The organism is Bradyrhizobium sp. USDA 4461, assembly GCF_054055655.1.
Genome location: NZ_JBSRXM010000001.1, coordinates 4,958,946 through 5,071,128, shown reverse-complemented (window position 1 = coordinate 5,071,128; position 112,183 = coordinate 4,958,946). Strand labels below are relative to the sequence as shown.

General features: G+C 65.3%; 108 protein-coding genes, 1 other RNA gene and 1 pseudogene (1 of these 110 running past the window's edge). 46 read left to right on the top strand and 64 right to left on the bottom strand.

The window, feature by feature from the left end:
• Positions 1-367: 367 nt before the first annotated feature.
• Positions 368-937 carry a bifunctional transcriptional activator/DNA repair enzyme AdaA gene (locus ACVINW_RS23390; RefSeq protein WP_456753469.1) on the bottom strand — a complete coding sequence of 190 codons (570 nt, stop codon included), beginning with the start codon at positions 935-937 and terminating at the stop codon, positions 368-370.
• Between the two features lie 138 nt (positions 938-1,075).
• On the opposite strand from ACVINW_RS23390, the gene ACVINW_RS23385 reads away from it, so the two are divergent.
• Together ACVINW_RS23385 and ACVINW_RS23380 are read left to right on the top strand one after the other, a co-directional pair.
• A complete protein-coding gene (locus ACVINW_RS23385) occupies positions 1,076-1,501 on the top strand; it encodes a nuclear transport factor 2 family protein (RefSeq protein WP_456753468.1) in 426 nt (141 codons plus the stop codon).
• Between the two features lie 371 nt (positions 1,502-1,872).
• Positions 1,873-4,086, top strand: a complete 2,214-nt coding sequence (locus ACVINW_RS23380; protein ID WP_456753467.1) for a spermidine synthase — start codon at positions 1,873-1,875, stop codon at positions 4,084-4,086.
• Positions 4,087-4,200: 114 nt separating this feature from the next.
• On the opposite strand, the gene ACVINW_RS23375 is transcribed toward ACVINW_RS23380, so the two are convergent.
• The 6 genes from ACVINW_RS23375 to ACVINW_RS23350 form a co-directional block, all read right to left on the bottom strand.
• Positions 4,201-5,139 (bottom strand): polyphosphate kinase 2 family protein, encoded by a 939-nt coding sequence (locus ACVINW_RS23375; protein WP_456753466.1) that lies wholly within the window; start codon positions 5,137-5,139, stop codon positions 4,201-4,203.
• Positions 5,105-6,115 carry a branched-chain amino acid ABC transporter permease gene (locus ACVINW_RS23370; protein WP_456753465.1) on the bottom strand — a complete coding sequence of 337 codons (1,011 nt, stop codon included), beginning with the start codon at positions 6,113-6,115 and terminating at the stop codon, positions 5,105-5,107. The genes ACVINW_RS23375 and ACVINW_RS23370 overlap by 35 nt, the downstream gene beginning before the upstream one ends.
• The gene (locus ACVINW_RS23365) at positions 6,112-6,993 is read right to left on the bottom strand and encodes a branched-chain amino acid ABC transporter permease (protein WP_456753464.1); all 882 of its coding nucleotides are present in this window, start codon (positions 6,991-6,993) and stop codon (positions 6,112-6,114) included. Before ACVINW_RS23365 ends, ACVINW_RS23370 begins: the two co-directional genes overlap by 4 nt.
• Before the next feature lie 231 nt (positions 6,994-7,224).
• Positions 7,225-7,929 carry an ABC transporter ATP-binding protein gene (locus tag ACVINW_RS23360; RefSeq protein ID WP_456756477.1) on the bottom strand — a complete coding sequence of 235 codons (705 nt, stop codon included), beginning with the start codon at positions 7,927-7,929 and terminating at the stop codon, positions 7,225-7,227.
• Positions 7,930-7,934: 5 nt separating this feature from the next.
• Positions 7,935-8,708 carry an ABC transporter ATP-binding protein gene (locus ACVINW_RS23355; protein WP_456753463.1) on the bottom strand — a complete coding sequence of 258 codons (774 nt, stop codon included), beginning with the start codon at positions 8,706-8,708 and terminating at the stop codon, positions 7,935-7,937.
• A gap of 22 nt (positions 8,709-8,730) precedes the next feature.
• Complete coding sequence (locus ACVINW_RS23350; RefSeq protein WP_456753462.1) at positions 8,731-10,041, bottom strand: ABC transporter substrate-binding protein; 1,311 nt, start codon at positions 10,039-10,041, stop codon at positions 8,731-8,733.
• A gap of 231 nt (positions 10,042-10,272) precedes the next feature.
• Here ACVINW_RS23350 and ACVINW_RS23345 point away from each other — a divergent pair, with 231 nt between their 5' ends.
• A complete protein-coding gene (locus ACVINW_RS23345) occupies positions 10,273-10,839 on the top strand; it encodes a RidA family protein (protein ID WP_456753461.1) in 567 nt (188 codons plus the stop codon).
• A gap of 75 nt (positions 10,840-10,914) precedes the next feature.
• Here ACVINW_RS23345 and ACVINW_RS23340 read toward each other — a convergent pair whose 3' ends face one another.
• Both ACVINW_RS23340 and ACVINW_RS23335 read right to left on the bottom strand, forming a co-directional pair.
• Entirely contained in the window at positions 10,915-11,616 is a 702-nt protein-coding gene (locus tag ACVINW_RS23340; protein ID WP_456753460.1) for an NUDIX hydrolase, read from the bottom strand.
• A gap of 12 nt (positions 11,617-11,628) precedes the next feature.
• Complete coding sequence (locus ACVINW_RS23335) at positions 11,629-12,654, bottom strand: ABC transporter substrate-binding protein (RefSeq protein WP_456753459.1); 1,026 nt, start codon at positions 12,652-12,654, stop codon at positions 11,629-11,631.
• A 168-nt stretch (positions 12,655-12,822) separates the two neighbouring features.
• On the opposite strand from ACVINW_RS23335, the gene ACVINW_RS23330 reads away from it, so the two are divergent.
• On the top strand, positions 12,823-13,272 hold the full coding sequence (locus ACVINW_RS23330) for a cupin domain-containing protein (RefSeq protein ID WP_456753458.1): 450 nt from the start codon (positions 12,823-12,825) through the stop codon (positions 13,270-13,272).
• A 332-nt stretch (positions 13,273-13,604) separates the two neighbouring features.
• The gene (locus tag ACVINW_RS23325) at positions 13,605-14,930 is read left to right on the top strand and encodes a 4Fe-4S binding protein (protein WP_456753457.1); all 1,326 of its coding nucleotides are present in this window, start codon (positions 13,605-13,607) and stop codon (positions 14,928-14,930) included.
• Positions 14,931-15,013: 83 nt separating this feature from the next.
• Here ACVINW_RS23325 and ACVINW_RS23320 read toward each other — a convergent pair whose 3' ends face one another.
• Positions 15,014-15,739, bottom strand: coding sequence for an SDR family oxidoreductase (locus tag ACVINW_RS23320; RefSeq protein WP_456753456.1), 726 nt, complete (start codon positions 15,737-15,739; stop codon positions 15,014-15,016).
• A 17-nt stretch (positions 15,740-15,756) separates the two neighbouring features.
• Complete coding sequence (locus ACVINW_RS23315; RefSeq protein ID WP_456753455.1) at positions 15,757-16,650, bottom strand: SDR family oxidoreductase; 894 nt, start codon at positions 16,648-16,650, stop codon at positions 15,757-15,759.
• Positions 16,651-16,742: 92 nt separating this feature from the next.
• Here ACVINW_RS23315 and ACVINW_RS23310 point away from each other — a divergent pair, with 92 nt between their 5' ends.
• A complete protein-coding gene (locus ACVINW_RS23310) occupies positions 16,743-17,591 on the top strand; it encodes a helix-turn-helix transcriptional regulator (protein ID WP_456753454.1) in 849 nt (282 codons plus the stop codon).
• Positions 17,592-17,789: 198 nt separating this feature from the next.
• Complete coding sequence (locus ACVINW_RS23305) at positions 17,790-18,719, top strand: phosphatase PAP2 family protein (RefSeq protein WP_456753453.1); 930 nt, start codon at positions 17,790-17,792, stop codon at positions 18,717-18,719.
• A 17-nt stretch (positions 18,720-18,736) separates the two neighbouring features.
• Here ACVINW_RS23305 and ACVINW_RS23300 read toward each other — a convergent pair whose 3' ends face one another.
• On the bottom strand, positions 18,737-19,522 hold the full coding sequence (locus ACVINW_RS23300) for an ABC transporter permease (RefSeq protein WP_456753452.1): 786 nt from the start codon (positions 19,520-19,522) through the stop codon (positions 18,737-18,739).
• Positions 19,522-20,337, bottom strand: a complete 816-nt coding sequence (locus tag ACVINW_RS23295) for an ABC transporter ATP-binding protein (protein ID WP_456753451.1) — start codon at positions 20,335-20,337, stop codon at positions 19,522-19,524. The genes ACVINW_RS23300 and ACVINW_RS23295 overlap by 1 nt, the downstream gene beginning before the upstream one ends.
• Positions 20,338-20,538: 201 nt before the next feature.
• Here ACVINW_RS23295 and ACVINW_RS23290 point away from each other — a divergent pair, with 201 nt between their 5' ends.
• Positions 20,539-21,462, top strand: coding sequence for a ketopantoate reductase family protein (locus ACVINW_RS23290; RefSeq protein WP_456753450.1), 924 nt, complete (start codon positions 20,539-20,541; stop codon positions 21,460-21,462).
• A gap of 84 nt (positions 21,463-21,546) precedes the next feature.
• Here ACVINW_RS23290 and ACVINW_RS23285 read toward each other — a convergent pair whose 3' ends face one another.
• The 4 genes from ACVINW_RS23285 to ACVINW_RS23270 all read right to left on the bottom strand — a co-directional run bounded on the left by ACVINW_RS23285 (position 21,547) and on the right by ACVINW_RS23270 (position 23,913).
• Positions 21,547-21,813: a DUF3551 domain-containing protein gene (locus ACVINW_RS23285; RefSeq protein ID WP_456753449.1), complete on the bottom strand. Its 267-nt coding sequence runs from the start codon at positions 21,811-21,813 to the stop codon at positions 21,547-21,549.
• Positions 21,814-21,930: 117 nt separating this feature from the next.
• Positions 21,931-22,137 (bottom strand): DUF3551 domain-containing protein, encoded by a 207-nt coding sequence (locus ACVINW_RS23280; RefSeq protein WP_456753448.1) that lies wholly within the window; start codon positions 22,135-22,137, stop codon positions 21,931-21,933.
• A 102-nt stretch (positions 22,138-22,239) separates the two neighbouring features.
• Complete coding sequence (locus tag ACVINW_RS23275) at positions 22,240-22,911, bottom strand: hypothetical protein (protein WP_456753447.1); 672 nt, start codon at positions 22,909-22,911, stop codon at positions 22,240-22,242.
• A 165-nt stretch (positions 22,912-23,076) separates the two neighbouring features.
• A complete protein-coding gene (locus tag ACVINW_RS23270) occupies positions 23,077-23,913 on the bottom strand; it encodes a metal-dependent phosphohydrolase (RefSeq protein ID WP_212022280.1) in 837 nt (278 codons plus the stop codon).
• 231 nt (positions 23,914-24,144) lie between these two features.
• Here ACVINW_RS23270 and ACVINW_RS23265 point away from each other — a divergent pair, with 231 nt between their 5' ends.
• The 3 genes from ACVINW_RS23265 to ACVINW_RS23255 all read left to right on the top strand — a co-directional run bounded on the left by ACVINW_RS23265 (position 24,145) and on the right by ACVINW_RS23255 (position 26,903).
• Positions 24,145-24,360, top strand: coding sequence for a hypothetical protein (locus ACVINW_RS23265; protein WP_076866967.1), 216 nt, complete (start codon positions 24,145-24,147; stop codon positions 24,358-24,360).
• Positions 24,361-24,558: 198 nt separating this feature from the next.
• Positions 24,559-25,347 (top strand): ATP-binding cassette domain-containing protein, encoded by a 789-nt coding sequence (locus ACVINW_RS23260; protein WP_456753446.1) that lies wholly within the window; start codon positions 24,559-24,561, stop codon positions 25,345-25,347.
• Positions 25,344-26,903, top strand: a complete 1,560-nt coding sequence (locus tag ACVINW_RS23255) for an ABC transporter permease/substrate-binding protein (protein WP_456753445.1) — start codon at positions 25,344-25,346, stop codon at positions 26,901-26,903. Before ACVINW_RS23260 ends, ACVINW_RS23255 begins: the two co-directional genes overlap by 4 nt.
• Before the next feature lie 202 nt (positions 26,904-27,105).
• Here the strand turns inward: ACVINW_RS23255 and ACVINW_RS23250 are convergent, their stop codons facing one another.
• The 5 genes from ACVINW_RS23250 to ACVINW_RS23230 form a co-directional block, all read right to left on the bottom strand.
• Positions 27,106-28,068: an ABC transporter permease gene (locus ACVINW_RS23250; protein ID WP_456753444.1), complete on the bottom strand. Its 963-nt coding sequence runs from the start codon at positions 28,066-28,068 to the stop codon at positions 27,106-27,108.
• The gene (locus ACVINW_RS23245) at positions 28,058-29,044 is read right to left on the bottom strand and encodes an ABC transporter ATP-binding protein (RefSeq protein WP_456753443.1); all 987 of its coding nucleotides are present in this window, start codon (positions 29,042-29,044) and stop codon (positions 28,058-28,060) included. Before ACVINW_RS23245 ends, ACVINW_RS23250 begins: the two co-directional genes overlap by 11 nt.
• Positions 29,041-30,219, bottom strand: a complete 1,179-nt coding sequence (locus tag ACVINW_RS23240; RefSeq protein ID WP_456753442.1) for a COG1470 family protein — start codon at positions 30,217-30,219, stop codon at positions 29,041-29,043. The genes ACVINW_RS23245 and ACVINW_RS23240 overlap by 4 nt, the downstream gene beginning before the upstream one ends.
• A 176-nt stretch (positions 30,220-30,395) precedes the next feature.
• The gene (locus ACVINW_RS23235; RefSeq protein ID WP_456753441.1) at positions 30,396-32,108 is read right to left on the bottom strand and encodes a sulfatase-like hydrolase/transferase; all 1,713 of its coding nucleotides are present in this window, start codon (positions 32,106-32,108) and stop codon (positions 30,396-30,398) included.
• A 168-nt stretch (positions 32,109-32,276) separates the two neighbouring features.
• Positions 32,277-32,966: a TetR/AcrR family transcriptional regulator gene (locus tag ACVINW_RS23230; protein ID WP_456753440.1), complete on the bottom strand. Its 690-nt coding sequence runs from the start codon at positions 32,964-32,966 to the stop codon at positions 32,277-32,279.
• Between the two features lie 108 nt (positions 32,967-33,074).
• Here ACVINW_RS23230 and ACVINW_RS23225 point away from each other — a divergent pair, with 108 nt between their 5' ends.
• Positions 33,075-33,695, top strand: a complete 621-nt coding sequence (locus tag ACVINW_RS23225; RefSeq protein ID WP_456753439.1) for a hypothetical protein — start codon at positions 33,075-33,077, stop codon at positions 33,693-33,695.
• Positions 33,696-33,708: 13 nt separating this feature from the next.
• Here ACVINW_RS23225 and ACVINW_RS23220 read toward each other — a convergent pair whose 3' ends face one another.
• Positions 33,709-33,942 (bottom strand): hypothetical protein, encoded by a 234-nt coding sequence (locus tag ACVINW_RS23220; RefSeq protein WP_456753438.1) that lies wholly within the window; start codon positions 33,940-33,942, stop codon positions 33,709-33,711.
• Positions 33,943-34,300: 358 nt separating this feature from the next.
• Here ACVINW_RS23220 and ACVINW_RS23215 point away from each other — a divergent pair, with 358 nt between their 5' ends.
• Complete coding sequence (locus tag ACVINW_RS23215; protein ID WP_456753437.1) at positions 34,301-35,407, top strand: DUF2336 domain-containing protein; 1,107 nt, start codon at positions 34,301-34,303, stop codon at positions 35,405-35,407.
• A gap of 124 nt (positions 35,408-35,531) precedes the next feature.
• Here ACVINW_RS23215 and ilvC read toward each other — a convergent pair whose 3' ends face one another.
• The 8 genes from ilvC to miaA all read right to left on the bottom strand — a co-directional run bounded on the left by ilvC (position 35,532) and on the right by miaA (position 43,787).
• Positions 35,532-36,551: a ketol-acid reductoisomerase gene (gene ilvC / locus ACVINW_RS23210; protein ID WP_050401884.1), complete on the bottom strand. Its 1,020-nt coding sequence runs from the start codon at positions 36,549-36,551 to the stop codon at positions 35,532-35,534.
• A gap of 150 nt (positions 36,552-36,701) precedes the next feature.
• Positions 36,702-37,310, bottom strand: a complete 609-nt coding sequence (locus ACVINW_RS23205; protein WP_456753436.1) for a LysE family translocator — start codon at positions 37,308-37,310, stop codon at positions 36,702-36,704.
• 7 nt (positions 37,311-37,317) lie between these two features.
• Positions 37,318-38,193: an EamA family transporter gene (locus ACVINW_RS23200; RefSeq protein WP_456753435.1), complete on the bottom strand. Its 876-nt coding sequence runs from the start codon at positions 38,191-38,193 to the stop codon at positions 37,318-37,320.
• Positions 38,194-38,235: 42 nt separating this feature from the next.
• On the bottom strand, positions 38,236-38,931 hold the full coding sequence (locus ACVINW_RS23195; RefSeq protein WP_456753434.1) for a class I SAM-dependent methyltransferase: 696 nt from the start codon (positions 38,929-38,931) through the stop codon (positions 38,236-38,238).
• A 3-nt stretch (positions 38,932-38,934) separates the two neighbouring features.
• A complete protein-coding gene (ilvN, locus tag ACVINW_RS23190; protein ID WP_016841057.1) occupies positions 38,935-39,477 on the bottom strand; it encodes an acetolactate synthase small subunit in 543 nt (180 codons plus the stop codon).
• A gap of 21 nt (positions 39,478-39,498) precedes the next feature.
• On the bottom strand, positions 39,499-40,485 hold the full coding sequence (locus ACVINW_RS23185) for a threonine dehydratase (protein ID WP_456753433.1): 987 nt from the start codon (positions 40,483-40,485) through the stop codon (positions 39,499-39,501).
• Between the two features lie 153 nt (positions 40,486-40,638).
• Positions 40,639-42,414, bottom strand: a complete 1,776-nt coding sequence (locus tag ACVINW_RS23180) for an acetolactate synthase 3 large subunit (RefSeq protein ID WP_456753432.1) — start codon at positions 42,412-42,414, stop codon at positions 40,639-40,641.
• A 443-nt stretch (positions 42,415-42,857) separates the two neighbouring features.
• Positions 42,858-43,787, bottom strand: a complete 930-nt coding sequence (gene miaA, locus ACVINW_RS23175; protein ID WP_456753431.1) for a tRNA (adenosine(37)-N6)-dimethylallyltransferase MiaA — start codon at positions 43,785-43,787, stop codon at positions 42,858-42,860.
• Here miaA and serB point away from each other — a divergent pair.
• On the top strand, positions 43,786-44,700 hold the full coding sequence (serB, locus tag ACVINW_RS23170; protein ID WP_456753430.1) for a phosphoserine phosphatase SerB: 915 nt from the start codon (positions 43,786-43,788) through the stop codon (positions 44,698-44,700). The genes miaA and serB overlap by 2 nt on opposite strands.
• A 144-nt stretch (positions 44,701-44,844) precedes the next feature.
• On the opposite strand, the gene ACVINW_RS23165 is transcribed toward serB, so the two are convergent.
• From ACVINW_RS23165 to ACVINW_RS23110, 12 genes and pseudogenes are all read right to left on the bottom strand, one after another.
• Positions 44,845-46,344, bottom strand: coding sequence for a Do family serine endopeptidase (locus ACVINW_RS23165; RefSeq protein WP_456753429.1), 1,500 nt, complete (start codon positions 46,342-46,344; stop codon positions 44,845-44,847).
• Between the two features lie 167 nt (positions 46,345-46,511).
• Positions 46,512-46,712 carry a DUF2065 domain-containing protein gene (locus tag ACVINW_RS23160; RefSeq protein ID WP_456753428.1) on the bottom strand — a complete coding sequence of 67 codons (201 nt, stop codon included), beginning with the start codon at positions 46,710-46,712 and terminating at the stop codon, positions 46,512-46,514.
• Positions 46,713-46,821: 109 nt separating this feature from the next.
• Positions 46,822-47,721, bottom strand: a complete 900-nt coding sequence (hflC, locus tag ACVINW_RS23155) for a protease modulator HflC (protein ID WP_456753427.1) — start codon at positions 47,719-47,721, stop codon at positions 46,822-46,824.
• Complete coding sequence (hflK, locus tag ACVINW_RS23150) at positions 47,718-48,857, bottom strand: FtsH protease activity modulator HflK (protein WP_456753426.1); 1,140 nt, start codon at positions 48,855-48,857, stop codon at positions 47,718-47,720. The genes hflC and hflK overlap by 4 nt, the downstream gene beginning before the upstream one ends.
• 144 nt (positions 48,858-49,001) lie before the next feature.
• A complete protein-coding gene (locus ACVINW_RS23145) occupies positions 49,002-49,514 on the bottom strand; it encodes a dihydrofolate reductase (RefSeq protein WP_456753425.1) in 513 nt (170 codons plus the stop codon).
• A complete protein-coding gene (locus ACVINW_RS23140; RefSeq protein ID WP_456753424.1) occupies positions 49,514-49,999 on the bottom strand; it encodes an N-acetyltransferase family protein in 486 nt (161 codons plus the stop codon). The genes ACVINW_RS23145 and ACVINW_RS23140 overlap by 1 nt, the downstream gene beginning before the upstream one ends.
• Complete coding sequence (locus ACVINW_RS23135) at positions 49,999-50,793, bottom strand: thymidylate synthase (protein ID WP_456753423.1); 795 nt, start codon at positions 50,791-50,793, stop codon at positions 49,999-50,001. Before ACVINW_RS23135 ends, ACVINW_RS23140 begins: the two co-directional genes overlap by 1 nt.
• 186 nt (positions 50,794-50,979) lie before the next feature.
• Entirely contained in the window at positions 50,980-51,960 is a 981-nt protein-coding gene (locus ACVINW_RS23130; RefSeq protein WP_456753422.1) for a tripartite tricarboxylate transporter substrate-binding protein, read from the bottom strand.
• A 185-nt stretch (positions 51,961-52,145) separates the two neighbouring features.
• On the bottom strand, positions 52,146-53,660 hold the full coding sequence (locus ACVINW_RS23125; protein ID WP_456753421.1) for a tripartite tricarboxylate transporter permease: 1,515 nt from the start codon (positions 53,658-53,660) through the stop codon (positions 52,146-52,148).
• 7 nt (positions 53,661-53,667) lie between these two features.
• Positions 53,668-54,168: a tripartite tricarboxylate transporter TctB family protein gene (locus ACVINW_RS23120; RefSeq protein WP_456753420.1), complete on the bottom strand. Its 501-nt coding sequence runs from the start codon at positions 54,166-54,168 to the stop codon at positions 53,668-53,670.
• Positions 54,169-54,261: 93 nt separating this feature from the next.
• Positions 54,262-54,435 (bottom strand): annotated as a pseudogene (locus tag ACVINW_RS23115) (chromate transporter); the annotation flags it as partial.
• 60 nt (positions 54,436-54,495) lie between these two features.
• Positions 54,496-54,882, bottom strand: a complete 387-nt coding sequence (locus ACVINW_RS23110) for a chromate transporter (protein ID WP_456753419.1) — start codon at positions 54,880-54,882, stop codon at positions 54,496-54,498.
• A gap of 99 nt (positions 54,883-54,981) precedes the next feature.
• On the opposite strand from ACVINW_RS23110, the gene ssrA reads away from it, so the two are divergent.
• The 6 genes from ssrA (at position 54,982) to ACVINW_RS23080 (ending at position 58,781) form a co-directional block, all read left to right on the top strand.
• Positions 54,982-55,346, top strand: a transfer-messenger RNA (tmRNA) gene (gene ssrA, locus ACVINW_RS23105).
• Between the two features lie 144 nt (positions 55,347-55,490).
• The gene (locus ACVINW_RS23100) at positions 55,491-56,006 is read left to right on the top strand and encodes an SspB family protein (protein WP_456753418.1); all 516 of its coding nucleotides are present in this window, start codon (positions 55,491-55,493) and stop codon (positions 56,004-56,006) included.
• Positions 56,007-56,186: 180 nt separating this feature from the next.
• Positions 56,187-57,602, top strand: coding sequence for a class II fumarate hydratase (gene fumC, locus ACVINW_RS23095; RefSeq protein WP_456753417.1), 1,416 nt, complete (start codon positions 56,187-56,189; stop codon positions 57,600-57,602).
• A gap of 277 nt (positions 57,603-57,879) precedes the next feature.
• On the top strand, positions 57,880-58,098 hold the full coding sequence (locus ACVINW_RS23090) for a DUF4169 family protein (RefSeq protein ID WP_456753416.1): 219 nt from the start codon (positions 57,880-57,882) through the stop codon (positions 58,096-58,098).
• Positions 58,095-58,370 carry a ribbon-helix-helix domain-containing protein gene (locus ACVINW_RS23085; protein WP_021077181.1) on the top strand — a complete coding sequence of 92 codons (276 nt, stop codon included), beginning with the start codon at positions 58,095-58,097 and terminating at the stop codon, positions 58,368-58,370. The genes ACVINW_RS23090 and ACVINW_RS23085 overlap by 4 nt, the downstream gene beginning before the upstream one ends.
• Positions 58,371-58,427: 57 nt before the next feature.
• A complete protein-coding gene (locus ACVINW_RS23080; protein WP_456753415.1) occupies positions 58,428-58,781 on the top strand; it encodes a VOC family protein in 354 nt (117 codons plus the stop codon).
• Between the two features lie 63 nt (positions 58,782-58,844).
• On the opposite strand, the gene ACVINW_RS23075 is transcribed toward ACVINW_RS23080, so the two are convergent.
• Together ACVINW_RS23075 and ACVINW_RS23070 are read right to left on the bottom strand one after the other, a co-directional pair.
• On the bottom strand, positions 58,845-62,591 hold the full coding sequence (locus ACVINW_RS23075) for an AsmA family protein (protein WP_456753414.1): 3,747 nt from the start codon (positions 62,589-62,591) through the stop codon (positions 58,845-58,847).
• Between the two features lie 199 nt (positions 62,592-62,790).
• The gene (locus ACVINW_RS23070) at positions 62,791-64,023 is read right to left on the bottom strand and encodes a cytochrome P450 (protein ID WP_456753413.1); all 1,233 of its coding nucleotides are present in this window, start codon (positions 64,021-64,023) and stop codon (positions 62,791-62,793) included.
• 156 nt (positions 64,024-64,179) lie between these two features.
• Between ACVINW_RS23070 and ACVINW_RS23065 the strand changes: the two genes are divergently transcribed.
• Positions 64,180-64,791 carry a TetR/AcrR family transcriptional regulator gene (locus ACVINW_RS23065; RefSeq protein ID WP_456753412.1) on the top strand — a complete coding sequence of 204 codons (612 nt, stop codon included), beginning with the start codon at positions 64,180-64,182 and terminating at the stop codon, positions 64,789-64,791.
• Between the two features lie 3 nt (positions 64,792-64,794).
• On the opposite strand, the gene ACVINW_RS23060 is transcribed toward ACVINW_RS23065, so the two are convergent.
• Complete coding sequence (locus ACVINW_RS23060) at positions 64,795-66,081, bottom strand: MFS transporter (protein ID WP_456753411.1); 1,287 nt, start codon at positions 66,079-66,081, stop codon at positions 64,795-64,797.
• 205 nt (positions 66,082-66,286) lie between these two features.
• Here ACVINW_RS23060 and ACVINW_RS23055 point away from each other — a divergent pair, with 205 nt between their 5' ends.
• Positions 66,287-66,766: a hypothetical protein gene (locus tag ACVINW_RS23055; RefSeq protein WP_456753410.1), complete on the top strand. Its 480-nt coding sequence runs from the start codon at positions 66,287-66,289 to the stop codon at positions 66,764-66,766.
• A 15-nt stretch (positions 66,767-66,781) separates the two neighbouring features.
• Positions 66,782-67,450: a class I SAM-dependent methyltransferase gene (locus ACVINW_RS23050; protein ID WP_456753409.1), complete on the top strand. Its 669-nt coding sequence runs from the start codon at positions 66,782-66,784 to the stop codon at positions 67,448-67,450.
• On the opposite strand, the gene ACVINW_RS23045 is transcribed toward ACVINW_RS23050, so the two are convergent.
• The 8 genes from ACVINW_RS23045 to ACVINW_RS23010 form a co-directional block, all read right to left on the bottom strand.
• Positions 67,374-70,343: an ATP-binding protein gene (locus ACVINW_RS23045; RefSeq protein WP_456753408.1), complete on the bottom strand. Its 2,970-nt coding sequence runs from the start codon at positions 70,341-70,343 to the stop codon at positions 67,374-67,376. The two genes, ACVINW_RS23050 and ACVINW_RS23045, sit on opposite strands and share 77 nt — an antisense overlap.
• A gap of 326 nt (positions 70,344-70,669) precedes the next feature.
• Entirely contained in the window at positions 70,670-71,416 is a 747-nt protein-coding gene (locus ACVINW_RS23040) for an ABC transporter ATP-binding protein (protein WP_456753407.1), read from the bottom strand.
• Positions 71,397-73,196: a branched-chain amino acid ABC transporter ATP-binding protein/permease gene (locus tag ACVINW_RS23035; protein WP_456753406.1), complete on the bottom strand. Its 1,800-nt coding sequence runs from the start codon at positions 73,194-73,196 to the stop codon at positions 71,397-71,399. The genes ACVINW_RS23040 and ACVINW_RS23035 overlap by 20 nt, the downstream gene beginning before the upstream one ends.
• Positions 73,196-74,053: a branched-chain amino acid ABC transporter permease gene (locus ACVINW_RS23030; protein WP_456753405.1), complete on the bottom strand. Its 858-nt coding sequence runs from the start codon at positions 74,051-74,053 to the stop codon at positions 73,196-73,198. The genes ACVINW_RS23035 and ACVINW_RS23030 overlap by 1 nt, the downstream gene beginning before the upstream one ends.
• Positions 74,054-74,072: 19 nt before the next feature.
• On the bottom strand, positions 74,073-75,269 hold the full coding sequence (locus ACVINW_RS23025) for an ABC transporter substrate-binding protein (RefSeq protein WP_456753404.1): 1,197 nt from the start codon (positions 75,267-75,269) through the stop codon (positions 74,073-74,075).
• Between the two features lie 161 nt (positions 75,270-75,430).
• A complete protein-coding gene (locus ACVINW_RS23020) occupies positions 75,431-76,414 on the bottom strand; it encodes an NAD(P)-dependent oxidoreductase (protein WP_456753403.1) in 984 nt (327 codons plus the stop codon).
• Between the two features lie 11 nt (positions 76,415-76,425).
• Positions 76,426-78,282, bottom strand: a complete 1,857-nt coding sequence (locus ACVINW_RS23015) for a TRAP transporter large permease (RefSeq protein WP_456753402.1) — start codon at positions 78,280-78,282, stop codon at positions 76,426-76,428.
• 9 nt (positions 78,283-78,291) lie between these two features.
• Entirely contained in the window at positions 78,292-79,323 is a 1,032-nt protein-coding gene (locus tag ACVINW_RS23010; protein ID WP_456753401.1) for a TRAP transporter substrate-binding protein, read from the bottom strand.
• Between the two features lie 187 nt (positions 79,324-79,510).
• Between ACVINW_RS23010 and ACVINW_RS23005 the strand changes: the two genes are divergently transcribed.
• From ACVINW_RS23005 to ACVINW_RS22975, 7 genes are all read left to right on the top strand, one after another.
• Positions 79,511-80,257: a FadR/GntR family transcriptional regulator gene (locus ACVINW_RS23005; protein WP_456753400.1), complete on the top strand. Its 747-nt coding sequence runs from the start codon at positions 79,511-79,513 to the stop codon at positions 80,255-80,257.
• A 308-nt stretch (positions 80,258-80,565) separates the two neighbouring features.
• Complete coding sequence (locus ACVINW_RS23000; RefSeq protein ID WP_456753399.1) at positions 80,566-81,297, top strand: cytochrome c biogenesis CcdA family protein; 732 nt, start codon at positions 80,566-80,568, stop codon at positions 81,295-81,297.
• A 122-nt stretch (positions 81,298-81,419) separates the two neighbouring features.
• Positions 81,420-81,884: a DoxX family protein gene (locus ACVINW_RS22995; RefSeq protein ID WP_456753398.1), complete on the top strand. Its 465-nt coding sequence runs from the start codon at positions 81,420-81,422 to the stop codon at positions 81,882-81,884.
• Positions 81,885-81,972: 88 nt separating this feature from the next.
• Positions 81,973-83,763, top strand: coding sequence for a thioredoxin domain-containing protein (locus ACVINW_RS22990; protein ID WP_456753397.1), 1,791 nt, complete (start codon positions 81,973-81,975; stop codon positions 83,761-83,763).
• A 291-nt stretch (positions 83,764-84,054) separates the two neighbouring features.
• On the top strand, positions 84,055-84,318 hold the full coding sequence (gene bufA2 / locus ACVINW_RS22985) for a BufA2 family periplasmic bufferin-type metallophore (RefSeq protein WP_456753396.1): 264 nt from the start codon (positions 84,055-84,057) through the stop codon (positions 84,316-84,318).
• A gap of 113 nt (positions 84,319-84,431) precedes the next feature.
• Complete coding sequence (gene bufB, locus ACVINW_RS22980) at positions 84,432-85,334, top strand: MNIO family bufferin maturase (protein ID WP_456753395.1); 903 nt, start codon at positions 84,432-84,434, stop codon at positions 85,332-85,334.
• Positions 85,331-86,116, top strand: coding sequence for an HvfC/BufC family peptide modification chaperone (locus ACVINW_RS22975; protein WP_456753394.1), 786 nt, complete (start codon positions 85,331-85,333; stop codon positions 86,114-86,116). Before bufB ends, ACVINW_RS22975 begins: the two co-directional genes overlap by 4 nt.
• Here ACVINW_RS22975 and ACVINW_RS22970 read toward each other — a convergent pair.
• The gene (locus tag ACVINW_RS22970) at positions 86,059-86,508 is read right to left on the bottom strand and encodes a hypothetical protein (protein WP_456753393.1); all 450 of its coding nucleotides are present in this window, start codon (positions 86,506-86,508) and stop codon (positions 86,059-86,061) included. The two genes, ACVINW_RS22975 and ACVINW_RS22970, sit on opposite strands and share 58 nt — an antisense overlap.
• Before the next feature lie 58 nt (positions 86,509-86,566).
• Between ACVINW_RS22970 and ACVINW_RS22965 the strand changes: the two genes are divergently transcribed.
• Positions 86,567-87,052 (top strand): hypothetical protein, encoded by a 486-nt coding sequence (locus ACVINW_RS22965; protein WP_456753392.1) that lies wholly within the window; start codon positions 86,567-86,569, stop codon positions 87,050-87,052.
• A 94-nt stretch (positions 87,053-87,146) separates the two neighbouring features.
• A complete protein-coding gene (locus ACVINW_RS22960) occupies positions 87,147-88,832 on the top strand; it encodes a SulP family inorganic anion transporter (RefSeq protein WP_456753391.1) in 1,686 nt (561 codons plus the stop codon).
• 100 nt (positions 88,833-88,932) lie between these two features.
• On the opposite strand, the gene ACVINW_RS22955 is transcribed toward ACVINW_RS22960, so the two are convergent.
• Together ACVINW_RS22955 and ACVINW_RS22950 are read right to left on the bottom strand one after the other, a co-directional pair.
• The gene (locus ACVINW_RS22955; protein ID WP_456753390.1) at positions 88,933-89,322 is read right to left on the bottom strand and encodes a hypothetical protein; all 390 of its coding nucleotides are present in this window, start codon (positions 89,320-89,322) and stop codon (positions 88,933-88,935) included.
• A 233-nt stretch (positions 89,323-89,555) separates the two neighbouring features.
• A complete protein-coding gene (locus tag ACVINW_RS22950; RefSeq protein WP_456753389.1) occupies positions 89,556-90,980 on the bottom strand; it encodes an FAD-binding oxidoreductase in 1,425 nt (474 codons plus the stop codon).
• A gap of 137 nt (positions 90,981-91,117) precedes the next feature.
• Here ACVINW_RS22950 and ACVINW_RS22945 point away from each other — a divergent pair, with 137 nt between their 5' ends.
• Complete coding sequence (locus tag ACVINW_RS22945; protein WP_456756476.1) at positions 91,118-91,606, top strand: thioesterase family protein; 489 nt, start codon at positions 91,118-91,120, stop codon at positions 91,604-91,606.
• Between the two features lie 12 nt (positions 91,607-91,618).
• On the opposite strand, the gene ACVINW_RS22940 is transcribed toward ACVINW_RS22945, so the two are convergent.
• Positions 91,619-91,792 (bottom strand): DUF1328 domain-containing protein, encoded by a 174-nt coding sequence (locus tag ACVINW_RS22940; protein ID WP_074128779.1) that lies wholly within the window; start codon positions 91,790-91,792, stop codon positions 91,619-91,621.
• A gap of 280 nt (positions 91,793-92,072) precedes the next feature.
• On the opposite strand from ACVINW_RS22940, the gene ACVINW_RS22935 reads away from it, so the two are divergent.
• The 5 genes from ACVINW_RS22935 (at position 92,073) to ACVINW_RS22915 (ending at position 97,642) form a co-directional block, all read left to right on the top strand.
• The gene (locus tag ACVINW_RS22935; RefSeq protein WP_456753388.1) at positions 92,073-94,646 is read left to right on the top strand and encodes an ATP-dependent helicase; all 2,574 of its coding nucleotides are present in this window, start codon (positions 92,073-92,075) and stop codon (positions 94,644-94,646) included.
• 63 nt (positions 94,647-94,709) lie between these two features.
• Positions 94,710-95,123 carry a hypothetical protein gene (locus ACVINW_RS22930; RefSeq protein ID WP_456753387.1) on the top strand — a complete coding sequence of 138 codons (414 nt, stop codon included), beginning with the start codon at positions 94,710-94,712 and terminating at the stop codon, positions 95,121-95,123.
• Entirely contained in the window at positions 95,120-95,806 is a 687-nt protein-coding gene (locus tag ACVINW_RS22925; protein ID WP_456753386.1) for an OmpA family protein, read from the top strand. The genes ACVINW_RS22930 and ACVINW_RS22925 overlap by 4 nt, the downstream gene beginning before the upstream one ends.
• A gap of 154 nt (positions 95,807-95,960) precedes the next feature.
• On the top strand, positions 95,961-96,884 hold the full coding sequence (locus ACVINW_RS22920) for an ABC transporter ATP-binding protein (protein ID WP_456753385.1): 924 nt from the start codon (positions 95,961-95,963) through the stop codon (positions 96,882-96,884).
• Positions 96,881-97,642, top strand: coding sequence for an ABC transporter permease (locus ACVINW_RS22915; RefSeq protein WP_456753384.1), 762 nt, complete (start codon positions 96,881-96,883; stop codon positions 97,640-97,642). Before ACVINW_RS22920 ends, ACVINW_RS22915 begins: the two co-directional genes overlap by 4 nt.
• A 121-nt stretch (positions 97,643-97,763) precedes the next feature.
• On the opposite strand, the gene ACVINW_RS22910 is transcribed toward ACVINW_RS22915, so the two are convergent.
• Positions 97,764-98,093, bottom strand: a complete 330-nt coding sequence (locus ACVINW_RS22910) for a hypothetical protein (protein WP_456753383.1) — start codon at positions 98,091-98,093, stop codon at positions 97,764-97,766.
• Between the two features lie 289 nt (positions 98,094-98,382).
• Between ACVINW_RS22910 and ACVINW_RS22905 the strand changes: the two genes are divergently transcribed.
• Entirely contained in the window at positions 98,383-99,171 is a 789-nt protein-coding gene (locus ACVINW_RS22905; RefSeq protein ID WP_456753382.1) for a L,D-transpeptidase, read from the top strand.
• Positions 99,172-99,420: 249 nt separating this feature from the next.
• On the top strand, positions 99,421-100,269 hold the full coding sequence (locus tag ACVINW_RS22900) for an alpha/beta fold hydrolase (RefSeq protein ID WP_456753381.1): 849 nt from the start codon (positions 99,421-99,423) through the stop codon (positions 100,267-100,269).
• Positions 100,270-100,280: 11 nt separating this feature from the next.
• Here the strand turns inward: ACVINW_RS22900 and ACVINW_RS22895 are convergent, their stop codons facing one another.
• Positions 100,281-100,838: a DUF308 domain-containing protein gene (locus tag ACVINW_RS22895; protein WP_456753380.1), complete on the bottom strand. Its 558-nt coding sequence runs from the start codon at positions 100,836-100,838 to the stop codon at positions 100,281-100,283.
• A 137-nt stretch (positions 100,839-100,975) separates the two neighbouring features.
• On the opposite strand from ACVINW_RS22895, the gene ACVINW_RS22890 reads away from it, so the two are divergent.
• Positions 100,976-101,563 carry a TetR/AcrR family transcriptional regulator gene (locus ACVINW_RS22890; RefSeq protein WP_456753379.1) on the top strand — a complete coding sequence of 196 codons (588 nt, stop codon included), beginning with the start codon at positions 100,976-100,978 and terminating at the stop codon, positions 101,561-101,563.
• 17 nt (positions 101,564-101,580) lie between these two features.
• Here the strand turns inward: ACVINW_RS22890 and ACVINW_RS22885 are convergent, their stop codons facing one another.
• The gene (locus ACVINW_RS22885) at positions 101,581-103,842 is read right to left on the bottom strand and encodes a fused MFS/spermidine synthase (RefSeq protein WP_456753378.1); all 2,262 of its coding nucleotides are present in this window, start codon (positions 103,840-103,842) and stop codon (positions 101,581-101,583) included.
• A gap of 237 nt (positions 103,843-104,079) precedes the next feature.
• Between ACVINW_RS22885 and ACVINW_RS22880 the strand changes: the two genes are divergently transcribed.
• Positions 104,080-105,681, top strand: coding sequence for a phytoene desaturase family protein (locus ACVINW_RS22880; protein ID WP_456753377.1), 1,602 nt, complete (start codon positions 104,080-104,082; stop codon positions 105,679-105,681).
• A 265-nt stretch (positions 105,682-105,946) separates the two neighbouring features.
• Here the strand turns inward: ACVINW_RS22880 and ACVINW_RS22875 are convergent, their stop codons facing one another.
• On the bottom strand, positions 105,947-106,111 hold the full coding sequence (locus ACVINW_RS22875; RefSeq protein ID WP_456753376.1) for a Flp family type IVb pilin: 165 nt from the start codon (positions 106,109-106,111) through the stop codon (positions 105,947-105,949).
• A gap of 168 nt (positions 106,112-106,279) precedes the next feature.
• Between ACVINW_RS22875 and ACVINW_RS22870 the strand changes: the two genes are divergently transcribed.
• Positions 106,280-107,164 (top strand): 50S ribosomal protein L11 methyltransferase, encoded by an 885-nt coding sequence (locus tag ACVINW_RS22870; protein WP_456753375.1) that lies wholly within the window; start codon positions 106,280-106,282, stop codon positions 107,162-107,164.
• Positions 107,165-107,671, top strand: a complete 507-nt coding sequence (locus tag ACVINW_RS22865; RefSeq protein WP_456753374.1) for a hypothetical protein — start codon at positions 107,165-107,167, stop codon at positions 107,669-107,671.
• An 18-nt stretch (positions 107,672-107,689) separates the two neighbouring features.
• On the opposite strand, the gene ACVINW_RS22860 is transcribed toward ACVINW_RS22865, so the two are convergent.
• Entirely contained in the window at positions 107,690-107,875 is a 186-nt protein-coding gene (locus ACVINW_RS22860) for a hypothetical protein (RefSeq protein WP_456753373.1), read from the bottom strand.
• A 190-nt stretch (positions 107,876-108,065) separates the two neighbouring features.
• Between ACVINW_RS22860 and ACVINW_RS22855 the strand changes: the two genes are divergently transcribed.
• Entirely contained in the window at positions 108,066-109,895 is a 1,830-nt protein-coding gene (locus tag ACVINW_RS22855; RefSeq protein WP_456753372.1) for an aminopeptidase P family protein, read from the top strand.
• Positions 109,896-110,248: 353 nt separating this feature from the next.
• The gene (locus ACVINW_RS22850; RefSeq protein WP_456753371.1) at positions 110,249-111,538 is read left to right on the top strand and encodes a multidrug effflux MFS transporter; all 1,290 of its coding nucleotides are present in this window, start codon (positions 110,249-110,251) and stop codon (positions 111,536-111,538) included.
• A gap of 211 nt (positions 111,539-111,749) precedes the next feature.
• Here the strand turns inward: ACVINW_RS22850 and ligA are convergent, their stop codons facing one another.
• Positions 111,750-112,183, bottom strand: the final stretch of a protein-coding gene (ligA, locus tag ACVINW_RS22845) for an NAD-dependent DNA ligase LigA (RefSeq protein ID WP_456753370.1). It continues 1,714 nt past the right edge of the window; 434 of the gene's 2,148 nt are visible here — the last part of the coding sequence; its start codon lies beyond the right edge, outside the window — the gene reads right to left on this strand; it ends in the stop codon at positions 111,750-111,752.

The following is a 112,183-nucleotide window of genomic DNA, read 5'->3' as shown; positions in this document are numbered from 1 at the left end:
AAGAAGCAGGCCGCCAATAAGCAGGGTGGGCGTTCCGGCCGGGATCGTGGCGGTAGCCTTGGCCACCTCCCTCGAAATCCCATCAATTTGGCCGCGAATCAGCATTGCCGGACCCTGTTGAGCGCCAAAATCCTCGGCCAAAACCATTGACGGTTGGTTGCCGGGAGCGCTTGAGCGCCGCCGTTCTAGACGATTATGGCAAGCCGCCGCAATGGGTAAAGAGGGACAGCGGGGTTGACCTATATGCAGCCGGCGGAGGTGATTGGACGTCGCTGCGCGTGACGGACGCACCGGCAGATGGGTTCCCTCCCCCTGAGTGGCGTGCTCACCTTACGCGAGTGACGACGCGGCTTACGACTGCTCCCCCTCACCTGCGTCCGCGCGAGCTCGCGCGCAGGCTCGACGGCGAGCGGCCATAGAGAGTCGCGAAGGCGGCGTTGAAACGGCGGACGCTGCCGAAGCCGGCGCGGAAGGCGATCTCGGTCATCGCCTCGTCGGTGGTATCGATCAGGCGCTTGGCGCGCTGCACCCGGCGGGTGGCCGCGACCTGCTGCGGGCTGGCGCCGACATGGCGCGCGAACAGCCGCGCCAGATGGCGCGCGGTGATGCCGAGCCGGTCGGCCAATGCGGCGACCGAACCGCGCTCGAGCGCGCCGCCGTCGATCAGTTTCAGCGCGCGCGCAACCGTGGAACGGGTGCCGTTCCAGGCCGGGCAGAATGGCGCGGTTTCGGGACGGCAGCGCAGGCATGGCCGATAGCCCGCCGCCTCGGCCGCGGCGGCGGTCGGGTAGTAGGTGACGTTGCGCGGCAGCGGATGCTTCACCGGACAGACCGGGCGGCAATAGATCCGCGTGGTCTTCACCGCGGTGAAGAAGCGACCGTCATAGCGCGCGTCGCGCCGCAGCCGCGCCGCGTTGCAGACCTCGAAGCTGAGCATGACCGGACACTAGCGCATCATACGATGAGGAAAAGTGGCCGGCGGTGATGAGGTCCGATTCCGGCCAGCACGTCGCGCCGCGCTGACCTAGATCGAGCCGATCGATCAACCCTGCATCCATCCCCCGGAGACATCGCAATGACCAGCCCGACTGCAAAGGACATCGTCCTCAACGCCTGGCAGACCTTCAGGACCCGCGACCCCGGCCAGATCGCCGCATTGTTCGCGCCGGACGCCGAATGGATCGCACCGGGGCGCAACGCCACCGCGGTCGCGCTCGATCATACCGATCACATGGTTGGCGCGGATGCGATCGCCCGCTTCATCTCGACCGAGATGCACCGCCTGTTCTCCGAGATCGACATCACCTTCCGCGCGGTTCACGCCGACGGCAACAGCGTGATCGTCGAGGAGCGCATGCGCGCGACGCTGCCGGGCGGCCGCGCCTACGATAACGACTACTGCTTGGTGTTCGTGGTCCAGGACGGCCGCATCAAGCAGGTGCGGGAATACATGGATACCCGCAAGGGCTGGCAGATGGTGTTCGGAGAAGCTGTGGCGTAAAGGCTGCCGCGCAACGCCAAGACTAACGCCAAGACTGACGCCAAGGCAAACACCAAGACTCTGGCGCGCCCGCGCCAGCACTCTCGTGAGGGGCGCACGACGAAAGGGTTCCTTCCCCCGTTGCGGGGCAGGGTTAGGGAGCCGCCGAGGGGTGCTCTCCTCACCTAACCCGGTGGCTCCCCATCGGCCGTCGATACCGGACAAAGCTGCGTGGCACGCGTGCAGCGAAACCTGTCATACACCATGGCCCCATTCGTGCCGCCGCCACCGACAACCAAGGCGCGTGCGCCCGGACAAATCAATCTTTGCTCAACAGGTTGAATCTAGTCTGCCGTCGCTTCAGCGATGATGGTTAAGGAGATATGGGGATCATGCCTGCGACGAAAATGGCCGAAGGGCTCAATCAGCGACAAGCCGGCTTCAATCTCTTCCTCGTCGGATTCCTGATCCTGTTCCTCGAACTGGCCTGCATCCGCTGGTTTTCGGCCAAGGTCGTTTTCCTTCAGTTCTTCACCAACGTCGTCCTGCTCGCGTCCTTTCTCGGCATGTCCTGCGGCTGCCTTGCCGCGCGTCGCAGCACCAACTGGCTTGCGCTGTTTCCGGGCCTCGTGCTGCTGACATTTGCCGCGGTCTTCTTGATCATGGTGACGTATTCCAACTGGGGCGGGCTCGCGATCGATGTCGGTCACCAGGCTTCGCCGCAGGAGGTGTTTTTCGGCACCGAGGCGCGCAAGCCCGATCTTGCCCAATTCGTCGTGCCGATCGAGGCGATTGCCGGGCTGTTCTTCGTCCTGATCGCGCTGATGTTCGTCGGCCTCGGCCAGACGCTGGGCCGCGCCTTTGACGCCTATCCCGACCGCGTCGGCGGCTACTCCCTGAATATCGGCGGCAGCCTCGCCGGCATCGTCGGATTCTCGCTGCTGTCGTTCGCGCAGGCGCCGCCGGTGGTCTGGTTCCTGGTCAGCTTCGGCGGGATCGCCTACCTGCTCTATCAGGACAAGGGCCTGTCGATCATGCGTTTCGCGACGCTCGTCATCGTGCTGGCCTTTACCGGGCTTTACACCGGCGTCGACGATTCCGACGTCCATCAATTCCGCTGGTCGCCGTACTATGCGGTCGACTGGAACAAATCAAACGACATCATCACCGTCAACAACATCGGCCATCAGGAGATGATTCCGTTCGCCGAACGCGGCGCGTCCTATTCGCTGATTCACCTGCTGCAAAAGCACAGCGGCGGCGCGCCGTTCAAGGATGTCATGGTGATCGGCGCCGGCTCCGGCAACGACCTGGCGCACGCCTTGCATTTCGGCGTCGAGCGCATCGACGCGGTCGAGATCGATCCGGTGATCCAGAACATCGGCATCCACAACCATCCCGACAAGCCCTACCAGGACCCGCGGGTGGTGCCGCATCTCGACGACGGCCGGCATTTCCTGCGCACCACCGACCGCAAATACGATCTCGTCATCTACGCGCTGGTCGACTCGCTGATCCTGCACAGCGGCTACGCCAACATCCGCCTGGAAAGCTATTTGTTCACGGAGCAGGCATTCCAGGACGTCCGCCGCGTGCTGAAGCAGGACGGCATCTTCGTGATGTACAACTACTATCGTCAGGGCTGGATCGTGCAACGCGTGGCCGCAATGGCCAAGCAGGTGTTCGGCTGCGAACCGCTGGTGCTGCCGCTGCCCTACAAGGAAGCGCTGACCTCGTCGGAGGCGGTCGGCTTCACGACCATCATCGCGGGCTGCAATCCGCGCATCTCCACCGCGTTCCGCGACCGAGGCCCGTTCTGGCTGAACAGCGTGCCACCGGAGAACCTGGCAATCGACGGCTTCGACAAGCCGCAGGACAAGGCAAAGGACAAGGCAGCCGCCACGCATGGCGACTGGGTGCCGCTGGCGCCGGCAAAGCTCGTGGTCGACAATGAGGGCGCCAAGCAATCGACCAGCGACGACTGGCCGTTCCTCTATGTCAGCGGGCGGCTGATCCCCGACCTGACCATCCGCTCGATGATCCTGCTCGGCGTGCTCGGGCTTGGTCTCGTCTATCTGTTCAAGCCGAAGGGCGCCTGGCGGCCCAACAGCCGGATGTTCTTCCTCGGTGCCGCCTTCATGCTGCTGGAAACCAAGGCAGTGGTGCAGATGGCGCTGCTGTTCGGCAGCACATGGCTGGTCAACTCGGCGGTGTTCTTCACCGCGCTCGTGCTGATCCTCGCGGCCAATCTCTATGTGATCAAGGTGCCGTCGACCCGGCTGGCGCTGCACTATGCCGGGCTGTTGCTGCTGCTGGCCGTCTCGGTGCTGGTGCCGCTCGACACCTTCCTCAGCGGCGGCATCGTCTGGCGCTACGTGATCCCGTGCGCGCTGGCGCTCGGCCCGATGTTCTTCGCCGGCGTGATCTTCGCCCGCAGTTTCCGCGACGAAGCCAATCCCGATCAGGCGTTCGGATCCAACATCGCGGGATCCGTGATCGGCGGCCTCGCCGAGTCGTGTTCGACTTTGCTCGGCTTCCGCTACCTCCTGCTCGTCGCGATCGGCTTCTATCTGCTGTCGGCCTGGATGCCGTCGCGCAAGGGGTAGCGCGTAAGGGACGCACCCAGAGCGGCCGGGTTCCCTGCCCCGCAAGGGGGGAGGGAGCCTGATAGCTGTGCGCACCTCACGTATTGAAGCGCGAGCGGCAGACCATGGTCGCTACTACTTCTTCGACGCCTTCTTCTCCGCCGTGCCCTTGCCTTCCGCCTCCAGCGCTGCGCGGACGCGCTTGAATTCGCTCAGGTCGGCCTTGTCGACCTCGGGGAATTTCAGATCGAGCTTGTCGAGCGCATTGACGATGGTCGAGCCGATCACGACGCGGGCGAACCATTTGTGATCGGCGGGCACGATGTGCCACGGCGCGTCCGCGGTCGCGGTGTGGTGGATCATGTCCTGATAGGCCGCCTGGTATTTGGCCCACAGCTGCCGCTCGGAAATGTCGGCCATGGAGAACTTCCAGTTCTTGGCCGGCTCCTCGAGCCGGTCGAGGAAGCGCTGGCGCTGCTCCTCCTTGGAGACATGCAGGAAGAACTTCAGGATCACGGTGCCGTTGCGCGACAGATAGCGCTCGATCGCGGAGATGTCCTCGAAGCGCTGGCGCCAGATATTCTTGGTCACCAACTTCTTCGGAATCTTCTGCTTGCCGAGCACGTCGGCATGCACGCGCACCACCAGGCATTCCTCGTAATAGGAGCGGTTGAAGATGCCGATGCGGCCGCGCTCCGGCAGCGCGATCATCGCGCGCCACATATAGTCGTGGTCGAGTTCCCTGGTCGAGGGCTGCTTGAACGAGGAGACCTCGCAGCCCTGCGGATTGACGCCCTCGAACACGCTCTTGATCGCCGAGTCCTTGCCGGCGGCGTCCATGCCCTGGAAGATCAGGAGCAGCGACCAGCGGTCCTGGGCGTAGAGCCTCTCCTGGTAGTCGCTGAGCCGCTTGCGGTTGGCTTCGATGATCTTGCCGCCGGCGTCCTTGTCGATGCCGCCCTTCTCGGCGGTCGGATACGACTTCAGGTGGAATTCGCCCGATCCATCGAAGCGGAACGGCGCGACGTAGGGCTTCAGTTCATCGGCGAGCGATGGGGACGGTTTGTTGCTCATGGCCTCTCGACGGCTTGCGTGGCGATTTGGTCCGGTCGATCACGCTACCAAGAATGCCCTTGGGCAGGAAGATGATGAACAGCACCAGCAAGATGCCGTAGACCAGATTGTCCCAGCCGACCGCCTTGGTGCCGAACGAGATCCGCAGCACCTCGGCCAGCACGATGGTGATGACGGCGCCGACCGTCGGCCCCAAAGCGACATAGACCCCGCCGACGATCGCCGCGAATACCATCTGCAGCGAGACCGCGATGCCGCTCACCGTGTCGGGCGAGATGAACATCTGGTACTGGCAGTACAGCGCGCCGGCGAGCGCGGTCATCAGCGCGCTGATCAGGGTGATCTTGAGCTTCTCGGCGGTGACGTTGACGCCGGCCGCGGCTGCGGCGTCCTCGTCCTCCGAGATCGCCTCCATGGCGTGGCGGATCATGCTGCGGTCGATCGCGCGCCAGATCACGAGGCCCAAAACCCAGACCGCGAGCGCGATCAGGTACCAGGTGGTCTTGTCGTCGAATTGCAGCGCGAACAGGCTCTTGCCGCTCGGTGCGCGCTGCGGCGTATAGCCGAGCGAACCGCCGGTATAGTCGCGAGTCGCGGTGATGACCTGCAGCACGATGCCGGACAGCGCCAGCGTCACCAGCACGAAATAATGCCCGGTGATGCGGAAGCGGAAGCACGGATAGGCCACGATCAGCGCGAGCACGCCTGCGGTCGCCATGCTCAGGGGAATGCCGATCCAGGGCGACACGCCGAGGTGGTTCCACAAGAGCGCGGTGACATAGGCGCCGATGCCCATGAAGCCGCCATGGCCGAGCGAGACCAGGCCGAAGCGGCCCATGATCGACCACGAGGTGTAGGCGAACGACCAGATCAGGATCAGCACCAGCACGTGCAGATGATAGGGATCGCGATGCAGGAACGGCAGCGCGACCAGCGCAAGCAGCGCGATGATCCAGCCGGCGAGCTTGCTGTTCACGAGCGCCTCGCGAGCAGGCCCGCGGGCCGGATGAACATCATCACGATGAAGAAGGCGAACGCCAGCACGTAGCCCCATTCGAGATCGGAGAACAGGCCGCCGAGCGAGATGATCTCGGCGAACACGAAGGCGGCGATGAAGCCGCCGATGAAATTGCCGAGGCCGCCGAGCACGCAGATCAGGAACGTGATCGGACCGAACGACAGGCCGACGAACGGATGCACGTCATATTGCAGCACCAGCAGGCAGGCGGCGAGCCCGGCAAGGCCGCCGCCGATCGCCGAGGTGACGAGATAGATCCGCTTGGGGTCGACGCCCATCAGCGGCATGATCTGGCGATCCTGCGCGATGGCGCGGATCGCGGTGCCGGTGAAGGTCCGGGTCAGGAACAGATAGACGCCGATCATGCCGACCAGCGCCGCTGCAAACGACAGCAGCCGCGCGTAACTGAAATTCATCTCGCCGAGCGCCAGCACCGGCAGGCGGATGCCGAGATTGCGGAAGTCGATGCCGAAGGCGACGGTGGCGAAGCTCTGCAGGATGAACAGCACGCCGCCGGTGGCGAGCAGCTGGTTGATCGGCGGCGCGGTCAAGAGCGGCGCGATCACCAGGAAATGCAGCGCGGCCCCTAACAGCGCCACCAAGAGGATGACGAGCGGCGCGGCGGCCCAATACGGCAAATGGAACACCTGCACGAGGTAATACATGCCGTACATGCCGATCATCACCAGCTCGGCGTAGCAGATCCAGGTGACGTCGATGACGCCGAAGATCAAATTGAGCCCGAGCGCCAACAGCGCCAGCACGCCGCCAAGCAGGATGCCGTTGATGACGGCTTCCAGCAGGTAGATGTCGAAGATGTTGAGGAAGGATTGCATGGTTGCTCTGTCTTAGACCGTGGCGTCGTCTGGCTGATCTGGCAGGACCGTCATCCTGAGGCGCGAGCGGAGCGAGCCTCGAAGGATGGACGGCCACCAGCCGGGCCGTGCATCCTTCGAGACGCCGCTGCGCGGCTCCTCAGGATGACGGGAGAAGACGCCGCTCCGCTCGCACCTCAGGACGACGGGAAACTGTGTGGGCGCACGGGCTCGATTCACGATCATCATCCCTCACACCCCCAAATACGCCTGCTTGATGGTGTCGCTCGCCGCGAGCTCCGCCGCCGTGCCGGCGGCGCGGATGCTGCCTGCCTCCAGCAGATAGGCGCGGTCGACCACGCGCAGCACCTGCTGCACGTTCTGCTCGACGATCAAGACCGTCAACCCCGAGGCGCGGATGCGCTTGACCAGTTCGAACACCTGCTGCACCACGACCGGCGCGAGCCCGGCCGAGGGCTCGTCGAGCAGCAGCAGTTTCGGGTTCGACATCAGCGCGCGGCCGATCGCGCACATCTGCTGCTCGCCGCCCGACATCGTGCCGGCCATCTGCTGCAATCGCTCCTTCAGCCGCGGAAACAGTTCGAACACGAATTCCAGCCGCTCGGCGTAATGCGCGCGGGCGGCGGGCATGTAGGCACCCATCTTCAAATTGTCGGCGACCGTGAGCCGCGGAAACAGCCGGCGGTTTTCCGGCACATGCGCGATGCCGAGGCTGACGATGCGATGCGCAGGCGTCGCCACGACGTCGCTGCCTTCCATTGCGATGGTGCCGCGGATCGGCCGGATCAGCCCGGAGATCACGCGCATCAGCGTGGTCTTGCCGGCGCCGTTCGGGCCAATCACGCCGACCGCCTCGCCCGCCTTGACGTCGAGGCTGACGTCGAACAGCGCCTGGAAGCTGCCATAGCCCGCATCGATCGATTTCAGTTCCAGCATGCCGCTCACGCCCCGATCCGGCGGCGCGCCTGCGCGGCGGCGGCCGCCGCGATGCTCGCGTCCGCATCGGTGCCGAGATAGACCTCGATCACCCGTGGATTGCCGGCGACATCGGCCGGCAGGCCTTCGGCGATCTTCTCGCCATGATCGAGCACCATGACCCGATCGACCACGCGCATCAGTACGCCCATGATGTGCTCGACCCAGATGATGGTGACGCCGAGTTCGTCGCGGATCCGCCGCAGCATGTCGGCGGCCTGGTCCATCTCGGTCTCGTCGAGCCCGCCGAGGCTCTCGTCGGCGAGCAAAAGTTTTGGCCCGGTGGCAAGCGCCTTTGCCAGTTCGAGCTTCTTCAACCCGGCGGCGCCGAGCCCCTCGACGCTGGAGTGACGATCGGTCGGCAGCCCGACCATCGCCAGTGCGCGCTCGGCTGCCTCCTCCGCCTTGGCGCGGCTGTGGCGGCCCTGGCCGTAGAAGCCGGCGAGCACGACGTTCTCGAAAATGCTCAGCCGATGGAACGGCCGCGGAATCTGGAAGGTGCGGCCGATGCCGCCCACGATGATCCGGTGCGGGGCAAGGCCCGCGATCTCGCGGCCGTCGAACAGGATCGAGCCCTCGGTCGGCGGCAGCGTGCCCGACAGCATGTTGAAGATCGTGCTCTTGCCCGAGCCGTTCGGCCCGATCAGGCCGAGGATCTCGCCCTGCTCGACGCGGAACGAGACATTGTTGACGGCGCGAAAGCCGCCAAACCGCTTGACCAGGCCTTCCACGGCGAGCACGGCAGTCCCTTTCGTGAGCGAGCTATTTATAGCTGTAGGTGGTGCCGGCCGGCAGCGGCAGCACGGTCTCGCGCTGCATCTGGCTCTTCGGCCACACCACATAGGATTTATCGTCGATATATTGCAGCACCACCGGGAACGAGCGCGCGTTCTGCCCGGCATACTGCTCGCCGTCGCCGTAGAACTTCACGCCGTAGCCGAGCATGGTGCCGCCCTCGGCAATGTCGGTGTCGAGCGCGGCCTTGCGCAGCGCATCCGGGTCGACGCCGCCATAGGTCTTGATCGCCCGCGGCAGCACATCGTCGAGGAACACATAGGCGTTGGCCGCGCCGATGCCGACATGGGCGGAGCGAATCGGCACCCCGGGCTTCAACCGGTCGAACTCCTCGCCGACCATCTTGATGACTGGCGGCAGCTTCGGATCCATGTCCTTCTGATTGGCAAGCCAGATCGAGATCGGATCGGTGTTGAACAGATAGTTGGCGTCGACGCCGAGGCCTTCCTTGAGCTTCTCATAGACGCCATAGCCCGCGCCGTGGCCGACGATGGCGCCGAATTTCAGGCCTTGCTCGCGCGCCTGGCGGAACAGCAAGGTTATGTCCGGATTGTAGCCGGTGTGGAAGATCACGTCCGGCTTGGCGCGCTTCAGCTTGGTGATCAGCGCCGACAAATCCGGCGCGGTCGCCGAATAGCCTTCCTTGAGCACGATGTTGAAGCCAGCTTTCTTCGCGCCGGCCTCGTTGCCCTTGGCGACGTCGACGCCATAGGCGCCGTCCTCATGGATGATGGCAACGCGCAGGTCCTTCGGCTCCTTGCCGAACTTCGGCAGCGAATATTGCGCGATGAATTCGGTCGTCATCATGCCGTATTGGTTGCCGGCGGCCTGCGGGCGGAACACATATTTGTAGTTCTTGCCGTCGAACACGCCCGAGGAGATGCAGGTGGTGATCCACATGAACTTCTTCATCTGGTCGACCCGGGCCGCCACCGGCACGCATTGTGCCGAGGAGAAGAAGCCCATCACCATGTCGACCTTCTCCTGCTCGAGCAGGCGAACGGCCTCGTTGATGGCGATATCAGGCTTGCTCTGCGCGTCGGCATAGACCGCCTCGACCTTGTAGCCCTCGACGCCGGTCTTGGCGTAATGGTCGAGCATGATCTTGACGCCGGTATATTGCAGCTCGGAGCCGCCGCCGGCCAGCGGGCCGGTCAAGTCGAAGATCACGCCGATCTTGATCTTCTTATCCTGCGCCTGCGCGGCAGCGGCCACGCCGAGCGCCGCAACCACGACAGACAGACCCGCGAGCCAGCGGGCAACCCTCCTGACCGGCATGAATCCCTCCCCAGAGATTGTGCACTGCATTTCTTGTTGTCGTTCCGCCCTATCACAGGGGGCGCGGCCGGTGATGTCAAGCACGATGGCTGCGTCGCCACGGCGCAGGCTTGCGCAAAGTTTCGGCGAACCAGCGGAGACGACTTTTCAGACCGGAGAACTACGGAAGGCAGCTTTGCTATTTCTGCCTTATCCTGAGCGCTGCGAAGTAGCTGTCATTGGAGGCGACACATGACTCATATGCTTTGCAGAGCGAGACTCATCCTGTGGTTCGGTGCGTGCGTGATTGGATTCGGAGCGTGGATTGCCGCTTCGTCGGGCGCGCTGGCGCAGAATTCGCCGTCCGCCGAGGCCAGGCTGAAGGAGCTGAACATCACACTGCCGCCCGTTCCGACACCGGTCGCCAACTACGTCGATGCGGTCCGGGTCGGCAATCTGCTCTTCCTCGCAGGAAACACTCCGGCCGCGGACTGGAAGTACAAGGGCAAGGTGGGCAAGGACCTCACCGTGCAGGAAGGCTACGACACGGCCCGTCAGGTCGGCCTGATCATGCTGGCGAAAGTGCGCGTCGCACTGGGGAGCCTCGATCGCGTCAAGCGCGTGGTCAAGGTCTTCGGGATGGTCAATTCAGCCGACGGGTTTGGCGAGCAGCCGAAAGTCGTGAACGGATTCTCCGATTTGATGGTCGAGGTCTTCGGCGATGCGGCCGGCAAGCACGCGCGATCTGCTGTCGGGATGGCGGGACTTCCGTTCAACAACGCTGTTGAGGTTGAGATGATCGTTGAAGTGGCCGAATGATCGGCCGTTGCTCCTGGTCGGGAGCCGTCAATGACGGACGGTGTTAGTCACGCGCGCCCCCAAGTGAGCCTCACCCTACGCCGGCAGCTGCGTTTCGATGAACGCGGTGACGAAGCGCGGCATGGCGGGGGTAAGATCGGCGCGGCTGCGCACCAGGTGGATGCCGGCGAGTTCGGGATTGTCCTGCCGTGCGAGATTGGCCTCGATCCGGGCACGCAGCGCATCGCCTGGCATATCGACGCGCAGGATCTGCATCATCGCCAGCGCAACGCCGGTGTAGATGCAGTGCCAGTCACTATCGGCATGGCAATCCGCTGCGATGAGCCCGGTCTCTTCCTCGAGTTCGCGCATCACGCTGCCCGCGATATCGACCGTCTCGCCCCTGATGTCGTCGAGATCGGGGGTGCCTGAAGGAAAATAGATCCGTCCGGCATTCGCGGTCTGCTCGCCCATCACACCGCAGACGAAGGCGCCGTCGCTCGAGAGCAGCGCGCCCATCCCGAAGCCGTTGAAGATCTCCTTGTCCGGGAATCCCCAGTCGCGCCAGGCGAGGAAGCTTGCGAAATCGGTCTCGAAATAGCTCGCGCTGAGCCGCTCGCCGGCAAACACCGGATCGCGCCCGAGCAGCACGCGGCCGTTCCACAGGTTCGGGTTCAGCCGCTGCTGCTCGGCGAAATGCGCGTCGATCTCGACGCGCCGCTGGTCGGCGAACGGCCAGGGCCGCCGCTGCAAGGCGAGGTCGAGCGCGGTGACGCGACAAATCAGCGGGGACTGCATGTCTTTATGAACTTACTTCGCGCTTCCGGTCGTCTTCTTGACCTGATCGACGAACTTGTTGGTGTAGGTCTTGGTGACGTCGATGCCGGCCTTCGCGACCTCGGGCGAGCCTTCGCTGAACACCGCGAGCACGGCCTCGGCGCCCTTGGGGTCCATCTTGCCGGTTTCCGAGAACATCGGGATCGTGTTCTTCAGCGCGGCCAGATAGAGGTCCTTGTTCTTGCCGACGATCTCCTCCGGCATCTTGGCCATGATGTCTTCGGCGGAATGCGAATGGATCCAGGCCAGCGTCGCCATCATCGCATTGGTCAGCGCCTGCACCTCCTTGTCGTGGCCGTTGACCCATGCCGCGGTCGAATAGAGCGCGCCGCCCGGATATTCGCCGCCGAACACCGCGAGCGTGTCGTGCTGGGTGCGGGTATCGCTGAGGATCTTGAGGTCGGCGTGGCTGCCTTGCAACACAGTGACGGAGGGATCGAGCATCACCGCGGCATCGATCTGGCCCTGCTCCATCGCGGCCACCGCGGTGGCGCCGAGGCCGACGCCGATCACGGCGGTGCCGGCCGGATCGAGGCCGTTCTTCTTCAACAGGTATTTCAGGAAGAAGTCGGTCGAGGAGCCCGGCGCGCTGACGCCGACCTTCTTGCCGGCAAGATCCTTGATCGAATTGATCTCGCCGGTGTGCTTCGGCGACACCACCAGCACGAGGCCGGGATAGCGGTCATAGACCACGAAGGCCTGCAGCTCCTGCTTCTTGGCGGCGAGATTGACGCAGTGATCGAAATAACCGGAGACGACGTCGGCGCTGCCGCCGAGCACGGCTTTCAGCGCATCCGAGCCGCCCTTGAGGTCGACCAACTCGACCGCAAGCCCGGCCTTGTCATATTCGCCGAGCTGCTTGGCCAGCACGGTGGGCAGATAGCAAAGGCAGGCGCCGCCCCCGACCGCGATGGTGATCTTGCTTTGCGCCGCGGCAAGGCCCGTGGACAGGGTCAGCGTCAGCAGCGTTCCGGCAAGCTTGCCAAGCCATTTGTTCATGACGTCCTCCGATCGAATTGACCGGCAAGATAGAGGAGCCGGCATGGCTTGAGAAGGCGACTTTCCGGGTGCTGGTCAAGCCTGCGGCGGCGGCATAGCATCGCGACTACAAGAAAACGCCGAAGAAGCACCAAGAATGCTTCAAGGCAGACATCAGGGAGGTTTTTCATGAATCGGATTGCGACCGCGCTGTCGATTGCCGCCGCTTTCGCCGCCGGCTGCGGCGTCACCCATCTGCTGCGGCCGGCACTCGCCGCCGAAAGCATCACCGCGCAGGTGATCCACACCGGTGAGATGGAGGGCGACAAGCTCGGCGACGCCAACAAGGTCGGCTTCCGCTCGAAAATGTTCGTCTCGGCCGACGGCGCCACCGTCTCGATCCAGGACGGCAATGTGCCGAAGCACATGCACCCCAACACCAACGAGATGCAGTTCATCCTGGAAGGCACCGGCACGGTCTGGCTCGGCGACAAGGAAGTGACGGTGAAGCCGGGCGATTTGATCGTGATCCCGAAGGGCACGCCGCATGGCGGCACCAAGCCGAACGGCCGCGCCTTCAAGGCGATCGCGATCAAGACGCCGCCGCAGGCGCCTGACGATACCAAGCTGCTGGATTGATCCGGACTTAACAGACCTTCCCCGTCATCCTGAGGTGCGCGCCCGGCGGCGCTCTTGCGCGGCTGGGCGCGCCTCGAAGGATGAATCGGCCATAGCTTGGGCCGTGCATCCTTCGAGGCTCGCTCCGCTCGCACCCCCAGCGACAAAGGCGAAGCCTTTGCGCGGGAATGACGGTGCTGACTTCGCTGGGTTGCGCATGAGCGTCATCCGGGCATGTGCAAGTCTCCCCGCATGACGCCAGTTCCATTACATGGCGACTGACAGATAATTCACTTGCCTCGTATCGGCTCGCTCCATAATATGATGATCGTCATTTATAGAGAACATGGACCATGAGCCTCGACGATCACCCCACGGTCAGGGCTGTGCGGGCGCGCAGCAGCCAGCCGGCCCCCGACCTCCCGGTGTCGGCGGAGCTGATCAAGGAGATCGCGCGCAATTGCGGGGCCGACGATGTCGGCGTCATCGAATTCGAACGCGCCGCGATCGCGCCGCAGCGCGACTTCATCCGCAAGGTCTACGGCCGGACGCGTTCCCTGCTCGCGATCGTCTGCCACATGAACCGCGAGCCGGTGCGCTCGCCGGCGCGGTCGGTCGCCAATGAGGAATTCCACTCGACCTACGATCACGTCAACGAAACCGCCCGCGCCATCGTTCGCGCGCTCGACGAGCACGGCATCCCGGCCTGCAACTCGGTCGCCGCCTTCCCGATGGAGATGGACCTGCCGCGGATCATGATGGTCCAGCACAAGCCGATCGCAGTCGAGGCCGGACTCGGGCGGATGGGAATCCATCGCAGCGTGATCCACCCGAAATTCGGCAGCTTCGTGCTGCTCGGCACCATCCTGCTCGGCTGCGAGGTCGACGCCCACGACCGGCCGATCGATTATAATCCGTGCCTGGAATGCAAATTGTGCGTCGCTGCCTGCCCGGTCGGCGCCATCAAGCCGGACGGCGGCTTCGATTTCCTGTCCTGCCACACCCACAATTATCACGACTTTCTCGGCAACTTCGCGCAGTGGGTGGAGAAGGTCGCGGACGCGAAGGACGCGAGCGATTATCGCGCCCGGGTGCCGCGCACCGAGACGATGAACGTCTGGCAATCGCTGTCGTTCAAGCCGGGCTACAAGGCGGCCTATTGCATCTCGGCCTGCCCGGCCGGCGAAGACGTGATCGGGCCGTTTCTGGACAATCGCGAGGCGCATTTCGCCGACGTGGTGCAGCCGCTGATCGACAAGGACGAGTTCGTCTATGTGATCCCGGACACCGACGCCGAGGACACGGTGACCCGGCGCTTTCCGCACAAGAAGGTCCAGCAGGTCACGTCCGGCCGCCATACCGGCAGCATCCAGGCCTATATCTTCTCGCTCTCGCTCGGATTTCAGCGCGGCCGGGCGCGCGGCCTCGATCTCGTGACGCATCTGCGCTTCACCGGAGCCAGCGCGCTGGACATGACGGTCACGATCAAGGGCAAGGAGCTTCAGGTGGTGCCGGGGCGGCATGTCGGAGAGGCGACCCTGACCATCACCGGCGACACAACGGCATGGCTGCGCGTGCAGAATCGCGACCTCGACCTTGCCGACGCGATCGCCTCGGAGCTGGTGAGCGTCAGCGATGAGAAGCTGTTCGCGGCCTACATGCGGTGCTTCCCGCTCTGAGCCGGATGCTTCCCTGCGTAGGGGCGGGTTAGGCGCAGCCGTAACCCGCCTCTTTGCATGCGTGACATCGGCGGGTCACGATCTCACACCAACAGCCCGCCGCCATCGACCGCAAGCGTCTGCCCGGTGACGTAGCTGTTCAGCATCAGATAGACATAGGCGGTGGCCGCCTCGCTCGGCGATGCCGCGCGCGGCAATGGCAAGCCTGCCACATAGCCACGCACCCGCTCCTCCGGCATCTGCCTGACGCGCTCGGTGAGGATGAGCCCCGGGCACACCGCATTGACGCGCACCGGCGCCAGATCGACCGCAAGGCCGCGCGCCAGGCTCTCCATGGCGCCCGCCGCCGCGGTCACGAACGGCATCGCCTTTTGCGGACGATGCGCCAGCATGCCGCCGGTCAGCGTGATCGATCCATTCGCAGCGATCGCGCGGCTGGCGTGCTTGACCGCCGCGAGCGAGCCCCAGAAACGAAGATTGAGAGCCTCGCGCGCGACAGCGAGGTCGAGATCGCGCGTCGCACCGAACACCGGGAGGCCTTGATCGCCTGCCGTGATCGCGAGGTGATCGAAGCTGCCGACCTGGTCGAAGAAGCGCGACACACTGGCTTCGTCGCGCAGATCGACGGTCGTGCCTGATGATCCCGGCAGCCGCGCAACCGCCGCATCGACGTTGGCCGGGTTGCTGGAGGCAATCACCACCTGCGCGCCCCGCTCCTGCACGAGCGCGGCGACGGCGAAGCCGATCCCCGACGATCCCCCGATTGCGATCACGCGCTTGCCGGCAAGCGACATCATGGCTTCTGTCATGGTTCTTGCTCCGCCGCTTATTGTGCGAAATAAGCGGGATGATCGATGTCGGCGAGCAGCCCCGCCTGCTGCGGCTGCCAGTCGAGCCGCGCGCGCGTTCGGGCGCTCGAGGTCGGCACATCGAAAGCGACGAACCTGCTGAACATGCCGAAATGCTCGGCCGCCTCCTCCGGCGATTTCGACAGCAGCGGAACGTTGAGCCGGCGGGCGATGACCTCGGCGATCGCCTTGAACGGCACGCCCTCATCGGCGACCGCATGGAACGGGCCGCCTTCGACGCCGCGCTCGAGCGCGAGCCGATAGACGCGTGCCGCGTCGAGGCGATGCACGCCGGGCCAGCGATTCTGTCCCTCGCCGATATAGGCCGAGACGCCCTTCTCGCGCGCAAATGCCAAGAGGCGCGGCACGAAGCCATGATCGCCGTGACCATGCACCGAGGGCGGCAGGCGCACGACCGCGGCACGCACGCCGCGCGCGGCTTGCGCCATCGTCGTTTCCTCGGACGCACGCGGATAGGCCTCGGAGACCGGAATCGGCGGATCCTCTTCGGTCGCGACGCGGCCCTGTGCCACCCGCGCGACGCCCGAGGTGGTGATCAGCGGACGCGTCGAGCCTTCGAGCACGCGACCCAGCGTCTCGATCGCGCGCCGGTCGTCCGCGCAGTTCTGCGCAAACCTCGAAAAGTCGTGATTGAACGCGCAGTGGATCACGGCATCGGCCTGCGCGGCGCCGCTCTTCAAGCTGTCGAGATCTTCCAGCGTTCCGTAATGAACCCCGGCACCGGCGGCAGCGAGCGCTTCCGCGCCCTTGTCGGATCGGGTCATGCCGAGCACCTGATGGCCGGCAGCGATCAGATCGTTGGTGACGGCGGAGCCGACCCAACCGGTGGCTCCAGTGACAAACACGCGCATCAGCAAGTCTCCATGTTTTTCTGAAGACAAATCTGGGGCGCCGCGCTATCGTGGTAAAGTAGTGACCTTATCATGGTATAATGGCTAACAGGATGAGCGAACCGCTCACGCAAGAGAATCTGCTCGGCGCTTACCTGAAGGACCGCCGCAGCAAGCTCGATCCGGCGACATTCGGCTTTCCGCCGGAGCGGCGCCGCACGCCGGGCCTGCGGCGCGAGGAAGTGGCGCAGCGCGCCAACATCTCCGCGACCTGGTACACCTGGCTCGAACAAGGACGTGGCGGCGCGCCCTCGGCCGACGTGCTCGACCGCATCGCGCGTGCGCTGATGCTGACCGAAGTCGAGCGCGAGCATCTGTTCCTGCTCGGCCTCGGCCGCACACCCGAGGTGCGCTACCAGAAAAGCGAAGGCGTGACGCCGCGGCTGCAACGCGTGCTCGACGCGCTGGAGCCGCAACCTGCCGTGATCAGGACCGCGATATGGGACATCGTCGCCTGGAACCGGGCGGCGACGGTGATGCTGACGGACTACGGATCGCTGCCGCCGCGCGAGCGCAACGTGCTGCGCTTCATGTTCCTCGATCCGCGCGTCCGCGCCGCGCAACACGACTGGGCCAGCGTGGCGCGTTTCGTGGTCGGCGCCTTCAGGGTCGACGCGGCACGCGCCGGCGCGGCCGCCGAAGTGCAACCGTTCGTCGACGAGCTCTGCCGGCTCAGCCCGGAATTCGCGACGCTGTGGCGCGACAACGACGTGCGCGCGCATGGCGAGGGCGTCAAGCAGCTCCGGCACCCGGTCCTGGGCACAGTCAAGTTCGAATATTCGGCGTTCGCGGTCGACGGCCGATCCGACCTCAGCATGATCGTCTACAATCCGATCGACCCGGAGGTGACGGAAAAGATCCGTGGGCTGATCAACGCTGTGCCGGCTGATCAACCGACCTGATCGTTGCCGCCGCAGCGACGTTTCCGCGCAGCCGAGAACCGTTAACCATCGCCTGGCCGCCTTTCACCCCATTATCCCCGCGCCGAAGGCCGACCACGGCATCGCCAAACGCGGCATTCTCCGCATTTTTAACGAATGAGGGTATGCAACCTTAAGGCGCAGATGCGATGCAGCTTCCACGCAGCGGGGTAACGACGTATGACCAGTCAAGTCATCGAGACACGGGCCTTGTGGCTTGTCATCGCCGTCATTGCCGTGATCGACCTGGTGTGGCTGCGCATGTCGGGAATGTCGGTCGCGCTCGCTCCTGCCAAGGCGGTCATGTTCGTGATCGTTGCGTCGCTCGCGCTGGTCTACGTCCGGTTCAGGCCTGATCGACGCATCGCCGAACTCGCCATCGCATGCGCACAACTGATCGCCTTCACCGCGGTCGCCGCGGTGTTGAGCTATCTGACGGTCACCTCGAAATTCCCGTTGATCGATCGCCAGCTCGCCGCGATCGACGCCGCGTTGTATCTGGACTGGCCGGCCTATTTCAGTTGGGTCGACAAACACCCCGCGATCAAGAGCATCCTCGATACCGCATACGATAGCTGCCTGGCGCAGACCGCGGTGCTGCTGGTGTCGCTGAGCGCGTGCGAGCGGTTCGAACAGATGCGCGAGTTCGTCTGGCTGTTCATGATGGCGCTGCTGGTCGCGATTCCGATCTCGTGGATCTTCCCCGCCGTCAGCGCCTGGGTCCAGTTTGACGTCGTCGCCCGCGCCGACGCCTATCACCTGGCCGATTTCAACGCGCTTCGCGCCGGTCAGATGACGCGCATCCCGCTGGCGGACGTGAACGGTCTGATCACCTTTCCATCCTTCCATACTGCGCTGGCCGTCATCCTGATCTACGCCAGCAGGGGCATGAAGCTGCTATTCCCCGTGTTCCTCGTGCTGAACCTGCTGGTGATCGCCTCGACGCCCACCATCGGCGGCCATTACTTCATCGACGTGATCGCGGGTGCGGCCCTCGTCCTGTGCCTGATCGGCCTGCGCCGGATGTCGTGGCGGACATTGTTTGCGCACCGGGCCGCCTCGCCATCATACCAAGTCGAATATGTCCGGGCCGATCAGCGCCGCCGCTGAAGCCTGATCTCGCGGCCCTAGTCCCGCGCCGCCGCCGTCGGCCGCCAGACCAGCAGCCGCTTCTCCACCACCGTCACGCCCATGTCGATCAGGATGACGAACGCCGACAGCACGAACATGCCGGCAAACACGCCGGCGACGTCGAACACGCCTTCGGCCTGCTGGATCAGATAGCCGAGACCGGCCGCCGAGCCGAGATATTCACCGACCACGGCGCCGACCACCGCGAAGCCGACCGAGGTGTGCAGCGAGGAGAACATCCAGGACAGCGCCGAGGGCCAGTAGACATGGCGCATCAGCTGCCGCTCGTTCATGCCGAGCATGCGGCCATTGTCGAGCACCGTGGCCGGCACCTCCTTGACGCCCTGGTAGACATTGAAAAACACGATGAAGAACACCAGCGTCACGCCGAGCGCGACCTTGGACCAGACGCCGAGCCCGAACCACAGCGCGAAGATCGGCGCCAGCACGACGCGCGGCAGCGCGTTGACCATCTTCACATAGGGGTCGAACACCGCGGCGACGCGCGGCTGCCGCGCGAACCAGAAGCCGACCAGGATGCCGCCGGCCGAGCCGATCACGAAGGCCAGGATCGACTCCCACAGCGTGATCGCAAGGTGCTTCCAGATCACCCCGCTCGAGAACCATTTCACGATCTGGCTGAAGACGTCGACCGGGTTGGAGAAGAAGAACGGCGGCAGCAGCACCTTGCCGAACACCGGCACGGTGGAAAAGACCTGCCACAAGGCCAGCGTGACGACGGCGACGAGAATCTGAAGGGAGAGCAGCGTGACGCGCGACATCAGGCGGCCCCCGCCTGTGTCGACTGCGCATAGCCTTTCATGACCTCGTCCTTCAGCACGCCCCAGATCTCGCGGTGCAGGGCGTGGAAATCCTTTTCCATCCTGATCTCGGCGATGTCGCGCGGCCGCGGCAGCGTGATGCGCCAATCGCCGATGATGCGCGCAGACGGACCGGCCGACATGATCACGACGCGGTCGGCCAGCGCGATCGCCTCCTCGAGATCGTGGGTGACGAACAGCACCGCCTTGCGGTCGGCCGTCCACAATTCCAGCAGCAGGTTGCCCATGATCTGCCGGGTCTGGGCATCGAGCGGACCGAACGGCTCGTCCATCAAGAGGATCTTCGGATCGCGGATCAGGACTTGCGCGAGCGCCACGCGCTTACGCTGGCCGCCCGACAGCATGTGCGGATAGCGATTGGCGAACGCGCCGAGCCCGACCGAGGTCAACCATTGCTGCGCGCGAGCGAGCGCCTCACTCCGCGGCGTGCCCCTGATCTCGAGGCCGATCGCGACATTGTCGATCGCGGTCTTCCAGGGGAACAGCGCATCGGCCTGGAACAGATAACCGGCGTCGCGGTTGAGGCCGCCGAGCGGCTTGTCGAAGATCCGCGCCGATCCGGACGCGGGTTTCAACAGCCCCGCGGTGACGTTGAGCAGCGTCGACTTTCCGCATCCGGTCGGCCCGACAATGGCGACGAACTCGCCATGCGCCACCGCAAGATTGGCCTGCTCGACCGCGGTATAGACCCGTCCATCCGCCAACCGAAACGCCACCGTCGCATTGTCAAGTGCGACCGCCGTCGGCTCCGTCATCGCCACGCATTCCTCCCCGAATTTTCGGAAATGGCTTAGCGGTTCGGGCCGGCAAGTTCAACGCAGGAAGATGGCGCAGACGGCCAAGGCCGCGGTCACGCAGTTTTCAGCGCAGCGGGGTTGCGCACCGCGCAACCGGGGTTGCGAATTGGCGCGACATCGTCGAGGCTGCCGGCCAAATCGCAGGATCAGGAGACAATCATGCGGATCGCAGTGGTGGGGGCCGGCGGCGTCGGTGGCGGCTTTGGTGCGGCGCTCGCGCATGCCGGGGCCGACGTCACCTTTATCGCGCGCGGCGCCCATCTCGCCGCGATGCGCAGCGAGGGGCTGAAGGTTCAGGGCGGCCGTGGCGAAAGCCATTTGATGCCGACCCAGGCGACCGACGATCCCGCCAGCGTCGGCCCGGTCGACATCGTGCTGTTCTGCGTCAAGCTGTGGGACGTCGAAAGCGCCGGCGCACACATCAAGCCGATGGTCGGTCCGAACACCGCGGTGATCCCGCTGCAGAACGGCATCGATGCGCCCGAACGGCTGATCCCGATCCTCGGACCCAACGCCGTGATGGGCGGCGTGGCGCAGATCTCCGCCTCGATCATCAGGCCCGGCGTCATCAACCAGGTCGGCAGCTTCATGCGGATGATCTTCGGCGAGCTCGACGGCCGCATCACACCGCGCGGCAAGGCGCTGCTCGAGCTCTGCCTGACGGCCGGCTTCGATGCGACGCTGAGCGAGCAGATCAACACCGAGCTGTGGATGAAGTTCGTCGGCCTCGCCACCAATGCCGGCATGACCGCGGTCACGCGCCAGCCGATCGGCGGGTTGCGCGACGATCCCGATCTGCGCCCGCTGTTCGTGTCGGCCTGCGAGGAGACCATCGCGGTCGCCCACGCCAGCGGCATCAAGCTGCCGCCGGATGCGCTCGAGAAGGTGCTCGCCTTCATCGGTCATGCGCCGCCGGCGATGAAGGCCTCGATGGCGCTCGACCTCGAGCGCGGCAACCGGCTCGAACTGCCCTGGCTGAACGGCAAGGTGGTCGAGCTCGGCCGCAAGCTCGGCATCCCGACGCCGACGCACGATTTCCTCTACGCGGTGCTGAAGCCTTACGCGATGGGCAGGCCGTCCTGATAGCCGAGCAAGACCGAAATCTGCCGGCCCGCTTCGCGCACCAGTTCGGAATAGTCCAACAGCGACGCGCCTCGCGCACCCGCGTCACTGCGCGCGATGGCGATGGCGATGCACCCGGCGCTTCGGAGGCAGCGGCGGCGCAAAAAAGGGATTCACCGAGCACATCGCGGCGCGGCCCGACGCACTCATCTGGCACTGCGGGATCGAGGTGAAGCTGCAATCGATGTAGTTTCCGGCCCTGCCTTGAAAGACCTGCATGCACACCGGATAGTTCGGGTCATAGGCCTGCCCGGCGGCAGGTCCAATCAGGGCGGCCGCAAATGCAGCGATCGCGAGCAGCTTCAGGTACATCGGTCTCTCCTCGGCATTGCAGGGTTTCCTCACAACCGCCGGAGTTAGTCAACAGCACCTGAGACGCGACAGCCATGCAGGCGATCGCAGGCGGGCAACATCCCGATGCGCGAGCCGCTAATCGGCGGGCCGGCGCTGCCTTTGCCCCCGCTCCCTGGGTGGCTTTCTTGGACCCTTGTAGAATGGATTGACCGAGCATGTCGCCGCGCGCCCCGAAGCCGTTGCCTGGCACTGCGGAAGCGACGTGTAGCTGCAATCGATGTATTCCGGCGTCAGCCTGCCGCCATAGACTTCCAGGCACACCGGATAGTTCGGATCGTACATCTGCGCGGCAGCGGGCCCGGCAATGCCCGACCCCGATCACGGCGACGATGAAGCGTGTCAAGCGCATCGCGTTCTCCTCAAGCCTGAGCGCAGGGCACACGGCTATCGCCGTTCGTCGGCCGGCTTGCCGTCGCCTTCACCGAGACAACGGATCATGAAGGCCGTCGTGTCCCGCGGCAGCACCTGGGCGGCGCGCGCTTTGAGGCGGCATTCGAGCTGCGCGATCTGGCGCGCCCGTTGCCGTTCGGACGGCAGAGCCGATTGCCGCAACCGGCGCAAGGTCATCGGCGTGCCGTCCGACTCGAAGCTCAGCTCGTACTTCTTGCCGTTCTGGTCGGTGGCGGCGCAGGTGACGGTGGACACCTGCCGCGTGATGAAACTGCCGACCTGGCGGCAGGAGCCCGTCGACATTTCGACCAACGGCACCGGCAAGCCATCGACGCGCGGGCGATCGCTCGACTTCAGCAACATCCGGTCGACCGAAAGCTCGAACAGATTGTCCTGGGTGCGCTCGGTGCTCTCGCCGGAGAACGAGACGATGTGGCTCTTGTCGGCGGGATCGTCGAGCACCACGGTGAATTCGGAACGGCCGCGCAGGGTGTGGAAATAGGCGACCGCCTTGCAGCTATAGCTGCGGCCCGCGACGGTCACGTTGCGGCAGGTGCCCGACATCAGCGCATACAGATCGACGTCGTAGACCGGGCCCGCGGCGACGGCGAGCGCGGGCCAGCAGACGACGGCAGCCGCAATCAATCGAGCGAAACGGGAGATCATGCTGAAACGGCCGAAAACACGGTCAATCGGGAAGTCCATGGACTCAGGGTCGCTGATTTCCACGGACTGTGCAACGACGAAGCAGGCCTAAATGTGGAGACCCCGCAAACCGGCGGGAAACGCACCACAGCCCGTGCTGAAAGGCCGCGGCCCGGCCGTCTTGCATCAGATCTGCGGGCCGGACAACGTCACCTCGCGCTCGGCGCGGAACACGTTGCTGTAGAGATTGGCGATCCACTGGCGGCCACTTGCCGTCATGTTCAAACAGTTGATGGCGCCCTGGATGTGCGGCGCAACCATGTTCCAGTAGAATTGCGGATAACGGTCGACGATATCGGCCGGCGATTCATATCCGAGCTGGCGGTTGATGCCGACTTCCTCGAACTCGTGATAGAGCGCGTTGGCCTTCCTGATGTAGTTGGGATCACCGAGCTGCCCGATGAAATCGGCCGCCCGGACGATCGCGGCCTCGTCGTCATATTGCTGGCCTTCGGGCGCCGGAAACCGCGTGCCCTCGATGTTGCGCGCGACGCGCTCGCGATCGAGCGGGAGCACGGCCTCGAGCCGGTCGAGCACATACAGCTTCGAGCGATCGACATGGTACGGCATCAGGCCGGCATCCGACGAGCCACGCGGCAGCACCACCTTGTTGCCGGCGGCATCGATGACGTACCCATCCGGACCATCGCCCTTCAGCAGGCCGCGCACATAGCCGATGTCGTGAGTGAGGCAGGCGATGATGGTGTGGGTGTAATCCTCGGCGGTGACGTGGGTGTGCAGCGCGCGGCCGCGAATGATGTCGTGCCCGGCCAGCGTCACCAGCATCGTATGCTCGACATTGTGGTAAAGTGCATCGCTGTTGCCGATGCATTCCAGCGCGATCCGCGCCGCGGCCGGCAGCAGTTCGCCGAAGCGCGCTTGCGAAGCCCCGAAGGTGCGGCTGACATGCGTGGCGAAGAACTTCTCCAAAGCGCCTGCCGCCAACTCAGGTAACGTCATCATCGATGCAGCCCCCGACCGCGCAACGTTCCTCGTTCGCCCTCGATCTCACGCCGTAGTTGGGCAACGAGTATAGCGTATCTGCGGGCGTGCGGCTACGCGCTGCCGAACGCACCGAATGGCTCCCGCCGTACTTTACCGGTGTTGCCGGCCGCGATGCCCGGCCCACTGATAGTGGCATGAACCGTGCATGATTCGATTCAGACCGGGTTAATTCTACGGATAAAGACCATCATGCTTGTTACGCTCGTCGCCATCCTCTGCAATGCTCAGCTCTGCATGGAAAAGGTCGTCACCAACAGCGACCAATCAGGCATCACCATGGGCGCCTGCGCCGTAAATGCCCAAATCGGCATCGCCGACTGGCTCGCCAAGGGCCCGTATCACGAATGGCACCTGCAGAGTTACAAGTGCATCATGGGCAAATACGTCCCCAAGAACGAAGTGTGATGTGTGCTCACAGCCCCGAAAGGGGCTGATCCACTTCACGGGTCCGACTGGAACGGCAGCCGCGCGGCGCCGGCGTTCGCGCCGCAGGCCAATGTCCATTTTGCGAAACCGCAGGTGCGACCACCTGCACCTCGAGTCAAAGTCCGTTTTATGGGCTATCACTGTCGTTCACGATCGTGAGACTGAGGTCGCCCTGGAATGCCCGCAACGCCGCTGATTGCCTACGCGCATGTCGGCAAGAGTTTTGACGATGGTCGCGTGGTGGCGGTCGACGATGTCTCGCTCGACGTGGCGGAGGGCGAATTGCTGGCCATTGTCGGCGGCTCGGGGTCCGGCAAGACGACGCTGCTCAGGCTCACCAACCGCCTGATCGAAGCCGACCGCGGCCAGATCGCAATCGAGGGCGAGGATGTCAGCCGCATCGACCCGATCCTGCTGCGGCGCCGCATCGGCTATGTCTTCCAGAGTGCCGGGCTGTTTCCGCATCTCACCGTTGCCGGCAATATCGGCATCACGCCCAAACTGCTCGGCTGGCCGCAAGCGGATGTCGCGGCGCGCGTCGACGAGCTGCTCGACCTGGTGCGGCTCGATCGCGCGCACTATCGCGACCGTCTCCCCCACGAACTCTCCGGCGGTCAGCGCCAACGTGTCGGCGTCGCGCGTGCACTGGCCGCGAGGCCGCGCATCGTGCTGATGGACGAGCCGTTCGGCGCGCTCGATCCGCTGACCCGCGACGCACTCGGCGACGACTATCGCGCGCTGCACCGCGAGCTCGGCCTGACCACAATCATGATCACCCACGACATGACCGAGGCATTGCTGCTGGCCGATCGTGTCGCGGTCATGCATGGCGGCCGGCTACTGGCCCAGGGCACGCCGGCGGACCTCTCGGCCAGCTCCGATGGCTATGTCGGCGAGCTCATGCGCACGCCGCGACGACAGGCGGACCGGCTCGGCGCATTGCTGCCGCGGGACGGCACGGCATGAGCCTGTTCGCCGATCCACGCTGGCGCGAGGCGCTGTCACATCTGCCTGACTATCTCGGCAGTCATGTGCGGGTCAGCGTGTCGGCGCTGGCGCTCGGGCTGCTGGTCAGCCTGCCGCTCGCCATCATCGCCCGCAACCGGCCGGTGCTGCGCACCACCCTGCTCGGGCTCGCCAGCATCGTGCAGACGGTGCCCGGCCTCGCGCTGCTCGCGCTGTTCTACCCGCTGCTGCTGGCGCTCGCGGCGCTGACCGCGGCGTGGCTCGGCTTCAGCTTCTCCGCCTTCGGCTTCCTGCCGGCGGTGCTGGCGCTCGCGCTCTATTCGATGCTGCCGGTGCTGCGCAACACCATCACCGGCCTGTCGGGCGTCGATCCCGCCGTCCTGGAGGCCGCGGAAGGTGTCGGCATGACGCCGCGGCAATCGCTCACCATGGTCGAGCTGCCGCTGGCGCTGCCGGTGATGATGGCGGGAATCCGCACCGCCGCGGTCTGGGTGATCGGCACCGCGACGCTGTCGACGCCGATCGGCCAGACCAGCCTCGGCAACTACATCTTCGCCGGGCTGCAGACCCAGAACTGGGTGTTCGTGCTGTTCGGCTGCTTTGCCGCCGCCGTGCTCGCACTTGTCGTCGACCAGTTGCTGGCGCTGATCGAGAACGGCCTGCGCAGTCAGAGCCGCATCCGCACCGCGCTCGGCGGGCTCGGCATCGCCGCCCTGATCGGCGCAACGCTGGTGCCCGCACTCGCCCGTCCGCATGCGCGCTATGTGGTCGGCGCCAAGACCTTCACCGAGCAATATGTGCTGTCGGCGCTGATGGCGCAGCGGCTGCAAGCGGCCGGGCTACCGGCCACGACCCGCGCCGGCCTCGGCTCCAGCGTGATCTTCGACGCGCTCGCGTCAGGCGATATCGACGTCTATGTCGACTATTCCGGCACGCTGTGGGCCAACCAGTTCCACCATGCCGACATCAAGCCGCGTGCCGAGCTGTTGAGCGAGCTGAAAACGACGCTGGCGAAGCAGGACATCACGCTGTTCGGCGAGCTCGGCTTCGAGAATGCCTATGCGCTGGTGATGCCGAGGAAGCGCGCCGATCAGCTCGGCATCCATTCGATCGCCGACCTCGCACCGCGCGCCGCGACGATGTCGATCGCCGGCGACTATGAATTCTTCTCGCGTCCGGAATGGGCCGGCATCCAGAAGGCCTATGGGCTGGCTTTCCGCGCCCAGCGCCAGATGCAGCCGGACTTCATGTATGCCGCGGTCGCCTCCGGCGAGGTCGACGTCATCGCGGGCTACACCAGCGACGGGCTGATCGCGAAATACGACCTCGTCACGCTCGAGGACAACAGGCATGCCATCCCGCCCTATGACGCGATCGTGCTGCTTTCGTCGCAGCGGCGTGATGACGACGCCTTCAAGGCGGCGCTACAGCCGCTGCTCGGCAAGATCGACATCGCCGCGATGCGCGAGGCGAATTTGCGCGCCTCGGGCAATGACGCATCATCGTCGCCGGACGCGGTGGCGCGCTGGCTCTGGGAGAAGATCGGGCCACGCTAGAGCCTTTTCCGTTCCGATGGAATCGGAACGGGGCTCTAGATTCTTGTTTTGACGCGTTTTCTTTACGCGAACCGGTAGCCACCTCGCTCGAAAACGCTCTAGTCCCGTCGTCACTGCGAGGAGCGATGGCGACGAAGCAATCCATCTCTCCGCTTGCCGCCAGATGGATTGCTTCGCTCCGCTCGCAATGACGTCGTCAGGCTTACGCCCTGACCTCTTGGCGCTGGAACAGGACGTAGCCCGCGACGAACAGCACGATGGTGCAGGCGATCAGACCGACCGTCTGCGGCCAGGCGATCATCACGCTCTGGCCAAACGGCAGCGGGGCGCCCATCACCGCACCTCGGATCTGGTCGAGGAACACCGGGCCGAGCGTGCGCGTGGTCGGCGACAGCACCGCCAGCATCGCCTCGCCGAACAGGTCATTCGGCGAGAAGCGCTGCAGCAGCTGGGTCCAGATCGCCGTGCCCGGCGTATCGAGCCCGAGGGCGGCAAAGCGCGGATCCGGCGGCACGATGGCCTGCGCGATCGCCGGCGCCAGCATCGGCCACAGCACGGTCAGGAACAGCCAGATGCCGAGCGCGACCAGCGCCGCGGTCGCCGGCGAGCGAAACACGATCGAAAGCAGCATCGCCAGCGACAGCCAGACGCCGGCATAGAAGACCGCGATCACCAGGAAGGCGAGCGAGCGGGCGATCTCCTCGCCGCCCGGCGGCACGCCGAGGAAGATCAGGCCGAGCCCGATCACCAGCAGCCACAGCGCCGTCAGGCTGATCGCGATGGTCGCGAGCCCGGCGAGATATTTGCCGAGCAGCAGGGCATCGCGGTAGATCGGCTGCGCCAGGATCCGCGACAACGTGCGCCGGTTGTGCTCGCTGTTGATCAGATCGAAGCCGAGCCCGATCGCCATCAGCGGGATCAGGAAGCCGAGGACGGCGACGAAGGACGGCAGCGGCGCCTGGCTCACGGTGAACAGGCGCAGCAGCAGGAATGGATCCTCCGCCGTGTTCTGGCGCAGTGCGACGATCGCCTCGTAGAGCGCCGCCATCGCGGTCAGCACGATCAGAAGCTCGAGCATCAGCATGCGGACGCTCGAGATGTTGTCCGACAGCTCCTTGACGAAGACCGCGCCAACGCCCTGGAATGCTGAACCTTCACGCCGCATCGCGCACGCCTCCTGATGGGATGGCCTGGAAGTAATGGGCGTAGATCGCCTCAAGGCTCGGCTCGTCGACCGAGAGCCGCCGCAAGGCGCCATTGGCCGCGACCACCGCGCGCGCCGCATCGGCCCGCACGTCGCGGTCGGCCGTCATGCGGAAGCGGTCTTCCGCCAGCGTCTCGACATTGCCGACGCCCGGGATCGCCGCCAGCCGCCGGGCAATCCCGGCACCGTCGGCCTCGACTTCGACGACGAAGCCTGCGCCCAGCACCTGCACCGAGAGCTCGGCCACCGAGCCCATCATCGCGATCTTGCCGGCACGGAACAGCGCGACGCGGTCGCAGACCCGCTGCACCTGGTCGAGCATGTGCGACGACAGCAGCACGGTAATGCCCTCGGCCTTCAACTCCCTGATCAGATCGAGGAATTCGATCGTCGCCTGCGGGTCGAGGCCCGAGGTCGGTTCGTCGAGGATCGCGATCTCGGCGCGCTTGACGATGATCTCGGCAAGCCCGAGCCGCTGCCGCATGCCGCGCGAGAAGGTCGCGACCCGCTTGTCGGCGACATCGAGCAGACGCACACGGGTCAGCGCCGCCGCGATCCGCCGCGAACGTTCGGCCATCGAGAGTCCCATCAGCTTGGCCGCGTAGGCGAGGTTCTCCACCGCAGTCAGGTGGTCGTAGAAGCCGACGGCATCGGGCAGATAGCCGACCCGCCGCTTGACCTGCAACGGCTGCCGCGCCGGATCGAAGCCGAGCACGCTGACCCGGCCGGCCGAGATCTCGGTGAGCCCGAGCATCATCAGGATGGTCGTGGTCTTGCCGGCACCGTTCGGGCCGAGCAGCCCGAACACCTCGCCCTTGGCGATATCGAAGTTGATGGCGTCGACGACACTGGTCTTGCCGTAGCGCTTGGTGAGATCGCGCGCTGCGATAACGGCCTCCGGCCGCGCGGCAGCACTGTTGTTCTGCTGCGCGCTCATCGCCGTCCGAACCTCGCAACGGCACCCAGCATCAACAGCAGCGCGACGCCGATCACACCTGCGCCCGCCATGCCCCAGACAGTGGACGTACTGACGGTGACGCGGAACTGGCTCGATGCGGTCTCGCCGCGCGAGGTGGCGCGCACCGCGAGCTGGTAGTCGCCTGCGAGCGACTTGTCGCTCGGCGTCACCAGCGCCTGAACCTCGGTGTCCTTGCCCGGCACCAGCCGCTCGATCCTGGCGGGCTGGAACGTGACCTTCCAGCCGCTCGGCGCGGTTGCGGCGAGCTCGATATTGTCGGCCGGCGCGGTGCCGCTGTTGGTGACGACGACCGGGATCGTGCTCTGCTCGGCAGCGACGGCACGCGCGCTCAGCAGGCCATCACGGCCGGAGAGCTGAAGCTGCGGCTGGCCGGCGACGTCGAGCGCAACCTCGGTCTGCGCCGACGCATCCTCCGCATTGACCGTGACCTTGACCGGAAAATGTCCGGCATCGATCGCACTCGGCGGCCGCACCTTGAGCTTGATGTCCTTGGACTGTCCGGCATCGATCGGGATCGATGACAGTTCCTGGGTGCCGTAGGCCTCGGTGAACGAGGTCTCGAAATTTTGCGGCGCCGCCGCGGCAAAGCTTGCGACCAGGTTGCGGCCGCTGTCGTTCTTGATGGTCAGCGTGTACTCGAAGTTCGATTTCGGGCTGCCGCGCAATTCGGGAAGCTTCGACGACACCGTCAGTTTTGCCGGCAATTCCTTGGCGAGCGCGACCACGATCGGCAGCGTTGCCTCGCTGCCCTGCCCTTCGGCCTTCACCGTCAACGTCTGCTCGGCGAGCGACGCGTTGGCGGGCACGTCGAGCCGAAGCTGCAGCGGCACGCTGGAGTCGGGCGCCGGCATCGCGGCTGCGACCGGCTGACCGCCGCCGAGCAGCGTCGCGGTCCAGCCGCCCGGCACGCCCTCGACCGAAAGCTTGTAGCGCTGCGGACCGAGATCGTAGTTCTGCAAACGCAACGAGATGTTGGACGTGGTACCAGGTCTGACGGTGACGGCCGGATAATCCGTCATCATGTAGAGCCCCTTGATATCGTGAGGCGGCTCTGCGGCATGGGCCGAAGGAATGGCGAGGGGAACAGCAAGTCCGAAGGCGGCGACAAGGCGCGCGACATCGAGCGCTCGCATGGGCAAACACTCCTGCAAGAAGGGCCGGATTGGTTGATTTGACGCTGCGCGCTGATGGACATCGTGGCAGCGGCGCGACAGATCATCGCAACAATCGTGACGAAATCTCGGCGACGTAATTACAAATGAGTAATGCACGCGGTTTCGCGCGACGACCTTCGTCTAACGACGTTAGTCTAAAGCCCCTTGATGATCCCCGCGTCGATCAACAGGCGGTTGAAGCGGCGCGCCTCTGCGCCGTCCTTGCAGGAGTAGAACGCGCCGTTGCAGCGGAGCATGATCGCCTTCTGCTCCTCGAATGACGGATCGAGCGGAATGCCGGCGGCTTCCTGGATCACCAGCGGCAGATAGGCGGCGTCGATCGTGTCCATCACCGCCGGGCTCTTCACCGGTTCGCAGTTGACGGCATCGATCGCGTAATAGGTCGCGTAGTAGCGCGGATCGTAATCCAACAGCTTCTTGCCGATTCCGGCCTCGTCCAGTTCGGGGTCGAGCAGTTGCGGCGAGAATTCCGGCTGATGATCGCCGTAGCGCACGATCAGGAACGGCTGCGCCGGAAACTTCTTCTTCAGCGCCGCGATGAAGCCGGCATAATCGTTGGCACTCATCGTCTGCCGGCGCAGATACTCGTCGATCGCCGGCGTATTGCCCGGCCGTTTCCACGCCGGCAGCAAATCGGGACGGAATTTCGTCTCCCACGGAAAATGGTTGGCGGCGAGATAGACGAAGGTGAACAGCGGCGTGCCCGATGTCTTCTGGTCCGCCATCAGCGTCAGCGCCTTGTCGTAGAAGAAGCTGTCGGGCTCGACATCCTTGGCATGCAGATCATGCGCATCGTAGAAATGCTGGATGCCGGCCGTGGTCTGGAAATTGCGCGCGCTCATGAAGGCGCCGAACGCCGGATAGAGCGACAGCGTATCGTAGCCGCAGCGGCGCAGCGCCAGCGGCAGGCCGCGTTCGACCCGACCGGATGCGATCCGGGTGACGAAATACGAAAATCGACCGAACGAGCGCGAGGACAGTCCCGCCAGCACGTTGTACTCTGTGAACCAGCTCGGCCCGCCATTGCTCTCGGCGAGGAATTTGCGCTCGATCCCGTCATAGGACTTGAACTGACTGCCATAGCCCGGCGGCACCTTGACGCCGGATGCGGCGCGGATGTCGAAGCTTGATTCATCATGGATCATGACGATGTTCGGCCGGCGTCCGGCGGGATGGCAGGCGTCGACCAGCGGCATCTTGAGCTGGTCGCTCGCTCTCGGATCCGACTCCATGAAACCATAGGCGACGAAGTCGGACACCGCGGTCACACCGGAGCGCGCGAATTTCGACAGATAGCCGTCGTCGTAATAGCCGCGCCAGGCTTCGTCAGGCCAGGCGAAGGCATAGCCCGAGAGCGCGGCGGTGCAGGCGAGGCAGGCGGCCGCGGCCGGCAGGCGGCGGATGCGGAACGGATCGAGCCACCACAGCGCGTACATCAGCGGCAGCGTGACGAGGCCGGCGCCGATGATCGACCAGCGCAGGTTCGGGAAGATCGTAAGCAGGAACGCCGCGGTGTCGCGATCGATCACCATCAGGTCGACGAAGTTCGCGGTCATCTGCACCACGTCGTGCTTGAAGCGCGACAGCAGCACCAGCACCACGACCAGCGTCAGCGACAGCGCGCCCGACAGCGCCGGCCGGCGCAGCAGCGCGATGAACAGGCAGTTGAGGATTCCCCAGGTCAGCAGGAAGCAAAGCCGCGAGCCGAAATCGGTCTCGGTCCGCAGCATCAGGATCAGCGCGCCGAGATGCGGTGCGGCGACCGCCATCAACCGCCAGATGCCGATCGCGGCGAGACCGCCGGCGAGCGCGGCAACGGACGAGTTTTGCTGAGGCGCGGGCGCCATGGGCGGGACGCAATACTAGCCGGCGCAATGCCACGGCCTTGACTGGCAACGGCCAGGAGGCACACGGCACAGCCGGTGTCTGCACCATGTCATAAAACCGTAATTGAATCGTCATGAATGCGCAATGAATTTGCCCGCGCGGTGCACGCCAGGCTGGCGCGGCCTGCCTCAGACCTTCACCGCAGGCTTTGCAATGCCCGCAATGAAGAGGTCGACGATGTCAGCGGCCATCCGCTCGACCTCCGCTTCGCGGACACCCCAGCGCGGCAGATGCCCATCGATATGCATCCGCGCAAAGCCGTAGACCAGCGCGCGGCCGGCGACCTGGACTTGCTTCAGGTCGCGCGCCACGAGCTGCCCCGCCGAAAAGGCCTCAGCCAACGTGCGTTCGGTCAGGCCGATCAACTCGGCATTGTCGCTCGACACCCCGGCCGAGCGGTCGTGGTCGAAGAAGCGGCGGCTGGAGATGACCTCGAAATGGGTCGGGTTGTTCATCGCCCAGCGCAGATAGGCGATCCCGAGGCAGCGGAAACGGCCGAGCGGATCCGCCGGCGCATCGGCCAGCGCGATCTCGATCTCGAAGCGGAAGCGGCGCTGCGCCTCCTCGGCTACCGCGTTCATCAGGGCATCGCGGCTCGGGAAATGCCGGAACGGGGCGCCGGGCGACACCCCGGCGCGGCGGGCGGCCTCGCGCACACTCACTGCCTCCGGCCCGCCCTCGCCGACCAGCTGCATGGTGGCGTCGATCAGGACCCGGCGAAGGTCGCCATGATGATAGGGCCTGGCCGCCGCCGCGCGCGCAGCGGCGCGACGCGGCTTGGCCGGACGGACGGACGGCGGTTTGGAGGGGCGGCGCATCGGCCCTCCTCTAGCATCACCCCCTTGTGAATGTAAGCGCCGATTACACGGATTGCCGCGCCGGCGACCGGCATGTAACTGGTGATTACATCTCGAGGGAGGCTGGATATGCGGATGCGTCATACCTGGTTCGAAGGCTGGCGGCTGTTCGCCCTGCTCACGCTGACCCTGATCGGGCTTTCGCTCTGGATCGCGGGGATGCGGCATTTCGAGGTCGAAGGCGTGCGGATGGTGATCCGGTTCACGGCACGGACCTCGCTGCTGTTGTTTTGCCTCGCCTTCTCCGCCGCGGCGCTGGCGCGGCTCTGGCCGAACGCCTGGACGCACTGGCAGCGGCGCAACCGCCGTTACCTCGGCGTCACCTTCGCAGCGTCACATGCCATCCATGCGGTCGCGATCGCCGCATTCGCAATGCTCGATCCGCCGGGTTTCGCGGCCGCGACCTCGATCGTGTCCTACATCTTCGGCGGCATCGGCTATCTCGTGATCGTCGCGCTCACCGCGACCTCGTTCCGGCCCAGCGCAGCGTTGCTCGGCCAGCACGCCTGGCGCAGGCTGCATCTCGTCGGCGGCTATTATCTGCTGGCGCAGTTCATGATCTCGTTCGGCAAGCGGATTCCCGAGATGCCGTCCTATGCGCTGTTCCTGCTGCCGCTCGCTGCCGTGTTCGCGCTCAGGATGATCAGCATGGCCGCGCGGCCCGCGCCACGTCAGGCACAGGCGAGCTAAGGATCAGGCCACCTTAAACGAGGTGAAACTTGCGGCCGAGCCGGCGATGAACCGACAGCACCGCGCGGTCGACATCGCTGATCAGGCTGTCGCCGAGCACCACATTCGGAATCTCCCAGTTGCGCCCGATCTGCGCATCGGGCAGCGCGGCGACCGCCGGCACCCGCGCGGTCTCGCAGCCGGGTTGGGCGCGCAGCGCCTCATCCGCAAGCTGGGTCAGTTCGTCCTGGCTCTTTCCGTCAGACATGACGTGGGTCCTGACTCCGGAAGATGGCTCACTGATGGCCAAGTTATCGGTCTCATGATGGTCTCGCCTTTCATCTTGCCTGTCCTCGACGGCGCCTCGGGGCGACGCAATAGCGCGAACGCGCCGCCTCGATCGATATTTTCGCCGGTGCGCTGCGCGCATCGTCCTAAATAATCTCTTAAATGTATCGGCCACAGCGGCGGCGTCCAAACCGCGAATTGAATCATGTCCGGTCGCGGCTCGTTAAGGATGCGATGCACCCGTATTTGCACCGGGTTCCACCTTAACGCAGGTGTAACACCGCGCCCTGCATGGTGTGCAGGCAGGTGTCATTCAACAAAAACAAGGTTGCCCATCGATGGCGCAACAGGCGTCACAATCGATTATTGCCGAACTCGAGGATGCGGTCCGGGACGGGACGTCGGCCAAGCGCGTGCAGACGCTGCGGCAGGTCACCGATCTGTTCCTGAACGACGGCGACCGCCTCAACGATGAACAGGTCAAGGTGTTCGACGACGTGTTGTGCCTCTTGGTCGCGCGCGTCGAGACGCGTGCGCGCGCCGAGCTCAGCAAGCGGCTCGCGCCGCTCGACTATGCGCCGTTTGAGGTGATTCAGCATCTGGCCTGGGACGACGACATCGGCGTCGCAGGCGAGGTCCTGACCCACTCCAGCCGCCTCTCCAACGCCGCGCTGCGCGAGATCGCCAGCAGCAAGGGCCAGGACCATCTGTACGCGATCTCGGCGCGGGAAAACCTGCCCTCTTCGGTCACCGACGTGATCATCGATCGCGGCGAGGACAAGGTGATCCGCCGCCTCGCCAAGAATGCCGGCGCCGAGTTCTCCGAGAACGGTTACTCCAGCATCGTCGCGCGCGCCGAAGGCGACGACGAGCTGGTCGAGATCCTCGGGCTGCGCATCGACATTCCGGCCAAGCTGCTGCGCGACCTGCTGCAACGTGCCAAGGATACCGTGCGCGCCCGCCTGCTCGCGATCGCCTCGCCCCGGGCGCGCGAGGAGATCAGCCAGGTGCTGAACGACATCGCGCAGGAGGAGGCCGCGGCCCCGCGCCGTAACTACGGCATCGCCGAAGAGCTGGTCAAGCTGATGAAGCAGCTCAACGAGCTCGACGATGCGGCAGTCTACAAATTCGCCGAACAGGGCAAGTTCGACGAGGTCACGGTTTCGCTCGCCGTGCTCAACGACATGCCGATCGCGATGATCGAACGCCTGATGCTCGGGCTGCGCTCCGACCTGCTGCTGATCCCGTGCCGCTCGGCGCGGCTCAACTGGCCGACGGTCGAAACCATCCTGCGCAAGCGGCCGCTGCCGCACACCATCGACCATGCGACGCTGGAGATCGCGCACCGCGATTACCGGCGGCTGTCGCTGGAAACCGCGCAGCGCACGGTGCGGTTCTGGCAGCTGCACAACAGGATCGAGAAGCAGCCGATGGCGGCCGGTTAGCCGCCGCTCGCGTTTCATGACAAAGAAAAAGGGTGGGCAACGCGCCCACCCTTTTTCATTTGATGCGTCCGCGAGATTCCGGGTTCGGTCCTGCGGACCGCCCCGGAATGACAGGCTTCGCCTGTCAGTTCTTGCTCTTGTCGACCAGGGCGCCCTTCTTGATCCAGGGCATCATGTCGCGCAGCTTGGCGCCGACTTCCTCGATCGGATGGGCGGCGAGCTTGGCGCGGGTCGCCTTGAACGAGGTCTGGTTGACCTTGTTCTCCAGCATCCAGTCGCGGGCGAACTTGCCGCCCTGGATGTCGGCCAGCACGCGCTTCATCTCCGCCTTGGTCTCGGCCGTGACGATACGCGGACCGGTGACGTACTCGCCGTATTCGGCGGTGTTGGAGATCGAGTAGTTCATGTTGGCGATGCCGCCTTCATAGATCAGGTCGACGATCAGCTTCACTTCGTGCAGGCACTCGAAATAGGCCATCTCGGGCGCGTAGCCGGCCTCGACCAGCGTCTCGTAGCCGCCCTTGATCAGCTCGACCAGGCCGCCGCAGAGCACCACCTGCTCGCCGAACAGGTCGGTCTCGCACTCCTCCTTGAAGGTGGTCTCGATGATGCCGGCGCGGCCGCCGCCGATCGCCGAGGCGTAGCTGAGGCCGAGGTCATGGGCGTTGCCCGACGAATCCTTGGCGATCGCGATCAGGCAGGGCACGCCGCCGCCGCGCTGATATTCGGAGCGCACGGTGTGGCCCGGGCCCTTCGGCGCGATCATCAGCACGTCGAGGTCGGCGCGCGGATCGAGCAGGTTGAAGTGCACGTTGAGGCCGTGGGCGAACACCAGCGCCGCGCCTTTCTTCATGTTGTCGTGCAGGTGCTCGCGATAGATGTCGCCCTGCAATTCGTCCGGGGTCAGCATCATGACGAGGTCGGCCCACTTGGCGGCTTCGGCGACTTCCATCACCTTGAAGCCGGCGTTCTCGGCCTTCTTGGCCGAGGCCGAACCCTTGCGCAGCGCGATCGCCACGTCCTTGACGCCCGAATCCTTCAGGTTGAGCGCGTGGGCGTGGCCCTGGCTGCCGTAGCCGACGATGGCGACCTTTTTGCCCTTGATCAGGTTCAGGTCGGCATCGCGATCGTAGTAAACTCGCATCGTGGTTTCCTCGTTTGAAGGGGGCCAAAATCGGCCGATGAATCAGGCTTTCGGAAGGTCAGAACCGCCGGACGCCCGCGAATTTCCGGCGTTGTCTAGAGCATTTTCCCCCTCAGGGGAAACCCTCATCTCGCATGGCGCGGTGCGGCATCATGCGTCCATGAAGACCGGGTAGAGCGAGGCCAAGAGCAGGATGGCCATGACGACGTTGAAGGCACGGATCGCCCGGGTCGAGGTCAGGACCGGCCGCAGGGCGGTGCCGAACAGGGCCCAGACGATGCAGGAGACCGTTCCCAGGATCAGGCTCAGGCCGACCTGGATCGCGATGTTCCAGGGAAAGGCGGCAATCGCGGCATAGGCCGTGATGGTGCCGATCACCATCACCCAGCCCTTGGCATTGATCCACTGGAACATGGCCGCGCCCCAGAAAGTCATCGGGCCGCGGCCGGACTCGTCATCGCCGTCCGCCGAGGGCGGCGCGGCCATGGCGATGACGGCGGCGAGATAGACCAGATAGGCCACGCCGCCATATTTGAGGATCGTCTGCAGCACCGGATAGGCGATGAAGACCGCGCCGAGCCCGACGCCCACCGCGCCGACCATGAAGGCGAAACCCACCGTGATGCCGGCAATGTGCGGCACCGTGCGGCGGAAGCCGTAAGTCAGCCCCGACGACAGCAGCATGATGTTGTTGGGGCCCGGCGTGAAGAACATCACGACGGCGAACACGATAAAGGCGAGCAGCAGCGAATTCGACATGGTGCCCTCACGCGACCTTCGGCAGCGCTTTTGGCCGCTTCGACAGCAGCATCACGGCAATGCCGGCGATCACCGTGACCATGCCGGCGAGCCGCAGCGGCCCGAACCTCTCACCGAACACGATGCTGGAGGCGGCGGAGCCGACGAACGGCACCAATAGCGCGAACGGCACCACCTGCGCCGCCGGATAATCCCGCAGCAAGCGGCCCCACAGCCAATAGGCGATGCTGGTCGAGATGCCGCCGAGGCAGAGCACGCAGGTCAGCCCGGTCAGCGACATGTGGCTCAGCGCCTGCCAGGTCGGCTGCGGGCCGTTGCTGATCAGGGTCAGCACCGCGAGCGGCACGGCGGCCGACAGGCACAGCCAGGCAAACAGGTCGAACATCGGCGCGGCGTGCGCCTGCCGCAGCAACAGATTTCCGATCGCGAAGCTGATCGGACAGACCATCAGAATGACAAAGGCCGAGACGCTGAAATCGTAACCGACCGTGCCGCAGATCATCAGCAAGCCGAACGCGGCGATCGCCACCCCGATCGCCTGCGTCCGCGTCGGCATCTCGCCGAACGCGATCGCAGCGAACGCAATGGTGAACAGCGCCTGGCTCTGCACGACCACGCTGGAGAGGCCAACCGGCACGCCATGCGCGATCGCGAAGGCCTGCGCGAGGAACTGGCCGAGGAACAGCGTGAAGCTGATTGCGATCAGCAGCGGCCAGGACACGCCGGGTTTGCGCAGGAACAGGCACGGCAGCGCGGCGACGGCGAAGCGCAGCGTCGTCATCAGCTCCGGCGAGAACTCGTCGAGCGCGATCCGGCTCGCGACGAACGCAAGTCCCCAGATCACCGCGACCATGACGGCGATGCCAACATCGGCCGGCTTCATTGTTGTTCTTCTTTTGCTTCCGTTTCGCTACGTCGGTCGGGATCAGATCTGTTCATCCGGCTTCGGCTTGCGCAGCAGATAGGTGCCGTGCAGCGGCGCGTGATAGTCGGCGGCGACCAGCGTGAAGCCGGTCTCGGTCAGCATGCGCTCCATCACCCAGCCGAAGGTCGAGTACTCGTCGCGCATGTGGGTCATCACGCTTTCGCGCTCGAAATCGTGGTTCTTGATCGAGAAATCGGCCCAGCCCTCGACGTCGCGATCGACGCCGTCGGGCATGCTGACGAACACCATGTCGCGCAGATAGAAGTTCGCGCCGGGCTTCAGCGCGTTGAATATCCGCGACAGCGCCACGGCCTTCCAGAAATCCGGCAGATGATGCAGCGTGAACTCGCTGACGATCAGATCGTAGGAGTTCGGCTGATAGGCAAAGGACAACAAGCCGGCCGGCTGGGTCCGGATCTTCGCCTTGCGGTCGCGCGCGTAGATTTCGGCCAGCCCGATCATCGCCGGCGAGATGTCGATGGCGTCGACCTCGGCGCCCATCAGCGCCGCCTCGGTCGCCAGCACGCCGTTGCCGCAGCCGATATCGGCGATCCGCCAGCCCGGCTTGACGCCGAGCATAATCAGCGCCTGACGGGCGCGGACGTCGCTGTCCTCGCTGACGTCATAGATCGAGGCCACCGCGGTATCGAGACCGACCTGCCGCCGTTGCGTGTAGTACCAGTCGCGCGCCAACATTGTTCACATCCCTTCCGGCCCACGCGTGATCGCGGCCACCCCGGTTCGTGACACCTCGACCAGCCCCAGCGGGCGCATCAGGTCGATGAACTGACTGATCTTGGACGAATTGCCCGTGATCTCGAACACGAAGCTCTCGGTCGTGGCGTCGATCACCCGGGCGCGGAACGCATCCGCCAGCCGCAGCGCTTCGACGCGGTGATCGCCGCCGCCCCGCACCTTGACCATCGCGAGCTCGCGCTCGATCGAGCTGCCGGTCAGCGTCATGTCGACGACGCGGTAGACCGGGATCATGCGGTCGAGCTGATGCTTGATCTGCTGGATCACCATCGGCGTGCCGGTCGTGACGATGGTGATCCGCGAGAGATGTTTCTGGCTCTCGGTCTCCGAGACGGTGAGGCTTTCGATGTTGTAGCCGCGGCCGGAGAACAGCCCGATCACGCGCGCGAGCACGCCGGGCTCGTTCTGCACCAGGACGGACAGCGTGTGGGTCTCGTTCGGATCGTGACGCTCTTCGAGGAAGTAGGCGGATGCGGGCTGGTTCATGGTCGTCCCCTTACATTCTGTTCACGCCACCGCCCGCTGGGCGGCCGGCGCAGCATCCGTCCCGATCCAGGTCCGGAACAGATCGAAATCGATATTGCCGCCGCTCAGGATCAGGCCGACCCGCTTGCCGGCGAGCCTGGCCTTTTCCTGCAGCGCGGCTGCAAGCGCCGCGGCACCCGCGCCCTCGGCGAGATTGTGGGTGTCGGTCCAGTAGGCGCGGATCGCCTGGCCGACCTCGTCGTCGGTAACCTGCACGATGCGCGAGGCGCCCTTCTGGATCAGCGCGAACGCTTCCGCGTCCGGAATCCGCGTCGCCATGCCGTCGGCCAACGTGTTGCTGGTCGCGGTGCTCACGATCTTGCCGGCCGCAAACGACAGCGCGTAGGACGGCGCCTCGGTCGACTGCACGCCGACGATCTCGGCCTTCAATCCGAGCAGGTCGCGCGCCATGATGCAGCCTGAGATGCCGGAGCCCTGCCCGATCGGCACGTAGAGAATGTCGAGGTCGGGCGCCGATCGGAACAGTTCGAGCGCGTAGGTCGCAACACCCAGCACCAGGTCGGTGTGGAACGACGGCACCATGTGCAGGCCGGCGAACTGGGCGCGGCGCTCGGCCTCCTCGCGCGCGGCCTGGAAGTCCTCGCCATGCTCGACGAGCTCGGCGCCGAACGCGTGCATGGCACGGTTCTTCTCGACCGAGTTGCCGCGCGGCACGTAGATGGTCGCCGGCACGCCGTGACGGCCCGCGGCAAACGCCAGGCTCTGGCCGTGATTGCCGCGTGTCGCCGAGATGATGCCGGGCACGTCTGGCCGCTCGCGCTTCAGCCGCTCGAGATAGACCAGGCCGCCGCGCACCTTGAAGGCGCCGGTCGGCGTGTGATTCTCATGCTTGACCACGACCTCGGTGCCGAGCCGCTCGGCCAGCAACGGCCACGCATATGCCGGCGTCGCCGGCACCGCGGCGCCGACGATCCTGTGCGCGCGCTCGAGCTCGTTGAGGTCAAACATCTTGGCTTCCGGTCGTTCCGCTCTTTCTATCGTCATCCCCGCGAAAGCGGGGATGCAGTATTCCAGAAACGCCCGAGAGCAATCGAGCTGCCGCGGCGTACTGGATCGCCCGGTCAAGCCGGGCGATGACGCTAGAGTTTGTGTCGTACATCATCACACCAGCGCCTTGCCGCCGGAGAACGCCTTCGCGGTCGCCTCGTCGGTGGCTTCTTCCGGCAGCAGCATCTCGTTGTGCGCCTTGCCCGACGGGATCATCGGGAAGCAGTTCTCGAGCGCCGCGACGCGGCAGTCGAACAGCACCGGACGCTTGATCGAGATCATCTCCTTGATCGCGCCGTCGAGATCGGACGGCTTGGTCGCCTGCAGCCCGACGCAGCCATAGGCGTCGGCGAGCTTGACGAAGTCCGGCAGCGCCTCCGAATACGAGTGCGACAGGCGGTTGCCGTGCAGCAGCTGCTGCCACTGCCGCACCATGCCCATGTACTGGTTGTTCAGGATGAATATCTTGATCGGCAGCTCGAACTGCACCGCCGTCGACATCTCCTGGATCGTCATCTGCACCGAGGCGTCGCCGGCGATGTCGATCACCAGACTGTCCGGATGCGCCACCTGGACGCCGACCGCGGCCGGCAGGCCGTAGCCCATGGTGCCGAGCCCGCCCGAGGTCATCCAGCGGTGCGGCTCCTCGAAGCCGAAGAACTGCGCCGCCCACATCTGGTGCTGGCCGACCTCGGTCGTGATGTAGGTGTCCTTGCCGCGGGTCAGCTCGAACAGGCGCTGGATCGCGTATTGCGGCAGGATGATATCGTTGTTCTTGCGGTACGACAGCGAGTTGCGCGCACGCCATTGCGCGATCTGCTGCCACCACGCCTTGATGTCCGGCTTCCTGGCTTCCGCCTTGAACACCTGCAACAGGTCGCCGAGCACATTGCCGCAGTCACCGATGATCGGCACGTCGACGCGGATGTTCTTGTTGATCGAGGACGGATCGATGTCGATGTGGATCTTCTTGGAACCGGGCGAGAACGCGTCGGTGCGACCGGTGATGCGGTCGTCGAAGCGCGCGCCGACGCACAGCATGACGTCGCAATCATGCATGGTCATGTTGGCCTCGTAGGTGCCGTGCATGCCCAGCATGCCGAGCCAGTTCGGCCCCGATGCCGGATAGGCGCCGAGCCCCATCAGGGTCGAGGTGATCGGAAAGCCGGTCGCCTCCACCAGCTGGCGCAGCAGCTGCGAGGCCTCGGGACCGGAATTGATCACGCCGCCGCCGGAATAGATCACGGGGCGCCTGGCGCTGGCGAGCATCGCCACCGCCTTGCGGATCTGGGTCGCATCGCCCTTGACGCGCGGCGTGTAGGAGATGTGCACGTCGGATTTGCGCGGCGGATGATAGGTGCCGGTGGCGAACTGCACGTCCTTCGGCACGTCGACCACGACCGGGCCGGGCCGGCCGGTGGTGGCGACATAGAAGGCCTCGTGCAGCACCCTGGCGAGGTCGTTGACGTCGCGCACCAGCCAGTTGTGCTTGGTGGCGGGCCGCGTGATGCCGACGGTGTCGCACTCCTGGAAGGCGTCGTTGCCGATCAGATGGGTCGGCACCTGGCCGGTGATGCAGACCAGCGGGATCGAATCCATCAGCGCGTCGGTCAGCGGCGTCACCATGTTGGTGGCGCCGGGCCCCGACGTCACCAGCACCACGCCCGGTTTGCCGGTCGAACGCGCATAGCCTTCGGCGGCGTGGCCGGCGCCCTGCTCGTGGCGGACCAGGATGTGCTCGACCTCGCTCTGCTGGAAGATCTCGTCGTAGATCGGAAGCACCGCACCGCCGGGATAGCCGAAGACATGCTGCACGCCGTGATCGATGAGCGCGCGCACGATCATCGCGGCGCCGGTCATCTGATTGGGATCGTGGCTCTTGTCGGTCATGGTTCGCTCCGGATGCGCTTGTTTTTGCGCGGCTTTTGTCAGTTCTCGTCAGTTCGGCTTCAGGCAATAAAAAGGGGCCCCAGAGGCCCCATGCACACCGCCCGAATTTGGATGGCCGCTAGCCATCCCCGGCGGTGTGCCTGGGTACGACGGCGATAAGCAGTTTGGTAATAATGTTGCGCACGAGACGACCCAGTCTTCCCAAAGGTTGCGCGAACATAGCGGCCAAAGCCCGAATGTCAAGGCAAGGCAAGCACTTTCGCGATTTTTGAAGTGTAACGGGGTTCCGGCCCTTCGGCGAGTGTTTTTGCGCTGGCGAACGCGCATGGCTGACGGGCGTGTGGCGGCGTGAGGCCTCTTGTAGCCCGGATGGAGCGCAGCGAAATCCGGGGCGAGCGCTTCCTGGGGTAAGATTCCCCGGATTGCGCTTCGCTCCATCCGGGCTACCGGATCCGTCCTTGCAGCCACGCCGTCGCCGCCTCCGGCGCCACCCATTCGAATTCCGGCAGCTGGTGGCGAAACCAGGTGAACTGGCGCTTGGCGTAATGGCGGGTATCGGCCCGTCCGATCTCGGCGGCCTCCTCCCGGCTGATCTCCCCCCTGAGGTGCCGGATCAGCGCCGGCACGCCATGGGCCTTCATCGCCGGCAGCAGCGGATCGAGCCCGCGCTCGGCCAGCGCCGCGACCTCGTTAAGCGCCCCCGCATCGAGCATCGTGCCGAACCGGGCGTCGATCCGGGCATAGAGCTGCGCGCGGTCCGGCGCGAGGAACAGCGCATGGAATTCACCAGGCGGCAGCAGCGGCGGCAGACCCTCACGATGCCAGTCCGGCAAAGGCCGGCCGGTGGCCTCGACGACCTCGAGCGCCCGGGCGATGCGGGTGCGGTCGCGCGGCTTCAGCCGTTCGGCCGACACCGGATCGCGCGCGGCGAGCTCGGCATGCAGCGCCTCGACGCCGTGCTGCTCCAGCCTTGCGCGGACATCGTCGCGCACAGTGGAGGGAATCGGCGGCACCGCCGACAGGCCGCGCGTCAGCGCCTTGAAATACAGGCCGGAGCCGCCGATGAATATCGGCAGGCGCTTGTCCGCACGCGCCTCGCCGAGCGCCTTGGTCGCATCCGCCACCCAGGCGCCGGCGGAGAAATTCACGCCGGCGTCGACTTGGCCGTAGAGCCGGTGCGGAACCAGCGCCTCTTCGCTCACGGTCGGCCGCGCCGTGATGATGCGGAGGTCGCGATAGACCTGCATCGAGTCGGTGTTGATCACAACCCCGCCGGTCCGCTGCGCGAGCGCTAGCGCCAGCGCCGACTTGCCGCTGGCGGTCGGCCCTGCGATAAGCACTGCCTTGTCCAACAATCCCGAATCCGCCTGCATGTCCCTCGTTGCCACGCTGATCTGCAATCCTGCAAGCCCCGCGCTCGACTCCACCATCGTCGACGGCGCGCGGGCCGCGCTGCCCTCACCCGGCCCGGCGCAGTGGCTGTTCAACGAGGTCGCCGTCGACATCCCGTTCGAGAGCCCGAATTCCGACGGCGAGGCCAGCCGGGACGACATCAAGGCCGTCGAAGCGCGGCTGCGCCAGGCCCGTGGCGACCTGCCGATCGACATTGTCGTGCAGCCTCGGATCGGCCGGCGCAAGAAGCTTTTTCTGGCCGACATGGATTCCACCATGATCGGCCAGGAGTGCATCGACGAACTCGCCGACTTCGCCGGGCTGAAGGCCCATGTCGCCGCCATCACCGAGCGGGCGATGCGCGGCGAGATCGAGTTCGAGCCGGCGCTGCGCGAGCGCGTGGCGCTGCTCAAGGGCTTGCCGGTCAGCGTCGTCGACGAGGTGCTCGACAAACGCATCACGCTGACGCCGGGCGGCCGCGAGCTGGCCATGACCATGCGCGCGCACGGCGCCTATACCTGCCTCATCTCGGGCGGCTTCACCCTGTTCACCCAGGTGGTCGCGGCCAAGGTCGGCTTCCAGGAAAACCGCGCCAACCGGTTGCAGGTCGAGAACGGCGAGCTGACCGGCGAAGTGGTCGAGCCGATCCTCGGCCGCGCCACCAAGCTCGCCACCCTGATCGAGCTCACCGAATCCTTCGACCTCGACGATATCGACACGCTGGTGGTGGGCGACGGCGCCAACGATCTCGGCATGATCCAGGCCGCGGGCCTCGGCGTCGCCTATCACGCCAAGCCGGCAGTCGCGGCCGCCGCCGCAGTCCGGATCGACCACGGCGATCTCACCGCGCTGCTGTATGCGCAGGGCTATCGGCGGGATGAGTTCGTGGCGTGATAAGGCTCATGCAGCCTGTCGTCCCCCGCGAAAGCGGGGGACCGAGCATTCCAGAGACGTCGATGGAAGATGGCGAGGCCGCGGCGTACTGGATCCCCCGCTTTCGCGGGGGATGACACTCTATGACTGAGGCGCCGCTCTGCCTTACTGCACACCCAACGCGACGAAGCGCAGTTCGCCGTCGCCGTTGGAGACCAGCAGCAGCACGGACTTCTTGCCGTCCTTTTTTAGCTGGTCGACGCGCTTCTTGATGTCGGCGGCACTGGCCACCGCCTCCTGCGCCACCTCGACGATGACGTCGCCGGCCGACAGCCGCTTCTCGGCAGCATCGGAGGCATTGTCGACGCCGGTGACGACAACGCCCTTCACGCTGTCCTTGATCTTGTATTTGGTGCGCAGGTCCTTGCTCAGCGCCGCCAGGTCGAGACCGAGCGCCTTCTGGGTCACCGGCTTCTCGGCAGTGTCGTCCTTCGGCTTGGCGTTGGCCTGCTGGACCTTGTCGGTGTCCTCGAGCCGGCCGAGCGTGACTTTGCGGGTCTCCTCATTGCCCTTGCGGATGATGACGACGTCGACTTCCTTGCCGACCGCGGTGTCGGCGACGATGCGCGACAGATCCTTCGGGTCCTTGACGTCCTTGCCGTCGAACTTGACGACGACGTCGCCGGGCTCGATGCCGGCCGGCTTGGCCGGGCCCTTGTCGTCGATGCCGGCCACCAGCGCGCCGCGCGCCGGCTTGATGTTGAGGCTGTCGGCGATCTCGTCGGTGACCTGCTGGATGCGCACACCGAGCCAGCCGCGGCGCAGCTCGCCGAACTTCTGCAACTGGTCGACGACGCCGGCCACCGTCTTCGACGGCACCGCAAAGCCGAGGCCGATCGAGCCGCCGGTCGGAGAGATGATCAGCGTGTTGACGCCGATCACCTCGCCGTCGAGGTTGAACAGCGGACCGCCGGAATTGCCGCGATTGATCGCGGCGTCGGTCTGGATGTAGCTGTCATACGGGCCCTGGCTGATGTCGCGGTTCTTGGCCGAGACGATGCCCGCGGTCACCGTGCCGCCGAGGCTGAACGGGTTGCCGATCGCGACCACCCAGTCGCCGAGGCGGATCTTGTCGCTGTCACCGAACTTGACCGCAGTCAGCGGCTTCGGCGGCTTGAACTTCAGCACCGCAAGGTCGGTCTTCTTGTCGACGCCGACCAGCTCGGCCTTGATCTTGGTGCCGTCGTTGAGGATGACGTTGATCTCGTCGGCGTCGGCGATGACGTGATTGTTGGTGACGACGATCCCCGCGGTGTCGACGATGAAGCCGGAGCCGAGCGAGTTGGTCTTGCGCGGCTGGAACTCGCCGCCCTTCTCGCCGCCCTTGCCGGGCGGCCCGCGGCGGTTCTTGAAGAAATCGTCGAAGAATTCCTCGAACGGCGAGCCCGGCGGCAGCTGCGGCATCGCGCCGCCGCTCTTGGCCTCGATGGTCTGCGAGGTCGAGATATTGACGACGGCGTCGATCACCTTCTCGGCGATGTCGGCGATACCCTCGGGTCCGCGCGCGAACGCCGGCACGGAGCTCAGCATGCTCGCAGCACCGATCGAGATCGCGGCCCCCATCATGCGGAGGCGGCGGCTCAGGGCTGGTCTGGCAGCGATCATGTCGGAGTTTCTCCAGGCAAACGGGTTCAAACTAGCTCGTTAGAGAGTGCGCCCGAACGGGCATATGGCGCAAGCATCTCAGCCGGGCATTTCGGCGAAAAACCGGCGGCGCGAGGCTCACGATTATGTTGATTCCGGCGCGATCTGCCCGGCGGAACAGGCAATGTTCAGCGCCGCACCACCCAGATCAGGATTAGCCCGGCGACCGCCGAGCCGATGCCGACGATCCGCAGGACGTTGTCGGGCGTGGCGAGCGCGCTCTTCATCGCCCGGCGCATCCAGGCAGGGCTTGCCGCGAACAGGATGCCTTCGAGCACGAACAGGATTCCCAACCCGATGAGGAAGTCGCCGAACGCTATTGACCTCATCGGATGGCAACCTCCCCGCACGATGTTGTTATTCTTGAAACGGCAGCGACGCGTTGTCCGCGTCGCTGCCAAGCCGTGATGTTCAAGGCGCTACGTTCAAGTCGTGACGTTACTGTTTCGCCGCGGCGGCCGCCTCAGGCGGCTTGCCGCTGGCACTGCCGAAGTATTTGAAGAATTCCGAGTCCGGCCGCAACAGGAAACGCGTGTCGTTGGGCTTGAGGCCGTTCTCATAGGCCGTCATCGAGCGGTAGAACGCGAAGAAGTCCTTGTCCTTGCCGTAGGCTTCGGCGAACAGGCGGTTGCGCTCGGCATCGCCCGCACCGCGGGTCTGATCCGCCGCCGAGTTCGCCTCGGCGACGATCACGGTCGCTTCGCGGTCGGCCTTGGAACGGATTTCCTGCGCCTTCTGGTCGCCCTGGGCACGGAACTCGGCCGCCTCGCGCTGACGCTCGGTCTTCATCCGGTCATAGACCGCCTGGCTGTTCTGCTCCGGCAGGTCGGCGCGGCGGATCCGGACGTCGACAACCTCGATGCCGTAGCCGTCGGCTTCCTTGTCGAGCTGCTCGCGGATCCGCGACATCAGCTTCTCGCGTTCGTCACGCACCACCGTGATGAAGTTGACCTCGCCGAGCACGCGGCGCAGCGCCGCGTTCAAGAGCGTGGTCAACTGCAAATTGGCGGCCTGGATCGACCCGACGCTGGTGTAGTAGCGCAGCGCATTCTTGATGCGATAGCGCGCAAAGGCGTCGACCACGAGTCGCTTCTGGTCGGAGGCGATCACTTCCTGCGACGGATTTTCGAGATCGAGGATGCGCTTGTCGACATTGATCACCGAATTCCACGGCGCCTTGAAGTGCAGGCCGGGATCGGTGACGACCTCAACCGGCTCGCCGAACCGCAGCACGATGGTCTGCTCGGTCTGCTGCACGGTGAACACCGAGCTGTAGCCGACGGCAAGAACGATGAAGAGAACGATCAGGGACAGGATGCCGGTGACGGGGGACCTCATCGGGTGGCTCCCTGCTGGCCGGTCGTGGTCGGCGGTGCCGGCGGACGCTTCGTCGTCAGCTCGCCGAGCGGAAGATAGGGCACGATGTTCTGGCCCTGGCCGCCGTCGTAAACCAGCTTCTCGGAGCCGCCGAGCACTTTTTCCATGGTCTCCAGATAGATGCGCTCGCGCGTCACGTCGGGTGCCTTCTTGTACTCGTCATAGACCTTGAGGAAGCGCGCGCTCTGGCCCTTGGCCTCGGCGACCGCCTGCTCCTTGTAGCCTTCGGCGGCCTGCTGGATCTGCGCGGCACGGCCGCGCGCTTCCGGCACGATCCGGTTGGCGTAGGTCTGCGCCTCGTTCTGCTTGCGCTCGAGGTCGGCGCGTGCCGCCTGCACGTCGCGGAACGCGTCGATCACCTGCGCCGGCGGATCGACCTTCTGCATCTGCACCTGCGTGATCTGGATGCCCGCATTGTAGGTATCGAGCGTCTTCTGCATCAGCTCCTGGACGTTCTGCTCGGTGACGTTGCGCGCCCCGGTCAGGATCGGCTGGATCTGCGAACGACCGATCACCTCGCGCATCGCGCTTTCGGCAACCGCCTTCACGGTGCCTTCCGGATTCTGGATGTTGAACAGATACGCGCCGGCCCCGCCCGGCTTGATGCGCCAGAGCACGGTGAAGTCGACGTCGACGATGTTTTCGTCGCCGGTCAGCATCAGGCTCTCTTCCGGCACGTCGCGCATGGTGCGGCCGCGCCGTGCGGGATCGTCGATCAGGGTCATGCCGATCGAGATCGTGTTGACGCGCAGCGCCTTCGGCAGCAGCACCGTCTCGATCGGATATGGCAGGTGATAGCGCAGGCCCGGCTGCGCATCGCGGTCATACTTGCCGAAGCGCATGACGACGCCGAGCTCCTCGGACTGGACGCGGAAGATGCCGGTCGCAAACCAGATCGCGAGCGCAGCAACCAGCACCAGCGCGATGCCCATGCCGCTGAAATGGCCGCCGGGCAGCCACTGCTGGAGGCGGTCCTGGCCGCGCCGCAGCAGATCCTCAAGATCCGGCGGCCTCGGCCCGGCTGACTGCGGACCCGTGCCCCACGGCCCTTTCGGACCCGAGCCCCATGGCCCCCCGCCTTGATTTTTCCACGGCATCAAACATCTCCTCGGCAAGCCCGGACGGGACGCCCCGGCTCGAATGTCCGGCCCGGTTATAGGGGACCGTCAGGGCCCTTACAACGCAAGCTTCCTGGCCGGACGAGCTATGCGCCGGGGCATAATTGTCAATGCAAACATTGGTTAACGTTGGCCGCGCCGACGATATGTCACATAGGAGAAGTCGACGCTGTCGTCCGGGCCTGCCGGATTCCGCACGCGCGCGACCTCCTCCCACACCTTGGTGTCGATCTTGTCGAACCGTGTATCGCCGTCAGGCCGGGCGTGGACCTCGGTGATCTCCAGGCGATCGGCCGTGCCCATCCATTGCGCATAGATCTCCGCGCCCCCGATGATCGCGATTTCAGTGGCGAAACGCCGCAGCGCGTCACCAAGCGCAATTGCACGCGCGTTCTCGAACGAGTTCGTGACGAGGGCGCCGCGCGCGCGATAATTCGGATCGCGCGTCACCACGATGTTGGTGCGCCCCGGCAGCGGCCTGGGCAGGGATTCGAACGTCTTGCGTCCCATCACGATCGGCTTGTTCAGCGTGATCGCCTTCAAGCGCCGCAGGTCCGATTTCAGCCGCCACGGAATTGCGTTATTGTTTCCGATCACGCCGTTCTCGGCGACCGCGACGACGAGCACGACTTCCATCAGCGCGGCCCTTCCGCAAGCGCCGACAGCGCCGCGCCGGAGACGCGGCAAATCGTCCACTCGTCCATCATCTCGGCACCGAGCGACTTGTAGAACGCGATCGACGGCGCGTTCCAGTCGAGCACCGCCCATTGCAGGCGCGACCAGCCATTGGCGAGACATTGCTTGGCCAGATGCACCAGCAGCGCCTTGCCGATGCCCTTGCCGCGCAGTGCCGGACGCACGAACAGGTCTTCGAGATAGATGCCGTGGCGGCCGGCGAAGGTCGAGAAATTGACGAACCAGACGGCGAAGCCGGCCGGCTCGCCGTTCCATTCCGCGATGTCGCAATAAAGCCGCGGGCTGGCGCCGAACAGCGCCTCGGCGATATCGGCCTCGCTGGCATGGACCTCGTGCAGAAGCTTTTCGTAGTCGGCGAGCTCGCGGACCAGCGAGAGCACCAGTCCGGCCTCATCGGGGCGCGCGCGGCGGATGGTCAGCGACATCAGACCGCGACTTCGGCCTTGATGTGCGGATGCGGGTCGTAGCCTTCGAGTTTGAAGTCCTCGTAGCGGAACGCGAAGATATCCTTCACGTCAGGGTTGATCGCCATCGTCGGCAGCGGCCGCGTCGGCCGCGTCAATTGCAGGCGCGCCTGCTCGAGATGGTTCGAGTAGAGATGCGCATCACCGAGCGAGTGAACGAAATCGCCGGGCTTCAGTCCGGTCACCTGCGCGACCATCATGGTCAGGAGCGCATAGGAGGCGATGTTGAAGGGCACGCCGAGGAAGACGTCGGCCGAGCGCTGATAGAGCTGGCAGGAGAGCTTGCCGTTGGCCACATAGAACTGGAACAGGCAGTGGCACGGCGGCAGCGCCATCTTGTCCACCTCGGCCGGATTCCAGGCGCTGACGATCAGCCGCCGCGAATCCGGGTTGCGCTTGATCATCTCGATCACGTTCGAAATCTGGTCGATGCTGCGGCCATCGGGCGCGGGCCAGGAGCGCCATTGCGACCCGTAGACCGGGCCGAGATCGCCATTGGCGTCGGCCCATTCGTCCCAGATCGTGACGCCGTTGTCGTTGAGATATTTGATGTTGGTGTCGCCGGCGAGGAACCAGAGCAGCTCGTGCACGATCGCCTTCAGCGGCAGCCGCTTGGTGGTCAGCATCGGGAAGCCGGCCGACAGGTTGAAGCGCATCTGGTGGCCGAAGATCGACAGCGTGCCGGTGCCGGTGCGGTCGTGCTTCTCCGCACCATCGGCGAGGATGCGTTCGAGCAGGTCGTGATACTGGTTCATGACAGGTTCTTGGCGGTCTTTTCGGAGCTTCGAGAGAACGGCGAATGTAGCGGCGAGGGCCGCCGGTCGACACGCTGATTCGGCTGAACGCACCGATTATACCCTGAAAAATGAACACTCCCCCGGCAAACGACAAGGGGCGGAACTCGCGTTCCGCCCCTCGCCTATCCACTTGTTTGCGCTGGATTAAGTTGCCGGTTTCAGCACCGGGGTCCACTTCGCGATCTCGTCCTTGACCAGGGCAGCGAGCGCCTCCGGCGTGCGGCTGGTGGGCGCCGGGATCACGCTGCCGAGCTCGAGCAGGCGCTTGCGGACATTGTCGTCGTCGAGCGCCTTGATGGCCGCGCCATTCAGCGTGGCGATGATGGCGGGCGAAGTTCCCTTCGGCGCGAAAATCGCGTTCCAGGCCTGGGCCTGGAACGTCGGCAGGCCGGCTTCCCTCGTGGTCGGCACGTCAGGCAGCGACGGATTGCGCTCGGGGGTCGCAACCGCATAAGCCTTGATGGTGCCGGCGTTGATCTGCGGGACCGCATTGACGATCTGGTCGCACATGTAATCGACCTGGCCGGCGACCAGCGCGTTCATCGCAGGTCCCGTTCCGTTGAAGGGCACGCCGACCGGCTTGATGTCGAGGATCGAGTTCAACAGCTCGCAGGAGGCGTGCGACACCGAGCCGATGCCGGCATGCGCGGCGTTGACCTTCTCGGCATTGGCCTTCACGTAGGCGACGAACTCCTTGAGATCCTTCGGCGGGAAATCCTTGCGGGCAAGGATCAGGATCGGCGTGCCGGCGAGCAGCGCGACCGGCTCGAAATCCTTTTCCGGGTGATAGGCAAGCTTCGGATAGAGCGGCACGGACGCGGCGTGCGTGCCCATATGTCCGGTGACCAGCGTGTAGCCGTCATTGCCGGCGCGTGCGGCGCGCGTCGTCGCCGTGGTGCCGCCGGCGCCGACCACATTCTCGATGACGATGCTCTGGCCGAGCGTCTGCGCCATATGCGCGGTGACGATGCGCGAGATGACGTCGGTCGGACCGCCGGCTGCGAACGGCACGATCATGGTGATGGTGCGGGTCGGATAATTCTGCGCGGATGCCGGCACGGCGAATGCACCGAGCGCGGCAAATGCCGACAGGCATGCGCCCGCAAGCGAGCGAATGGACATCATCTCGATTCCTCCCGGGAACGTTTGACCAATAAAAATGCCGGCCAAATCGGCCGGCATTTTCATTTCATGAGACGACATCGAGTGTCGATTCGACTTCCGCCTGCGGCGCGCCGACGCAGGGCCGGAGCTTCCTGTTTGAGCATGATCTATCCGGAAAACCGCTTTACACTTTTCCGGATCATGCTCTAGCCCTCGGACTCCACGAACACTTCGTCGCGCTTCGCACGCAAGGTCGGCAACACGGCAAGCACCAGGAGACCTGCCGCGATCGCCAGCAGCACCGCCGACAGCGGCCGCGAGACGAACACGCTCCAGTCGCCGCGCGAGATCAGTAGCGCGCGACGCAGATTCTCCTCCATCAGCGGGCCCAGCACCATGCCGAGCAGCAGCGGCGCCGGCTCGAAATCGTGCTTGATCAGCCAGTAGCCGATGAGACCGAACGCGCCGGCGAGAACGACGTCGACCGGCGCGTTGTTCACCGAGTAGATGCCGATCGCGCAGAACACCACGATCGAAGGGAACATCAGCCGGTACGGCACGCGCAGCAGGCGGACCCAGATGCCGACCAGCGGCAGGTTGATGATGATCAGCATCAAATTGCCGATCCACATCGAGGCGATCATGCCCCAGACCAGGTCGGGCTGCTTCTGCATCACCTGCGGGCCCGGCACGATGCCATGAATGGTCATCGCGCCGACCATCAGCGCCATCACCGCGTTCGGCGGGATGCCCAGCGTGAGCAGCGGGATGAACGAGGTCTGCGCCGCGGCATTGTTGGCGCTTTCCGGCGCCGCCACGCCCTCGATCGCGCCGCGGCCGAACCGCGATGGATTCTTCGCCAGCTTCTTCTCCAGCGTGTAGGCCGCGAACGACGCGATCACGGCGCCGCCGCCCGGCAGGATGCCGAGGATCGAGCCGAGCACGGTGCCGCGCAGGATCGCTGGCGTGGAGTCCGCCAGATCCTTCCTGGTCGGCATCAGGCCGGTGATCTTCTGCTGCACCAGATTGCGGTCCATCTCCGCGCCATGGTCGAGGTTGCGGATGATCTCCGCGAAGCCGAACACACCCATCGCCACGGTGGCGAAGCCGAGGCCGTCGGCAAGTTCCGGGATGTTGAAGGCCATGCGCGAGGCGCCGGTCTCGATGTCGGAGCCGACCATCGACAGCAGCAGGCCGAACACGATCATCGCGATCGCCTTCAGCACCGAGCCCTTGGCGAGCACCACGGCAAAGATCAGGCCGAGCACCATCAGCGAGAAATATTCGGCCGGACCGAACGCCAGCGCGAGCTTGGTCAGCGGCGCGCCGAGCACGGCGATCAGCACGGTCGCGACGCAGCCGGCGAAGAACGAGCCGATCGCTGCGATCGCGAGTGCCGGACCGGCGCGGCCCTGCCTGGCCATCTGGTGGCCGTCGAGCGCGGTCACCACCGAGGTCGCCTCGCCGGGAATATTGACCAGGATCGAGGTGGTCGACCCGCCATATTGCGCACCGTAATAGATGCCGGCGAGCATGATCAGCGCGCCAACCGGCGGCAGGCCGAAGGTGATCGGCAGCAGCATGGCGACGGTGGCGATGGTGCCGATGCCCGGCAGCACGCCGACCAGCGTGCCGACCAGCGCACCGATCAGACACATCAGAAGGTTGATCGGCGAGAAGGCGACCGCGAAACCATGGGCGAGATTGGCAAACAGTTCCATCACGCCCTCACTGGATCAGGAAACGCGGGAACATCGGCATCGGAAGTCCCAGTACATAAGGAAACAGCAGCGCGCAGCCGATCGTCAGGCAGGCACCGACAATGATGGCTTCGATCCATTTGGTCTCGTGCGAGCCGAGCGCCGCGATCAGGAAGGCGGCAAAGGCGGAGACCACGAGCCCGAGCGGCCGGATCGCGACTGCGAAGAACACGATGGCTGCGGACACGAACAACGGGCCGCGCCAGGAATAGGCCGCGATGTCAGGGCCGTCCTTGAGAATGCCCATCAGCGCGACGGCGCCGCCGAGCAGCAGCAGCAGCACGGCAAACATCCGCGGCGCAGTCCCGGCACCGAACGAAAATCCGTGCATGCCCTGCAGATCGCTCGAGGCCCACAACGCAAACAGCGCAACCGCGACCATGGCGAGCCCGCCGATGAAGTCCTGCGGGCCGCGTATCCATTCCGGCAAGATCGATTTGACCGGCGCCTCGCTCGGCGTATCGCTCATGACTTCGCTTCCCCCGTCAGGGCTGTCCCGCCCGTTTTGATTGAATGGCTTGGCTTGTGATGCGTTGACCGCAAGCCTTGCTAGCGATTTTCATCAGACAACGCCAGCGAAACCCAGGAGACCTCCGGCAAGCAACATCCACAAAGGATTGATCCGCGTGGCAAATGCAAGCGCGGCTGCGACAATGGTGATCAGGACCGCGATCCAACTTTGGTCTGATGTCCGCGCCACGATCAGGCCGGAGGCAGCCATCAGGCCGATCGACAGCGAAGACCGCTGATGGAATGACGAGGCCTGCGACATCACGCCGCTTCAGCAGCGGCTTCATCATCTTGAGGACGACGGCAAACAGCAGCCCGACCGCGGCACAGGCGACGCCTGCAAGCGTTCGGCGCAACATGACGCCATCGCCGTAGCGGGCGTAGAGCGCGGCCAGCATGGGTCGCGATCACCATCGATGGCCCGACCAGCCCGTCGAAACACGACCGACAGGTTGACGATGTTCGGACCCGGCAGGAAATGGCACAGCGCGAGGGTCTCGTTGAACTCCTCCGCCGTCATCCAGCGGCGCTGCTCGACGATCGACCGCCGGGCCCAGACCAGCACCCCGCCGAAGCCGGCCAGCGACATCTTGGCGAACGCCAGGAACAACTCGAACAGGCCGGGCTGGTTGGGCGGCGATGGGTCGGAAGGCATCCGGCGCCGGGGCGGCAACCGGCGGGAATTCCGGAGGCATGGACGGATGCTAGAACGCCACCCGGAGGCGGACCACCCCAATTTGGTGTGTTTTCACAGCCGAAAGGGCCTGAATCGGCTCTGTTTTTCTACGACTTTGCCGCTATATTGGGGGTGCCGGTTCGCCGGCTATGGAAATAAATGGCCGTCGCAATAAACCATTCGGACCCGGGGGCGGTACCCGGCGCCTCCACCAAAACCCATCCCAAACCCTTGTTTCGGTGGCTTTTGGCGGGGGCGAAATAGGATCGACGAGGGCGTAAAGGGCGTGTTTTTTCTCGGTATGGTTCCGCCGTTATCGGGCTAATGCAATAGTTGCCAACGACAACTTTGCTCCGGTTGCTCAGGCTGCGTAACGCAGTTTGAAAGACCATCTTAAAGTCCTAGCGGGTTAAGCTCCGCTAGGCGGGGTTCGGAGGCACCTGGCAACAGAAGCCTCCACTTTATTTCCAATCGGGCGTCCGCCCGCATTTCAGCCACCAGCCCTGCTGATTTCCGGCTCCCGGCGGGGTAGCATATCGCCAAAAGGGCGAGTCGGATCGACCGGCGCGGCCTTGCCGACCATTTTTCGAAGCGACAGGATCACCATGGCGACCGATCACATCCGATATGACGTGCTGGCGCGCGATGCGCTGCGCGGGGTGCTGCGCCGGGTGCTGTCCGACGCCGCCGAGCATGGCCTGCCGGGTGAGCACCATTTCTACATCACCTTCCTGTCGCATGGCGACGGCGTGAAGCTGTCGCCCCGGCTGCTCGCCCAATATCCGGAAGAGATGACCATCATCCTCCAGCACCAGTTCTGGGATCTGGTGGTGACCGAGGATCGCTTCGAGGTCGGCCTGTCGTTCGGCGGGATTCCGGAGCGGCTGACCGTGCCGTTCGCCGCGGTGACCCGCTTCCTCGATCCGTCCGCGCCGTTCGATCTGCGCTTCGACGTCTCGGACGCGCTGTCCGAGGAGGCCGCTCCCGCTGCGGCGCCGGCCGCTCCCCTGCCCGCACCTGCTGCCCGCGTCGAGGCCGAGACGGCCGAGACCGAGCAGGAGCCCGACAAGCCCAGCGAAGGCGCCGAGGTGGTGCGGCTCGACCGTTTCCGCAAGAAGTAATCTAAGCGCAGTTCACTCCGCGACCTTGTAGGATGTTGGTGAGGACCGGGATGACAGATCGTCATCGCGGACTATCTCTGCATGAATGAACGTGCCTTCGCGCGGCCGCCGTCGCGTTGCCGGGCCGGAAAACCCGGCGGCCTGCCGGGCCACGTTCTGATGACGCAACGGAGAGCATCCATGGCTCAATCGACCACAGCATCCAACGCCGCCACCCGCAGCGAGACCGACAGCTTCGGCCCGATCGACGTTCCCGCCGACCGCTACTGGGGCGCGCAGACCGAACGCTCGCGGCAGAATTTCAAGATCGGCCACGATCGGATGCCGATCGCGATCGTCCACGCGCTTGCCATGGTGAAGCTCGCGGCCGCCGAGACCAATCGCGAACTCGGCCAGCTCGATGCGCGCCGCGCCGACGCCATTGCCGGCGCAGCGAAGGAAGTGATCGACGGCAAGCTCGACGATCATTTTCCGCTGGTCGTCTGGCAGACCGGCTCCGGCACGCAGACCAACATGAACGTCAACGAGGTGATCGCCAACCGCGCCAACCAGATGCTCGGCGGCGAGCTCGGCGCCAAGCAGCCGATCCATCCGAACGATCATGTCAACATGAGCCAGTCCTCGAACGACTCGTTCCCGACCGCGATGCATATCGCGGCCGCAAGCCGCATCATCGCCGACCTGATCCCCGCGCTCACCGAGCTGCATCAGGCGCTGCACCGGAAGCAGGAGGCGTTCGCCAAGATCGTGAAGATCGGACGCACGCATACCCAGGACGCGACACCGCTGACGCTCGGCCAGGAATTCTCCGGCTACGCCGCGCAGGTCGAGAGCGGCATCGCGCGCTTGCACACCGCCGTGAAGGAGCTGTTTCCGCTGGCGCAGGGCGGCACCGCCGTCGGCACCGGCCTCAACTCGAAGCCGGAATTCGCCAACGCCTTCGCGAAGCATGTCGCCGAGATCACCAGGCTGCCGTTCACCAGCGCGGCGAACAAGTTCGAGGCGCTGGCCTCCAACGACGCCTATGTGCTGGTGCACGGCGCGATCAACTCGGTGGCGACCGGGCTGTTCAAGATCGCCAACGACATCCGCTTCCTCGGCTCCGGCCCGCGCTCCGGTCTCGGCGAGCTGATCCTGCCGGAGAACGAGCCGGGCTCGTCGATCATGCCGGGCAAGGTCAACCCGACCCAGTGCGAAGCCATGACGATGGTCTGCTGCCAGGTGTTCGGCAATCAGACCACGATCACCGTTGCCGGCAGCCAGGGCCATTTCGAGCTCAACGTGTACAAGCCAGTTTTGGCATATTGTATGATAAATTCCATTCAGTTGCTGTCTGACGTTGTCCGCTCATTTACTGAGCATTGCGTTGACGGCATACGCGCCGACGAAAAGCGCATCAACGAACTGATGCAGCGCTCGCTGATGCTGGTGACCGCGCTCGCACCGAAGATCGGTTACGACAACGCAGCCAAGGTCGCCAAGTCGGCGCATACGCACGGAACGACGCTGAAGGAAGAGGCTTTGCGGCTTGGATTTGTGTCTGCCGATGAATTTGATCGCCTCGTGCAGCCGGACAAAATGACACACCCCGGCTGAACGGGCGACGCGCAATGTCCGGATAATTACGGTCAGCGCGCGTGATATAATTATGGACCATAACGCCTAAAGACTAAGGCCCGTTACCTATCAGCTCTGCGCTGGCGCGTGGTACAGACGTCTAGTTTTCGCAGAGCGAAACGGATTCTTTGATGCTATCAGAAGCATCAAATGGGGATTCGGGATGAATATCGAGCCGGGCGCGCAGTGCAGTCGCTCTTGCTTTCGTCACGATGCATCACCAATTCCGCTTTGGGGACGATTGAGGACGACGAGCATGGGCGACGTGGTCAACCTGAAACGATTCAAGAAGCGCAGTGAGCGCGAACAAGCAGCCAAGCAGGCCGAAGCCAATCGTGCGCTATTCGGTCGCACCAAATCCGAGCGCGCGCGTGACGAATTTCTCGACGAGCGCAATGCGCGTGTGCTCGATCAGCACCTTCTCAATCAGCACCTTCTCAATCAGCAGCGTATCGAAAGTGGAGACGCATCATGAAGTCTCCCGTCGTTAAGCGTTCGATCGTGGTTGCCGGCCACAAGACCAGCGTCAGCCTCGAAGAGGCCTTCTGGAACGGCATGAAGGAGATTTCCGGACTGCGGAACATGACGCTGTCGGAATTGGTCGGCGAGATCGACAGCAACCGTCAGCAGGGCAATCTGTCCTCCGCGATCCGGCTTTTCGTGCTCGACTACTTCCGCTCGCGCGCCACGCCGGCCGTGCCGACGGATGTCAGGCCGCAGCAGGTCGATACGCGCCAGCAGGCCTGACCGCCTCTCCGACCGTCGCCATCGCGCAGACGGTCGCTCCACCGCGCAGACTTCCGCATGAAGGTCAATCGCATCGTCGCGAGCGTTGCCACAGCAGACATTGCGGCAGCGACGTCGTTCTATCGCGACATCCTCGGCCTCGCGTCGCTGATGGATTTCGGTTGGGTTGCGACTTACGGCTCATCCGAAACGATGCAGGTTCAAATCAGCTTCGCATCCGAAGGTGGCTCCGGCACGCCGGTGCCCGATCTCTCGATCGAAGTCGACGATCTCGACGAGGCCCTGCGCCGGATGACAGCTGCCCGCATCGCGATCGAATATGGACCGGCGGACGAGCCGTGGGGCGTGCGGCGGTTCTACGTCCGCGATCCCTTCGGCCGACTGATCAATATTCTCCAGCACCAGTCGTGAACCGCCTCGGCTCGACGCGGTTTCTTCACGCGAACCGGTAGCCGCGATGCCTTGAGGCGCGCTTCAGTTTTGCATGGCCGGCCGCGGCGGCGGATTGGCGACCTGCGGCGTCAGCGACAGCGGCGGGCGCAACGGCCGCAGCCTGGCCGCACCGGGTGCCGGCTTGACTTCGATCGGCGGCGGCAACGGCGCCACCTGGGGCTGGCCAGCAATCGGCGCGGGCGGCACGACGGCAGGTGCGGTGGCAACCGGCGGGACGATCGGCGGCCGCGGTGCCACGATCTTCGGCTTCGCAGGGACGCGGCGCGGATCGGGGCCGGGCGCCGGCAGATTGGCCGAAGGCACTGCCGCCGAATTTGGGTTGGACGCATCAGGCGCCGGACCGATGGTAGGCGAAAGCGCCGCAGGGGCCGGCGGCGGCGCCGGTTCGCCGCGCTCGATCGCGTCAAGCCGCCTGGTCTCGCGGTCGATCGCGCGCACCGCAAGCCACGACGACAACGCGCCAATGTCGATGCTGCGCGACAGCCCGTCGGGCGTGCCCACGGCAAGCAGCTGGATTTCCGGGCGACTGTTGGCGTTGCCAACCTGCGTCGATGCCAGTGCGGCGCGGATGTCGGCCTGATCGGCCGGAATGTCGTAGCCGCCGGACACGATGGCGTTGGCGCCGTTGGCCGCAAGCGTGGTGGCCGCGACACGGATGCGGCCGTCGCGGATGTTGAAGGGAATTTGCGCCGAGGCGATCGACAGCCCGCCGGCGGCGAGCGCCGGTTCGACGATCTGCCTCAGCTTGACATCGTCGGTCGCCTGCCCGGAATCGCTGGCGCGGATCGCGACGTCGAACGCACGCGGATCGAGACCCGGAAGGTTCAGCCCCTCCAGCGTCACGATGCCGCTGCCGGACATCGCACCGGTCAACGCCGCGGCACTACGGCCCTGCGTCAATAACGTCATCTGCATCGAAGCACGTGCCTTGGGCATCGCGAGACTGCGATAGCGCAGCGCCGACGCGTCGACGCCCGACAGCTGCACATTGGCGTTCAATGCAAGTCCGTTGACGCCCTGTCGCGCATCGATCGAGGCGGTCGCCTCGCCGCCGCCGATCTTGCCCTTGATGCCGTCGAAGGTCAGCGCCTGCCCGTCCGACCTGATCGTGCCGCTGACCGGCTGCAGCTCGGCGCCGCCCGGCAGCAGGCCGTGCAGCGCCTCGAACGTGACCTTGCCGCGCCAGGCGCTGGTGAGCCCGGTGCCGAGCGGCTCCGCCGCATCGTGGCCGGCCGCACCGATCGCGGCTGCGAAAATCGGCGCCAGCGTGATCTGATCGAGGCCGATTTCGCCGTCGATGCTCTTCTGATCGGCGAGCGTCAGCGCCAGACGGCCGCGCATCCGCGAACCGGCGACGATGCTGTCGAGATCGTCGAAGGTCAGCCGGTCGCCCGCGAGCGTCAGCTTCGACGACAGACGGATGTTCGCTGCCGGATCCGATGATTTCAGATTGAGCAGCGGACTGATGTCGGCGCTGCGGACGCGGAGGCTGACGCTCGATTTGCTCTCGCTCGCCCCATCCCTTGCCCCATCCTTGCTTCGGTCTTTGGACCACGGCTCCGCGCTGCCTTCCGCATCCGCGTCGAGCCCGGCACCCCAGAGCCGTGCCTTCAGTCGCAACGGCGCCTGCCATGCGCCGCTCACAGTGCCCTCGAATTGGGTCGCGCCCGCACCGGCGGCAACCACGCGGTCAAGCCCGAGCAGCGCCAGCAAGGCACGGCCTTCGCTGGCCGAGACCCTCGCTTCCGCCGTCACCTCGTTGCGCCGAAGCACATCGACATCCAGCGCACGGATCGCAGCCACCTGCGGCGTTGCCGAGATCACCGTACTGCCCTTCAGCTGCGGCGTGTCGAGATCGAGCGTCGCGCGCGCGCTGACCCGATCGGCGGCCTTGCCCTTGCCAAGGTCAAGCGCGAGCCTGGCACGGACCGGGCCGGCATCGGCGCGGAGCACGCCAAGCCGCGCGGCCAGCGCCGGCGCGAACGGCTGAACGACCGCGACCAGCCGGCCAAGCGAGGCGGCGCTCGCGTCGACTGCGAGCTTGCCGGTCGAATTGGCGCGGTCGAAATTGCCGCTCCCGTCAAGGGTGACATTGTCGGGCTGACCGATCTTCACGCGCTCGAGCACGATGCTCTTTTGGCTATAGGCGATCTTCGCCAGCAGCGGCCGCAATTCCTGCCCCGAGGAGATGGCACGCCCGACGTCGAGCGAGAGCTGCGCCTCGTCGGGCCATTCGGCCTGCGGACCGGCCAGCGAATGGATCAAGGCAGCGGTCGCATCGAGATCGAGCCGCTCCGCCTTCAACTGGGCTTCGACCCTGGAGCCGTTCGCGGCATCGCGATGAGCGACCGCGACGCGGCCCTCGAGCGTGCCGCTCTCGATCTCCGCCTTCATCGCATCGATCGAAAAGCCTGACGGCGACACCGTGACATCGCCGCGCAGCCGCAGCGGCTTCTGGCTGCGATAGGTGACATCGCTCCGCCCCTGCAGCCAGCCCATCAACGCATCGGGATCGGACGATTCGACATTGAGCGCGGTCTTGAAGCTGTTCGAGACCCCGGCTTGCGCGCTGGCGCCGCTCATCGAGACCCGCGTCGATCCCGGCGCGCGAAACTCCAGCCGGCGCACGGTCCACGATTTGGCATCCGATTGCAGCTCGGCCGAGATGTCCTGCAACGGACGCCCGCCGAGCATGATCTGCTCGAATGTCAGCTCCATCTGTGCCGGAATCGGACTTTGCGGCAGGCCCGACAACACCGCGCGTAATGCCGGCAGCACGCGCACCGGCTCGACATTGCCGTTGTTGCCGTCCTTGGCGCCATCTTTGGCCGCGAACTTGTCGCCGTCGAGCTGCCGCGCCGTGAGCGAGGCGCGCAGTAGCGGCGACGCGCCGAACCGGAGATCGCCGTTGCCCGTGAGCTTCAGTGCGCCGTCCTCGGCGCCATAGCTCACCTCGATCTGGTCGAGACGTGCCGCCGAATAATCCGATTTCACCTTGGTCGCGATCCGCCAGGGCGGCAGGTCGCTGCCGCCGCGCTGGCCCGGTGTCCCCGCCAGCGTCATCGTCCCCTCGAAGCGCGGCGTGCGGGCCTCGAAGGTCAGGATGCCGTCGAGATCGGCCGACACCGGCCGCTGCCCGGGATCGATGTTGAAATGCAGGCGGGTACCGCTGCCATCGGCGCTTTGCCCCGTCGAGATCCGAAACGGATAGCGGTTGCCGTCGAACATGAAGTTGCCGTCGCCACGGATCGCGCCGGCCAGCGAGCGGACGTCGCCGCTGAAGGCGATGTCATTCAGCTCCAGCGTGCTGTGGCTCGCGGCGTCATGCAGCGCAACGCGGCCGGTCAGGTTGAGCCGGTCGATCGCCAGCGAGGCCAGATTGAAGCTGCCGCTCGACGGCGACCAGTCGATCCGCCCCTTCGGATCGAGCCCGAGATCGAGCGACACGCCGTTGACGGTGAGCTCGTTGGCGCGCACCTCGCCGCGCATCAGCGAGCTCAGGCTGAACTCGACATCGAGACTGGCGGCCCGGACCTTGCCGAGGTCGTTGGTGCCGCCGACGCTGACGGTTTTCAACCGCAGCGAGGGCGCCGGGAGCAAACGCGCGTCGAGATTGCCGGCGACGCGCACCGGCGCGCCGATGATCTTGGACGCTTCCTCCTCGAACTGCGGCCTGAACTGGTTCCAGTCAACGAAATACGGACCGACCAGCGCGGCCACCAATGCAAGAATGAACGCGATTGCCAGGCCGAGCAGCGTCGTCTGCACGGTGTCTCCCTTTGAGCCCGCTCCGCGGCAGCCTCCTTATGCTGAACCTTTGCCAACCCTTGGCCGGAGCAACCCAAATATAGAGACAAGTATGGCGAAGTCACAGCGGCTTTACCGCTACAACGTTAATCGGACGGTGGTTTTCCGCTCAAGCGTGCGTGCGCCAGCTTCACGGCAGGGCCGCCCCCTTCCGGGAACGTCACCAGCTCGCCGGCAGCCGCTTCAGCCCGCGCAGCACGAAGGTCGGCCGCCACTCCGGATTTTCCGCGTCATCGAGCCGCAGGCCGGGGATCCGGCGCAGCAGGGTCGAGATCGCGATTTCGGCCTCGATCCGCGCCAGCTGGGCACCGAGGCAGAAATGGATGCCGCCGCCAAACGACAGCGGCTTCACGTTCGGCCGCTGGATATCGAGCTTCTCGGGATGGTCGGGATAAACCGCCGGATCGTGATTGGCGGAGCCGAGCAGGCACAGCACGCTCTCGCCCTTCGGGATGCGCTTGCCGCCGAGATCCTCAATGTCTTCCAGCGCGACGCGGCCAGTCATCTGCACCGAGGAATCGTAGCGCAGGAACTCTTCGATCGCATTGGTGATCAGGCCGGGATTGGCTTTGAGCAGCGCGAGCTGGTCCGGGTTGCGGAACAGCGCGAGGAGCCCGTTGCCGATCAGGTTCACGGTGGTCTCGTGGCCGGCGCCGAACAGCAGGATGATGTTGCCGGTGAGCTCCTCGTTGGTGAGCTTCTGGCCGTCCTCCTCCGCCTGCACCAGCTGCGTGGTGAGGTCGTCGCCGGGCTGCTTGCGCCGCAGCTCGAACAGCTGATGGAAGTACATCGCCGCCATCGCATTGCCGGCGTTGCCCTGCTTGATCTCCTCGGGTGTCAGCGGCACCGGCTCCAGCAGCCGGCCGCCGTCACGCGAGCCGTTATAGAAGGCCTCGCGATGCTCCTCCGGGATGCCGAGCATGTCGCAGATGATCGTGACCGGGAGGCGGAACGCGAAATCCTCGATCAGGTCCATCCTTCCTTGCGGAATGATGCGGTCGAGCGTCTCGTCGACGACGTGCTGGATGCGCGGGCGCATGTCCTCGACGCGGCGCGCGGTGAACGCCTTGACGACAAGGCCGCGCAGCCGCGTGTGATCGGGCGGATCCTGCTGCAGCATCCAGTGGCTCATGCTGCGAATGACCGGCTCGTCCATGATCTTGGGGCCGTAGCGGCGGATCGTACGCTCGACATAGTCCTTGCCGAACCGCTTGTCGCGCAGCACGAGGCTCGCCTCGGCATGGCGGCTGGCGACGAAGGCGCCATGCGCGTTGACGTGCATCGGATCGAGACGGCGCAGCCGCTCGTAATACGGATAGGGATTGCGAATGAATTCGGGGGCCAGTGGATTGAAAAGCGGATCGCCGCTCGCCGGCTGAACTTGCTCGTTCATGGTGACCTCGTTCGCTCGTGCACCGGTGCCTAAAACCCTGGCGCGCCTTGGTGTCATCCTCAAGACCGCACCATCACGGATGCGGCCATTTTCGTTTCATCGAATGCAACTCGATACACTATTGTATTGAGTTGCATTGTGCCCTAAACTGCGCCGATGTCAAGGGTTCGAACCAGACCGACACGAGACGACACCTGCGAGAAGCTGTTCGAGGCGGCGGCGCGGGTGTTCGAGGAACAGGGCATCGGCGGCGCCAGCATCGAGGCGATCGCAGCCGCCGCGGGCTTCAGCCGCGGCGCCTTCTATTCGAACTTCAAGAGCAAGGACGAGTTGATCTTCGCGATGCTCGAGGATCACGTCGAGCAGTCGATCCGGCGCAATCTCGACCTGCTCGCCAAGCACAGCAACCTGCCTGACTTCCTGGAGGCGCTGCGCACTGTTGATCGCAGCCAGCAGGACCCGCTCGGCCGCTCGCCTCTCCTGCACATGGAGATGATCCTGTTCGTGGCGCGCGCCGAGAAGCGGCGGCCCGAGCTCGCCAAGCGGCTGCGTGCCCGGCGCAAGCTGATCGCCGACATCGTCGCGACCGCGCAGAAAAGCAGCGGCAGGAGTCCCAGGCTCAATCCGGATTGGACCGGCGCGATCGTGCTGGCACTGGAAGACGGCTTCCGCCTGCATCGCCTGATCGATCCGGACACCACGCCCGCCGACAGCTGCCTGCGTGCGATCACCGACCTGCAGCGCGCGATCGGCGTTTCATCCGCCTGATCTTCAGGCGGCGATCTTGTGCACCTGTCCGGCGACGGCGCGGACCTTGCGGGGCGAAGCCTGCCAGATCGCGAATGCCGACAGCAGGCTGACGGCGATCCCGACCAGGAACGCGCTGGTATAGCTGCCCGAGACATCATAGAGCTGGCCGGTGATCCAGGGGCCGGCCGCACCGCCGGCGAGCGCAGCCAGCATCACGGTGCCGAAAATGCTGCCGTAGTGCCTGCCCTGGAAGATCTCCAGCACCACCGGGCCCATCACGGATGTCAGGCCATAGCCGAGCGCGCCCTGGGTGAAGACCATCAGATAGATCAGCGCCATGCTCGGCCAGTATTTCAGCGCAGCCAGCGCGGCAAAGCAGATCACGAAGCCGAAGCAGGAGATCGCCCACACCCATTCGCGGCCGATGCGATCGGAAAGATGCCCGAGCCAGATCTGGCCGGGAATGCCGAGCAGGCTGACGACGCCAAGCGCCCAGACGCCGACATTGGAGCTGAAGCCGATGTCGAGCAGGAACTTGGTCTGATGCACCTGCACCGCATACCAGATGTACAGGCCGCAGAAATAGCCGATCGCGATCCACCAGAACCGTGCCGTGCGCAGTGCACGCGGCAGCGTCCAGTCGGTGCCGGCCCAGGCCGGATCGACGATGTTCGATGCCGGCTTGGCCGACGTCGCCGTCGGCGCGGCATCGCCGTCCGGTTGCAGGCCGATGTCCTCCGGCCGCTTGCGCAGCAACAGGTTGATCGGCGCGAGCACGACCAGCACCACGATCCCCATCGCGGTGCAGGCGGTGCGCCAGCCGGTGTGCTCGATCATGTGCTGGACCCATGGCAGCAGCGTCACCGAACCGATGCCGACGCCGGCGAATGCGAGCCCGATCGCAAGGCCACGGCGGCGGATGAACCAGTTCGGCACGAACAGCGACTGGCCGGAATAGCCGAGGCAGACGCTGCCGGAGCCGACCAGCACGCCGATGGTGAGATAGAGGTGCCAGGGTTGCGTGGTCAGCGGCGCCAGCAGCAGGCCCGAACCCATCAGCAGCACGCCGAGCTCCATCACCGCGCGCGGCCCGCGACGATCCATCAGCCGGCCGATCAGCGGGCTTGCGATTCCCGAGGCGATAAAGCCGAACGAGAAGGCCCCCGCCGTGACGCCGCGCTCCCAACCGAACTCGGAGATGATCGGGGGATAGAACAGCGAGAACGCCGTGCGCGCGTTGACGCCGATCGCCATGGTGACAAAGGTCACCGCGACGATGATCCAGCCGTAGAAGAAGGGGAGTCGCATGGAGGCACTGTCGAATGGGATGAACAAGAAGCCGACCGGACGGGACGGCTCACGAAGAGCGCAGGCTTTGCATCATGCACGGCCAACTCTGTGAAGCAATTCATAGACAGCCGCGCAAACCAGTGATTGTAAACCGTGAGCCATCCGCTCTCGTCTAGCCGGAAGCCGGGAAGCGGGTTATCATGGCCTTTTCAGGAGGAATACAATGGGTGGTTTGGTTGCCGACAGTTACGTCCCCAACGTTTTGCAGCAGATGAATTCCCGACTTATCGGCGAAGCGCTGAGCGAAATGGTTCAATTTCAGAAAGAGTTCAAGGTCTTCTCGCCGGACCGTTCGCTGGAGACGTCCTTCAAGCTGCTCAATATTGCGCCGGTCGGCGAAGCGGATCGCAGGGGGTTCTACAGATTTCTGGGCCTCTTGAAGAAGACGAGCGCCTCGGTCGACGGCAAGGCAACGAAGCTGACTGGACACGATCAGATCATCGCATCGCTGAAGGCCAATCTCGAGAGCAGCAAGCCGCTGGCGGTGCAGTTTACCTCGCACCCCGGGGAGTCTCCGAAGGGCGTCGTGAGGGTGACGGCCGGCGATCGCGCCTTGAACTATTCCGCTCTGGTTTTTCTCACGATCTCGATGCCGATGATCAGGGCCGACCGTCCCAAGGCCGCCGTCCGCAACAAGAAGTAACCTGACACCACGGCGATGCTCGACCCGCACGCCAAGGTCCGCGATTACTATTCCGGAACGCTGGAGCGCCATGGTCCGACCCCGCTCGGGGTCGATTGGCCGAACGTGCTCTCGCAAAACCTGCGCTTCGTGCAGCTCCTGAAGCTGTGCGATTTCAGGCGGCCGTTCAGCCTGAACGATTTCGGCTGCGGCTACGGCGCGCTGCTGGAATTCCTGGCGACGCGGCATGGCGATGCCGAAGTGACCTATCGCGGCATCGACATTTCGCCGGCGATGATCGCGGCCGCCCGCGCCCGCTGGGCCGGCAGCACGCAGGCCAGCTTTGCCGAGGGTTCGCAGTGCGGCGCGCTCGCCGACTATTCGCTGGCAAGCGGGATCTTCAACGTCCGGCTCGGTCATCCGGTCGCGGATTGGGAAGCCTATGTCGGGGCAATCCTTGCCGATCTCCGGGACAGCAGCCGGATCGGATTCGCCGTCAACTTCATGCTGCCGCGTGACGACGCCCGCACCGAGGCGGGGCTTTATCGGACTGCACCGGAGCGCTGGATCGGGTTTTGCAATCGATTGGGCCGCGTCGAGGTGGTCACCGACTACGGCATGCGTGAATTCACGCTTCTTGTCCGCAGGACGACGACTGCACGACCGGAAACAGGCGCTCATAGGGTGAGGCGCCGGTCTCCTTGATGAGATTCCGCGCGTGAGCGAGCAGCTCGTTCAACCGATACTGCGGGTAACGCAGGCGGTCCGCATTGACCACATGCGCCAGCACCAGCGTCAAGCGGCATTCGGCGAGCCGCGCCCGCCGCTCCCGCGCAACCACGATCCCCTGTTCGGCCGCGCTGAAGGCCGCGCCGTGGCTGCCGCTCTTCAGATGAATTTCGGCGAGCAGCGCCAGCATGTCGCTTTCATATTCGAGGCCGGCGAAAGCCTCGCGCGCGAGCCGGATCGCCGATTCTAGCTTCTGGATCGCCGCAGCGTGGTCTCCCGCCAGCGACAGCGCCAGTCCGCGGCAGACGCTCGCATACACCGCGACATAGGGCGTGTCGTTTCTCCTGGCGATCTCGTCGATCCGCAAGCTGTGAAAATCGGCAAGCTTTTCGTCCTGCGTCAGCCAGGCCATTTCGACGCCGGCATGATGCGGGATGAACAGGACCGCCGGATCAGGATGGCCGCTCTCGCTGGCGACCAGTCGGGCAATGCTCTCCCGCGCAACATCGAAGTTCCCCGTCCGCACCAGCAGCCGCGCGTGCAGGCCCTCAACCCATCGTTCCACATTGAAGCCAAGCGGCGCTTCGTGCGCCTTCTCGATCTTCGCGATGTGCTGGAGTGCGGTCTCGCCGGCCGCGAGCGCTTCGCGCATCTTGCCGGCATAGCCGTAGGCCTGGCACAGGAACACCTGCATCATGGTCCTGATGCTCGGGTCCTCGGAGACCTCGATCGCTTGCAGCAGTTGCCGCACATATTCGTCGGCCGAGCCCGTCCCGGCCGAGACCCGGCCAAAGGCGGCAAGCAGCAGGACCTCCCAGAGCGAGTCCTTGAGGTCCCGTGCAGCAGCCATGGCCTCGCGGAAGAACGGCGCAGCCTCCTCGGCGCTGATGCCTTCGCGCCAGCCAAGGATCAACACTTGACCGGACGCGTGCATCCGCAGCCGATCGGTTTCCGGCGAGCGCGGCAGCGACTGCAGCAGCAGCCGGACCTTGAGCCACGACTTCATCCCGAGCCGCGAATTGGTCGTACCGACCCAGCTCGCCGAGCGGGCCAGATAGTTGGCGGCTGATCCGAAATCCTTGGCCGATTCGAAATGATACGCGATCAGATTGGCATATTCGCCGAGCCGGTTTTGGTAGAATCGCTCCAGGGCACCCGCGACCGCCTGGTGCAGTTCGACGCGGCGGCCGCGCAGCTGCATCGCATAGGCGACCTCCTGGATCAGCGGATGGCGGAATGCGTATCGGTCGGGCTCGATCTCGCTCGCAACCGCCTGGATCAACTCGAGATGCGACAATCGGCCGAGAATGCCGGCGAGTTCGTCGTCGCTTGCGCGTGCCACTTCGGCCAGCACCGAAAACGGGAATTCCCGTCCGATCGTGGCGCCGACCTGAAGCACTTCCTTGTCCATCGGCGCGAGACGGTCGATGCGCGCGCCGATCACAGTCTGCACGGTCGTCGGCAGCGTCTCGGCGGACTCCTGCCCGGACATCTCGTAGTGGCCGGGGCGGCCGGCGAGATCGCCACTGTCGATTAGCGAACGGACCAGCTCCTCCGCGAAGAACGGATTCCCGCCGCTTCGTTCGACGATACGGCCGGAAATTGCGGCCGTGGACGGATGCTCGCCAATCAAGTCCGCGATCAGGGCGGAGATATCCTCGTTGCGGAGTTCGTCAAGCCGCAACTCCTGGAATTGCGGCCCCTCCTGCCACGGCGCCTGATAGGTCGGACGGTAGGTGAGGATGATCAGGGCGCGGCTGACATGCGCGACATTGACCAGCGCCGAGACGAACTCCATGCTCGCCTCGTCGAGCCAGTGGATGTCCTCGATGATGATCACCGACGGCGTGCGCGTGCCGTCGCGCACGAGGCTCGCGACGAGATTGACCAGCCGCGTGTGCCGCGTCTTCGGATCGAGCGCAGGCACCGGCGATTGCGGGTCGCGGATGCCGAGAAAGTCGGCGAGCAGCGCCACGTCTTCCATCAAATGCGGGACCGAGGACTCGATCCGTGCCGCGACCTTGGCACGCGCCGTCTCGGCGTCGTCGCTCGAGGCGATCCGGAAGAAGTTGCGGAAGAATTCCAGCAGCGGTTGCAGCGGACCGGAATGGTCGTAGGGCGACGCGCTTGCCTCCTGCACCGGCACCAGACGCTCCTTGGCGCCGCGCGCGAATTCGAAGCACAGGCGGCTCTTGCCGATGCCGGGCGGCGCCGAAATTCCGATCACCTTCCCGGCGCCCTGCTCGGCGCCCGCGAACGCTTGATGGAGGATGGCGAGCTCGGCATCGCGCCCTCGATAGGTGCCGACCACGGCATCCCGGAACGGCGCGCGCGACGGCTTCATTCCGACCAGCCGGTAGACGCCGATCTGCCGCGGGAATCCCTTGACGTCCTGATGGCCGAGGGCACGCGCATCGCAAGATGCCTGCACCAGCTTGAACGTCGATTCCGTGACGCAGATGTCGCCCGGCTGGGCCATATGCTCGAGCCGGCTCGCCAGATGCACGGCGGCGCCATAGACGCCCTGCTCCTTGGTGAACCTGTCCGGCACGCCCGCGACGATCTCGCCGGAATGGATGCCGACGCGCAGCACGATACCGTTGTCCCGAGACGACTGAACCATGGTGAGCGCCGCCTGGCAGGCACGGAGGGCGTGGTCCTCCTGGGCGTGCGGAACGCCGAAGATCACCATCAACCCGTCGCCCATGCTGCGCATGATGGTGCCGTCGAACTGCCGGACGGCATTACCCATCCGCGCCAAGGCGGGCGGCAGGCGATCCAGCGCAAGCTCGGGATCATTGTCCCCGATCAATTCGGTCGAGCCGACGATGTCGGCAAACATCACGGTGACGACCTTGCGTTCGCCCACCGGCTGGGGCTGGTCCAGGCGCTCGCCGCAGGCCCCGCAGAACCGTGCGCTCTCGAGATTTGGATGCTCGCAACTCAGACAGACGGAAGTAAAGCTGAGGCGGCACGACCGGCAGACGCCATCTTCTTCCAGGGTGTCTGTCTGACAGGCCGGGCACAGCATTCACACCACCTTCCCGATACCCCGTCCGTTGGCTGGCTCCGGCGCATCCTAGCACAATCGGCAGGCCTGCCGCATGAGGCCCCATGAAGCCAGAATCGGCGCCGAGCGCCAAGCCTTACCTTTAACCAAGCCTGACCTTTAAGCGGGGCGGGGATATGGCGGCCTCAGGCGCCCAGGGCGTGGCTCTCGTGGCCGAAATAGGCGCGTTCGAGCCGGTGCGGCAGGTCGTTTTCGCCGGTCGGCGCCTCCAGCGCGATCACCCCCTGCACCAGCGCGTAGACACGATCGGCCGATGCCAGCGCCTTTTCCAGCAATTGCTCAACCAGCAGTACGGACGTGCCCTGCTGGCGCAACCGACCGATCACATTAAGGACGCGATCGACCAGCACCGGGGAAAGCCCCGCCGAGGGCTCGTCGAGCATCAGGAGCCGCGGACGGCGGACTAGGCCCTGGGCCACCGTCAGCATCTGCTGCTGCCCGCCCGACAGCGCGCCGCCGCGCTCATGCCGCTTCTCGGCGATCTCGGGAAAGAACGACAACGCCTCCTCGATGCGCACGGCGCGTTCCGCGCGCGGCAGGTCGTAGCCGGCGAGCAGCAGATTGTCGGTGACCGAGATCTGCGTGAACACGCGATGTCCCTCGATCACGTGCACGAGCCCGGCGCGCGCGGCATCGCGCGGCGTGGCGTTGGTCATGTCGCGGCCGCCGAACCGGACCTGCCCGGCAGTGACCGGCAACAGGCCCGACATCGCACGGAGCAGCGTGGTCTTGCCGGCGCCGTTGGGACCGAGCAGCGCAACCACCTCGCCGGCGCCAATCGTCAGGTCGATGCCGTGCAGCACCCGGATCTTGCCGTAGCCGGATTCCAGCGCGGTCACTTTAAGGAGGGGGTCAGCCGCCGAGGTAAGCACTGACGACCTCCTTGTGAACGCGGATTTCCGCCGGCGTGCCCGCCGCCAGCGTGCGGCCGAGATTGAGCACGGTGACCTGGTGGCAGATGTCGAAGATCAAATCGGCATGGTGCTCGACCAGCAGCACGCCGGTGCCGCGGCCGCTGACCGCCTTGATCAAGGTGGCGAGCCGCTCGATCTCGTCATTGGAGAGGCCGGCCGCAGGCTCGTCGAGCAGCAGGAAATCCGGATCGAGCATCAGGGCGCGCGCGATCTCGATGAAGCGCAGCTCGCTGTGCTGCAGCCGGTCGGCGCGCACATCGGCGAGCGCCTCGAGGCCGACGACGCCGAGCAGCGCGCGGGCCTTGGCGGCGAGCATCCGCTCGTCGACGCCGTTGCGCGGCAGCGCGAGCATCGCCTCGACGAAATTGGCCCTGCCCTCGATCGAGCCGCCGATCATGACGTTCTCCAGCACCGAGGCTTCGCCGATCACCCGCGGCGTCTGGAAGGTGCGCGCGATGCCGCATGCGGCGCGCTTGACCGGCTGGCCCGCGGGCAACGTCGCGTCGCCAAGCGTCATGGTGCCGGCCTTCGCGGCGTAATAGCCCGAGATCACGTTCAGCGTCGTGGTCTTGCCGCTGCCGTTCGGGCCGATCAGGCCGTGGATCTGGCCGGGCGCGACGTCGAGATCGAGGCCGTCGATCGCCTTCACATTGCCGAAGCTGAGCGCGATGCCGCGCAGCTGCAACGCCTTGCCGCCGTCGCGGCGGCGCACGATGTCGGCGAGTGCGGCCGGGCGCGGCACGATGGCGCGGTTGCTGGCGAGCGGACGGCGGTTACGGAAATCGAGCAGCGCTGCGATCCCGCCGGGCATCACCAGCACGATCAGGAGCAACAGCACCGCGTAGAGGAAGGTCGACCAGGACGCTAGCGGCGCCGCGATCTCCGGCAGGATGGTCAGGATGATGGTGCCGAGCATCGGCCCGAGGATCGAGCCGCGGCCGCCAATCAGGATCGCGATGAAGAACAGCACCGAGAGATCGAAGGTGAAGGCGTCGGGCGTGATGTAGGTTTGCAGCGTCGCGAACAATCCGCCGGCGATTGCCGCCAGCGCGCCGGCGAACAGGAAGATCGCGATCAGCATGTTCGGCTTGGAGATGCCGCTGGCCTCGGCCGCGACCTCGGCGTCGCGCACCGCGATCAGGGCGCGGCCGAAGCGGCTGCGCGCGATATTGGCGCTCATCCAGGTCGTGAACGCGGCGAAGCCGATGCAGAGGCCGTAAAATCCCCACGGCGTATTGAACGGCGCCGGAAATTCGGGACCCGTGATGCCGATGCCGCCGCCGGTCACGCTCTGCCACGCCAGCGCGATCTGGGTCACGATGGTCGCAAAGCCCAGGGTCGACATCGCGAAATAGAAGGTGCGCAGGCGCAAGGCCGGCAGGCCGACGATCACGCCGAAGATCGCCCCGATCAGGCCTGCGATCGGCAGGGCGGCAAACACCGGAATGGCCGGCATCACATTGCCGGCGACCAGCACGCTGGTCGCATAAGCGCCGAGCGTCAGCAGCGCGACATAGCCGATCGCAAGATGGCCGGCGAAGCCGACCACCAGATTGAGGCCGGACACCAGCACCCAGTAGATCGCGGCGCGGGTGCCGATCAGCACCCAGTAATCATTGCTGACGAACGGCAGCAGCACCGCCGCCGCCAGAATGCCGAGGAACGGCAGGATATGCGGCAGCGCGGCGCGCCATGCGCCGATGTCGGTTCGAGGCGGCGTTGCAGCGACCGAGCTCATCACACCCTCCGCGCGGTCGAACTGCCGAACAGTCCCTGGGGAGCTGCGAGCAGCACCACGATGAACAGCGTGAACACCGCGACCGAGGAGAAGATGCCGCCGACCAGGAAGTTCGCCGCCTGCTGGAACAGGCCGAGCGCGAGCCCGCCGATGATCGCGCCGCGGTTGTTGCCGAGCCCGCCCAGCGCCACCGGCACGAAGCCGTAGAAGTTGAGCAGCGCGCCGTTGGCAAAGAAGGCGAGCAGCAACTGCCCGCCGGAAAATCCGGCGATGCCGCCGACCACGCCGGCGAGCGCGTAGCTCGCCACGCGCAGATTGCGCTCCGGCAGACCGAGCGCCCGCGCCGCGAAATTGTCCTCCGCGATGGCCAGGAACGCGCGGCCGACCAGGGTGCGGCGGTAGAGATATTCGAGGCCGATGATGGTGACGGCGCAGGCAACGACCGGCAGCCAGAATTTCTCGTCCAGCACGCCCTCGCCTAGCCCTACGACGCGCGGAAACGGCTGCGGTTCGGTGCCCCATTTGATCGCGGTGACCTGCTGGATCATCAGCGCGACCGCCAAGGTCGAGAGCACGTAAAGATGCTGGTCGAGGCTCTTGAGCACCGGCCGCACCGCGACGAATTCGGTGACGATACCGATTATCGCGCAACAGACCAGCGTCAGCACGAAGCCGACAGCGATCGGCAGGCCGAGCTTCAGCGTGAACATCGAACCGAACACGCCGCCCAGCATCGCCAGCTGGCCGGCGGTGAAGCTCATCACCCGCGAGGTCGAGAACATCGTGTTATAGGTGACGCCGACCAGCGCGTAGATCGCGCCCGCCGCGAGACCGGATGCAAGGATCGAGGCCAGCATCGGCTGCGTCCTCGCCCTTCTATATATACCCCGGCGCCAGCGCGAAGGTGCCGTTCTTCGCCGTGCTCGATTCCGACATCACGATCTCTTCGGTCAGGTAACCGTTATGCTCGGTTGGCGAGAACCGGTAGTTGCCGAAATAGCCCGGATAGGTCGACAGCGAATTCCAGTATTTGATGATCCCTGCGCTATCGGTCGAGCCGCTTTCCGCGACGGCCTTGGCGATCAATTCGATGCAGTCGATGCCGCCGGCGACCCACCACAACAGCGTATCGTTCAGCGCGATATTGGCCTTGGTCAGCCGCGCGACCAGGTCCTCGCTCTTCGGCGGCAGCTTACCGGCGCTGTCATAGCTGCAGCTCTTGTAGCCGATCGCATAGACCTTCTTCCAGTTCTCCGGTTTTGCAACCAGGCTCGCGAGCTCGCCCGACGCCATCGAGGGGTGGCCGACGAAGGGCACGTCCCAGTTCATCGCGGCGCGGGTGTTGAACATGCGCGCCTCCATGCCGGTCGAGACGCTCCACACCACGATCGCCTCGGCGCCGGTGTTCTTGGCGCGCAGCATGTCCGGCGTCATGTCGGGCTGGGTGGAATCGATGTTGGCCTGATACACGACTTCAGCGCCGTCCTTCTTGAACGCCGCGACCGAGGCACCGACCGCTGTGACGCCGTAGCCGGTGGTGTCGCCGATCACGGCGACCTTCTTCACCTTGAGGATCTTCAGGCAATAATTGCGCACCGCATCGTCCCATTGGCTGTTCGACGGCGCGATGCGGAACGCATTGGGGAACTTGACCGGATCGATCAGGGTCTCGACGACACAAGGATGCAAATCGGGCATCTTGGCGCGCGCCATGATCGGCGTCGTCGCCAGCGCCTCGCCCGAATTAAGCGGCCCCCAGATCGCGTGAACCTTGGCCTGGCTGATCAGCTCCTGCGTGGCGTTCACCGCCTTGGTCGGATCGCCCTGGGTGTCGCGCATCACGAGCTCGATCTTGCGGCCCTTCACGCCGCCGGCGCCATTGATAGCGTCGACCGCGAAGTTGACGCCGCGGTTGAAGCCGACCGTCGGCGCCGAGCTCGGCCCGGTGATCGCCGCGAGACAACCGATCTTGATCGGTTCCGATTGCGCGATGGCAGGAGCCGGGAAGGAGAATGATGCGGCACCGAGAGCACCGGCGCTGCCCAATAAAACGTCACGGCGTGAGATGGCCATGTGATGCACTCCCTGTTTCCCTCTCGGCGCCCGTCGTTTGCTGCGGGACGTCCGTTCATTGATTATCCGCGCGCTCTTGGGCCGCGGTTACGGGTTCAAGTTTGAGCTGGGTGCAAAGGTCTTGTCCAGCCCTTCCGATAGCATTAGGCATTGCCGAACTTTCATGGCCGCGGCCGCCGCGTCCAGTGCGCGGCATTGACCGCGCCGACGGGGATCTCACCGGCGACGATCTTCGCGACCTGGCGCACGGTCTCCGACGACTGATGCTCGATGGCTTGCGGCGTCAGGCCGCCGACATGCGGCGTTGCGATCACATTGCCGAGCTTGGCGAGCTCAGGCGTCGGCATCTGGTCGGGCGCGCGGCCGACATCCAATGCGGCACCGGCAATGCGACCGTCGCGCAGCGCGGCCGCAAGGGCCGCCTCGTCGATGAGGTTGCCGCGCGACAGATTGATGAAGAACGCGTGCGTCTGCATCTGCGCCAGTTCCGCCTGCCCGATCAGGTTCTCGGTCTCCGCATTGGCGATCGCCAGGCAGACGACAAAGTCCGCGCGCGCCAGCAGATCATCGAGCGGCAGGTGTGCGATCGCCGTATCTTCAACGGTCGCGAAGGGATCGGCGACCAGCACGTTCATGCCGAGGACTTTGGCGATTTCGGCCAGATGGCGCCCGATGCTGCCATAGCCGATGATGCCGATCGTGCTTCCCGCAAGCTGGCGCCCCATCACGACCTCGGGCGCCCTGCCCGCGTGATAATCCGCGGTCGCCCGCGAAACGCCGCGCGACAGATCGACCATGAAGCCGAGCGCGAGCTCGGCAACGGACTGAACGAAGCCGGCGCTCGCTTGCGTCACCAGCACGCCGGCAGCGGACGCGGCAGCCACATCGATATTGCGGATATCGACCGCGCAGCGCACGAAGGCGCGCAGCCTTGGCAGAAGCGGGAATATCTCGCCGGAGCCCTGCGTCGTGCGATCGGCGACGATGATGTCGACATCGGCGGCGGCTTCAATCAGCGCCGCCGCGTCGAGCGCCTCGTCACCTTCGTGCAGCCTGACATCGGCGATCGCGCGCAGGCCGTTCAGGCTGCGCTCGCCGTAATAGTCGCGGCGCATCTGCGGGGTGTGGGCGAGGAGTACCTTCACGGTTCTATTCCCTAATAGCCGAGCGCATGCGGCAACGCCGTGCTGATCGCGGGCACGAACGCGATCACCAGCAGGCACAGCAGCAGCAGCCCGAGATAGCCTGCGATCGGCTTGATGGTCTGCTCGATCGGCACATTGCCGATCAGGCACGCGCCGTAAAGCCCAAGGCCAAGCGGCGGCGCAAACAGCCCGAGCCCCATCGCGATCACAAGCACGACGCCGAAATGCAGAGGATCGATGCCGAGCTTGACCGCGACCGGCAGCAGCAGCGGGCCGAAGATGATCAGCGCCGCGGCGCCCTCGAGCACCGAGCCCATCACCACCAGCACCAGGATCGACAGCAGCATGAACAGCCAGACGCCGTGGCTGCCCGAGATCGCCAGCATGAGATCGCCGACCGCATGCGGCACCTGCTGCAAGGTCAGGATGAAGGCGAGCGACTGCGCCGCGGCGACGATGAACAGCACCAGCCCCGAACGAACCGCCGATTGCACGAAGCAGTGCGCGAGGCTCCTCGCGCCGAGCTCGCGGAACAGCAGGCTACCGACCGCGATGGCATAGACCGCCGCAAAGGCCGAGATCTCGGTCGCGGTGGCAAAGCCGCTCTTGAAGCCGAAGAAGATCATGAAGATCAGTCCGAACGAGGCGATCGCGCCGGTCCACAATCCAGACACCGCGGCGCGCGGCTCCGCTTCCGCGTTCGCGGCGGGACGCTTGCCGAAGATGATGGACACCGCGATCAGCGCCAGCGCCATCAGCGCGGCCGGCAGCATGCCGGCGACGAACAGCCCGCCGATCGAGAGGTTGGCGACGAAGCCGAGGATGATCAAATTAATGCAGGGCGGAATGGTCTCCGCCATCACGGCGGACGCCGCGAGCAGCGCCACCGCGCCGCCCGGGTTCTGCCGCGAGCGGCGCGCCGCCGGGATCAGCACCGAACCGACAGCGGCGACGTCGGCCATCTTCGAGCCTGAGATGCCCGAGAACAGCACCATCGACATCACCATCACGACGTTGAGGCCGCCGCGCATCCGACCGACCGCGCGCTGCAACAGCTCGATCAGCCGGACCGACATGCCGTTGGCTTCCATCAGATAGCCGACCAGGATGAAGAACGGGATCGCCAGCAGCACGAAATTGTCGATGCCGCGCGCCATCTGCTGGGCGAAGATCACGCCGGGCAGCGTGCCCTCGACCCAGATGAAGATCAGCGCGGCCAGCGCCAGCGCAAAGCCGATCGGCAATCCGCCGAACAGCGTGAGGAAGAAGCCGATCAGCATCAACGTCTGCGACGACGGCACCGACGACGGCGCGAATGCATCCCACGCGAGATAAAGACCGACAATGACGGCGGTCGCGACCATGCCTGCCGCCATGTCGCGCAGCGGCCGGCCGCAGAACGTCTCGAACGCGAACACCGTCATGAACGCCGCACCGATACCCATCGGATAAAACGTCCACTCCAGCGGCAGGCCGGAGCCGGAGGTCTGGCCGGTGGTCAGCCAGCCCATCTTGATGGCGTTGAACGCGACGGTGGCCGCAATGATGGTGACGAGCAGTGCGCCGACCGCGTCGACCACCCGCCGCACGCCCGGGGGCAACATGTCGATGAAGAAGGCGACGCCGAGATTCTCGCTGCGCGCCAGCGCGCTCGCAGCCCCGAAGAAGCTCGACCCGACCATCAGCCCGCGGGCGACGTCGTCCGACCACTCGACCGGCGCGTTGAACAGGAAGCGGGCCAGCACCGAGACACAGACCACCGCGAGATCGGCGGCGAGCAGGATCGCGGCGATCGCATCACTGAGCGCGAGCAGCGGCGCCGTGATCCGATCGGTGCTATTTCTCGTCGCGACTGCGGCGACTGACATGCGCCAACCTCAGGCCTGGGTGGAACGGATCAGATCGACGACGGCCTTCGTCTCGGGCCGCGCCTTGATGAAATTGTCGGTCTGCGGCAGCACGCGCTTGCGGAACGCCTCCTTGTCGCATTCGACCACCGTGACACCCTTCTCAGCCAACGACGCCAGCGCCTCCTTCTCCACCGCGAGGCCGTGGGTGCGGGTGTCGGCGGCGGCCTTCTTCGCCGCGTCGAGGAAACCCTCGCGCAGTTTGGGATCCATGCGGTTGAAGGTGGTGTCGCTGAAATAGACCGCGAGCGGCGAGAAGATGTGCTGGGTCAGGGCGTAGCTCTTCGAGGTCTCGTAGAACTTGCTGGCGAGGATGGTCGGCGGATCGTGCTCGAGACCGTCGAGCACGCCGGCCTGCAGCGCGGTATAGATCTCGCCGAACGCCAGCGGCGTCGCCGCCGCCCCCATCAGCCGCAGGCATTCGGTGATGATCGGATTGGGCAGCGTGCGGATCTTCAAGCCGGCGAGATCGTCCGGCGTCTTCACCGGCTTCTTCGACAGCACGCTGCGCGCGCCGAAATTATAGGCCCAGGCGATGATACGGATATTGCCGCCTTTGAGCAGCGCATCCTCGATCGGCTTGGCGGCGCCGGCGTCGAACGCCTTGGTCTGCTGCTGGAAGCTGGTGAAGAGGTAGCCGAGGTCGAAGGTGCCGACCAGCGGCACGAGGTTCGCCGAGATCGACGAGCCCGACACCATCAGGTCGATCACCCCGAGCTTCACCGAATTGATGACGTCGATTTCCTGGCCGAGCTGGTTGTCGGGGAAGAACGTGACCTCGATCTGCTCGCCGAGCCCGTTAGCCTTCAGGCTCTTGACCAGATTGTCGTAGTAGACGCGGCCATTGGCGTATTTGGGATCGTTGGGGAGCGACGACGAGCACCGCAGCTTCATGACCGCGGCCTCGGCACGGCCGATGATGGCGGGCGCGGCGGCAAGCCACGCTGCGGCAGTGACCGACGACCGCAACAGAATACGGCGACTTACCCGCGTCGATGTCATGGTGGTGCTCCTCCCCAGGAACGGACCTTGTTGGTCACGGATCTTGTTGGTCTTGGCGTTCTCTTGGCCGTCCGCCGGTCGGTGCCAGCTTGGCAGCGCTTTTGTCATAATGTATGACAAAAGCGCTGCGGTTGCGCAAGAGCGCAGCGCGGCAGCGGCGCAGGCTTCAACCGCAGCGAGGCTTCCGATGTTCCAGACAACCAACGCGTTGCGCCGGAGTGTGCACAGCCAGGTCACCGACCGGGTCGGCAGCAGCATCGTGCGCGGCGAGATCGGGGTCGGCGAGACGCTGCCGCCGGAAATGCAGATCTGCGAGATGATGGACGTCAGCCGCACCGTGGTGCGCGAGGCCATGCGCACTTTGACCGGCAAGGGCCTGATCGAGTCGCGGCCGAAGAGCGGCACCAGGGTGCGGCCGCCCGAGCAGTGGAATCAACTCGACCCCGACGTGCTGCGCTGGCACCTCGAGAGCGCCGAGATCGATCGCTATCTGGCCAAGCTGTTCCAGCTGCGCTCCGCGGTCGAGCCCGCGGCAGCAGCGCTGGCCGCGACCCATGCCGGGGACGACGACATCGCCCGCATCCGCGCCGGATGCGACGGCATGGACGCGGCGAAGACCAACGAGGCCTTCGTCGCTGCCGATATCAAATTCCACCAGGCGATCTATTTCGCGACCCGCAACGAATTCTTCTGGCCGATCGCCCAGATGTTCGAGATCACGCTGCGCCAGAGTTTTACGATCGCAGCAACCGGCTCGCACCGTCCACGGGCGCTGATCGAGCACCGCGCGGTGCTGGACGCGATCGTGGCCGGCGATGCCGAGGCCGCGCGCGCGGCCACGGTGGTGCTGCTGGCGCATTCCGCCGACGATCTGGTGCGGATTCGCGGCCGCGAGTTCGAGACGCCGCCGCCACGGGACGCGCGCAAGCGGTAACGAGTGAGCAACTCTCTCCCGTGGTCGTCCCGGCGAAGCGGGGACGACGGCGAATGTGTGGTGCCCTTTGGGTCAAAAATCCGCATCGATGATTGGCGCATAAGCAAGCACCGGTTCCCTTCCCCTTGCGGGCCGCCGGGGGAGGGAGCCTCAGCGGCGTCCTCACCTCACCGTCGTTCCTCGCAACGCGTGAGCGCGCCCCCGCACACGACCCTGTGACCATAGTTGAATGCCTGGCGGCCGAAACTTCTGGATTGTTGGCGGCGTAGACGCCAAGACAGACCCGTTATTCCGCGAAGGTTTCATTGATGCACGACGTCTCGATTCCGGCAGCCTTGATTGCCGGCCTGGTCAGCTTCCTGTCGCCCTGCGTGCTGCCGCTGGTGCCGCCCTATCTGATCTATCTGACCGGGGCGACCATCGAGCAGGTCAACCAGGACGGCGCCACCGCCGCCTCCAAGCGCGCGGTGATGACGGCGGCGCTGATGTTCGTGCTCGGCTTCTCCACCGTGTTCGTCGCGCTCGGCGCCAGCGCGTCCATCGTCGGCGGGCTGGTGCGCGCCTGGTCGGCCGAGCTCTCGATCCTGGCCGGCATCGTCATCATCATCATGGGCCTGCACTTCCTCGGCATCACCCGGATCGGCCTCCTGATGCGCGAGGGGCGGCTGACCGCGCCCAAGCCGGTGGGGCTGTGGGGCGCCTATGTCATGGGCCTGGCATTCGCCTTCGGCTGGACCCCGTGCATCGGACCGATCCTGGCCGCGATCCTCTCGATTGCGGCGGCGGAGGCCACGGTGACCAAGGGCGCCGGCCTGCTTGCGATCTATTCCGCCGGGCTCGGCATCCCGTTCCTGCTCGCGGCCTTCATGGTCAAGCAGTTCTCCTCACTATTCGCGCGGATGAAACGTCATCTCGACACCGTCGAACGCGTGATGGGCGTGCTGATGGTGGTCACGGGCATCGGTTTCCTGACCGGCGCGGTCTCCAGCGTCAGCGTCTGGCTGCTGGAGACCTTCCCGGCGCTGCAAAACATCGGCTAGGCCCGTAACAAGCCGGCCATCGCCAGCGAAACTCCTGCCAGGACCCGGCCGTAACTTGGCTCGCGCCGTTCGTCCTGATCGCCGGCGCAACCGGCGCGTCGCGATATTCGGGAGGGTTTCGCATGAATTTCATCGTCAACCTGCTGATACTGCTGCCGGCGCGGATCGCTTCGTATTTTGCCTGGGCCGGTCCGCTGCTGATGCGGATCATCGTCGGCTACACCTTCATGATGGCCGGCTGGGGCAAGCTCAACAACCTCGCCCAGGTCACCGAGAACTTCGCCGGCTGGGGCATTCCGTTCCCGAACCTCCTCACCCCCTTCGTGTCCGGCGTCGAATATTTTGGCGGCCTGATGCTGATCTTCGGCCTGTTCACCCGCATCCCGGCCGCGATGCTCGCGGTGGTCATGATCGTCGCGATCAAGTCGGCGAAGTGGGGCGACGTCGATTCGCTGGAGACGCTGCTCGGGTTCGAGGAAGCGACCTATTTCGCGGCCTTCATGTGGCTTGCGATTGCGGGTCCCGGCGCCGCCTCGCTCGATCGCCTGCTGGTCAACCTGACGGCGGGCCAGAAGGAGCCGATCTGAGAGGCGCCCTCACAATCCCGTGACGTGGCGAGCCAGGGTGCTGCCCGATGCGTAGCTGGCACAAGCACACGCTGACCGAGGGCTCGCCATGTCGTTCGTTCGCCTTGCCGCCATTCTCACCCTGCTGATCGCATCGCCTGCGTCGGCGGCCGACGGCCCGGCATGGAGCGACTGGAGCGACGATCTGTTCGCGCGCGCGACGACCGAGAAGCGCTTCGTCATTCTCGATCTCGAAGCGGTGTGGTGTCACTGGTGCCACGTGATGGAGAAAACGACCTACGCCGATCGCAAGGTGCAGGACCTGCTGTCGGCAAAATATCTCCCCGTCCGCGTCGACCAGGACGCCAATCCGGGTCTTTCGAGCCGCTACGGCGATTGGGGCTGGCCCGCCACCATCGTGTTCGCACCCGATGGCACCGAGATCGCCAAGATCAGGGGCTACATCGAGCCCGAACGGATGCAGGCGCTGCTCAAGGCGATCATCGACGATCCCTCGCCGGGCCCATCGGTGGGGGAGGCCTTCGAGATCAAGCCCGGCGCGTCGGCCTTTCTCAGCAAGGCGCAACGCGCCAAACTGACCAAGACGTTCGACGACTCCTACGACGACGAGCTCGGCGGTTGGGGCGAGAACCAGAAATACATCGACGCCGACAGCCTCGACCTTGCGATCAGCCGCGCCGAGGCGGGCGACACCACGGCGACAAAGCGCGCCAGGCAGACGCTCAATGCCGCGATCGCGCTGATCGATCCGGTGTGGGGCGGCGTGTTCCAGTATTCCGAGGCCGGCTCCTGGAGCCATCCGCACTTCGAGAAGATCATCTCGTTCCAGTCGCAATATCTGCGGCAATACAGCCAGGCCTATGCGCAATGGAAGGATCCGAAATATCTCGCGTCCGCGCGCAATATCGCGCGTTACCTCACGGATTTCCTGCTGAGCCCGGATGGCGCCTTCTATGTCAGCCAGGACGCCGATCTCAATCATGATGTCGACGGCCACACATACTATGCTCTCGCGGATGCCGCGCGCCGCAAGCTTGGTCAGCCGCGCATCGACCAGAATCTCTACGCACGCGAGAACGGGTGGGCGATCTCCGGGTTCGCCGCTTACTACGACGCGAGCAACGATCCGAAGGCCCTGGAGATTGCCGAGCGCGCGGCACGATGGGTGCTCGCCAATCGCGCGCTGCCGGTTGGCGGCTTCCGCCATGGCGACAAGGATCGCGGCGGCCCCTTCCTCGGCGACACCATCGCGATGGGACAGGCCCTGCTCGATCTCTACACCGCGACCGGCAATCGCGACTGGCTGGCGTCGGCGGCAAAGGCCGGCGACTTTGTCGCGACCTTCCGCGACGAGGCCGGCGGCTTCTTCACCTCGAAGACGTCGGAGGGACAGACGGGCGTATTCGCCAAGCCCGCCAAGTTGATCGACGACCAGATCCAGGTCGCGCGCTTCATGAACATGCTCAATCGCTACACCGGCGACGAGCGCAGCCGCGAACAGGCCGCACATGCGATGCGCTATCTCGCTGCCGCGTCCGCCGAGATGCCGCGTCCATTGCCCGGCGTGCTGCTCGCCGATGACGAACTGGCAGTCGAGCCGACGCATGTGACGATCGTCGGACACAAGGACGACAGCCGTGCACAGGCCCTGCACGTCGTCGCGCGCGCCCTGCCCGCACGGTACAAGCGGCTCGAATGGCTCGACCTGCGTGAGGGCAGGCTGCCCAACGCAGACGTCGACTATCCCGACCTCGGTGAGCCCGCAGCCTTCGCCTGCAGCAACCGAATCTGTTCGTTTCCGGCCTTCAATGCCGCCGAACTGGAGGTCAATGTGCGGCAGATGGCCAAGCTGAAGCCGGCGCGGGCCGCCCAGAACTGACGACCACCCCGTTGTGCAACGCAACGAAATCGCCAGAGATCGCCGCCGCGCGACATGAATGCATCGCCCGGCTGGACGGTTCGAAAATTTTCTTCCGAAACCGTGTAACCAAATCGCCGGAGGCCCGTAGCTGTTTCCGGACGAGCATTCGGACCGCGGCAGCAAAGCCAAGCACCTCCTGCGATCCGACTGCTTTCCGAACACTCGTTGTGCGGTCTGGGGATCGATCGATCATCGGATGCTCACGGCGCCACGCTGACTGCATTCAAAACAACCACCGAGGAGATCGTCATGAAGTTGAATTCGAAGTCCGGCGCAACGCTCGCCGTCGCTGCGGCCACCATGTTCCTCGCCGGCTCCGTGGTTTCGACCACCTCGACGCCCGCGAACGCCGCCATGGGCAAGTGCATGGCCGGCAATGCCTGCAAGGGCCAGAGCGCCTGCAAGGGCGGAGCCAACGCCTGCAAGGGCCAGAATGCCTGCAAGGGCACCGGCTTCTCGATGAGCACCGAGAAGCAGTGCGCCAAGCTCGGCGGCTCCTACGTCAAGGGTTGATCGCCCGAGGCAAGCTCGCGTGATCGGCGGGGCACGGTGTAGGCCGGGCCCCGCTTTCGTGATAATTTCAGACGTCGGCGCCGCGATAGCGGGGCCAGTGATGTGGAGGCGCCATGAACGTCGCGAGCCGATTGCCCGACCGGCCGATCGCGTCGGCGGAGTGCCCGACGACTTCCGCCAGACCGCCCTTCCTCGGCTTCGGTCTCGGCCTGCGTGCGCGGCATTACGACGAGATCCTCAACAGCAATCCGCCGATCGACTGGTTCGAGGTGATCAGCGAAAATTACATGCTGCCCGGCGGCCAACCGCTGCGCATCCTCGACCGGATCTGCGAGCGCTATCCCGTGGTGATGCACGGCGTCTCGCTGTCGATCGCGTCCACCGCGCCACCGAACTTCGACTATTTGCAGGGCCTCAAGGACCTCGCAAAGCGGGTGCAGCCGAAATGGGTGTCCGACCATCTGTGCTGGACCGGCGTGCACGGCAAGAATCTGCACGATCTGCTCCCGATCCCCTACACGCAGGAGGCGCTCGACCATGTCGTCAGCCGCGTGCAACTGGTGCAGGACTTCCTCGGCCGTGCTATCGTGCTCGAGAACGTCTCCACTTACGTGCAGTTCAACAATTCCGAGATGACGGAGTGGGAATTCCTCTCCGAGCTGTCGCGCCGCTCCGGCTGCTGGCTGCTGTTCGACATCAACAATGTCTATGTCAGCGCCTTCAACCACGGCTATGATCCGATGGCCTTCCTCAACGGCATTCCGGCCGATCGCGTGGTGCAATTCCACATGGCCGGCCACAGCCATATGGGGACGCACATCATCGATACGCACGACCATCCGGTGTGCGAGGATGTCTGGGACCTCTACGTTGCGGCATTGCGACGGTTCGGACGCGTCTCGACCATGATCGAACGCGACGACAACATCCCGCCGCTCGACGAATTGCTGATCGAGGTCAGGCGGACCCGCGAGATCGCGGAGCAAAACCTGCCCGCGAGAGCGCCGACGCAATGAGCGACCTCGCGCGCCAGCAGAGCGAGTTTCAGCGCGCCATCCTCACCAGCGACGAGAGCATCCTGTCGGAAATCCTCGACAGCCCGCGGGAGACGCGCGAGACGCTGCTCGGGGTTTACCGCTACGCCTACGACTCGCGGCTGATCGAGGCGATGCGCAATGACCACGAGCTGCTGCACCGCTTTCTCGGCGACGAGATGTTCGACGACATGGGCCATGCCTACGTCAAGGCACGGCCGTCCGAGCATCCGAACCTGCGCTGGTTCTCGCAAGGCTTGCCGGACTTCCTGAAGTCCACCGAACCCTACTGCAGCCACCCCGTGCTCACCGAGCTTGCCGCGCTGGAGAAGGCGTTGAACGACGCTTTCGATGCTGGCGACGACGCCGTGCTCGCGCTGGAGAGCATGGCCTGTTTCGCGCCCGAGATCTGGAACGACCTCGTGTTCCGGCCGCATCCGAGCGCTACACGGATCGACCTGTCAACCAATGCGGCGGCGATCTGGATGGCACTGAAGAACGACGAGACGCCGCCCGAGGCGGAGACGCTCGCCGAGCCCGCCCGCCTCCTGATCTGGCGCCAGGATACCACGCCGATGTTCCGCGAGCTGCCGGCCGAGGAAGCGATGATGTGGGACGAAGCCTCCGGCGGCATTCCGTTCGGCGTGCTCTGCGAGATGCTTGCGACCTACGACGATCCCGACAATGCGGCGGCGCGTGGCGCCGGCTATCTGCATGGCTGGATCACCGCGGGACTGCTGACGGCGGCATCCATTCGCGAATAGGGACGCGGCAGGTCGCGATGAAAGGCATCTCGACATATCGCGTGATCGCCGCGGCGATGCTCGTCGCCGCCACCATCCTCGGCATCGCGTCCTGTCATGTCGAGGCGCAGTCGGAGTTCATGCGCGGCAATGGCATGCCCTACGAAGCCTTCGACCGGTTGCCGAAGACCGATCTCGACGTGCCCGGCGGCACCATCCATGTCGCCTTTGCCGCCGGCGAGATGACATTGCGCAAGGACAGGATATTCGACTGGATCAAGGCCTCCGCCCGCGCGGTCTCGATCTATTATGGCCGGTTTCCCATCAGTTCGCTGCGGCTGCTGCTGGTCGGCCGCGACGCCGGCGCCGACGATCTGAAGCGCGACTGGGTGATCGTCCACGAGATGGTGCACACCGCCCTGCCCGACCTCGACGACCGCTATGCCTGGCTGTCGGAGGGGCTCGCAGTCTATGTCGAGCCGGTCGCGCGGGGTGCAGGCCGGCGATCTCATGGCGCAGGACATCTGGCAGGCGATGATGCGCGACATGCCCAAGGGCTTGCCGCAGGCCGGCGACCAGGGTCTCGACAATACCGACACCTGGGGCCGCAAATACTGGGGCGGCGCGATGTTCTGCCTGTTCGCGGATGTCGAGATCCGCAAGCGCACCGGCAACAGATTCGGGTTGCAGGCTGCCATGCGCGGCGTGCTCGCCGCCGGCGGCAACCACGAAAAGGACTGGCCGATCGCACGGGTGCTCGCGACCGCCGACAAGGCCGTCGGCGTCGATGTGCTGGAGCGGCTGCACGACGAATGGGGGTCGATGCCGGTGACACCCGACCTCGCGGCATTGTGGCGCGACCTCGGCATCACGCTGCAAGGCGACGGCGTCGCCTTCGACGACGGCGCGCCGCTGGCGGCGATCCGAAAGGCGATCACGGCAGCGCCTCCGCACTAGCCGAGCCCCTCCGCACCACACTGCCAACTCCGCTGGCTTTTGGCCGCGCGATGTCGGACTATCGGGGAATCGCCGCAGTCCACGTGGGAGACCGATGGCCGACGCTCGTCCGACACGCGCCAACTGGCCGATCTTTCGCTCGCTCAGGGCGTTCAAGCCGAGCGACCTGCCGGGTGACTTGATCGCTGGATTGACGCTGGCGGCGATCGCGATCCCGGAGCAGATGGCGACCGCCCGGCTCGGCGGCTTCTCGCCGCAGATCGGCTTCTTCGCCTTCATGGCCGGCTCGCTCGGCTTTGCGATGTTCGGCGCCAACCGTTTCCTGTCCTGCGGCGCCGACTCCACCATCACGCCGATCTTCGCCGGCGGGCTGGCGCTGATGGCGACGGCCGGCTCGCCCGACTATCAGGCGTTTGCGGTGGCGCTGGCGCTGATGGTCGGCGTCATCATGATCGCCGGCGGCCTGTTCAAGCTCGGCTGGATCGCCAATCTGCTGTCGACGCCGGTGACGGTCGGCTTCCTCGCCGGCATTTCAGTCCACATCCTGGTCTCACAGCTGCCTGGCGTGCTCGGCCTGACCACGCCGGACGGCCCGACGCTCTACAAGCTCGGGGTGCTCACCGAGACAATCGGCCAGACCAATCCCTATACGCTGATGATCGGCCTCGGGGTACTGGCGCTGGTCGCCGGATCGGAGAAGATCAGCGCGCGGATTCCGGGTGCGCTGATCGGCCTTGTCGCGGCCACCATCGCTGTGGTCGCCGGCCATCTCGAGACCAAGGGCGTCAAGGTGGTCGGCACCGTGCCCGGCACGCTGCCGACGCCCTCCTTTCCCGACATCGCGCCGGAGCGATGGATCAAGCTGCTGTCGCTGGCGATCCTGATCGCGGTCGTCGTCATGGTGCAGACCGCGGCGACGACGCGCTCGTTCCTGTCCGATCCAAACAAGCCGGCCGACGTCGATCGCGACTTCCTCGGCGCCGGTGCCGGCAGCGTGTTGTCCGGGCTGTTCGGCGCCTTCCCCGTCAACGCCAGTCCGCCGCGCACCGGCATCGTGTCGGAGACCGGCGGACGCACCCAGGTCGCAGGGCTGTTTGCCGCGGCCATCGTGCTCATGCTGCTGGCATTCGGCGCGACGCTGCTGCGGCACGTACCCGATGCGGCGCTCGGCGGCGTGCTGCTGTTCGTGGCGCTGCGGATCATCCGCGTGAGGCAGATCGTCGCGATCTTCCGCCAGTCGTTCTATGAATTCCTGCTGGTGGTGGCGACCGCGGCCGCGATCATCGTGCTGCCGATCGAGCAAGGCGTCGCAGTCGGCATCGCGCTGTCGCTGCTGCACGGCATCTGGACCACGACACGCGGCCAACTGGTCGAATTCGTCCACGTACCCGGCACCACGATCTGGTGGCCGACGGGCCCGCACGTCACGGGCGAGCGCAAGCCCGGCATTGCCGTGGTCGGCTTGCAGGCGCCGCTGTCGTTCCTCAATGCGGAAGGCTTCCACAGCGGTGTGCTCAAAACCATCGCCGCGACGCCGAAGCTGCGGCTGCTGGTGATCGAGGCCAGCGGCATGGTGGAGATCGATTTCACCGCGGCGCAGGGGCTACGCGATTTGTTTCGCGAATGCCGCGATGACGGCGTGACGGTGGCCGTGGCGCGGCTGGAATCCACCCGCGCGCAGGAGGCATTCGAGCGCTTCGACCTCTACGATGTCTTGCGGCGGGACCACGTCTTCCACAGCGTCGACGAGGCGGTGCGCACGTTGGGTGGGCAGGTATAGATTTGATGAAGCCGTAGCCCGGATGAAGCGCAGCGTAATCCGGGATCTCCCGCGCGGCACGATCTCCCGGATTTCGCTTCCGCTCCATCCGGGCTACAGGCTACTGCTCCTCCTCCAGCATCGGATGCTCCTTCAGCACCTCCGCCTTGATCGAGCCCGCGTGGATGGCGCGGAACAGCGCACGACCGGTCTTGATGTTGTTGGCCTTCATGCACAGACCGATGATCTCGCGCACCGCGGAATCCCGCACCAGCTCGTCGGAGATCTTCATCGCGGTCTCCATCGCGGCCTTGGCGGCACGCTCGTAGCGATCGCGCTCGACCTGCTGCTGCTTCGGCGAACGTTTGCCGGGCGAGCCGATCGCCTCGGCGCAGCCGGCCGCATCGCGGCAAATCGCACGGATCCTGTGCGCAGCCTCGATGTCGCCGAGCGGCTGCGCGACCGGATCGTCCCAGATGTCCTTGCGCCTGGTCTTGGTGAACAACCACATCGCCGTACCTCGAAGCGCGGCAATCATAGCTGGCCCTGGTGCAACCTGTGAACGACAGAGTCGGCCCGCCGCCGAGCAACCGGCAAACTATGGCGCTGAGGTTACACCGGGCCGGCCGCTCCGTGCGCAATGCGCGCCTGGAGCGGGAAGCCGTGATCACACTGCGTCACACATAGCAGGCAAGAACGTTCCGCGCTCGCCCGCTGACGACTCCTCCGTGACGTGACGACGCCTCAGGCGGCTGGAACAATCTTTCCGGGATTGAAAATGTTGTGCGGATCGAGCGCGAGCTTGAGCGCCCGCATCGCGTCGAGCGCCTCGGGGCCGAGCTCGGCCTTCAGATATTTCTGCTTGCCCTGGCCGATGCCGTGCTCGCCGGTGCAGGTGCCATCCATCGATTGCGCGCGCTCGACCAGCCGGTGCATGAACTCCTCGCCCCGCGCCATCTCGTCCTTGTCGTTGACGTCGCAGAGCAGCGAGCAGTGGAAATTGCCGTCGCCGACATGGCCGACGATCGGCGACAGCAGGTTGAGCCGCTTCAGATCGTCCTCGGTCTCGGTCACGCAGTCGGCAAGCCGCGAGATCGGCACGCAGACGTCGGTTGCGACGACGCCGATGCTGTCGCCGGGACGCAGCGCCTTGACGGACCAGTAGGCGTCATGCCGGGCCTGCCACAGCTTGGTGCGATCTTCCGGCTTGGTGGTCCAGGTGAAGTCGCCGCCGCCGCATTCGGCAGCGATGTCGCGGAAATTCTTCGACTGCTCGGCGACCTCGACCTCGCTGCCGTGGAATTCCAGCAGCAGCAACGGCGTCTCCGGCAGCGACAGCTTCGAATAATTGTTGCAGGCCTTCACCTGCGCCGCATTGAGCAGCTCGATACGGGCGACCGGAATGCCGGTCTGGATCGCGAGGATCGTGGCCTGGCAGGCGTCGGCCACCGTCTCGAACGAACATGCGGCAGCCGCGATCGTGTCGGGAATGCCGCGCAGGCGAATGGTCAGCTCGGAGATGATGCCGAGCGTGCCCTCGGCGCCGACGAACAGATGCGTCAGGTCGTAACCGGCCGACGACTTCTTGGCGCGGGTGCCGGTCGTGATTATTTCGCCGTCGCCGCGCACCACCTTCAGCGCCAGCACGTTCTCGCGCATGGTGCCGTAGCGCACCGCGTTGGTGCCGGATGCGCGGGTCGAGGTCATGCCGCCGAGCGAGGCGTCGGCGCCGGGATCGATCGGGAAGAACAGGCCCTGGTCGCGCAGATGCTCGTTGAGCGCCTTCCGCGTCACGCCGGGCTGGATCACGCAGTCGAGGTCCTCGGCATGCACCGCGAGCACCTTGTTCATGTCGCGCAGATCGATGCAGACGCCGCCCGCGGGCGCGTTGACCTGCCCTTCCAAGGACGTTCCGGTGCCGAAGGCGATGACGGGCACGCGGTTGGCCGCGCAGATCCGCACCACGTCCTGGATGTCGGCGGTTTCCTGCGCCGTGACGACCGCGTCCGGCGGCTGGTTCGGCAGCCACGTGGTGGTATGGGCGTGCTGTTCGCGCACCGCCTGCGACGTCACGAGCCGGTTGCCGAACCGCGCCGCCAGCGCGTCGATCGCGCGCTTCAGGGCCGCCGGCTCAGGTCGCGTCAAATTGCTCGAAATCGTTGTCGCCACGTCAAAATTCCTCCCGGCTTTAGCCGACCGTGGCAAAGCTTGTATAAGGGGTCAAGAGAGCCTGACTTGAAAAAGTTCATGCTCGAACGCCAGCGAACCGGGAATGGGAGATGACCATAGTGACTGCCGCCAGCGAGATGCCGCTTCCATCAGCCCCGTTCAAATCGTCCGTGATGCAGATCGACCCGCAATGGATCGATTACAACGGCCATCTCAACATGGCCTATTACAACGTGATGTTCGACCGCGCCATCGACGAGATGTGGCTGCAACTCGGCATCGGGCCGGCCTACATGAAGGCGCGGCATTGCTCGACCTTCACCGCCGAATGCCACGTCCGGTACCTGCGGGAAATCCATCTCGGCGATCCCGTGCAGGTCTCGGTCTTCCTGCTCGGCGCCGACGAGAAGCGGCTGCACACGTTCGAGGAGCTGCGCCACGCCACCGAGGGCTGGCTGTCGGCGACCTCGGAAAACCTCACGCTGCATATCGACATGGAGGCGCGCAAGGTGGCACCGTTTCCCCCGGATATCCGCGCCCGGGCGCAAGCGATTGTGGATAGCTATGCGGGCGTGCCGCGCCCCGAGGGCATCGGCCGCAACGTGGCGATGCCTGCGAAGAAGTGAGTTCGTGTCTTGCTACACCCTTGTACGGCCACGCACCAATCCAAGCACAGCCGTTACCAGGAACAGGATAACGGCGATGAAGAAGATCGCCTTGGCGATTTCGATCGAGGCGCCGGCGATGCCGCCGAAGCCCAAAATGCCCGCGATCAACGCGATGACCAGGAATGTGACGACCCAGCTCAACATGATCAAACCTCTGCTTTGTTGCCTCGCGCCGGCTCGTGCTGGCGACATGACTGAAGAAACAATCCGGCGGAGACATGCTGGTTCCTGATCGCGAAACCGCGAAATTTCGGCCGCGTTTTGGAACCTGGTCGAGTGTGGACTGCTGCCAAAACCGTTCCTGTCGGCCGCGATAAAACCTGTCAAAACGGCCGAACAGGCCCTATATGCCCCTCAATCCCCTGTTAAGAAGGCTCCCCTTCACCGTCCCGCGGTGCCATCGTGGGGCCGAGACGATTCGCCAATGACCGAGCCGAGCAAATTGCCCCATCACGGCGTTCCCGAGCACCAGCCGGTGGCTGGCGGCATCGCCGCGCGTGCGCGGGCGGCGGCGGGTCCGCAATATCTACAGGGCCTCAATCCGGAGCAGCGCGACGCAGTCGAGACGCTCGACGGTCCTGTGTTGGTGCTGGCCGGTGCCGGCACCGGCAAGACGCGGGTCTTGACCACGCGCATCGCGCATATCCTGAGCCAGGGCCGCGCCCGGCCGCAGGAAATCCTGTCGGTGACCTTCACCAACAAGGCGGCGCGCGAGATGAAGCTGCGGCTCGGCCAGATGCTGGGCCAGGCGGTCGAGGGCATGCCGTGGCTCGGCACCTTCCACTCGATCGGCGGCCGCATCCTGCGCATCCACGCCGAGCTGGTGCAGCTCAAATCCAACTTCACGGTGCTCGATGTCGACGACCAGGTGCGGCTGTTGAAGCAGTTGCTGCAGGCCGAGAACATCGACGACAAGCGCTGGCCGGCGCGGATGCTGGCCGGCCTGATCGACAGCTGGAAGAATCGCGGGCTGTCGCCGTCGCAGGTGCCCGCGGGCGAAGCCGCCTCGTTCGGCAACGGCAAGGGCGGCAAGATCTACGCGACCTATCAGGAGCGGCTGAAGATCCTCAATGCCGCCGATTTCGGCGACCTGCTGCTTGAGAACATCCGGCTGTTCCGCGAGAACCCCGATGTGCTGCGGCAGTACCAGAACCGCTTCAAGTTCATCCTGGTCGACGAATATCAGGACACCAACGTCGCGCAGTATCTGTGGCTGCGCCTGCTGTCGCAGGCGCCGTCGCGACCGGGGCGATCGCTCTCCGATATTATTCCGGGAGCAACCAACTCTCCCGTCATTCCGGGGCGCATCGAAGATGCGAACCCGGAATCTAGAGGTGAAGAGGACTCATCTCGAGATTCCGGGTCTGCGCCTGCGGCGCATCCCGGAATGACGGAGAATGCCCCCCTCAAGAACATCTGCTGCGTCGGCGACGACGACCAGTCGATCTACGGCTGGCGCGGCGCCGAGGTCGACAACATCCTGCGCTTCGAGCACGACTTCCCCGGCGCGAAAGTCATCCGCCTCGAGCGCAATTACCGCTCCACCGGCCACATCCTGGCCGCAGCTTCGCATCTGATCGCGCACAATGAAGGCCGGCTTGGCAAGACGCTGCGCACCGAGGATGTCGACGGCGAAAAGGTCACCGTCACCGGCTCCTGGGATTCGGAAGAGGAAGCGCGCGCGATCGGCGAGGAGCTCGAGGAGCTGCAGCGGTCCGGCGAGAATCTCAACGACGTCGCCATCCTGGTCCGCGCCTCGTTCCAGATGCGCGAGTTCGAAGACCGCTTCGTCACACTCGGCCTGCCCTACCGCGTGATCGGCGGTCCCCGCTTCTACGAGCGCGCCGAAATCCGCGACGCGCTGGCCTATTTGCGCACCATCAATTCACCGGCCGACGATCTCGCCTTCGAGCGCATCGTCAACGTGCCGAAGCGTGGCCTTGGCGATGCCACCGTGCAGCTGCTGCACGACCATGCCCGCAAGCGCCGCATTCCGCTGTTCGAGGCGGCGCGCGCCGTGGTCGAGACCGACGAATTGAAGCCGAAGGCGCGCGGCTCCCTGCGCGACCTCGTGATGCAGTTCGACCGCTGGCGCGCCCAGCGCGAGGTGACCTCGCACACCGAGCTAGCCGAGATCGTGCTCGACGAGAGCGGCTACACCGAGATGTGGCAGAAGGACCGCTCGGCCGATGCCGCGGGCCGGCTCGACAACCTCAAGGAACTGGTCCGTTCGATGGAGGAATTCGAGAACCTGCAAGGGTTTCTCGAACATATCTCGCTGGTGATGGACCGCGACGGCGAGGCCGGCGACGAGGCGGTGTCGCTGATGACGCTGCATTCGGCCAAGGGGCTGGAATTCGACAACGTGTTCCTGCCGGGCTGGGAGGAAGGCCTGTTCCCGAGCCAGCGCACGCTGGACGAACAGGGCCGCGCCGGGCTCGAGGAGGAGCGCCGCCTCGCCCATGTCGGGCTCACGCGGGCACGCCGCCGCGCGAAAATCTATTTCGCCACCAACCGCCGCATCCATGGCACCTGGTCGACCACGATCCCGTCGCGCTTCCTTGACGAGCTGCCGGCGCACAATGTCGAGATCACCGAATCCAAGGGCGGATCGGGCTGGGGCGGCAGCGGCGGCTACGGCGCCTCGCGCTTCGACAACCTCGAATCATTCGGCTCGAGCTACTCGACGCCGGGCTGGCAGCGTGCCCAGGCCAACCGCACCCGTGGCGGCGGCGGCCGTAGCGGCGGCTTCGAGGAGCGGCAGTCGTCGTTTTCATCGGACAGCTTCAGCCGCACCAAGCGCGGCCCCATGGTGATCGAGGGCGAGCTGGTGGCGAAGTCCACCGGCACGACGTCGGAATTTTCGCTGGACGATCGGGTGTTTCACCAGAAATTCGGCTACGGCCATGTGGTGAAGATCGACGGCAACAAGCTGACCATCGCCTTCGAAAAAGCCGGCGAGAAGAAGGTGGTCGACAGCTTTGTGGAACGGGTGTGACAGAGACGGCTTCGCTGTTCGTAGCTCTTGACCCCAGTTGAATTCACGGGTTGAGATGGCCGCATGGTCCGGGGTGGGTTTTTCCTTTTCGTCATCGCGCTCACCGCGCCGTCGCTGGCGGTCGCGGAGACGATGAGCTTTGGCGATTCCGCAGCGCAGCTGGCCAAGGCCTGCGGCGCCGATATCACCGCGAACTGCCGCGGCGTCAATCTCGACTCCACCCGCCTCAAGGAATGCCTGTCGCGCAACCGCGACGTGATCTCGCCGCAGTGCAAGGAGAGCTACTTCTCAACCCTCGATGCGATCCAGAAGCGGATTGCGGCGCGCGTCACCGTTGCCAACGCCTGCACCCGCGAGATCGTCAAGGTCTGCGGCGGCTCGACCAAGGAGACCAGCAAGTCGGTCCCCTGCCTGGTCGGCGCCAAGGGCCTCAGCCGCAATTGCACCCAGGCGATCAATGACGCGGGGTATCAATGATGCGGCTGCCGACGCAAGGCCTGCGCAGCGCTGGCCTTTCGGGCCTGTTGAGTGCGCTCGTCTTGCTGGCGATGGCGCCCGCGCAGGCGCAGACCGCCATCACGCGCGACGACGTCATCGCCAAGCTGAATCATTACGAGAGCGACGCCGAGATCGATGTCCCCGCGCTGCGCCAGCAGGCGGCCGAACGATCGAAGTCGCGCTCCAAGAACGAGCCGCCGCCCTCGAAGCGCCCGCCGATCGCGCCTGATCTGACCAAGCTGCCGACGTTCAATGCCGACATCGCGTTCGACGTCGACACGCCGATCGTGCTGCCGGATTCCTACCAGACCGTCGGACGCATCGCCGATGCGCTGACGCAGTCCTCGCTGCTGCCCTACACCTTCCTGATCGTCGGCCACATCGAGTCGACCGGACGGCGCGAGAACAACGTGGTGCTGAGCCAGCGGCGCGCCGACGCGATCCGCGACATCCTGGTCAATACCTTCAAGATCACACCGAAGCGCCTGCAGTCGGTCGGGCTCGGCGAAGAGCAATTGCTCGATCCCGCACGCCCCAACGCGCCCGTCAACAACCAGGTGCAGATCATGCTGGTCGGCAAGCTCGCCGACACCGCACCGCCCGCACATCCCACTCCCGCGGCGGCCGCCAAGAAGCCGGCGAAACCCGCGAAGAGGCATTAGAGCGGCTTATCCGCCACACCGCAGAATGATTTTTCTGCCCTGCCGGGTGATTGCAGAACGGATTATGCGTCCCTATCTGCGGTTGACCCCGCATCGCGCGCCGCCCGGACTCCAATCCGCGCGCATCGCTCCTCTCTCACGCTTCCGATCCTCCATGTCGCCGATCATTTCCGTATCCAATCTTTCGAAGACCTATGGCTCCGGCTTCAAGGCGCTGAAGGGCATCAATCTGGACATCAATCGCGGCGAGATCTTCGCGCTGCTCGGGCCGAACGGCGCCGGCAAGACCACGCTGATCAGCATCATCTGCGGCATCGCCAATCCGAGCGAGGGCCGCATAGCGATCGGTGGCCACGACATCATCAGGGACTATCGCGCGGCGCGGTCGATGATCGGGCTGGTTCCACAGGAGTTGCACACCGACGCCTTCGAATCGGTGTGGGCGACCGTCAGCTTCAGCCGCGGCCTGTTCGGCAAGCCGAAGAACCCCGCCCACATCGAGAAGGTGCTGAAGGATCTTTCGCTGTGGGACAAGAAGGACAACAAGATCATCACGCTGTCCGGCGGCATGAAACGCCGCGTGATGATCGCCAAGGCGCTGTCGCACGAGCCGCAGATCCTGTTCCTCGACGAACCCACCGCCGGCGTCGACGTCGAACTGCGCAAGGGCATGTGGGAAGTGGTCCGCACGCTGCAAGCGGCCGGCGTCACCATCATCCTGACCACGCACTACATCGAGGAAGCCGAGGAGATGGCCGACCGCATCGGCGTCATCAACAAGGGCGAAATCATCCTGATCGAGGACAAGGCGACCTTGATGCAGAAGCTCGGCAAGAAGCAGCTGACGCTGCAACTGCAGGGCAAGCTTGACGCCGTTCCGCCCGCACTCGCCGCCTACAATCTCGAACTCTCCGACGACGGCCACGCGGTGACCTACGATTACGACACCAAGGGCGACCGCACCGGCATCACTAGCCTGCTCAACGATCTGCGCAACGCCGGCATCCGCATTTCCGATCTCGACACGAAGCAGAGCTCCCTCGAAGACATCTTCGTCAGCCTCGTGAGGGCGCCATGAACTACCGCGCAATCCGGGCCATCTATCTGTTCGAAATGGCGCGCACCTGGCGCACGCTGCTGCAGAGCATCGTCTCGCCGGTGGTCTCGACCTCGCTCTATTTCGTGGTGTTCGGCGCCGCGATCGGCTCGCGCATCACCCAGGTCGAGGGCGTCAGCTACGGCACGTTCATCGTGCCGGGGCTGGTGATGCTGTCGGTGCTGACCCAGAGCATTACGAACGCCTCGTTCGGCATCTACTTCCCGAAATTCGTCGGCACGATCTACGAGATCCTGTCGGCGCCGATCTCCTATTTCGAGATCGTGATCGGCTATGTGGGCGCCGCCGCCACCAAGTCGATCATCCTCGGCCTGATCATCCTGGCGACGGCGGGACTTTTCGTGCCTTTGCACATCGCCCACCCGGTGTGGATGCTGACCTTCCTGGTGCTGACCGCCGTCACCTTCAGCCTGTTCGGCTTCATCATCGGCATCTGGGCCGACGGCTTCGAGAAGCTGCAGATGATCCCGATGCTGGTGGTGACGCCGTTGACCTTCCTCGGCGGCAGCTTCTACTCGGTGAACATGCTGCCGTCGGGCTGGCGCACCATCACGCTGTTCAACCCGGTGGTCTACCTGATATCGGGCTTCCGCTGGAGCTTTTACGAGATCGCCGATGTCAGCGTCGGGCTCAGCCTCGGCATGACCGCGGGATTTCTGGTGGCCTGCATGGCGATCGTGGCCTGGATCTTCAGGACCGGCTACCGGCTGAAGAATTGACGCTTTGTAGCCCAGCCTGTAGCCCGGATGAAGCGCAGCGTAATCCGGGACAATTTGAGCGACTGGCAAGACCGGTCCCGGATTTCGCTGCGCTCCATCCGGGCTACGGGTTCTTTGCCACTCAATAGCAATGGAAATGACCGTGGCGGTAATAGCCGCGGCAGCGGTGGCCGCGGCGATAGCCGCGATCCGGGATGCCGAACACGCCCTTGACCGCGCCCATGGCGCCGCCGACACTGGCGCCGACGGCACCGCCAACCACGCCGCCCACCGGCCCGCCGATCCGATTGCCCTCATAGGCGCCCTCGTGCGCTCCGCGGACGATGCCCTGGGCATGGCCGGCATGAGGAGCTGCCGCCAGCGCCAAAGCGAAGGCAGCGGCCGCAAGCAACAGCCGCGCGGAGAGGCCGGCTGGGATAGCGGCCGCGGTCTTAACCTTGGTGGTGTTCATCTGGGTTCCTTGATGCGCGACGCGATTGCGCCGCCGGGCGGGAATATGAAACGCCCATGCGGCCAAATGGTTGCGCGGCGGCGGCCAAATCGGCGGGCGACGTCGCGGTCTGCTCGCGAAAATGTCAGCCCGCTGCGGCCGGCCGGCCCGGCTTCGGCCTTGTTTGCGCCGCGCGCCGGATTAACGATGGCGCGGGTCCGCCACTGGAACCAAGTTCGGATTCCATGCATATTGGTTGCCGGGGACGGAGAGCCGCGGCTTTGCGATCAGGCCTGGAGGCCAAAGGTAAATGCGTTCGTTCCTCATTGCGTTCACGTCCGTGATGCTTCTTGCGGCCGGCGCCGCGCAGGCCAAGGTCGATATCACCATCGACAAGGACAATCAGCAGATGACCGTCGCGGTCGACGGCGTGGCGCGTTATCACTGGCCGGTGTCGACCGGCATCCCGTCGCGCGAAACGCCGAACGGCAGCTTCCGCGCCTTCCGCATGGAAGAGGATCACTACTCCAAGGAATTCGACGACGCGCCGATGCCGCATTCGATCTTCTTCACCAAGATCGGGCACGCGATCCACGGCACCGACTCGGTGAACCGCTTGGGTACTCCGGCCTCGCATGGCTGCGTGCGGCTGTCGCGCGACAACGCATCGACGCTTTACGCGCTGGTCCAGAAGGAAGGCGTGCTCAACACCACGGTGACGCTGACCGGTTCGTCCCAGGTCGCGCTGGCGCGCAATCCGCGCGGGCGTAATGGCACCGCCGTCGCTCGCTCCGCGCCGCAGCAAGTTGACGGACAGTACGGCACCGCCGCCGCCGGCGACCCTGTCGTCCTGACACCGCAGCCGCGCGAATATCCGGCGCAGGCCCGTGTCGACGACGGCTACATCTATCCAGCCGACGGCAGCTCGACTGACCGGCGCTATCCGGCGCCGCCGTCGAGCCGCCGCGTCTACGGCGCGCAGGCCTATGGTCAGCAGCAATACTACGGCAATCAGGGCTATGCGCCGGCGCCGCAGGGCTATTACCAGCCGCGGCCGTATTACGAGCGCGGCCCCTACGGCAACAACTATCAGGACTGAGACACTGGCCCGCTGGCGGCGCCAGGCCGTGCGCCGTCAGTTCACACGCCCCTCACCCGCTTGTGACCGTTGCAAAGCGCCCGCGCCCGCGCGCGCCGTGGCTGGTCGTCGCGCCGTCATCTGATTGTAAAATTGGCCCGATATTCGGCGGCAAAAGCGCCCGCCTGGCCTCTGAAGGCCGATTCACGCGGAATGCCCGGACGAGATGGCCGGAAGCGCGGGTCAGTTAGGGCAAGATCAGAGGTCGAGATGAAACGGGGCATCATTGTCCTTTGCCTGTGCATCATGGCGATGGCCGGCTACTTCACCACGGACAGATGGGCCATCAGTCACACCACGCTGACGTTCCACGACGTGCTGCGCGACGACCGCAACGTCACGGTCGAGGTCGCGGTCCGGCGCGACCGGCAAATGCAGGCGATGGCCGAGATGATCGAGCTGCCGGTCGCGATCCTGAGCCACGGCAACACCGTGAAGAACACCGAGTACTCCTTCCTCACCAATGTGTTCGCATCGCGCGGCTACCTCGTGGTGAGCATTCAGCACGATCTCGATACCGATGCGCCGATGGTCACCAAGGTCGGCGAGGAATATGTCGGCCGCCGCATGCAGTACAATCGCGGCGTCTTCAACATCATGTATGCGATCGACGAGCTCAGGAAGCTCTACCCGAATGCCAACTATCGCCAGCTGACCTTGATCGGCCACTCCAACGGCGGCGACATCTCGATGTTCTTCGCCAAGCAGCATCCCGACCTCGTCAAGAAAGTCGTGACGCTGGACAATCTGCGCGTCCCCTTCATCACCGACGGCAGGATCAAGATCCTCTCGTTCCGCTCCCGCGATCCGGTGTTCAAGGCCGATCCCGGCGTCGTGCCCGACGACGAAACCTGCGCACGGCTCGGCATCAAGGTGGTCCGGACCGAATTCCATCACAACGACCTCAGCGATCGCGGCCCCGACAGCGCGAAGTCGTCGATCCAGGCCGGGGTCGGGCAATTCCTCGACGAGGATGCCGGCGAGACCACGCCGACGATGCCGCTCATTGCAGCGGCGGCGCCCACCTCAGCGAATGCAGCGCCGCCGGAGAAGAAATAGCTATCGCACAATTATGCACGCGCGCTGCGACGAGCCGTGGCGACGAGCCAGATTGCCGACACCAGGAAATAGAACGCGCCGAATCCGGCATAGGGAGCGACGTCGAGGATCGTCGGCGCCACCGTGCCGACCGATCGGCTGATCATGTAGCCGCCGGCCAGGGCCGACTGCGCACCGCTCAGGACCATCGCCCATTGCGCGCCGAACTCGCGCCAGCGCCTGACGCCGGTGGCCAATTGCAGCACACCCGCCAGGATCGCCCAAACCCCGAACACCGCCAACACGGCATAGCTATCGCGACCGATCGCCGCGATCACGGCGAGCGCCGTGATTGCACTGACCACGACATTCAACGCTTGAGATGGATTGGCGATCAAGCCGCCATTGACCCGCGCATCAGCCAGATTGGCTGTTGCGTCCCATGCCGGATAGATCACCAGCAGGAACGCGGCCGGGCCCGCTTGCCCGCTGAACAGAACGGCGGCGGCAACCCAGGCGATCGAGAAGATCGCGCGCCCGAAATAGTAGGATTGCAGCCAGCTGGATTGGGCCGAAAGTCGGTTTTGCATCGATTGACTCCATGTTTACCTACCTACTAGTAGGTAACTGCGTGCTTTGGGTCAATCGCATGCCGGGACACCTTTTTGTGTCGAATGGGCGTTTGGTCCTGCCTTGACAACTTACCTACCGGAAGGTAGGCGCCGGCATGAACTCAATGATCTCGACCTCAGAGCGGATCCTCGATGTCGCGCAGTCCCTCATCGTCGCGGGGGGCTATAACGGGTTCAGCTATGCCGACATCGCCGATGCGATCGGCATCCGGAAGGCGAGCATCCACCACCACTTCCCGACCAAGGCCGAACTGGTTTCGGCGCTGATCGACCGTTACCGGCAGCAGACGGAGCTGGGCCTGCGGTCGCTTCAGGAGCAGTCCGGCGACCCTGTCGAGCAGTTGCAGTCCTATGTGAACTTCTGGCAGGGGTGCATTCAGGACGCCTCTCTGTCGTTCTGCGTCTGCGCGATGCTTGCCGGCGAGATGCCGATATTGCCGGACGAGGTCGCCACGCGCGTGCACGGCCACTTCCATCACCTTGCGGGCTGGCTGACATCGGTGCTGCAGGCCGGTGCAGAGCAACGCGTGTTCCGGCTGGGCAAACGGCCGCAAGACGAGGCTCACATGCTGATGGCATCGGTCCACGGCGCCATGCTCTCTGCACGCGCATTCGACGATCCCGGCCTGTTTGCCGCAATCATCAAACCCCAGATCGCCCGGTTGCTGGCAGCGGACCGCTAGGGCAAGGTCGCTCGCGCCTACTGCTCGCCGTCGCGCAAGCGCCGGTAGACCGCGCCCAGCACGTTCGAGTAGTCGTCGGTCCAGACCCGCTGCTTCTCGTCGGCTTCGGTCTCGGTCCACAAATCTGACGAGGCGAGTTTGCCGACATCGGCCTCCTCGCGCGCGGAGACCACGACCGAGGTCGAGAAGATATACTCGTTGTCGCGGCCGGAATCCTCGCTGTAGACCCAGCTCTTCATGTCGTTGGCGTCGGCAATGCCGACCACGACGCTGGCGAGTTCGAGATGTCGGTTGGAGACGTGCATCACCACCGCGCCCTGCGGGGCCAGCTTCTGCTTGTAGATCGCCATCGCCTCCTCGGTCGCAAGATGGATCGGGATCGCGTCCGACGAATAGGCGTCGACGATGATGAGATCGTAGACGCCGTCCGGCTCCTTGGCGAAGGTCAGCCGCGCGTCGCCGATCACCGGCTTCAGGTTCGGCTCGCAGTTCTGGATGTAGGTGAAGTATTTCGGGTCCCGCGCGGTATCGACCATCGACTGGTCGATCTCGAAGAAGCGCCAGTCCTCGCCGGGCTGCGACGCACAGGTCAGCGTGCCCGAGCCGAGCCCGATCACCGCGACCTTCAGCGGCGCGCCCTTGCGCTCCCGGATCGCTGATATCGCCCGTCCGATGCCGCCGTCCTTGTGGTAGTAGCTGATCGGTTCGGGCCTGCCGGTGACCGGCGTGCCGTCGTCGTTCTTGAACTTCTCGGCGCCGTGGATCGTGGTGCCGTGCATCAGCACGTGATACTGCCCGTTCGGCGTCACCACGATCTTGTGCACGCCGAAGAAGCTGCGCACGGTGTCGACGCGGCCGTCGTCGGACGGATAGGCACGCAGCACTAGGAGCGCGACGACGACGGTGGCGAAGATCTTCCAGCGATTGGCGTTGAGCGCGAGCGCGAGCAGCGCCGAGAGCACGCCGACCGCAGAGATCACCCAGACCCGGTGGTCGTCGAACCAGTTGAAGATGTCGCCGGCCGAATAGCTCGGCGCGATCAGCCCAACCGCCAGCACCGCAAGGAACGGCCAGTACCAGGCGGCCCAGCGCGGCAGCCGCTCGGCGCTGCCGGGACGGCACAGCGCCGCGAGCGCCAGCAGGATCGGATATTCGGCGACCCATGAGAAGGTAAAGGGCGCAATCAGCCCGGCGAACAGGCCGCCGACCATGCCGCCGAACGACAGCGCGACATAGAAGCCGGTGAGATATTTCGCGGCCGGACGGGTGCGCGCGAGTTCGCCGTGACAGGCCATCGCGATGATGAAGAAGCAGAGCTGATGACCGCCGAGCGTCAGCAGCAGGTTCTGCTCGCCGCCGACCGCGAGCAGGATCACGACGCCGGCAATCGCCAGCGGCTGCGCCAGCAACATCCCTTTGTGCGGCAGCAGCGGCCGCGACTGGAACACCAGCACCCAGGTCAACAAATACTGCGACAGCGGCAACACCCACAGCAGCGGCGCCGCCGCGACGTCGGTCGAGATATGCGCCGTCACCGCGATCAAGAGGCCGGACGGCACCGCGGCCAGGAAGATCCAACGCGCGCGCGAACCCCAGGACGGCGCCGGCGCATCGGCATCATCAAGGGGCATGTTGAGCGCGGCGGCATTGGCCGGCGACCGCAACAGCAGCACGCCGCAACCTGCGATCAGGAGGATCAGCAGGCCATAGCCGCCGGTCCAGATCAGGTTCTGGGTGCGCAGCGTGAACATCGGCTCGAGCAGCACCGGATAGGACAACAGCGCGAGGAAGCTGCCGATGTTGGAAGACGCGTAGAGGAAATACGGGTCGGGGCCGTTGGGATGACCGGTGCGCACGAACCAGGCCTGCAGCAGCGGATTGTTGGCGGCGAGCGCGAAGAACGGCAGCCCAATCGAGACCGCGAACAGGCCGAGCAGCCAGAGCGCGTAGCCCGAACTCGGCGGCTCGCCCCAGCCGCTCCTGATCGACAGCGGCAAGGTCAGCAAGGCGATGACGAGCAGCACCAGATGCACTGCGATCGGCACGATGCGGCTGTTCAGCTTCATCAGGAGATGCGCATAGGCATAGCCGCCGAGCAGCAGCGACTGGAAGAACACCATCGCCACCGACCACACCGCCGGCGAGCCGCCGAGCCGCGGCAGCACCATCTTGGTGAACAGCGGCTGCACCGAGAACAGCAGCAGGGCTGAGACGAAGATCGCGGTGGTGTAGACAACCAGCACCAGCCGGTTTCGCGAGGCGGACGGCTCAGACGTCATGAAGGCTCCGGCATGGACCCGGCGGGCGCCGGAGGCGGACGGTCCGGCGGCACCGCACCGGAGGACTTGAATTGAGCATATGGCAGTATCACGGACAAGAAACCGCGGTCACGTGGACTTGACGACGCGGCGCTGCGGCGCCACAGCACGCTGGATCTCTTCTTGAGCATGATCCTTTCGGAAAACCGGTTTCCACTTTTCCGGATCATGCTCTAATCACTCCTTCTTGAAGCGGACATGAACGAGACAGACGTCGTCATCATCGGTGCGGGGCATAACGGCCTCACCTGCGCGGCCTATCTTGCGATGGCCGGGCTGCGGGTGAAGGTCGTGGAACGCCGCAAGGTGGTCGGCGGCGCCGCCGTAACTGAAGAGTTCTATCCAGGCTTCCGCAATTCGGTCGCCGCCTACACGGTGAGCCTGCTCAATCCGCAAATCATTTCTGACCTGAAACTTGCCGATCACGGTCTCAGGATCGTCGAGCGCCGCGCCCAGAACTTCCTTCCCGCACCCGATGGCAGCTATTTGCTGACCGGCGAAGGCCGCACCCAGCAATCGGTCGCGAAACTCAGCGCGCGTGACGCGGCCGCCATCGGCGTGTTCTCGGGGGAACTCGAAGCCATCGCCGATGTGCTGCGCCAATTCGTGCTGCGCGCGCCGCCGAACCTCGTCGAGGGTTTTGGCTTGGGCGCGCTGAGCGAGGCCTTCAACGCGCTTGGCACCGCCAACATCCTGCGGCGGCTGACGCTGGAGCAGCAGCGCAATCTGCTCGACCTGTTCACGCGCTCGGCCGGCGACATGCTCGACGAGCGTTTCGAGCACGACCTCGTCAAGGCGCTGTTCGGCTTCGACGCCATCGTCGGCAACTACGCCAGCCCCTACGCGGCCGGCTCGGCCTATGTGATGCTGCACCACGCGTTCGGCGAGGTGAACGGCAAGAAAGGCGTCTGGGGCCACGCGCTCGGCGGCATGGGCGCGATCACCCAGGCGATGGCGCGCGCCGCGCGCAGCCATGGCGTCGAGATCGCAACCGATGCCGGTGTCCGCGAGGTGATCGTCGAGAAGGATCGCGCGCTGGGGGTTATCCTCGACAATGGCGAGGCGATCCGCGCCAAATACGTCGTCTCCAACGTCAATCCGAAGCTACTATACACCCGCCTGGTGCCCGAAGCTGCGCTGGCGGACGAGTTCCGCGGCCGCATCTCGCGATGGCAGAACGGCTCCGGCACGTTCCGGATGAACGTGGCGCTTGATGCCCTGCCCTCGTTCACCGCGCTGCCCGGTCCCGGCGATCACCTCACCGCCGGAATCATCATCGCGCCGAGTCTCGGCTACATGGATCGCGCCTGGCGCGACGCGCGCGAATTCGGCTGGAGCCGTGCACCCGTGGTCGAGATGCTGATCCCCTCGACGCTCGACGACAGCCTGAGCCCGCAGGGCCGGCACGTCGCGAGCCTGTTCTGCCAGCATGTGGCGCCGCAACTGCCCGACGGCAAATCATGGGACGATTATCGCGACGAGGTGGCCGACCTGATGATCGCAACCGTCGACGGCTACGCGCCGGGCTTCGCCGGCAGCGTGATCGGCCGCCAGATCCTGTCGCCGCTCGATCTCGAGCGGCAGTTCGGCCTGCTCGGCGGCGACATCTTCCATGGCGCGCTGACGCTGAACCAGCTGTTCTCGGCGCGGCCGATGCTCGGCCATGCCGATTACCGCGGCCCGCTCCGCGGTCTCTACCATTGCGGGTCCGGCGCCCATCCCGGCGGCGGCGTCACGGGCGCCCCCGGCCACAACGCCGCGCGCGCGGTCCTGGCCGACCATCGCGCGCTGTTCGCATAACGACGCGCCGCGCTCCCGGCGCGGCAAGCTGTGGACAGGCCTGTTGCGAAGCTGTGGGTTCGCAATGGACAGATATGCTGTGCCCCGACGGGAGAACCAGAGGACACCGTGGTGGACCGGCTGTGCAGAAGTGGCCAACAACCTCGCGGATAACGTGCGTGATGCCCTGTTGACGAGCTGCGCAAGGCTCGGTGGACAACCGGCAAAAAGAAAAACACCGGGCGTCGTTGCCCGGTGCTTGCCTTGAGAACGCCGTCGACGAAACTTACTTCAGCGAACCGCTGATCGAATTGAAGGTCCCGCTCAGCGACGAGCCGACGCCGTTCACCGCAGCGATGATGGCGATCGCGATGCCTGTTGCGATCAGTCCATATTCGATGGCGGTCGCGCCGGATTCATCCTGCAAAAACCTAACGAAAAAAGCCCTCATAGCAGCCCTGCCCTTGAGTTGTGATGCTTGGAACAGGAGGTTCCTGTTCCGGGGCCAGTACTACTACGGTGAAATCTAAAGTTGTCTAAACCGGGAACCTCTCAATTCTTGCGATATTCGACTGAATCGTGCTTGAAATTTTAACAAAATCCGCGCTACGGGCCTGCGATGACCCCAGCCACGCATCGCGCCAGCATCACCCTTCCTGACGAAGCGACCGCAAAGCGCGTGGTGGACGCACTTTCCGAGCTGTTCTTCGAGGATCAGGCGGCTTTTGCGGCCTTCGAGCGGCCGGACGGTCGCTGGGACGTCACGGTCCATTTTGCCGAGCCGCCGGACCAAACCTTGCTGCGCGAGCTGGTCGGCCAGGTGACGCGGCAGGATGTCGCATCGACTTTGGTATTTGATACCGTGGAGGCCAAGGACTGGGTCAAGGCCAGCCTGGAGGACCTTGTCCCGGTCGCCGCCGGCCGCTTCGTCGTCCACGGCCAGCACGACCGTCACAGAATACCGCCCAACAAGCTCGGGATCGAGATCGAGGCGGCGCTCGCCTTCGGCACCGGCCATCACGGCACCACCCGCGGCTGCCTGCTGCTGCTCGACCACGTGCTGAAAGCGTATCAGCCTCGCCGGGTGCTCGATCTCGGCACCGGGACCGGCGTGCTGGGGATCGCCGCGGCCAAGGCGCTGCACGGCAAGGTGCTGGCCAGCGACATCGACCCGCCCTCGGTGCGGGTGGCGGAGGAGAATGCCCGGCTGAACGGCGCCGGCCATCTGGTCGACGCGATCCGCGCCACCGGCTTTGCGTCGCCGCGGTTTGCCGAGGACGGACCGTTCGATCTCGTGCTCGCCAACATCCTCGCCAATCCGCTGCGGCAGCTGGCCGGGCCGATGGCGCGGCAGCTTGCATCATCGGCGCAGGTCATCCTCTCCGGCCTCTTGACCCACCAGGCACCGGCTGTGATCGCCGCCTATCGCGCCCGCGGGCTGGTGCCGCTGCGGCATCTCAAGATCGAGGGCTGGAGCAGCCTGCTGCTGCGCTCGGTGAGGTGAATGGCCGCCGCCGGCAGACAGTGCGGCGACTGCACGCTCTGCTGCAAGGTGATGGCGATCGACGAACTGGCGAAGCCCGCCAACGCTTGGTGCCCACATTGCAAGCCGGGGCGCGGCTGCCGGGTCTATCTGGACCGGCCGGCGGAATGCCGCGCGTTCGGCTGCGTCTGGCTGGTCAACGAGTTGCTCGAGGAGCACTGGAAGCCCTCCAGATCGAAGCTCGTGCTGACCACATCCGACGACGGCCTCGAGGTCCGGTGCGACCCGGGCTTCCCCGACGCCTGGCGTCGGGAGCCGTTTCGCAACCAGCTCATGCAATGGGCGATCTCCGGCGAGCCCCGCGACATGACCGTCGTCGTCATCGTCGGTCACCGCATGACGCTGCTGACGCCTGAGCGCGAATTCGATCTCGGGACCGTCGGGCCCGACGAGCGGATCGTGCGCGAACTCGACGGCACAAGGGTCGTCAATGCGACCGTGGTGAAGGCGTCGGTCCTCAAGCGGTAGACGCGATCTGCGGGCTGGTTATTTGGGTGCGGTGGACTCGCGGCCGGCCGTCTCGACCTTGTCCTGACTGGCGGCACGCCGGGCACGCGCCTCGACAAAGCGGTCCAGCATCTGGACGATGACGCCACGCGGCTTCTGTTCGACCGGCGCGATCGGGCCGCGCGGGATCGGCGGCGAGATCTTCTCAAACGTGAATGCAGGCATCGTGCATCTCCTCACCGTTGAGTTGAGACACTCCTGGACACTCCCCGTACGCTTGACCCGGGAGATGCAGTGGACATCGTCCGGTCAGTTCTACTATGCCATGTTTCAAGCAGAAGTTATGCCAAAAATGTGGTCAGCTTGGCCGCGTCTGCGCGAAGCTCATGCTCGACCCGAAAAGAGTGCGACAGCGATGTTCGAAGCCCATTTCCAGACGTTCGAAGAGCCCGAAGGCGGCGTGGCGCTGGCCGCACGCTTGAGCGCGCTGCGCGAGGAACTGGCACGGCGCAAGCTGACGGGATTTGTGGTTCCGCGCGCCGACCAGCAGCAGAATGAATATGTTGCGGCGTCCGAGGAGCGGCTCGCCTGGCTGACCGGCTTCACCGGATCGGCCGGGATCGCGATCGTGCTCGCCAAGGACGCGGCCCTGTTCGTCGACGGCCGCTATACGCTGCAGGCCGGCAAGCAGGTCGACCGGAAGGCCTGGCAGGTCGAGCCGCTGGTCGAGCCGCCGCCGGAGCACTGGTTGACCCGGCACCTGGCGGCGGGCGACCGCCTAGGATTTGACCCGTGGCTGCACACTTCTGCGGCAGCCGAACGGCTGGCGGCGGCCTGCACCAAGGCCGGCGCCGAGCTGGTTGCCGTCGACGGCAACCCGGTCGATACGATCTGGCACGAGCGGCCGGCACCGCCGCTCGGCCCGGTTTCGATCCACGGCACGCAGTTCTCCGGCGAAATCGAGGCCGAGAAGCTCAAGCGCATCCGGCTCGAAATCACCAAGCTCGGCGTCGATGCGCTGGTGCTGTCCGACAGCCATGCGGTGGCCTGGACCTTCAACATCCGCGGCGCCGACGTCTCGCATACGCCGCTGCCGCTGTCCTACGCGCTGGTGCCGAAGGACGGCCGGCCGCTGGTGTTCATCGATCACCGCAAGCTGTCCAACGCGACCCGCGACCATCTCGAACAATCCGCCGATGTCGAGGAGCCGGCGGCGCTGGCGCCAAAGCTCACCGAGCTTGCCAAGCGCGGCGCCTCGATCGCGCTCGACAGCGCGACCGCGGCCGACGCTCTCAGCCGCCTGATCGCGGGCGCCGGCGGCAAGCCGGTGCGCGGCAATGATCCGGTCAGTCTGCTCAAGGCAGTCAAGAACATCACCGAGATCGAGGGCACGCGCACCGCACATCAGCGCGACGCGGTGGCGCTGACCCGCTTCCTCGCCTGGATCGATCGCGAGGCGCCCTCCGGCCACCTCACCGAGATCGACACCGTCGAGGCGCTGGAGACCTTCCGCCGCCAGACCGGCGCGCTGAAGGATGTCTCGTTCCCGACCATCGCCGGCACCGGGCCGAACGGCGCCATCGTGCATTACCGCGTGACGCGCAAGAGCAACCGCCGCATCGCGCCCGGCGATCTCTTGCTGATCGATTCCGGTGCGCAATATCAGGACGGCACCACCGACGTCACCCGCACCATCGCGATCGGCCAGCCGACCGACGAGATGCGCGATCGCTTCACCCGGGTGCTGCGCGGCCATATCGCGATCGCCCGCGCGGTCTTCCCCGACGGCACCACCGGCGCCCAGCTCGACACGCTGGCGCGGCAATATCTCTGGCAGGCCGGGATCGATTTCGAGCACGGCACCGGCCACGGCGTCGGCAGCTATCTCAGCGTCCATGAAGGGCCGGCGCGGATCTCCAAGCTCGGTACCACGCCGCTGAAGCGGGGCATGATCCTGTCGAACGAGCCCGGCTACTACAAGACCGACGCCTACGGCATCCGGATCGAGAACCTCGAGCTCGTGATCGGCACCGACATCGCCGGCGCCGAGAAGCCGGTCAACGCCTTCGAGACGCTGACCCTCGCGCCGATCGATCGCCGCCTGATCGAGGTCGGCATGCTGAGCCCAAGCGAGCTGGCCTGGCTCAACGACTACCACGCCCGGGTCGCCCGCACGGTGCGCCCGCATCTCGACGACAACGCCACGAAGCTGTGGCTCGACGAGGCGACGGCGGCGCTGACGTAGCGGCGTCGCGTTTACGTTCACCCTCTCCTCACGTTCGGTGTCATTCCCGCGACCCGTCTTCGCCAAGGCTTCGCCGGGGTGAAGGAGCTGCGCCCGCCGAAGCTTTAGCGAAGGCGGCAAGCGGGGGATCCAGTACGCCGCGGCCCGTCGGCTCAAGAACACCTGCCTCTGGAATACTGGGTCCCCCGCTTGCGCGGAGGACGACAGCGGAGTTTGCGGGCACAGCGGCCTAATTGCGCGAGACGAAACATCGCCGCCGCGTGTCCCGAAATCGCATGGGCGTATGCCGAAACTCCCGTATTCCGCGCAAACGGGCACGCTAAAGTGGTTCCACAATGCGGAAACGGACCTGAATGCACGGCGTGATGGGCAAGCCGCCCGGCGCGGCCAAAGGCAACACTCAAGACAACATCGCGACATCGAAGGTCATGCTGCTGATGCTCGTCGTGATGACGGGCATCGCGCCGATCTCGCTCTACATGCTGGTCCCGGCACTGCCGGTGCTCGCGACCACGTTCGGCCGTGACATCTCGATCGCGCAGATGACGGTGTCGCTCTACATGGTCGGCATCGCGCTGTCGCAGCTGATCATGGGACCGCTGTCCGACAAGTTCGGCCGCCGGCCGGTGCTGCTTGCGGGCCTCGGCCTGATGGTGGTGGCCGGCATCGGTTCCGTGTTCGCCGAGACCCTGCCGCAGCTGATCGCGGCGCGGTTCTTCCAGGCGCTCGGCGGCGCCAGCGGCATGGTGATCAGCCGCGCCATCATCCGCGATCTCTATCCGCGCGAGCGGGTCGGCGCCATGATCAGCCTCGTCGTCGCCGCGCTGATGATCGCGCAGATGGTGAGCCCGCTGACCGGCGGCCTGCTGGAGACCACGTTCGGCTGGCGCGCGATCCTCTATTTCATCACCGCGGCGTCGCTGGCCGTCGCGGTCTTCATCGCGCTGGCGCTGCCCGAGACCCGCCGCGACCGCGCCGACAGTTCGAGCTTTCGCGGCGACCTCGGCAAGCTGCTGCACAGCCGCGCCTTCGTCGGCTATCTCCTGTGCCAGGTGCTGGCGTCGCAGATCATCTTCGCCTTCGCCGGCGGCGGCCCCTACATCGTGGTCACCCAGATGGGCCGCAGCAGCGCCGAGTATGGCGCGTGGTTCGCGATGACCGGGTTCGGCTACTTCGTCGGCAATTTGCTGTGCGTGCGGTTCGCGCCGCGGCACTCGCTGGAGCGACTGATCTGGTTCGGCCTCGCGTTGCAGCTCGGCGGCAGCCTGCTGAACCTGCTCTGGAGCTTCACTGGAGCAAACCAGGCCCCGCTCTGGCTGTTCGGCACCCAGATGATCGTGATGATCGCCAATGCCTTCGTGATGGCCAATTCCGCGGCCGGCGCCATCAGCATCCGTCCCGAGGCCGCCGGCACTGCCTCCGGCGCCATGGGCTTCCTGCAGCAGGGCATCGGCTCGCTGATCTCGCAGTTCGGCGCCTATCTCGGCGGCCACTCCACCACCACGCTGCCGCTGACATCGGCGATCACAGCGATCTCGATCGCCTGCGTCTGCACCATGATCTTCATCGTGCCGCGGCGGAACGTGGTGGTGAGCGAGGAACTGATCGCGCAGGCCGAGGAGGATGAGCAGGGGATGATGTGAGGCGTGCACCGCCCCCGAATCGACCAATCCAGCCAATTTTGACGTGTCAGCTATGTCTCCGAACACCTGTCAGTGATCTGTCCGGTCTAAACAGCAGGCGGGGGATCCGGTACGCCGCGACCTATCGACCAAAAATGACTGTCTCTGGAATACTGGGTCCCCCGCTTTCGCGGAGGACGACAGTGGAGAATGTGGCGCGATGCTGCGCCCCTCACTCCCCGATCAGCTTCAGCCACTCGTCTTCGGTCAGCACCTGGACGCCGTGCTTCTGGGCTTCGGCGAGCTTCGAGCCGGCGCCCGGCCCCGCGACGACATAGTCGGTCTTCTTCGAGACCGAACCGGCCGCCTTGGCGCCCAGCCGCTCGGCGGTTGCCTTGGCCTCGTCCCGCGTCATCTTTTCCAACGAGCCGGTGAACACCACGGTCTTGCCGGCGACCGCCGAATTGCTCTTCGGCTTCTCGGCATCGATGATCTCGTCGAGCTCCCCGGTCAGCCGCTCGACGATGCCGCGATTGTGGCTCTCGCCGAAATAATCCGCGATGCTCTTGATCACGGTGTCGCCGATCTGGTCGAGCGCATCCATCTCGGCGATGGCGTCCTCGTCGCCCTTGGCGACCTTGAGGCAGGCCTCGTGGAACGCCTCCC

What these genes read in the sequence shown, in the direction of transcription:
- ACVINW_RS23390 (WP_456753469.1), bottom strand. Translation starts at nt 937, where the DNA reads ATGCTCAGCTTCGAGGTCTGCAACGCGGCGCGGCTGCGGCGCGACGCG.
- ACVINW_RS23385 (WP_456753468.1), top strand. Translation starts at nt 1,076, where the DNA reads ATGACCAGCCCGACTGCAAAGGACATCGTCCTCAACGCCTGGCAGACC.
- ACVINW_RS23380 (WP_456753467.1), top strand. Translation starts at nt 1,873, where the DNA reads ATGCCTGCGACGAAAATGGCCGAAGGGCTCAATCAGCGACAAGCCGGC.
- ACVINW_RS23375 (WP_456753466.1), bottom strand. Translation starts at nt 5,139, where the DNA reads ATGAGCAACAAACCGTCCCCATCGCTCGCCGATGAACTGAAGCCCTAC.
- ACVINW_RS23365 (WP_456753464.1), bottom strand. Translation starts at nt 6,993, where the DNA reads ATGCAATCCTTCCTCAACATCTTCGACATCTACCTGCTGGAAGCCGTC.
- ACVINW_RS23360 (WP_456756477.1), bottom strand. Translation starts at nt 7,929, where the DNA reads ATGCTGGAACTGAAATCGATCGATGCGGGCTATGGCAGCTTCCAGGCG.
- ACVINW_RS23350 (WP_456753462.1), bottom strand. Translation starts at nt 10,041, where the DNA reads ATGCCGGTCAGGAGGGTTGCCCGCTGGCTCGCGGGTCTGTCTGTCGTG.
- ACVINW_RS23345 (WP_456753461.1), top strand. Translation starts at nt 10,273, where the DNA reads ATGACTCATATGCTTTGCAGAGCGAGACTCATCCTGTGGTTCGGTGCG.
- ACVINW_RS23340 (WP_456753460.1), bottom strand. Translation starts at nt 11,616, where the DNA reads ATGCAGTCCCCGCTGATTTGTCGCGTCACCGCGCTCGACCTCGCCTTG.
- ACVINW_RS23335 (WP_456753459.1), bottom strand. Translation starts at nt 12,654, where the DNA reads ATGAACAAATGGCTTGGCAAGCTTGCCGGAACGCTGCTGACGCTGACC.
- ACVINW_RS23330 (WP_456753458.1), top strand. Translation starts at nt 12,823, where the DNA reads ATGAATCGGATTGCGACCGCGCTGTCGATTGCCGCCGCTTTCGCCGCC.
- ACVINW_RS23325 (WP_456753457.1), top strand. Translation starts at nt 13,605, where the DNA reads ATGAGCCTCGACGATCACCCCACGGTCAGGGCTGTGCGGGCGCGCAGC.
- ACVINW_RS23320 (WP_456753456.1), bottom strand. Translation starts at nt 15,739, where the DNA reads ATGACAGAAGCCATGATGTCGCTTGCCGGCAAGCGCGTGATCGCAATC.
- ACVINW_RS23315 (WP_456753455.1), bottom strand. Translation starts at nt 16,650, where the DNA reads ATGCGCGTGTTTGTCACTGGAGCCACCGGTTGGGTCGGCTCCGCCGTC.
- ACVINW_RS23310 (WP_456753454.1), top strand. Translation starts at nt 16,743, where the DNA reads ATGAGCGAACCGCTCACGCAAGAGAATCTGCTCGGCGCTTACCTGAAG.
- ACVINW_RS23305 (WP_456753453.1), top strand. Translation starts at nt 17,790, where the DNA reads ATGACCAGTCAAGTCATCGAGACACGGGCCTTGTGGCTTGTCATCGCC.
- ACVINW_RS23300 (WP_456753452.1), bottom strand. Translation starts at nt 19,522, where the DNA reads ATGTCGCGCGTCACGCTGCTCTCCCTTCAGATTCTCGTCGCCGTCGTC.
- ACVINW_RS23295 (WP_456753451.1), bottom strand. Translation starts at nt 20,337, where the DNA reads ATGACGGAGCCGACGGCGGTCGCACTTGACAATGCGACGGTGGCGTTT.
- ACVINW_RS23290 (WP_456753450.1), top strand. Translation starts at nt 20,539, where the DNA reads ATGCGGATCGCAGTGGTGGGGGCCGGCGGCGTCGGTGGCGGCTTTGGT.
- ACVINW_RS23285 (WP_456753449.1), bottom strand. Translation starts at nt 21,813, where the DNA reads ATGTACCTGAAGCTGCTCGCGATCGCTGCATTTGCGGCCGCCCTGATT.
- ACVINW_RS23280 (WP_456753448.1), bottom strand. Translation starts at nt 22,137, where the DNA reads ATGTACGATCCGAACTATCCGGTGTGCCTGGAAGTCTATGGCGGCAGG.
- ACVINW_RS23275 (WP_456753447.1), bottom strand. Translation starts at nt 22,911, where the DNA reads ATGATCTCCCGTTTCGCTCGATTGATTGCGGCTGCCGTCGTCTGCTGG.
- ACVINW_RS23270 (WP_212022280.1), bottom strand. Translation starts at nt 23,913, where the DNA reads ATGATGACGTTACCTGAGTTGGCGGCAGGCGCTTTGGAGAAGTTCTTC.
- ACVINW_RS23265 (WP_076866967.1), top strand. Translation starts at nt 24,145, where the DNA reads ATGCTTGTTACGCTCGTCGCCATCCTCTGCAATGCTCAGCTCTGCATG.
- ACVINW_RS23260 (WP_456753446.1), top strand. Translation starts at nt 24,559, where the DNA reads ATGCCCGCAACGCCGCTGATTGCCTACGCGCATGTCGGCAAGAGTTTT.
- ACVINW_RS23255 (WP_456753445.1), top strand. Translation starts at nt 25,344, where the DNA reads ATGAGCCTGTTCGCCGATCCACGCTGGCGCGAGGCGCTGTCACATCTG.
- ACVINW_RS23250 (WP_456753444.1), bottom strand. Translation starts at nt 28,068, where the DNA reads ATGCGGCGTGAAGGTTCAGCATTCCAGGGCGTTGGCGCGGTCTTCGTC.
- ACVINW_RS23245 (WP_456753443.1), bottom strand. Translation starts at nt 29,044, where the DNA reads ATGAGCGCGCAGCAGAACAACAGTGCTGCCGCGCGGCCGGAGGCCGTT.
- ACVINW_RS23240 (WP_456753442.1), bottom strand. Translation starts at nt 30,219, where the DNA reads ATGCGAGCGCTCGATGTCGCGCGCCTTGTCGCCGCCTTCGGACTTGCT.
- ACVINW_RS23235 (WP_456753441.1), bottom strand. Translation starts at nt 32,108, where the DNA reads ATGGCGCCCGCGCCTCAGCAAAACTCGTCCGTTGCCGCGCTCGCCGGC.
- ACVINW_RS23230 (WP_456753440.1), bottom strand. Translation starts at nt 32,966, where the DNA reads ATGCGCCGCCCCTCCAAACCGCCGTCCGTCCGTCCGGCCAAGCCGCGT.
- ACVINW_RS23225 (WP_456753439.1), top strand. Translation starts at nt 33,075, where the DNA reads ATGCGGATGCGTCATACCTGGTTCGAAGGCTGGCGGCTGTTCGCCCTG.
- ACVINW_RS23220 (WP_456753438.1), bottom strand. Translation starts at nt 33,942, where the DNA reads ATGTCTGACGGAAAGAGCCAGGACGAACTGACCCAGCTTGCGGATGAG.
- ACVINW_RS23215 (WP_456753437.1), top strand. Translation starts at nt 34,301, where the DNA reads ATGGCGCAACAGGCGTCACAATCGATTATTGCCGAACTCGAGGATGCG.
- ilvC (WP_050401884.1), bottom strand. Translation starts at nt 36,551, where the DNA reads ATGCGAGTTTACTACGATCGCGATGCCGACCTGAACCTGATCAAGGGC.
- ACVINW_RS23205 (WP_456753436.1), bottom strand. Translation starts at nt 37,310, where the DNA reads ATGTCGAATTCGCTGCTGCTCGCCTTTATCGTGTTCGCCGTCGTGATG.
- ACVINW_RS23200 (WP_456753435.1), bottom strand. Translation starts at nt 38,193, where the DNA reads ATGAAGCCGGCCGATGTTGGCATCGCCGTCATGGTCGCGGTGATCTGG.
- ACVINW_RS23195 (WP_456753434.1), bottom strand. Translation starts at nt 38,931, where the DNA reads ATGTTGGCGCGCGACTGGTACTACACGCAACGGCGGCAGGTCGGTCTC.
- ilvN (WP_016841057.1), bottom strand. Translation starts at nt 39,477, where the DNA reads ATGAACCAGCCCGCATCCGCCTACTTCCTCGAAGAGCGTCACGATCCG.
- ACVINW_RS23185 (WP_456753433.1), bottom strand. Translation starts at nt 40,485, where the DNA reads ATGTTTGACCTCAACGAGCTCGAGCGCGCGCACAGGATCGTCGGCGCC.
- ACVINW_RS23180 (WP_456753432.1), bottom strand. Translation starts at nt 42,414, where the DNA reads ATGACCGACAAGAGCCACGATCCCAATCAGATGACCGGCGCCGCGATG.
- serB (WP_456753430.1), top strand. Translation starts at nt 43,786, where the DNA reads ATGTCCCTCGTTGCCACGCTGATCTGCAATCCTGCAAGCCCCGCGCTC.
- miaA (WP_456753431.1), bottom strand. Translation starts at nt 43,787, where the DNA reads ATGCAGGCGGATTCGGGATTGTTGGACAAGGCAGTGCTTATCGCAGGG.
- ACVINW_RS23165 (WP_456753429.1), bottom strand. Translation starts at nt 46,344, where the DNA reads ATGATCGCTGCCAGACCAGCCCTGAGCCGCCGCCTCCGCATGATGGGG.
- ACVINW_RS23160 (WP_456753428.1), bottom strand. Translation starts at nt 46,712, where the DNA reads ATGAGGTCAATAGCGTTCGGCGACTTCCTCATCGGGTTGGGAATCCTG.
- hflC (WP_456753427.1), bottom strand. Translation starts at nt 47,721, where the DNA reads ATGAGGTCCCCCGTCACCGGCATCCTGTCCCTGATCGTTCTCTTCATC.
- hflK (WP_456753426.1), bottom strand. Translation starts at nt 48,857, where the DNA reads ATGCCGTGGAAAAATCAAGGCGGGGGGCCATGGGGCTCGGGTCCGAAA.
- ACVINW_RS23145 (WP_456753425.1), bottom strand. Translation starts at nt 49,514, where the DNA reads ATGGAAGTCGTGCTCGTCGTCGCGGTCGCCGAGAACGGCGTGATCGGA.
- ACVINW_RS23140 (WP_456753424.1), bottom strand. Translation starts at nt 49,999, where the DNA reads ATGTCGCTGACCATCCGCCGCGCGCGCCCCGATGAGGCCGGACTGGTG.
- ACVINW_RS23135 (WP_456753423.1), bottom strand. Translation starts at nt 50,793, where the DNA reads ATGAACCAGTATCACGACCTGCTCGAACGCATCCTCGCCGATGGTGCG.
- ACVINW_RS23130 (WP_456753422.1), bottom strand. Translation starts at nt 51,960, where the DNA reads ATGATGTCCATTCGCTCGCTTGCGGGCGCATGCCTGTCGGCATTTGCC.
- ACVINW_RS23125 (WP_456753421.1), bottom strand. Translation starts at nt 53,660, where the DNA reads ATGGAACTGTTTGCCAATCTCGCCCATGGTTTCGCGGTCGCCTTCTCG.
- ACVINW_RS23120 (WP_456753420.1), bottom strand. Translation starts at nt 54,168, where the DNA reads ATGAGCGATACGCCGAGCGAGGCGCCGGTCAAATCGATCTTGCCGGAA.
- ACVINW_RS23100 (WP_456753418.1), top strand. Translation starts at nt 55,491, where the DNA reads ATGGCGACCGATCACATCCGATATGACGTGCTGGCGCGCGATGCGCTG.
- fumC (WP_456753417.1), top strand. Translation starts at nt 56,187, where the DNA reads ATGGCTCAATCGACCACAGCATCCAACGCCGCCACCCGCAGCGAGACC.
- ACVINW_RS23090 (WP_456753416.1), top strand. Translation starts at nt 57,880, where the DNA reads ATGGGCGACGTGGTCAACCTGAAACGATTCAAGAAGCGCAGTGAGCGC.
- ACVINW_RS23085 (WP_021077181.1), top strand. Translation starts at nt 58,095, where the DNA reads ATGAAGTCTCCCGTCGTTAAGCGTTCGATCGTGGTTGCCGGCCACAAG.
- ACVINW_RS23080 (WP_456753415.1), top strand. Translation starts at nt 58,428, where the DNA reads ATGAAGGTCAATCGCATCGTCGCGAGCGTTGCCACAGCAGACATTGCG.
- ACVINW_RS23070 (WP_456753413.1), bottom strand. Translation starts at nt 64,023, where the DNA reads ATGAACGAGCAAGTTCAGCCGGCGAGCGGCGATCCGCTTTTCAATCCA.
- ACVINW_RS23065 (WP_456753412.1), top strand. Translation starts at nt 64,180, where the DNA reads ATGTCAAGGGTTCGAACCAGACCGACACGAGACGACACCTGCGAGAAG.
- ACVINW_RS23060 (WP_456753411.1), bottom strand. Translation starts at nt 66,081, where the DNA reads ATGCGACTCCCCTTCTTCTACGGCTGGATCATCGTCGCGGTGACCTTT.
- ACVINW_RS23055 (WP_456753410.1), top strand. Translation starts at nt 66,287, where the DNA reads ATGGGTGGTTTGGTTGCCGACAGTTACGTCCCCAACGTTTTGCAGCAG.
- ACVINW_RS23050 (WP_456753409.1), top strand. Translation starts at nt 66,782, where the DNA reads ATGCTCGACCCGCACGCCAAGGTCCGCGATTACTATTCCGGAACGCTG.
- ACVINW_RS23035 (WP_456753406.1), bottom strand. Translation starts at nt 73,196, where the DNA reads ATGAGCTCGGTCGCTGCAACGCCGCCTCGAACCGACATCGGCGCATGG.
- ACVINW_RS23030 (WP_456753405.1), bottom strand. Translation starts at nt 74,053, where the DNA reads ATGCTGGCCTCGATCCTTGCATCCGGTCTCGCGGCGGGCGCGATCTAC.
- ACVINW_RS23025 (WP_456753404.1), bottom strand. Translation starts at nt 75,269, where the DNA reads ATGGCCATCTCACGCCGTGACGTTTTATTGGGCAGCGCCGGTGCTCTC.
- ACVINW_RS23015 (WP_456753402.1), bottom strand. Translation starts at nt 78,282, where the DNA reads ATGTCAGTCGCCGCAGTCGCGACGAGAAATAGCACCGATCGGATCACG.
- ACVINW_RS23010 (WP_456753401.1), bottom strand. Translation starts at nt 79,323, where the DNA reads ATGACATCGACGCGGGTAAGTCGCCGTATTCTGTTGCGGTCGTCGGTC.
- ACVINW_RS23005 (WP_456753400.1), top strand. Translation starts at nt 79,511, where the DNA reads ATGTTCCAGACAACCAACGCGTTGCGCCGGAGTGTGCACAGCCAGGTC.
- ACVINW_RS23000 (WP_456753399.1), top strand. Translation starts at nt 80,566, where the DNA reads ATGCACGACGTCTCGATTCCGGCAGCCTTGATTGCCGGCCTGGTCAGC.
- ACVINW_RS22995 (WP_456753398.1), top strand. Translation starts at nt 81,420, where the DNA reads ATGAATTTCATCGTCAACCTGCTGATACTGCTGCCGGCGCGGATCGCT.
- ACVINW_RS22990 (WP_456753397.1), top strand. Translation starts at nt 81,973, where the DNA reads ATGTCGTTCGTTCGCCTTGCCGCCATTCTCACCCTGCTGATCGCATCG.
- bufA2 (WP_456753396.1), top strand. Translation starts at nt 84,055, where the DNA reads ATGAAGTTGAATTCGAAGTCCGGCGCAACGCTCGCCGTCGCTGCGGCC.
- bufB (WP_456753395.1), top strand. Translation starts at nt 84,432, where the DNA reads ATGAACGTCGCGAGCCGATTGCCCGACCGGCCGATCGCGTCGGCGGAG.
- ACVINW_RS22975 (WP_456753394.1), top strand. Translation starts at nt 85,331, where the DNA reads ATGAGCGACCTCGCGCGCCAGCAGAGCGAGTTTCAGCGCGCCATCCTC.
- ACVINW_RS22965 (WP_456753392.1), top strand. Translation starts at nt 86,567, where the DNA reads ATGTCGAGCCGGTCGCGCGGGGTGCAGGCCGGCGATCTCATGGCGCAG.
- ACVINW_RS22960 (WP_456753391.1), top strand. Translation starts at nt 87,147, where the DNA reads ATGGCCGACGCTCGTCCGACACGCGCCAACTGGCCGATCTTTCGCTCG.
- ACVINW_RS22955 (WP_456753390.1), bottom strand. Translation starts at nt 89,322, where the DNA reads ATGTGGTTGTTCACCAAGACCAGGCGCAAGGACATCTGGGACGATCCG.
- ACVINW_RS22945 (WP_456756476.1), top strand. Translation starts at nt 91,118, where the DNA reads ATGCCGCTTCCATCAGCCCCGTTCAAATCGTCCGTGATGCAGATCGAC.
- ACVINW_RS22940 (WP_074128779.1), bottom strand. Translation starts at nt 91,792, where the DNA reads ATGTTGAGCTGGGTCGTCACATTCCTGGTCATCGCGTTGATCGCGGGC.
- ACVINW_RS22935 (WP_456753388.1), top strand. Translation starts at nt 92,073, where the DNA reads ATGACCGAGCCGAGCAAATTGCCCCATCACGGCGTTCCCGAGCACCAG.
- ACVINW_RS22930 (WP_456753387.1), top strand. Translation starts at nt 94,710, where the DNA reads ATGGTCCGGGGTGGGTTTTTCCTTTTCGTCATCGCGCTCACCGCGCCG.
- ACVINW_RS22925 (WP_456753386.1), top strand. Translation starts at nt 95,120, where the DNA reads ATGATGCGGCTGCCGACGCAAGGCCTGCGCAGCGCTGGCCTTTCGGGC.
- ACVINW_RS22920 (WP_456753385.1), top strand. Translation starts at nt 95,961, where the DNA reads ATGTCGCCGATCATTTCCGTATCCAATCTTTCGAAGACCTATGGCTCC.
- ACVINW_RS22915 (WP_456753384.1), top strand. Translation starts at nt 96,881, where the DNA reads ATGAACTACCGCGCAATCCGGGCCATCTATCTGTTCGAAATGGCGCGC.
- ACVINW_RS22910 (WP_456753383.1), bottom strand. Translation starts at nt 98,093, where the DNA reads ATGAACACCACCAAGGTTAAGACCGCGGCCGCTATCCCAGCCGGCCTC.
- ACVINW_RS22905 (WP_456753382.1), top strand. Translation starts at nt 98,383, where the DNA reads ATGCGTTCGTTCCTCATTGCGTTCACGTCCGTGATGCTTCTTGCGGCC.
- ACVINW_RS22900 (WP_456753381.1), top strand. Translation starts at nt 99,421, where the DNA reads ATGAAACGGGGCATCATTGTCCTTTGCCTGTGCATCATGGCGATGGCC.
- ACVINW_RS22895 (WP_456753380.1), bottom strand. Translation starts at nt 100,838, where the DNA reads ATGCAAAACCGACTTTCGGCCCAATCCAGCTGGCTGCAATCCTACTAT.
- ACVINW_RS22890 (WP_456753379.1), top strand. Translation starts at nt 100,976, where the DNA reads ATGAACTCAATGATCTCGACCTCAGAGCGGATCCTCGATGTCGCGCAG.
- ACVINW_RS22885 (WP_456753378.1), bottom strand. Translation starts at nt 103,842, where the DNA reads ATGACGTCTGAGCCGTCCGCCTCGCGAAACCGGCTGGTGCTGGTTGTC.
- ACVINW_RS22880 (WP_456753377.1), top strand. Translation starts at nt 104,080, where the DNA reads ATGAACGAGACAGACGTCGTCATCATCGGTGCGGGGCATAACGGCCTC.
- ACVINW_RS22875 (WP_456753376.1), bottom strand. Translation starts at nt 106,111, where the DNA reads ATGAGGGCTTTTTTCGTTAGGTTTTTGCAGGATGAATCCGGCGCGACC.
- ACVINW_RS22870 (WP_456753375.1), top strand. Translation starts at nt 106,280, where the DNA reads ATGACCCCAGCCACGCATCGCGCCAGCATCACCCTTCCTGACGAAGCG.
- ACVINW_RS22865 (WP_456753374.1), top strand. Translation starts at nt 107,165, where the DNA reads ATGGCCGCCGCCGGCAGACAGTGCGGCGACTGCACGCTCTGCTGCAAG.
- ACVINW_RS22860 (WP_456753373.1), bottom strand. Translation starts at nt 107,875, where the DNA reads ATGCCTGCATTCACGTTTGAGAAGATCTCGCCGCCGATCCCGCGCGGC.
- ACVINW_RS22855 (WP_456753372.1), top strand. Translation starts at nt 108,066, where the DNA reads ATGTTCGAAGCCCATTTCCAGACGTTCGAAGAGCCCGAAGGCGGCGTG.
- ACVINW_RS22850 (WP_456753371.1), top strand. Translation starts at nt 110,249, where the DNA reads ATGCACGGCGTGATGGGCAAGCCGCCCGGCGCGGCCAAAGGCAACACT.